Raw genomic sequence first — 115,343 nt, 5'->3', positions numbered from 1 at the left:
GTGCGACAGCACAGTGGTTTGCATCTATTGAAGCATTCCGTAAAGAGTTATTAGAAGCTGTTGCGGAAACGAAATGGGTACCAGCATGGGGCGAAACTCGTCTTCATAACATGGTTCGTGACCGTGGTGACTGGTGTATTTCTCGTCAGCGTGCATGGGGTGTGCCAATTCCTGTATTCTATGCTGAGAATGGTGATCCAATTATTACAGATGAAACAATTAACCATGTAGCAGATTTATTCCGTGAACACGGTTCTAACGTATGGTTTGAGCGTGAAGCGAAAGATTTATTACCAGAAGGATTTACACATCCAGGTAGCCCAAATGGTGAATTCCGTAAAGAAACAGATATCATGGATGTATGGTTCGACTCAGGTTCATCTCACCAAGCGGTATTAGAAGAGCGCGATGACTTACAACGTCCAGCTGATTTATATTTAGAAGGATCTGACCAATATCGTGGTTGGTTTAACTCTTCATTATCAACAGCGGTTGCTGTAACAGGTAAAGCTCCATATAAAGGCGTACTAAGCCATGGTTTCGTACTAGATGGTGAAGGACGTAAAATGAGTAAGTCGATTGGAAACATCGTCGTACCGAAGAAAATTATGGATCAATTAGGCGGAGATATTTTACGTTTATGGGTATCATCTGTTGACTATCAATCTGACGTACGTATTTCAGATGATATTTTAAAACAAGTAGCAGAAGTGTATCGTAAAATCCGTAACACATTCCGTTTCTTATTAGGCAACTTAGATGACTTTAAGCCAAGTGAAAACACAGTAGCGGTAGCTGAACTTCGTGAAGTAGATCGTTACATGTTAGTGAAGTTAAATGACTTAATTACAAAAGTAAAAGAAGCATATGAAACATATGACTTTGCTGCTGTATATCATGCTATTCACAACTTCTGTACAATTGATCTAAGTTCATTCTACTTAGACTTTGCAAAAGACATTTTATACATTGAAGGTGCAAATCACGCGGATCGTCGTGCAATTCAAACTGTATTATATGACGTTCTTGTTGCATTAACGAAACTTGTAACACCAATCTTACCTCATACAGCTGATGAAGTATGGCCATATGTTCCAGGTGTAACAGAAGAAAGCGTACAGTTAACTAACATGCCGGAAGCTACAGAAGTAGAGGGTTCGGAAGCGTTAAAAGCGAAATGGGATGCATTTATGACATTACGTGATGACGTATTAAAAGCGTTAGAAGTAGCTCGTAATGAGAAAGTAATTGGTAAGTCATTAAATGCGAGCATTACCCTTTATCCAACTGCAGAAATGAAAGTAATGTTAGAGTCTATTAGCGAAGACTTGAAGCAATTATTCATCGTTTCTGAATATAAACTTGGTGGTATGATGGAAGAAGCTCCAGCAGATGCGCCTAAGTATGAGCATACAGCGGTTGTCGTTTCTCAAGCAACTGGTGAAACATGCGAACGTTGTTGGGTAGTTTCAGAAACAATTGGTAAAGATGCTGAACATGAAACATTATGTGAGCGTTGTGCATCAGTTGTTAAAGAAAACTATGTAAAATAATAAAAAAACTGACTGCTATTGATGCAGTCAGTTTTTTTATTGATGGTATATCGAAATAACTTTCAGGCTCTTTCCTGTGAAGGAAAAATGTGTGTGAGGTAAGCAAATAAATTTCGGACACACTAACTGTACATTACAGCTAGGAGGAATGTACACGTGAATGAAATTTACATGGAAATAAAAGAAGAATTGCAATTGATGAGAAAAGAGTTGCAAGAGAGACTAGCTAAAGAAGTAATGCACAAATATGATGCTGAGTTCAGCCAAGAGCTTGGATATGAAATTAAGGAAGAGATAAAGAAAAAATTGCTATTACATGATATAAAAGAGGACTTAAAGGATGTAGAACGCGCATTATTTAAAATGGAAATAGATATGTACGGTATTTGTGAAGAGACGGGGAGAGTAATTTCGACAAAGCAAATGAAAACAATGCCGACTGCCCGTACGATTCATGAATTTTTCTATGAAAAGGTAAATGTATGAATACGCACAACGATATTATATTACCTTTTTTTAATTTATTTTATTCTTCTATAAAGGTTCATTGTGAAAAGGTAGCAGCTATGCTAAAATTTTGAGGTACACTGTCTTTGTGGGGGAAATGAAAATGATATATTATGTAATAGCATTATTTGTCATTGCCATCGATCAAATATCGAAGTGGCTAATTGTAAAGAACATGGAATTGGGTATGAGCATTCCGATAATCGATAATGTATTATACATAACATCACATCGAAATAGAGGAGCTGCCTGGGGGATTTTAGAAAATAAAATGTGGTTTTTCTACATTATTACGGTTGTCTTTGTAGTATTTATCGTAATGTATATGAAAAAATATGCAAAAACAGACAAGCTTCTAGGAATTTCATTAGGTCTAATTTTAGGTGGAGCAATTGGTAACTTTATTGATCGTGTATTTAGACAAGAAGTAGTGGATTTTATTCACGTGTATATTTTCTCGTACAACTATCCAGTATTCAATGTAGCTGATTCAGCGTTATGTATTGGTGTTGTATTAATTATTATTCAAACATTATTAGAAGGCAAGAAAACGAAGGAGTAATTGAATGAGTGAAGTAGTACAGGTAACAGTTGCAGAAGAACAAAAAAGTGAGCGAATCGATAAATTCGTTGCAGAAATTAACAGTGAATGGTCACGTTCACAAGTACAGCAATGGATTAAAGATGATGTTGTAACAGTGAATGGGAAATCGGTAAAAGTAAATTATAAAGTTAAAGAAAATGATGAAATTACAGTAACGATTCCTGATCCGGAAGAGTTAGATATTCAAGCGGAAGATATGAACTTAGAAATTTATTATGAAGATGCAGATGTACTTGTTGTAAATAAGCCACGTGGTATGGTTGTACATCCAGCACCAGGTCATACAAGTGGCACACTTGTGAATGGTCTTATGCATCATTGTACAGATTTATCAGGCATTAACGGTGTAATGCGTCCTGGTATCGTGCATCGTATTGATAAAGATACATCTGGCCTATTAATGGTTGCTAAAAATGATATGGCACACGAATCACTTGTAAATCAACTTGTAGCAAAAACAGTAACAAGACGTTACAAAGCGATTGTACACGGTGTTATTCCGCATGATAAGGGAACGATTGATGCTCCGATTGCTCGTGATAAGAAAGAACGTCAAAGTATGACAGTTGATGAAAATGGTAAGCATGCTGTTACGCATTTCCAAGTGTTAGAGCGTTTCAAAGATTTCACACTTGTAGAATGTCGCTTAGAAACAGGACGTACACACCAAATTCGTGTTCATATGAAATATATTGGCTATCCACTTGCAGGAGATCCAAAGTATGGACCAAAGAAAACATTAGACATGAATGGACAGGCACTTCATGCAGGTATTTTAGGATTTGACCACCCTCGTACTGGTGAATATATTCAGTTTGAGGCACCGATTCCAGAAGTGTTTGAAGAGACTTTAAATATTTTACGGAAATAGTATTGACAAATCATGAGAAAACTGAGATACTGACAACAGTTAAATAATGATCCTTTAACACAGCCCCGTGAGGTTGAGAAGGTAACGGTTTGAAATACTTAGGGTATGTTGTACCCTTTTTTCAAAAGTCCTCTCGCACACGCTGAGAGGACTTTTTTTATACCATTACTCTCACGCAAGAAAAATAGCTTGGAGGTGTAGAGCATGCAGGAAAAAGCTGTCGTTTTAGATGACCAAATGATTCGCCGCGCTTTAACACGAATTAGTCATGAAATCGTGGAACGAAATAAAGGTGTGGATAATTGTGTTCTTGTCGGAATTAAAACACGTGGAATTTTTATTGCACAACGTTTGGCAGAACGAATTGGTCAAATTGAAGGAAAAGAGATGGAAGTAGGAGAGTTAGATATAACTTTATATCGTGATGACTTAACACTTCAATCAAAGAATAAAGAACCACTAGTAAAAGGTTCAGATATTCCAGTAGATATTACGAAGAAAAAAGTAATCCTTGTAGATGATGTATTGTATACAGGAAGAACAGTTCGAGCTGCGATGGATGCTCTTATGGATTTAGGAAGACCATCACAAATTCAATTAGCTGTTCTTGTAGATAGAGGACATCGTGAATTACCAATTCGCGCTGATTATGTAGGAAAGAACATTCCAACATCAAGTGAAGAGCGTATCGAAGTTGATTTGCAAGAGACAGATCAACAAGATCGAGTAAGTATATACGATAAGTAAAGCCCTTTTAAATGTAGTCCTGTGAGGCTGCCAAAGGGTCTTGGCTTTCATATGTCGAATTTGGCATACGAAAGTATAGGACTCTTTGTGCACAGGCACAAAGAGTTTTTTTATTGCAAAGATTTAAACTGAAGGAGGATGTAACAATGGAACAAAAGCCAGTGTTAGACGTTAATGAAGTACCGAAACCGGGAAAATGGTTATTTTTAAGTATACAACATTTGTTCGCGATGTTTGGATCAACAGTGCTTGTTCCATTTTTAACAGGCTTGAATCCGTCAGTAGCGTTAATATCAAGTGGATTAGGAACGCTAGCGTTTCTTCTTATAACGAAAGGTCAAGTACCTGCGTATTTAGGATCATCATTCGCCTTTATCGCACCGATTATTGCAGCAAAAACAGCAGGTGGCCCCGGAGCAGCGATGCTTGGTGGTTTACTTGCAGGACTGGTGTACATCTTAATTTCAATCGGAATTAAGAAATCTGGATCAGCGTGGATTATGAAATTACTTCCGCCAATCGTAGTTGGTCCGGTAGTAATGGTAATCGGTTTAGCTTTAGCACATACAGCAGTGAACATGGCGATGAACGGTGCGGATGGTAAGTATAGCATTACACACTTTTCAGTAGCACTAGTAACATTAGCAATTACAATCATTTGCTCCATATTTGGAAGAGGATTTTTCAGCATCATACCGGTGTTACTTGGAATCATCGGCGGATATATCTTCGCTTACTTCCAAGGGCTAGTAGATTTAAAACCGGTAGCTGAGGCGAAATGGTTTGTCGTACCTGATTTCACAGTACCGTTTGTAACATACACACCAGAGTTTTCGTGGAAGATTGTACTCTTAATGGTGCCGGTAGCACTAGTAACAATTTCAGAACATATCGGACATCAAATTGTACTTGGAAATGTTATTAAAAGAGATTTAATTGAAAAACCAGGTTTACACCGTTCAATCTTTGGGGATGGGGTAGCAACATTAATCGCATCACTAATCGGTGGACCACCGAATACAACATACGGTGAAAACATCGGTGTGCTAGCAATTACGAGAGCGTACAGTGTATACTTATTCATCGGTTCAGCAGTATTCGCAATCATGTTTGGATTTATCGGGAAGATTTCAGCACTGATCCACTCGATTCCAACACCAGTTATGGGTGGTGTATCAATCTTACTATTCGGTGTAATCGCATCAAGTGGTTTACGCATGATGGTAGATGATAGAACAGATTTAAGTGACAAACGAAACTTAATGATTGCATCAGTTATACTAGTAATTGGTATTGGCGGAGCGGTACTTCACGTAGGAGAATCGTTCCAAGTAGAAGGAATGGCACTAGCAGCAATTGTAGGTGTACTGTTAAATCTACTACTACCAGAAACGAAACAAATAAAACAATCTAAGCAGATTGCTTCATAAAAACAACCTTTTAATTCAGTCCTGTGAGACAGAAAAGGGTGGCTTCTTCCTTGCACCCTAGTCTCACATGACTAGGGTATTTTTATACAAATGTTGTTATAAATATCCATAAGTGCTATCATAAAAATCAGAAAGATGAGGGATGACGATGAGCCATTTGTTAACGATGAGTGAATTATCGGAACTAGAAATTTCAGAAATCCTAAAAGACGCAGAAGATTTCGCGAATGGGAAAGAGAGCAAAACAACAGAGCAAACTTTTGTTGCGAACTTGTTCTTTGAGAATAGTACGAGAACGAGATTTAGCTTCGAAGTTGCTGAGAAGAGATTAGGACTTGACGTATTAAACTTTTCAGCAGATTCATCTAGCGTACAAAAAGGAGAAACGTTATACGACACGATAAAAACACTGGAATCAATCGGAACAAAAGCGGTAGTCATCCGCCACGAGCAAGATCGTTACTTCGATGAGCTAAAAGATCAAGTAAACATTCCAATCTTAAATGCTGGAGATGGATGCGGAAATCATCCAACGCAATGTCTGCTCGACCTTCTGACAATTAAACAAGAGTTTGGAAGTTTTGAAGGTTTAAAGATTGCAATTGTTGGAGATATTCGCCATAGCCGAGTAGCACGATCCAATGCTGAAACATTAACGAAGCTTGGGGCAACGATTTATTTTGCAAGCCCAGAAGAGTGGAAAGATGAAAAAAACACATTTGGAACGTACAAAAACTTAGATGAGCTAGTTCCAGAAGTTGATGTAATGATGTTACTTCGTGTACAGCATGAGCGTCATGATCATTATGAAACAGACATTATGAAAGAGTATCATGAAAAACACGGATTAACGCTTGAAAGAGAAAAACGTATGAAAGAAGGAAGCATTATTATGCATCCAGCTCCTTTCAACCGGGATGTGGAAATTGCAAGTGAACTTGTTGAGTGTGAGCGTTCACGCATATTTAAACAAATGGAAAATGGAGTTTACGTAAGAATGGCTGTACTAAAACGCGCCTTACCAAATGTATTAGGAGGAATGAAACATGAATTATTTGTTTAAAAATGGTCGTTATATGAATGAAGAAGGAATAATCGTAGCAACAGATCTTCTCGTACAAGACGGTAAAATTGCGAAAGTAGCAGAAAATATTACGGCAGATAATGCTGAAGTAATCGATGTGAACGGAAAGTTAATCGCACCTGGATTAGTAGATGTACATGTACATCTTCGTGAGCCAGGTGGTGAACATAAAGAAACAATTGCAACAGGCACACTAGCAGCGGCAAAAGGTGGATTCACTACAATTTGCGCAATGCCAAATACACGTCCAGTACCAGATTGCAGGGAACATATGGAAGACTTACAAAAACGTATTAAAGAAAAAGCACACGTAAATGTATTACCATATGGAGCAATTACAGTACGTCAAGCAGGTTCTGAAATGACAGATTTCGAAACGTTAAAAGAGCTTGGAGCATTCGCTTTCACTGATGATGGAGTAGGCGTACAAGATGCGAGCATGATGCTAGCTGCTATGAAGCGTGCAGCGAAGTTGAATATGGCAGTAGTTGCACACTGTGAAGAAAATACACTTATTAATAAAGGTTGTGTACATGAAGGGAAGTTTTCTGAGAAACACGGATTAAACGGTATCCCATCAGTATGTGAATCTGTACATATTGCAAGGGATATACTGCTTGCTGAAGCGGCAGATTGTCACTATCACGTATGTCACGTAAGTACGAAAGGGTCTGTACGTGTAATCCGTGATGCAAAACGTGCTGGAATTAAAGTAACAGCAGAAGTAACACCGCATCACTTAGTGTTATGTGAAGATGATATCCCATCAGCTGATCCTAACTTTAAAATGAACCCACCGCTTCGTGGAAAAGAAGACCACGCAGCGTTAATTGAAGGGCTATTAGATGGAACGATCGATATGATCGCAACTGACCATGCACCGCATACAGCGGAAGAGAAAGCACAAGGAATTGAAAGAGCACCATTCGGAATTACTGGTTTTGAAACAGCATTCCCACTTCTATACACAAACCTTGTGAAAAAAGGAATTATTACATTAGAACAGTTAATTCAATTCTTAACAGAAAAACCAGCTGATACATTCGGTTTAGAAGCAGGTCGCCTGAAAGAAGGTAGAGTAGCTGATATTACAATCATTGATTTAGAACAAGAAGAAGAGATTGATCCAACAACATTCTTATCAAAAGGAAAAAATACACCATTCGCAGGTTGGAAATGCCAAGGATGGCCGGTAATGACAATCGTTGGCGGTAAGATCGCATGGCAAAAGGAGAGTGCATTAGTATGAAAAGACAACTTATCTTAGAAGATGGAACAGTATTAATTGGAAAAGGTTTCGGAGGCGAAATCGAAAAGTCAGGTGAGGTTGTATTTACAACAGGAATGACTGGATATCAAGAAACATTATCTGATCCATCATATTGCGGTCAAATCGTAACATTTACGTACCCATTAATCGGAAACTACGGCATTAACCGTGACGATTTTGAATCCATTCACCCATCTGTAAATGGTTTAATCGTAAATGAAATTTGTGATCATCCATCAAACTTCCGTAATGAAATTTCGTTAAATGATTACTTAAAAGAAAGAAACATTCCAGGATTAGCAGGAATTGATACGAGAAAATTAACGAGAAAAATTCGTCAATACGGTACATTACGCGGACGACTTTGTAACATGGATGCAGATGTAGAGTACATTGTGAGCCAATTAAAAGCGACAGTATTTACAGATCATGTAAAACGCGTATCAACGAAAGACCCATACCCAAGCCCAGGCCGTGGTCATCGAGTTGTACTTGTAGACTTCGGAATGAAACATGGTATTTTAAGAGAATTAAATAAGCGTGACTGTGATGTAATTGTAGTACCTTACAATACAACAGCAGAAGAGATTTTACGCCTTAGCCCAGATGGAATTATGTTAAGTAATGGACCTGGGGATCCAAAAGATGTACCAGAAGCAATTGAAATGTTAAAAGACATTATCGGTAAAGTTCCTTTATTCGGGATTTGCTTAGGACATCAGTTATTCGCATTAGCATCTGGTGCAAATACAAGTAAGTTGAAGTTCGGTCATCGTGGTTTAAATCATCCAGTAAAAAATCTTGCAACTGGAAAAGTAGCAATTACTTCTCAAAACCATGGATACGCAGTAGAAGAAGAGTCAGTTGAAAATACAAATCTTGAAATTACACATGTTGCTTTAAATGATGGAACAGTAGAAGGTCTTCGTCATACGAAGTTTCCAGCATTTACAGTACAATACCATCCAGAAGCTTCAGCGGGACCAGAAGATGCAAATGATTTATTCGAAGATTTCTTAGAAATGATTGAAAACTTCAAGAAAGAAGGGGAAGAGTTATGCCAAAACGCCTAGACATTAACACAATTTTAGTAATCGGATCAGGACCAATTGTAATTGGGCAAGCAGCAGAGTTTGATTACTCTGGTACACAAGCTTGTCAATCTCTTAGAGAAGAAGGTTACAAAGTAATCCTTGTTAACTCTAACCCAGCAACAATTATGACAGATACTGCAACAGCAGATAAAGTATATATAGAACCATTAACATTAGAATTCGTAAGCCGTATCATTCGTAAAGAACGTCCAGATGCAATCCTACCAACATTAGGTGGTCAAACAGGCCTAAATATGGCTGTTGAACTTGCGAAATCAGGCATACTTGAAGAATGCGGAGTTGAAATTTTAGGAACAAAATTATCAGCAATTGAGCAAGCGGAAGATCGTGATTTATTCCGTACATTAATGCAGGAATTAAATGAACCAATTCCATCTAGTACCATTATTCATACGCTAGAAGAAGCACATGAATTTGTAAAAGAAATTGGTTATCCAGTTATTGTTCGCCCAGCATTTACAATGGGGGGAACAGGTGGCGGAATCTGTAGTAATGAAGAAGAACTAATTGAAATCGTATCAGGTGGATTAAAACATAGTCCAGTAACACAATGTTTATTAGAAAAGAGCATTGCTGGTTGTAAGGAAATTGAATATGAAGTAATGCGTGATTCGAATGATAACGCGATTGTAGTATGTAACATGGAAAATATCGATCCAGTTGGGGTTCACACAGGTGATTCAATCGTTGTAGCACCGAGTCAAACATTAAGTGACCGTGAGTATCAACTGTTACGAAACACTTCATTACGAATTATTCGTGCATTAGGAATCGAAGGTGGCTGTAACGTACAGCTTGCACTAGATCCGCATAGCTTCCAATACTATGTAATCGAAGTAAATCCGCGTGTGAGTCGTTCATCTGCACTAGCATCTAAAGCAACTGGATATCCAATTGCGAAGTTAGCAGCGAAAATTGCAGTCGGTTTAACATTAGATGAAATTGTAAATCCAGTAACACAAAAAACATACGCTTGCTTCGAGCCAGCATTAGACTATGTCGTTTCAAAAATTCCACGTTGGCCATTTGATAAGTTCGAATCAGCAAACAGAACGCTTGGTACACAAATGAAGGCAACTGGTGAAGTTATGTCAATTGGACGTAACTTAGAGCAATCATTATTAAAAGCGGTTCGTTCTTTAGAGCTAGGGATTTATCACTTAGAATTAAACCATTTAAAAGAACTTGATAAAGAAACAATGAAAAAACGTATTATAAAAGCTGACGATGAGCGTCTGTTCGTTGTAGCAGAAGCAATCCGTCAAGGTGTAACGAAAGAAGAAATTAATTCATGGTGTGAAATGGACTTCTTCTTCTTACAAAAAATTGAAAACATCGTAAACATGGAACACGAAGTAAAAGAAAATGCAGGAAATATGGAAGTGTTACAATCTGCAAAAGAAATGGGATTCAGTGATCATTACATCGCCAATGCTTGGAACAAAACAGAGCGTGAAATTTACGATATGCGTAAAGAAAGTAATATGACTCCTGTTTATAAAATGGTAGATACTTGTGCGGCAGAGTTTGAATCTGCAACACCTTACTACTACAGCACATACGGTGACGAGAATGAATCGGTTATAACAGATCGTAAGAGTGTGGTTGTACTAGGGTCTGGTCCAATCCGTATCGGTCAAGGTGTTGAGTTTGACTACGCAACAGTTCACTCTGTATGGGCAATTAAAGAAGCTGGATATGAGGCAATCATTGTAAATAACAACCCAGAAACAGTTTCAACAGACTTCAGTATTTCTGACAAATTATACTTTGAACCATTAACGATTGAAGATGTAATGCACATTATCGATTTAGAAAAGCCAGAAGGTGTTATCGTACAATTCGGTGGACAAACGGCAATTAACTTAGCGGCGAAATTAGAAGAACACGGTGTGAAAATTTTAGGAACATCACTTGAAGATTTAGACCGCGCAGAAGATCGAGATAAATTCGAAGCTGCATTAACAAAATTAGGAATCCCGCAACCAGTTGGTAAAACAGCAACAACTGTAGAACAAGCGGTAGCAATCGCTGAAGAAATTGGTTACCCAGTATTAGTAAGACCATCTTACGTACTAGGTGGACGGGCGATGGAAATCGTATATCGTCAAGAAGAACTACTGCACTACATGAAAAATGCAGTTAAAGTTCATGCAGAGCATCCGGTATTAATCGACCGTTACATGGTTGGTAAAGAAATTGAAGTAGATGCAATTTCAGACGGTGAGAATGTGTTCATTCCAGGTATTATGGAACATATTGAACGCGCTGGAGTTCACTCTGGGGATTCAATTGGAGTATATCCACCACAAAGCTTATCTGACGAACTAAAAGAACAAATTATTGAACATACAATTGCACTTGGAAAAGGATTAAACATTGTTGGGTTACTAAATATCCAGTTTGTAGTATTCAAAGATCAAGTGTATGTAATTGAAGTAAACCCACGTGCGAGCCGTACAGTACCATTCTTAAGTAAAATTACAGGCGTACCGATGGCGAATGTTGCAACGAAAGTTATTTTAGGTCAAAACCTAATAGAGCAAGGATACGGAACGGGCTATCACCCAGAAGAGAAAGAAGTGTATGTAAAAGCACCAGTATTCTCATTTGCGAAACTACGCTCAGTTGATACAACATTAGGACCTGAAATGAAATCAACAGGGGAAGTAATGGGGAAAGACTTAACGCTTGAAAAAGCATTATACAAAGGGTTAGTTGCCTCAGGAATTAACATCCCAACGCACGGATCCGTAATCATCACTGTAGCGGATAAAGATAAAGAAGAGGCGATGGAAATTGCAAAACGTTTCCATGAAATCGGCTATAACTTATTAGCAACAGCTGGAACGGCACAAACATTAGCAGAGCAAAATATCCCAGTACAAGTTGTAAACAAAATTGATTCTGAAGACTACAACTTACTAGATATTATCCGCCAAGGAAAAGCACAGTTTGTAATCAATACATTAACAAAAGGAAAACAACCAGCGCGTGATGGTTTCCGCATTCGCCGTGAATCAGTAGAAAACGGTGTGGCTTGCTTAACATCACTTGATACAACGAGAGCAATCTTACGAGTATTAGAATCTATGACATTCTCAGCTCATTCAATGAAAGAAATTACGCAAACAAAGCGTCACGAGGTGGTACATGCATGATGCAAAAGCAAAATATGATCGTCGTTAACCAAAAAGAAATCGCAAAAAACATTTACGAATTAGTGCTTCAAGGAACATTAGTACAGCAAATGAACGAACCAGGGCAGTTTGTACACATTAAGGTAGCAGAGGGCATTGCGCCCCTTCTGCGCCGCCCGATTAGTATTTGTAATGTAGATCAAGAGAAGAACGAGTTTACAATGCTATATCGTGCGGAAGGACAAGGGACAAAAACATTAGCAACTAGAAAACAAGGTGAAATGGTAGATGTACTAGGACCACTAGGACACGGTTTTCCTGTAGAAGAAGCAGAAACAGGACAAACGGCTTTATTAGTAGGCGGGGGAATTGGGGTACCACCACTTTATGAATTATCACAGCGCCTCGTTGCAAAAGGGGTACGTGTGATTCACATCTTAGGTTTTCAAACGAAAGATGTTGTTTTCTATGAAGAAAAATTTGCAGAACTTGGTGATACGTACGTTGCAACAGTAGACGGCACACACGGTACAAAGGGATTTGTTACAGATGTAATTGATAATTACGGAATCGACTTTGACATTCTTTATTCATGTGGCCCGTTAGCGATGCTTCGTGCATTAGAGGGACGTTACAAAGAGAAAAAAGCCTATATTTCATTAGAAGAACGTATGGGTTGTGGTATTGGAGCTTGTTTCGCATGTGTATGCCACTTACAAGAAGATCCAAGTGGACATTCTTACAAGAAGGTGTGTAGCGACGGACCGGTATTTCCAATTGGGGAGGTTGTACTATGAACAGATTGCAAGTTGAATTACCAGGATTGTCATTAAAAAATCCAATTATACCGGCATCTGGATGCTTTGGATTTGGTCGTGAATATGCACAGTTTTACGATTTAAGTGTACTAGGATCAATCATGATTAAAGCGACGACAGAACAACCACGTTATGGAAATCCGACGCCTCGTGTTGCTGAAACACCAGGCGGCATGTTAAATGCAATCGGACTTCAAAACCCAGGTTTAGAAAAAGTAATGAATTCTGAATTACCATGGTTAGAACAATTTGATCTTCCAATCATTGCGAATGTTGCGGGCTCACAAGCTGAGGATTACGTAGCAGTTGCAAAGGAAATTTCTAAAGCGCCTAATGTCCATGCACTAGAATTAAATATTTCTTGTCCGAACGTAAAAACAGGTGGTATCGCTTTTGGTACAAATCCTGAAATTGCTGCTGATTTAACGAAGCGAGTAAAAGAGGTTTCTGAAGTACCTGTATACGTGAAATTGTCACCGAACGTGGCAAACATTGTGGAAATTGCAAAAGCGATTGAAAATGCAGGTGCAGATGGTTTAACGATGATTAATACATTGCTTGGTATGCGTCTAGATTTAAAAACAGCTCAACCAATTTTAGCAAACCGTACGGGCGGACTATCAGGTCCTGCGATTAAGCCAGTAGCAATTCGTATGGTACATGAAGTAAGCCAAGCGGTTAACATTCCAATTATCGGAATGGGTGGTATTGAGTCAGCAGAAGATGTAATTGAGTTCTTCTACGCTGGTGCAAGCGCAGTTGCAGTAGGTACAGCAAACTTCATAGATCCGTTCGTATGTCCGACAATTATTGAAGAGTTACCAGCATTACTAGATGAATTAGGATTTGATCACATTTCGGAATGTCAAGGAAGGAGCTGGAAGCAAACATGTCACAGTCGTTAATCGTTGCACTAGATTTTCCGGGGAAACAAGATGTAGAACAATTCTTGCGCCACTTTGAAGGGGAAGAGTTATTTGTCAAAGTTGGTATGGAGTTATTTTACAAAGAAGGCCCTGCGATTATTACGTACTTAAAAGAAAAAGGACATAAAATCTTTCTAGATTTAAAACTTCATGATATTCCGAATACAGTAAAAAGCGCTATGCGTAGCCTAGCTAGTCTAGATGTTGATATGGTAAATGTTCATGCTGCTGGGGGAAGCAGTATGATGAAAGCTGCGATTGAGGGATTAGAGGAAGGTAAGCAAGAAGGAAAAGAGAGACCGATTTGTATTGCAGTTACACAACTAACAAGCACTTCGGAAGCTATGATGAAAAAAGAGATCGGCATTGAGAAAACGTTAGAAGAAGCGGTTGCTCATTATGCAAAATTAACGAAAGAAAGTGGACTTGATGGCGTTGTTTGCTCAACGCTTGAAGTTCCAAAATTACGTGAAGTATGCGGGAATGAATTTGTAACAGTAACACCGGGGATCCGTCTTGCAAGCGATGATGTGAATGATCAGGTGCGCGTAGCAACACCGAAACGTGCGAGGGAACTTGGCTCAAGCTACATCGTAGTTGGACGTAGTATTACAAAAGCAGAAAATCCGCTTGAAGCGTATAAAACAGTAAAACAACAGTGGGAAGGTGTAACAGTATGAAAAAAGAAATCGCATCGCATTTATTAGAAATTGGAGCAGTATTTTTACAACCGAATGATCCATTCACTTGGTCTTCAGGTATGAAATCACCAATTTATTGTGATAACCGTTTAACTTTATCTTATCCAAAAGTACGTCAAGCGATTGCAGCTGGATTAGAAGAGTTAATTAAAGAGCACTTCCCAACTGTAGAAGTTATTGCAGGAACAGCAACTGCTGGTATTGCGCACGCTGCATGGGTAAGCGATCGTATGAATTTACCAATGTGCTACGTACGTAGTAAAGCAAAAGGCCACGGTAAAGGGAATCAAATTGAAGGAAAAGCTGAAAAAGGTCAAAAAGTTGTAGTAGTAGAAGACTTAATTTCAACTGGTGGTAGTGCAATTACATGTGTAGAAGCACTTCGCGAAGCAGGCTGTGAAGTATTAGGAATCGTATCAATCTTCACATACGAGTTAGAAGCAGGAAAAGAAAAACTAGAAGCAGCTAACGTAGCATCATACTCTTTAAGCGACTACAGTGCATTAACTGAAGTAGCAGCAGAAAAAGGTATGATCGGACAAGCTGAAACGAAAAAATTACAAGAGTGGCGTAAAAATCCAGCTAACGAAGCTTGGATCACAGCGTAATATGAAAAAAGACGACTGTGGGGGAACGCGGTCGTCTTTTTATATAAATTCAAGCAAATTCCCATCAATATCAAAGCCCCTTACTACTAACTACTTAGTGCTTTCTACAAATTCATATCCTTTCACAAACAAGAGAGTCATATAAGAAACAATAAATGAGAAAATGCTATACATGCCAATCCAAAAGAAAAATTTTGGAGTAAAAGCGATGACACCTAGTATTAAAAAACTAGCAAACGTTACAATCGGCATTACGTAATATGTTTGCGTCTTGCGGGTTCCAATAACAGAAACGATAAAGATAAGTAATGGACAAATTAATAAGACGAGAATCAATTCATTCATAGTTATGTCCCCTTTTCGAATGGAAGTAATCTGTTTCTCGTAAACGTTTTGAAATAAATACTCTCCTAATATAACTTCGCTAACATATACATAATCCCTTTTGAAAGTCCGTAATAAATGATTGATTTCACAATAAAAAAGTAAGCAAGAGAACACCTGCTTACTTTATAGAATAAACATCGCAACGATTGTGGTGACAATTAAGCCAATTATAACTGGTAAAAAGTTTCGGCGTGCAAGTTCAAATGGATCTACTTTACAAATGGCAGCGGCAGGAATAAGCGCCCAAGGAATTAAAGTCCCGCCTCCGGTCCAGATTGCAGCAATTTGCCCAAGTGCTTGTTAATGTAGCTGTTCCATTCCCCAGTGCTGTGCCGAAAAGATTGGCAATCGAACCAGCAAGTGATATACCGGAAAAGCCAGATCCATCTAACCCTGTTATGACACCAACGATAGTTAGTGTTCCCGCTGATACATATTGGTTTAAAGGAACAGTTTGAGATAAGGCGATTCCTAAGTCGTTAATGATTCCGTGTGAACCTTTCGGTAAATAGTCCCCGATAATTTTTACAAATCCGCTATCCCCTAAATAAAAAAGTGCAGCAATTGGGATAACTGGACCAAAGATTTTAAATCCAAATTGGAGCCCTTCTATAAAATAATCGGTCGTTTTATTCAGGCCATTTCCTTTGTAGGCGATGAGAGCAATAATGATAATCATAATAACAGTCGTCCCGCCAATAAGTGCTGTTGCATCGCTTCCTTGTAGTTTAAATTGAATCATGCAAAGGATATCAATGATATATACGATAGGGATACATATGGCGAGCCATTTCTTTATGTGAGGAGATAATAAAATGATAGTTTTGGATGGTTCAGTTGCTGAAGAAGAGTCTTGCAACGATAAGCCTGTATGAAATTCTTTTCGTAAGAAGAAAAAAGCAACAGAAGTTGTAACAACGCCCATAACGATAACGAGGGGGACACTTGCGGATACGACGCTAGAAACTGGTAAACCAGCTGCATCCGCTGTTAATTTCGGGGCACCTTGAATAACGAAGTCGCCGGATAAAGCAATTCCGTGTCCAAATAAGTTCATAGCAATTGAAACCCCAATTGGTGGCAGGCCGACGCGTACAGCGACGGGTAATAAAATAGCCCCCATTAACGCGACAGCTGGGGAAGGCCAAAAGAAGAAAGAAATTGTCATCATTAAAAGGCCGATAATCCAGTAGGCAAGTGTAGGTGTACGAATCATCTTTGTAAATGGTGAAATCATCGTATCATTTATGCCAGTATGAACGAGTAGGTTACTCATCGATACGATAATGGAGATGATCAATATAGTTGGTAATAGTTCAGTTATGGCATAAATAAAACTTTGAAAAATACTGCTAACGGCAAGAGGGATAGAACTTGTAGCGGTTAATGCTAATAAAAAGATGAAAATGATACAAATAATCGTTGTATCTTTTCTAAAAATAAAAAAGGTAATAATAGTGAGTAAACAAAGAATATAGAGAGCATGTAAAAGCGTTAATTCAACTCCCACAACATTCACATCCTTTAGGCGTTCGTGTAGTTCATTGTATGAAAGCGGTGAATGTATGTGAGTATAGGGAAAAAATAAAATTTCATGTACTGTAATGGTAAGGGTATAAAATGGATGTTACAATACAATTAATCCTAAAAATGGAATTAGAGGAGGGCGTATGCGCAAAAAAAGTTGGTTTTTGGGGATTTATCCCGCATTAACGGGCAGTAAGATTCCCACTTTAAAAGTTGGCGAATGCGAGGGAGTTAGGTAGGAAATCAACTGCCCGTAAAAGCCCGATTGGTTCAACTAATAATCCGTGGGGGACACCCCCATGGATTAAAGTTTCACTTTATCATTTCTTGTAGTCTATTAATCATTTTAGATCTATTTACAAACAACGAATGGATAAGTATTATGCCTGTTCTCGGGTTTGTGTTTTTGCTTTTATCTCGCTGGGATGACATGAAACAGCATAGTAAGAAAAGTATTGGAATTATGATAGATATCATTGTTGTTAGTTCATTTGTAGTAGGTTTTATTTTAATAGAAGGTCAGAAGCAAATGGAGCAAATGTCTATTTTTCAACAATGGATGTCGTCTGCGAAAGGTCTTTATTTTGTAATTGTAGTCGTTATTTTCCTAAGAGTCATGATAAGAATAGGGAGTTATATAGTAAAGAGCGAATAGAATGGGGGTAGTACGAATGAGAGAGAAAGTAGGGTATTATGGTGTGCTCGGTTGTTTAATAGTATCTATCATTTCAGCACAATTTTTAAAAAGTGAATGGACACCATTTATATTATGTATAGGCATATTCATTTTTGCTCCCTTGTACCGCTGGAAAGAGTGGAAAACGTATAGTCGGAAAAAGAAAATTATTTATAGCATTGAGTTTGTTATTATAATTAGTACAATTCCGTTCTTGCTAAAAAAAGGTTATGAACAAATGAATGACATAGCAATTTTTCAAGGGTGGTTACTTGTTGCAAAATGGTTATACTTACTATTCATTTTAATAGTGGTAACAGCTATTGCTAAAAAAGCAAACAGGAAAATATTTGTAAATGAATAAAAGAAAGTGCCACCGGATAAGGTGGCACTTTCTTATTTTACTGAATGAGCTTTTTGCATCTTTTTTATTAAACGAATTTGTCCACGATGGTTAATTTCATCTTCAAATACGTGGAACCATTTAAAGTAGTTATTTGCTGGTTTGTCATGCCAAAAGTCTGTCGTTTTAAATAACCATTCCTCAGGTAAGGATTGAAAAGTTTCAATTGTTTTAGAGCGTACTTCTTGTAATGTATGGATGTAAAATTCGATGGAGTTTCCTTTTATTTTTTCTCGTCCAATAGCCCCTAACTCTACAGCAGGTAACCAACGTTCTAATTCGGCATCTGTCGGTTCACGATCCTCAAAGGTATGAATTTGGTAATAAAATTCAATAGCAGCCATGTGATATAATAGCATGCCAATTGAATTTGCTTCTTCGTCATATAAATAATCAAGTTCATCAATTGTTAAACCTTCCACTGCTTGCATCGTTGTGTAACGGGCGTAATTCATCATGGAAACAAGTTTTGAAAATTCAAGCTGTAAACCATCTATCTTATCGATTACAAAATTCAATTTAAATTCCCCCTCTTTAAACGAATACTCCAGAGAAGGAATTCTATGTGTAGAGAAAAACTCCTTTTAAAAAGGGCCATGATTTTAACAAGGGATAACAATTAGTTCTCTATTTGATTTTGTAATAACTTCATAGCCTTCTTTTGTAATGACGATATCGTCTTCAATTCTACAACCGCCCCAGTTTGGTATGTAAATGCCCGGCTCAACTGTAACAACCATACCTTCTTGTAAAGTTGCCTTACTTTCTTGGGATAGGCGAAGCGGTTCATGTATTTCTAACCCAAGACCGTGCCCGGTAGAGTGGCCAAAGTATTGACCGTATCCATGTTCTGTAATGTAATCTCTCGTTACATCATCGATACTTTTCGCAGTTTCTCCAGGCTTAATTGCTTCAGTTCCACGTTTTAATGCTTCTCGTACAACATTGTATATTTTTTTGAATTCTTCTGACGGTTCTCCGATCGCTACAGTACGTGTTATATCGGAACAATATCCGTCGTAAAGTGCACCGAAGTCTAATGTAACGATATCGCCTCGTTCGATTATTTTATTTGATGCAACGCCATGAGGAAGAGAAGAACGAACGCCAGAAGCTACAATGATTTGGAATGATGAAGATGTAGCTCCTTTTTTTCGCATGAAAAATTCTAACTCATCTCGTACATCAGTTTCACTTATTCCTGGTTTTAGAAAGGTAAGGATGTGGTGAAATGCTTCGTCAGCAATAGTAGCTGCAATTTTCATTGTTTCTATTTCAGGCGTGTCTTTAATAATACGAATATTTTCGATGATTTCGCACACTTGAATCATTTCCGCATGTACGTATTTTTGTAAGTTTTTATATTGTTGCAATGTTATGTTATTTTCTTCAATTCCAAGTTTTTGAATGTTTAATCTGGATACTTGATTGGCAACTTCTTCTTCCAAATTCCCTTTATGCATAATGATTTCCGCGTCTTTTATTTGTACTTTGGCTTGATCTACATAGCGAAAATCAGTTATGAAAACAGCTTGATCTGCAGAGAGTAAGACGACACCAGCACTACCTGTAAAGCCTGTTGCATATTGGCGATTTTCTTTTTTTGTAATAAGTAATCCGTCAAGTCCATAATGATGTAGTTGATTTTGGATTTTATCAATTTTTAAAGTCATGTTAATTCCTCCTTTTCACAGTATTGAATAAAGCAAATAGCGTGCCAAAATATATACTAGGGAAAATAAACGATTATCCAGCTATTTTGTGGGAGGCGTGCCGTTAATAAAATTCAGATTGCAATTAGTAGGGGATAAAAACATTGACTTGAGTTGAACATTATATACATACTGTAAAAAAATTTATACAAATGCGTAATGACACTGTCAATCTTTTTGACAATATATAAAATGACAAAAGAAAGATAGTGTGAATTAGTTAACGGATATAGGAACGAATGTGAATGAATATAAAAAATGCGTTGCTATCTAGCAACGCATTTTTTATATTTACGCTTTTAATTTCATTACGATGTCAGCATCTGGTGTTACATATACTGTTTGTTGGTTATCGTACGTAACGAATCCAAGCTTTGCACCACTCGGTTTTTTCACATGGCGTATTTTTGTAAAATCAACAGGTACAGAGCTAGACTCTTTTGCTTTACTGTAATAAGCGGCAATTTTTGCAGCTTCTAGTAAAGTTTCTTCAGCAGGTTCTAAAGAACGAATGACAACGTGAGAACCAGGTATGTCTTTCGTATGTAACCAAATTTCATCCCGACGGGCAAATTTCGTTGTTAAATAATCATTTTGCTTATTGTTTTTACCAACGAAAATCTCTGTACCGTCACTAGCTACATATTTATCTAATACTGGTTTTGTAGGCTTTTTCTTTGCATTTTTCGTCTTACGATTACGCACATATCCTTCTTCGGCTAATTCCTCACGAATTTCTTCAATATCTTTTGAAGAAGCAGCTTCCATTTGTTGAAGTAAGCTATCAAAATAAAGAATTTCTTCATTGGTTTTTTCGATTTGTTCTTCTACCACAACAACTGAATTTTTTGCTTTTTGGTATTTTTGGAAATAGCGTTGTGCATTGTCAGACGGTGTTTTTAAAGGATCTAATGTGATTTTTACAGTACCGCCATTTTCATCGTAATAATTAACGACCTCAATATCTTTATCGCCTTTTTTCAAAGCGTACATATTGGCTGTAAGTAGCTCTCCAAATAGTTGATATTTATCTGCTTTTCCAGCATCTTGTAATGTTTTTTCAAGTTTAATAAGTTTTTTCTCATTTTTGTTTTTTTCGTTTTGCATAAAGCGTTCTAAATCATGAGCTTGTTGTTTTACACGGTCTCGCTCCGCTTTTCCGAAAAAGAAACGGTCTAACAATTCACTAACAGATGAGAATGTTTTTTCTTCTCCTTGCAAGTGTGTAAGAGGGAAAAGATAAAAGAATTCTTTTCCGTTTGCAGTAATCATTGTTGGTGAATATGTATGAGTTAGTAATGGTTTTTGTATGGAGAAAAACGCTTCAGATAATGCTTTTTCATTTGCCATACCTGCTTTTTTTACAACTTCTTTTGCGAATAATGGGGAAATTCCCATAAATGCTCCGACAAGTTGTTTGTCCATGTTTCCGGATAAAAAGTCTAGCGGTCTAATAAAATCAGCTGCTGTTTCGATAAGAAGCGGATTAACCTTATGTTGTGCTGGAGGGGCAACATATTCAGCTCCAGCATATACAGTACGATGGCGGTTTACCGCTAAAGATATGTGTTTTAAGCTATCTAAAATAACATTTGTTTTCGTATCTACTAAGATAATGTTACTGTGTCGTCCCATTATTTCGATTACTAATGTTTTTAATGATTCGTCTCCGATTTCATTCCGACTGCGAACTGTAATTTGAATAATACGTTCTAAGTCAATTTGTTCAATTTTTTCAATAAATCCGCCTTCTAAATGTTTACGAAGAAGCATACAAAACATCGGCGGTATTGCTGGTGAATCGTAGTTTTGATTCGTTAAGTGCATACGCGCATATGTAGGGTGAGACGAAAGAATTAGTTTTTGGTTCTTTCCGTTTGCTCGAATATGTAATAAAATCTCGTATTTTGAAGGTTGATATATTTTGGAAATTCTTCCTGTGTAAAGAGAATTTGCAATTTCATGTGTAATTGCTCTTGTAAATAATCCATCGAATGCCATAAATGAACACTCCTTTCTAACTAAAAGTTAATTATAGCATTTTTTTGGACGAGGCTGAATAAGCTTTCAATAGAGTATGTCTGGAATCAGGAGGTCGATGGCAGGATGAACTGGTATGGAATGCGGGCACATGAAGTGGAAGAAAGAACGAATACGAATGTAAAGGTTGGACTTACAGAGAAAGAAGCAGAAGGGCGAATTAAGAAATTTGGTACAAATGAATTAGAAGAAGCAAAAAGGCCTTCTGCACTAATGGTATTTTTAGCACAATTTAAAGATTTTATGGTACTTGTTTTATTTGGAGCAACAATTGTTTCTGCATTTTTAGGTGAATATATTGATTCTATAGCTATTGTTGCCATTGTCATTATCAATGGTATTCTAGGTTTTTTTCAAGAAAGAAAGGCTGAAAAATCATTGGAAGCTTTAAAAGAACTAGCCGCCCCGCAAGTTACGGTAATGAGGAATGGAAAGTGGGTAAAGGCACCATCTAAAGCACTTGTTTTAGGTGATGTTATTAAATTTTCCAGTGGTGATCGTATTGGGGCTGACGTCCGTCTCGTTGAGGCATCGAGTTTATATATCGAAGAGTCTGCCCTGACAGGAGAGTCAGTACCTGTACAAAAGAAGATAGAAGCATTGCAAGGGCAAGATGTTTCAATTGGTGATCAAAAAAATATGGCTTTTATGGGTACGATGATTACGCGAGGATCTGGAACAGGAGTCGTTGTAGCGACTGGTATGAATACCGCAATGGGCCAAATTGCAAATATGTTGCAAAATGCAGAGCAAATGGAAACACCACTGCAAAGAAGATTAGAGCAACTCGGGAAAATATTAATTATTGTAGCTCTTATTTTGACAGCACTCGTTGTATTAGCAGGTGTGTATCAAGGGAATGAAGTATACCATATGTTTTTAGCAGGTGTATCCTTAGCTGTTGCTGCTATTCCAGAAGGATTGCCCGCAATCGTTACAGTAGCTTTATCACTTGGTGTACAGCGTATGATAAAAAAGAGAGCAATTGTAAGAAAGTTACCAGCTGTAGAAACATTAGGTTGTGCTTCTGTAATTTGTTCTGATAAAACAGGAACAATGACACAAAACAAAATGATGGTAACACATATGTGGTCAGGTGGAGAGTTGTGGAAAGTGACTGGTCAAGGATATGAACCTAATGGATCTTTTATGAAAGGTGAAATAGAAGTTAATCCAGCTAAGACAAAAGCGCTTTATCAGCTACTTACATTCGGTTCACTATGTAACAATGCGAATATTATTCAAAAGAAAAAGGCGTATGTATTAGATGGGGATCCAACAGAGGGAGCACTTGTAGCTGCAGCAATGAAAGCGGGAATAACACGTGATGCACTGAAAGGGAAGTTCGAGATTATTCGTGAGTTCCCATTTGATTCGACTCGAAAGATGATGAGTGTTATTATCCGTGATCGAGATGGGAAAAAGTTTGTTGTTACGAAAGGAGCTCCAGACGTCCTCCTGCAAATGAGCCAAACAATCTTATGGGGTGATAAGCAGCAACCGATGAGTGAGTTATATAGAAAAGAAGTACAGGCGGCTATTCATAGTTTAGGTAGCCAAGCGCTTCGAACAATTGCGGTTGCATTTAAGCCATTAAAAGTAACAGATTCCACTGAACATGAGAGAGATGTTGAAAAAGATTTTATGTTAATCGGGATACAAGGTATGATCGATCCGCCAAGACCAGAGGTAGCGCAGGCGGTAAAAGAGTGTAAAGAAGCTGGTATTCGAACAGTGATGATTACAGGAGATCATAAAGTAACAGCGATGGCGATTGCGGAACAATTAGGGGTTTTACCACCAGGAGGTCGTGTGGTGGAAGGTGTTGAGCTAGCAAATATGGATATAGAGGAACTAGAAAATGTTGTAGAAGATACTTACGTATTTGCTCGTGTATCACCAGAACATAAATTAAAAATTGTTAAATCATTGCAAAATAAAGGGCATATAGTAGCGATGACAGGAGATGGAGTAAACGATGCACCAGCTATAAAAACAGCGGATATTGGGATAGCGATGGGTATTACAGGAACAGACGTTGCGAAAGAAGCTTCTTCGCTTGTATTGTTAGATGATAACTTTGCTACGATTAAATCAGCGATTAAAGAAGGTAGAAACATATACGAAAATATTCGAAAGTTTATTCGATATTTGTTAGCATCAAACGTCGGCGAAATTTTAGTTATGTTATTTGCGATGTTACTGGCACTGCCATTGCCGATGGTTCCAATTCAAATATTATGGGTGAACTTAGTTACCGACGGTTTACCAGCGATGGCATTAGGTTTGGATAAGGCGGAAGGAGATGTGATGAAGAGAACGCCGCGGCATCCGAAAGAGGGAGTATTCGCCAGAGGGCTTGCCTGGAAAATTATAAGTCGAGGGTTCCTCATTGGAGCAGTGACGTTAGTAGCGTTTATTATCGCATATAATCAACATCCGAATGAACTGAAATATGCACAGACAGTAGCATTTGCGACTTTGGTACTTGCGCAACTTATTCATGTGTTTGATTGCCGAAGTGAACATTCTGTCTTTCATCGCAATCCATTTGGGAACGTGTATTTAGTAGGGGCTGTTATCATTTCATTGTTGTTAATGCTCGTTGTTATTTATTATCCACCGTTACAACCAATTTTTAGTACAATGCCAATACAAGCAAGAGATTGGTTGTTAATTGGAGGTTTGTCATCAATTCCGACTTTCTTATTAGTAGGTTCTTTATTAACAAGGAAAAAAGGTAAGGAGAAAAAGCCACTTTTATATAAGAAGGGATTAAACTTGAAATAGTCAATGATATGAAAATGTGATATAATTTACAGAAGGTAGTAGAGCCTTGTCTCTATTACCTTTTTCATTGAGTTATTTCATGGCTTGGATGTGATAAAAATGATTTCTAGTATGACAGGGTTTGGAAGGTCGAAAGTAGAAAGTGATACTTTTCAGATTACAGTAGAAATGAAATCGGTGAACCACCGTTTTCTTGAGATGAGTATTCGACTTCCGAAGCAAATGATGGTATTTGAAGACAAAATTCGTAAAATAATCGCACAGCAAGTTCGACGTGGGCGCATTGAAGTGTCTATTAGTATAACGGGTGAAGGGCTTGTTGAAAGAAAATTAAGTGTGAATTGGTCGCTTCTCAAGCAGTACCAATCGATGATGGAAGATATAAAAGGAAAATTTCAATTGCAAGATTCTATTACACTTGGGCAATTAATGGCAATGCCAGAAGTAACGGCAATTGAAGAAATAGAAAACGTAAATGAACAATTTGAGAATAGTTTATATGAGGCTGTTCGCCAAGCTGCTCAAATGTTGAAAACGATGAGAGATGGCGAAGGAGAACGATTACATAAAGATATGGCGTATCGTTTACAAGAGATTCACAATTGTGTAAATGCAATTATTCCACATGCACCGATTGTTACACAAAAATATCGTGAACGATTAGAAAATCGCTTAAAGGAATTACATAATCAAGATCTAGACGAACAAAGATTGCTAACAGAAGTCGCGATGTTTGCAGAGCGTTGTGATATTCATGAAGAGTTAGTTCGTTTACAAAGTCATTTAGAACAATTTCGTGAAACACTGCAGATTGAAGAGCCTGTTGGAAGAAAAATGGACTTCATCGTGCAAGAGATGCATCGAGAAATTAATACGATTGGTTCGAAGGCAAATGACTTAACAATTTCAAAATATGTTGTAGAAATGAAAAATAACCTTGAAAAAATTCGTGAACAAGTACAAAATATTGAGTAGCTTTCAAAAAATATATAAAGTTATACGTGGTGGAGAAATCGGATAGACTTACTAGGAGGCGCAAACTATGGCCATGCGGTTTTTAAATATTGGATACGGAAATATTGTATCTGCTCATCGAATTATTGCTATTGTAAGTCCGGAGTCAGCTCCTATTAAACGAACAGTACAGGAAGCACGTGAACATAATGCTTTACTAGATGCTACGTATGGGAGAAAAACAAGGGCGGTTATTGTTATGGATGATGGGCATGTTGTATTAAGTCCAATTCAGCCAGAGACGATTGCACATCGTTTGAATAATAAAGAAGATTTAAGTGAGGAAGGGTAGGTTTTACATATTTATGAGAAGTAGAAGAGGATTGCTCATCGTTCTTTCAGGACCTTCTGGGGTTGGTAAAGGAACGGTTCGAAAAGAGCTGTTTAGCCATGAGGATACACGTTTTCAATACTCTATTTCAGTAACGACACGTAAGCCGCGTGAAGGTGAAGTAGATGGTGTGGATTATTTCTTTAAAGAGAGAGAAGAATTTGAGGAAATGATTCGTAATGAAAAATTACTTGAGTGGGCTGAGTTCGTAGGTAATTATTACGGAACACCGATTGACTATGTTGAAAAAACATTACAAGAAGGAAAAGATGTATTCTTAGAAATTGAAGTGCAAGGAGCAATTCAAGTTAAGAAAGCTTTCCCAGAAGGTGTATTTATTTTCTTAGCACCCCCAAGTTTATCTGAGCTAAAAAACCGAATTGTCGGCCGTGGTACAGAAACTGAAGATGTTATTGAAAATCGCTTAACTGTAGCGAAAGAAGAAATCGAAATGATGGACGCTTACGACTATGTTGTAGAAAATGATCAAGTTGAATTAGCTTGTGATAGAATTAAAGCAATTGTGGTTGGTGAACATTGCCGCCGCGAAAGAGTAGCAAAATATTATAAAGAAATGACGGAGGGTCTATAATTATGTTAAATCCATCAATTGATTCATTATTAACAAAAATCGATTCTAAATATACACTTGTAACAGTAGCTGCAAAGCGTGCACGTGAAATGCAACTTGCTAACAACTGTGTTATTGAACAACCTGTTTCTCATAAATGTGTAGGTAAAGCATTAGAAGAAATCGATGTAGAAGTGTTAAAATATGTACCAAGCGAAGGCAAAATAATTGATTAAGATATTATTTTCGACAAATTAAAACATAGACTTTATAATTTTCTATGTAACGGTAACAACCTATTTACAAGTAGGTTGTTATTTTTTTACGATAGGATGAAATATTGGTACTGAAGAGCTGAGAAACCTGTTTCAGTATTATAAGTTTGAAAAAGAAAGAGGACGAGCCATATGCTAAAAGGGAAAAAGATACTCCTATGTGTAACAGGAGGCATTGCGGTCTTTAAAGCGGCTGCGTTAACTAGTAAATTGACACAAGCTGGTGCTATTGTAAAGGTGATCATGAGTGAGTCGGCAATAAAGTTTGTTACGCCTCTTACATTCCAAGCACTTTCTCGTCATGATGTATATACAGATACATTCGATGAGAAAGACTCAGCTGTTATTGCTCATATCGATTTAGCAGATTGGGCAGATGTAGTACTTGTTGCACCTGCTACAGCCAATTGTATCGGGAAGTTAGCTGGTGGTATTGCGGATGATATGATTACAACTACTTTGTTAGCTACTACAGCTCCAGTATGGATTGCACCTGCTATGAATGTGCATATGTACGAAAATAAAATTGTTCAAAAAAATATGATGACGTTAAAAACGTTAGGATATACATTTATTGAGCCTGGGGAAGGCTTTTTAGCGTGTGGTTATGTAGCGAAGGGAAGACTAGAGGAACCTGAAGCAATTATTGCGCGGTTAGAAGAAGCATTCACGGAACAAAAACCACTACAAGGTAAGAAAATGTTAATAACTGCTGGCCCGACGCGTGAAAAGATTGATCCAGTTCGTTTTATGACGAATTTTTCTTCTGGAAAAATGGGGTATGCGATTGCAGAAGTAGCAGCGAACTTAGGGGCTGATGTCATACTTGTTTCGGGGCCGACGGCATTAAATCCGCCACTACATGTAACAACGATACAAGTGGATTCAGCGCAGGATATGTTAGAAGCAGTCCTTCAACATTATCAAAATGTAGATGTTGTCATCAAAACAGCAGCTGTTGCAGATTATCGCCCGAAATATGTTCATGATAATAAAATGAAAAAGCAGAATGGTGATGCTGTAATTGAATTAGAGAGAACGGTAGATATTTTAAAAACGCTAGGTGAGAAGAAGGGTAAACAGTTACTTATCGGTTTTGCTGCTGAAACGACAAACGTAGAGGAATACGCAACGAAAAAGTTACGTGAGAAAAATGCGAATATGATTGTTGCGAATGATGTAAAAGCGCAAGGAGCTGGATTTGGCACAGATACGAACATTGTAACAATGTATAGAAAAGATGGAAAAGTTATTGAGTTGCCACTTTTAACGAAGAAAGAGGTAGCTCGCGAAATATTAAAGCAAATTGAAATGATGTTAGAAGATGATCGTTTATGAAATTTGCAAGTGTAATTGTTGATGTACCTGCCCGTCAGACAGATAGACCGTTTGATTACATTATCCCTAGAAAATGGGAAGATATTGTACAGACAGGAATGCGTGTAGTAGTTCCATTTGGTCCAAGAAAATTGCAAGGTTTTATTATTGAGATTAAAGATTCGGTTGACGTGGAAAGTAAGAAATTAAAGACAATCCATGAAATATTAGATGTAACACCGGTTTTAAATGATGAATTATTAAAGCTTGGATATTGGCTTACAAGTGAAACGTTATGTTATATGATTTCAGCATTTCAAGTCATGCTTCCGACAGCGATAAAAGCAACGTATAAAAAGCGTCTACAACTTCGTAAACAAGAAGAAGTAGCACCTGCAATACTGTATTTATTTCAGGATAAGGAAGCAATCGATTGGGAAGTTATTGAGGCGCAGCCACATTTATACCGCGCTATTCAACAAGAAATTAAAAATGGTACGATGGAAGTCGTATATCAAGTGAAAGATAAAGTGCAGAAGAAGAAACAAAGAGTCGTTCAGCCAGAGTTGCCGGAAGATAAATTAGAATTAGCTGCATTTGAATTGAAAAGTAAAAAACAACAAGATGTACTTTATTATTTTGTGGAAAATTATAAAAGTGTACCGTTGAAATTGTTAACAGAAGAGCTACAAATAACAGATGCTCCAATAAAATCACTTGTTAAAAAGGGGCTAATCTCAGAAAAATATGTGGAAGTATACCGGAATCCGTATGACGATGATGATTTTGAACAAACGAAACCATTTCCACTTACAGAGGAACAAAAGCAAGTTATTACACCTATTTTATCATCAATTACAAATGAAACTTACAATCCATTTTTACTATATGGTGTTACAGGAAGCGGAAAGACAGAAGTATATTTACAATCTATAGCAGCGGTGCTGAAGAAGGAAAAAGAAGCTATTGTACTCGTTCCTGAAATTGCGCTAACGCCTCAAATGGTAGATCGTTTTAAAGGTAGATTTGGCTCGCAAGTAGCGGTTCTTCATAGTGCACTGTCTGTTGGTGAAAAATATGATGAATGGCGTAAGATTTTAAGAAAAGAAGTGAAAGTGGTAGTTGGTGCCCGTTCAGCTATTTTTGCTCCTTTTGAAAATTTAGGGATTATTATTATTGATGAAGAGCATGAATCGAGTTATAAGCAAGAAGATAACCCGAAGTATCATGCAAGAGATGTAGCGGTGTGGAGAGGGCAATATCATAAATGTCCAATCGTTCTTGGAAGTGCAACGCCTACACTTGAATCGTTTGCAAGAGCGACAAAAGGTGTTTATGAACTATTAACGATGGAAAAACGTATGAACGAACAAGCTTTACCAACAGTAGAAATTGTTGACATGCGTGAAGAACTTCGCGACGGGAATCGATCAATGTTTTCGAAGGCGTTGCATGAAAAAATAGCAGATCGACTAGAAAAGAAAGAACAAATGGTTCTCTTTTTAAATAGGAGAGGTCATTCAACATTTGTGATGTGTCGTGATTGCGGGTATGTTGTACAATGTCCACATTGTGATATTTCGCTGACGTATCATAAAATGAACCATCGTTTAAAATGTCATTATTGCAGTTATGAGGAGAATATGCCAACTGCGTGTCCAGCTTGTCAAAGTACATATATTCGTTTCTTTGGTACAGGCACACAAAAAGTAGAAGAAGAAATTACAAAACTATTTCCAGAAGCGCGAGTCATTCGAATGGACGTAGATACGACAAGTCGCAAAGGAATGCATGAGAAGTTATTAAAGGCATTTGGTGAAGAGAAAGCAGATATATTACTCGGGACACAAATGATCGCCAAAGGACTTGATTTTCCGAAAGTAACGCTCGTTGGTGTTTTAACTGCAGATACGATGCTTCACTTACCTGATTTTCGGGCGAGTGAAAAAACATATCAATTATTGACGCAAGTAAGTGGACGGGCAGGTAGACATGAATTGCCAGGGGAAGTTGTAATTCAAACGTATACGCCAGAACATTATAGTATAGAGTTAGCAAAGAACCAGCAATATGATGTGTTTTTTGACCAAGAAATGCAAATGAGACGAACAAGACAATATCCACCTTATTACTATGTTGTACTTGTAACGGTATCTCATCCAGAATTATTAAAGGCAGTGCAAGTGACGGAAAAAATTGTCGGTCATTTACGAATGCATTGTTCGCAGCAAACGATGGTGTTAGGGCCAGTTGCTTCAGCAATTCCAAGGATAAAAGATAGATATCGTTACCAATGCATGATAAAATACAAACGGGAACCAAACTTAAAGAACGTGCTCAAAATGGTAAATGAACATTATCAAGCAGAAATGCAAAAAGAGCTACAAATCTCAATTGATTTTAATCCAACAATGTTAATGTAGCGGAGGGAAATATGGCAGTTTTAGAAATAGTAAAGCATCCAAATGAAGTGTTAGAAACACCATGTGAAAGAGTAATTAACTTTGATAAAAAGTTAGTGAAATTGTTGAAAGATATGCATGAAACAATGTTAATGGCGGACGGAGTCGGTTTAGCTGCACCTCAAGTAGGGGTAAGCTTGCAAGTAGCAGTTGTTGATGTCGATGATGATACTGGGAAAATCGAGTTAATCAATCCATCAATATTAGAAAAACGTGGTGAACAAGTAGGTCCCGAAGGCTGTTTAAGCTTCCCGGGACTTTATGGTGAAGTGGAACGTGCAGATTATATTAAAGTTAGAGCACAGAATCGCCGAGGTAAAGTGTTTTTATTAGAAGCGGAAGGATTTTTAGCGCGTGCAATTCAACATGAAATCGATCATTTACACGGTGTTCTATTTACATCGAAAGTGACAAGATATTATGAAGAAAACGAATTAGAATAGGTGTTAAAAGGAGCGGTTTTTAAATGATTAAAGTAGTATTTATGGGAACACCGGACTTTTCAGTGCCGGTGCTTCGTCGTCTTATCGAAGATGGCTATGATGTAGTAGGTGTTGTGACGCAACCAGATCGTCCGGTAGGTAGAAAAAAAGTATTAACACCTACACCTGTTAAAGTTGAAGCGGAGAAACATGGTATTCCGGTGTTACAACCACTGAAAATTCGTGAAAAAGACGAATATGAAAAAGTATTAGCATTAGAGGCGGATTTAATTGTAACAGCTGCGTTCGGTCAGATTGTACCAAACGAAATTTTAGAAGCGCCAAAGTACGGATGTATTAATGTCCATGCCTCTTTACTTCCAGAACTACGCGGTGGTGCACCGATTCATTATGCAATTATGGAAGGTAAAGAAAAAACAGGAATTACAATTATGTATATGGTAGAAAAATTAGACGCTGGTGATATTTTAACGCAAGTAGAAGTGGAAATTGAAGAGCGTGAAACGACGGGCTCGTTATTTGATAAGTTAAGTGAAGCCGGTGCACATCTTCTATCTAAAACAGTACCTTTATTAATTCAAGGTAAGTTAGAACCGATTAAACAAAATGAAGATGAAGTGACATTCGCATATAATATAAAACGTGAGCAAGAGAAAATTGATTGGACAAAAACAGGTGAAGAAGTATACAATCACATTCGCGGATTGAACCCATGGCCAGTTGCATATACGACTTTAGCAGAACAAGTTGTTAAAGTATGGTGGGGAGAGAAAGTTTCTCTAGAAGCGAAAGCTGAACCAGGTACAATAGTTGGTCTTGAAGAAGATGGATTTGTTGTTGCAACAGGGAATGAAACAGGTGTTAAAATTACTGAATTGCAACCGTCGGGTAAAAAGCGTATGAGTTGTTCACAATTTTTACGTGGGACAAAACCTGAAATTGGCACGAAGTTAGGAGAAAATGCATGAGACAAAATGTTCGTGAATTAGCTCTTGATGGTTTAATTCAAGTAGAAAAAAGTGGTGCATATAGTAACTTACTTTTAAATAATCTAATTGAAAAAAATGCAATTGATAGAAAAGATATTGGTTTATTAACTGAAATTGTATATGGAACGATTCAACGTCGTGACACATTAGATTATTATTTACAGCCCTTTTTAAAAAAGAAGGTTGAGGCGTGGGTAAGAGTGTTGCTTCGCTTATCTTTATATCAAATGATATATTTGGACCGAGTGCCAGAAAGAGCGGCTATTCATGAAGCGGTTGAAATAGCAAAGCGTCGTGGGCATAAAGGGATTTCAGGCATGGTGAACGGAGTATTGCGTTCAATTCAGCGAGAAGGTGTACCTTCATTAGATGAAATCAAAGATCCAGTGGAACGTCTTGCAATTGCAACGAGTCACCCAGTTTGGTTAGTACAAGATTGGGCATCTGAATATGGTTTAGAAACAGCAGAGAAAATGTGTGAAGTAAACATGTTACCACCAGTACCTACAGCACGTGTGAACGTTGATAAAGTAACGGTAGAAGAAGCAATTGAGTTGTTGGCAAGTGAAGGAATAGAAGCAAAGTCTGGCGATTTGTCAGATGATGCAATTCAAATTGAAAGAGGGAATGTAGCGCATACAGAAGCGTTTAAAAAAGGGTTCCTTTCTATTCAAGATGAAAGCTCTATGCTTGTTGCACGTGCTTTAGAACCGAATGAGGGAGAGACAGTTCTTGATAGTTGTGCTGCTCCTGGTGGTAAAACTACGCATATAGCTGAGCGTTTAAAGGGAACTGGTAAAGTAATGTCTCTTGATTTACACGCGCATAAAGTGCGTTTAATTAAACAACAAGCAGAGCGACTTGGTCTAGAAAATATAGAAACAAAAGCGTTAGATGCTAGAAAAGTGCAAGAGCACTTTGCAAATGAAACTTTTGATAAAATATTAGTAGATGCACCATGTTCTGGATTTGGGGTAATTAGACGTAAACCTGATATTAAGTTAGGAAAAGATAAAGGCGATAGTGAAAGATTATCGACGATTCAACTTGCGATATTAGAAAAGATAGCACCATTATTAAAACAAGGCGGTCGTCTTGTTTATAGTACGTGCACAATTGAGAAAATAGAAAATGAACAAGTAATAGATAAATTTTTAAAAGAACATCCTGAATTTGAATGGGATACTACGATAAAAGAACGTATGCCAGAAAAATTAAGTCCGTATATTAATGAAGGTCAAGTACAAATTTTACCGCATTATTTTGCAACGGATGGCTTTTATATTGCTTGTTTAAGGAAGAAGGTGTAGCATCATGGAAACGACTGTAAAAAAACAAAAGAAAAATGTAGAAACGAAAAAACCATCAATTTACTCTTTACAACTTCATGAAATGCAAGATTGGTTAAAGGAACAAGGAGAACCGAAGTTCCGTGCTGGACAAATTTTTGACTGGCTATATAAAAAACGTGTAAAAAATTATGAGGATATGTCAAACCTTTCTAAAGGATTGCGTGATAAATTGTCGAATTCCTTTGATATTACTACTTTAAACACGTTAGTAAAACAAACGTCTTCGGATGGAACGATTAAATTCTTATTCCAGTTATATGATGGATATTCTATTGAAACGGTATTAATGCGACATGAATACGGAAATTCTATTTGTGTAACAACACAAGTTGGTTGTCGTATTGGCTGTACGTTCTGTGCTTCTACACTTGGCGGGTTAAAACGAAACCTAGAAGCTGGAGAAATTGTAGCGCAAGTAGTAGAAGTGCAACGCGCGCTTGATGAAACGGAAGAACGTGTAAGTTCTCTTGTTGTTATGGGAATTGGAGAACCATTTGATAACTATGATAATTTAATGGGATTTTTACGCATCACTAACCATGAAAAAGGACTTCATATTGGTGCAAGACATATGACAGTTTCGACGAGTGGTATTATTCCGAAAATTTACAAGTTTGCTGAAGAAGAGTTACAAATTAATTTTGCGATTTCATTGCATGCTCCAAATTCAGAATTACGTTCAAAATTAATGCCGATTAACCGTGCTTATAAGCTACCTGATTTAATGGAAGCTATTAAATACTATGTAAATAGAACAGGGCGTCGTATTACATTTGAATATGGACTATTTGGAGGAGAAAATGACCAAGTTGAGCACGCTGAAGAACTTGCTGCGCTCTTAAAAGGTGTAAAGTGTCATGTGAACTTAATTCCGGTTAACTACGTACCAGAACGTGATTACGTACGAACACCACGTGAGCAAATTTTCTTATTTGAAAAAACGCTTAAAGATCGTGGAGTGAATGTAACAATTCGCCGTGAACAAGGTCACGATATTGATGCTGCCTGCGGTCAGTTGCGTGCGAAGGAGCGCAAAGAAGAGACGAGGTGACGAGATGAAAGCCGTGTTTCTATCGGATAAAGGGAAAGTTCGTCAACATAATGAAGATAGTGCAGGAGTTTTTCACAATTTAGATGGAAATATTTTAGCGGTAGTAGCAGATGGAATGGGAGGTCATCGAGCTGGCGATGTAGCTAGTTCGATGGCCATTCAATTATTCCATGATTATTGGAAGCAAACGCATAATATGAATGAGCCTAAAAAAGTAGAAGAGTGGTTACATACTAGTGTTGGAATTATTAATGAACGCATTTTTGAATATTCTAAACAACACGTAGAGTGTGATGGTATGGGAACAACGATTATCATAGCAATTTGTACGCCTAATTTTGTAACAATAGGTCATATAGGAGATAGTCGTTGTTATATGGTATCAGAGGGAGTAATGTCGCTCGTAACGGAAGATCATTCACTTGTAAATGAACTTGTGAGACATGGTGAAATTTCAAAGGAAGATGCAGAATACCACCCGAAAAAAAATGTTTTGTTAAGAGCGCTAGGAACAGAAGAAAAAGTCGGATTAGATGTTAAAACATTGGTACTTGAAGAAGATGATCAATTGCTTCTTTGCTCTGATGGATTGTCTAATAAAGTCCCTATGACTGATATGCAACAAATTTTACAGTTAAATGAACAGCTCGAAGCTAAGGTGCAAAGTCTCATTCAATTGGCGAATGATCGTGGTGGAGAGGATAATATTACTCTTGTTCTTATTGATTATGCGGATTCGACAAACGAAAGTAGGTGAAGTGCAACGTGCTGATTGGAAAACGCTTAAATGACCGTTATAAGCTGCTAAAAATGATTGGCGGTGGAGGGATGGCCAATGTATATTTAGCTCATGATGACATACTCGGCCGAGATGTAGCGGTGAAAATATTAAGACTCGACTATTCCAATAACGAAGAGTTTATTAAACGTTTCCATCGAGAAGCGCAATCTGTTACAACGTTGTCGCATCCAAATATTGTGAATATGTATGATGTTGGAGAAGAAGATGGTATATATTATCTTGTAATGGAGTATGTACCTGGACAAACATTAAAGCAATACATAATTGAGCAAGGGATGTTACCTATAGGGGAAGCTCTTGATATTATGGAGCAATTAACATCCGCCATGGCACACGCTCATCATTTTGAAATTGTGCATCGTGATATAAAACCGCACAATATTTTAATTCGAGCTGATGGAGTAGTAAAAGTAACAGATTTTGGAATTGCGACAGCTACAAGTGCAACAACTATTACACATACAAATTCAGTACTTGGTTCGGTGCATTATTTATCACCAGAACAAGCGCGCGGCGGGATAGCAAATAAACAATCAGATATTTATTCGCTTGGTATTGTTATGTTCGAATTGTTAACAGGAAGACAACCGTTTTCTGGTGAATCTGCTGTTGCAATAGCTTTAAAACATTTACAAAGTGAAATACCGTCTCCAAGAAGATGGAATGAAAATATTCCGCAAAGTGTTGAGAATATTATATTAAAGGCAACTGCTAAAGATCCGTTCCATCGATACCAATCTGCTAATGCGATGAAACGAGATATTGAAACGGCTTTATATCCAGAACGAATTAATGAACAGCCATTTTACATACCAGAAGATATGGAAGCGACGAAAGCGATTCCAATTATCCAACAAGAACAATTATTTGAAAATGTAACTGATGAAACGATTGTTTTAAGTGGAAGTAAAGTGGATGAACCAAAAAGAAAAGAACATACTGAATTAGATAAGAAGAAAAAACGAAGTAATAAATGGATTAAGGTTTTAATTACGACATTTTTACTTTTAGCAATTGGAATAACATTAGCTCTTACTGTTATTCCGGGATTCTTTATTCCGAAAGATGTAAAAGTTCCTGATGTGGCTGGTATGAAATATACGACAGCTGTAAATAAATTGGTAGAAAAAGGTTTTGAAGTGACAGAACCTAATATTGTATATACAGATGATGTGGAAGCTGGAGATGTAATAAAAACTGATCCTGTAGCAGGAAGAGTAGTGAAGGAAAGTTCTAAAATTACTATCTATCAATCAGGTGGAAAAAAGAAAAGTAAGATGAAGGATTTTACAGGTCAAAACTTTGAGAGTGTAAAACCCGAGTTAGAAGAAAGATATAAACAGGTTACTGAAAATTATATTGAAAATGATAAACCAAAAGGTGAAATTGTAGAACAAATACCGACACCTGATCAAATGGTTGTAGAGGCGGAGCAAGAACTGAAAGTTTGGATAAGTAAAGGTCCTTATCAAAATAGACCAGGTGATTTTTCAAGATGGACTGAAAATAGTGCAACTGGTGATTTGAATGAGAGAAAATTAACTCCAGATATAAAACGAGAGTATTCAGATACGGTTGATAAAGGTCTTGTAATTTCGCAATCGCCAAAACCAGGAACTCCGTTAAAAGAAGGAGATAAAGTGACACTTATCATCTCGAATGGCCCTAAGCCGAAAGTAACAAAAACAGTGAAGGTGGATAACATTTCTATCCCATATGAGTCTTCTATAATAGGTGAGAAAAAACCGCAAACAATAGAAATTTATAAAGAAGATATGCAACAAAAGATGGATAGACCAATTGAAACTAGAACGATTTCAGAGTCGGCAACAATTTCTTTAGAATTTGTAATTCAAGAAGGCTCAAAGGGTCACTATAAAATCGTACGGGATGGAGTAACGATTATCGATAAGGAAGTACCATATCCAACTCAATAATAGTGAATTCCATTTTCTTTTTATAGAGAATGGAATGCATTACCCTCGCCTGTTATGCTGTCTACAAGGTGGACTGTATAACAGGCAAAAATATATGATTCAAAAAGCTATACAAGTGATATTGTTGTAAAAAATATTTCGAATTGATGGTAGAGATTAAATATATGAACCTGGTTATATATTGGTGGGTTTTAAAATAATTGTTTAAAGAACTCTAGTCTATTCGTTTTAATTACAGCTTCACTTTATACAAAATAAAGGAGAATTATATGCCAGAAGGAAAAATTGTAAAAGCTTTAAGTGGATTTTATTATGTACAACATGAAGAAGGGATTACACAATGTCGTGGGCGTGGTGTATTTAGAAAAAATAAAATTACACCACTTGTAGGAGACCAAGTCGTTTTTCAAGCAGATAACCCAACGGAAGGCTACGTGCTTGAAGTATTTGATCGAAAAAATGAACTTGTTAGGCCTCCTATTGCTAATGTGGATCAAGCAATCCTTGTTTTCTCTGCAGTAGAACCAGATTTTAATCCTGGACTGTTAGATCGATTTTTAGTGCTGATTGAATATCATAACATTAAGCCGATTATTTGTATTAGTAAGATGGATTTAGTTGATGAAAAGATGCGAGAAACCGTTGAAGCTTATGCAAATGATTATCGTGAAATGGGTTATGATGTATTATTTACTTCTATAAATACATCGGAAAGTATTGCTATTTTAAAACCATTTTTAGAAGGTTGTGTTTCTGTCGTTGCTGGCCAATCAGGTGTTGGGAAATCTTCGATGCTTAACGTATTACGTCCGGATTTAGAACTAAAAACAAATGATATTTCCTCACATTTAGGACGCGGAAAACATACGACAAGACACGTGGAATTAATTGCAGTTGGAAGTGGACTTGTTGCGGATACACCTGGTTTTAGTTCACTTGATTTCATAGATATAGAGGTAGAAGATCTTACATATTGTTTTCCTGAGTTGAAAGAAGCGAGCCAATACTGTAAATTTAGAGGGTGTACACATCTTTCTGAACCGAAATGTGCGGTGAAAGCTGCGGTTGAAGAAGGAAAGATTACAGAATATCGTTATAAGAATTACCAACAATTCGTAGAAGAAATTAGAGAGAGAAAGCCGAGGTATTAGTTATGATTAAAATTGCACCATCGATCTTATCAGCAGATTTTTCAAAATTAGGGGAAGAAATTAAAGATGTAGAAAAAGGCGGAGCTGATTACATTCATGTCGATGTAATGGACGGGCATTTTGTACCGAATATTACGATTGGGCCATTAATTGTAGAAGCGATCCGTCCGATTACATCATTACCGTTAGATGTGCATTTAATGATTGAAAATCCTGATAACTATATCCCAACTTTCGCGAAAGCGGGAGCGGATATTATTACTGTTCATGTAGAGGCGTGTCCTCATTTACATCGTACAATTCAGTTAATTAAATCTCATGGCATTAAAGCAGGGGTTGTATTAAATCCACATACGCCAGTTTCGGTGATTGAGCATGTGTTAGAAGATATAGATATGGTATTACTTATGACGGTGAATCCTGGATTTGGTGGACAGAAATTTATCCATTCTGTATTACCGAAAATTAAACAAGTTGCAGAAATGGTTAAAGAGCGAAATCTAGAAGTCGAAATTGAAGTTGATGGTGGTGTCAACGCTGAAACGGCAAGACTTTGTGTTGAAGCAGGAGCGAATGTACTTGTAGCTGGATCAGCGGTATACAATCAAAAAGACCGCGGTGAAGCGATCCGTATCATTCGTGGATAATGAATGAACAGATCCCTATCCTAGTGAAGTTTCGGGTTTAGTAAGACTTCACTATTTAGACAGGATAGAGCGAAAAATATGTAAAAAGGCAATCTACCGAATGGCAGATTGCCTTTTTACAATAGAAGGGGAAGGAAAAATGATTATTCATATTTTAGCAGGAGGCCCTGCAGAATATTGCGCAGATTTTTCTCGATATGAAAATGAAGAAGTAGTGTGGGCGGCGGTTGATAGAGGAGTGTACCATTTACTAAAAAGAGGGATTACTCCATCTGTTGCGTTCGGAGATTACGATTCAGTAACTGAAGAAGAATTAGTATGGATGGGACAGCAAACAGATGAATTACATATTGTTCCACGAGAAAAAGATCAAACGGATTTAGAGATTGCAATTAGTTGGGCTTTAGAACAGAACCCCAAATTAATTCGTATTTTTGGTGCAACTGGTGGGCGGTTGGATCATGGTTTAGCAAATATACAGATGCTTTTAAAGGGTTTAGAAGCAAAAGTGGAAATGTGTATTGTGGATAATAAAAATGAAATAATGGTGAAAAAAGTTGGTACATATACAATTGGAATAAATAAAAATTTCCCCTATGTATCATTTGTGCCAGTTACTGAAAGTGTAGAAGGTATTACACTACAAGGATTTAAGTACCCTCTTACTAATAAAACGATAGAGTGGGGATCGACACTTTGTATTAGTAATGAACTCATTGAGGAAAAAGGTACTTTTTCATTCGCATCTGGCATATTAATGATGATAAGAAGCACTGATTGAAGAAACAATTTTGCTCCTTGCATCATATAGTGGGCAAGTGGAGTAAAGGGGATTAGGAGGGAAACCATGAGATTTTATACAATTAAGTTACCTAAATTTCTTGGTGGAATTGTTCGTGCGATGTTAAACACCTTCAAAAAAGACTAAAAAAAGCACCGATAATAGGTGCTTTTTCCATTGGTATAGTAAAAAAAGAGCCTAGCGGCTCTTTTTTTTATTATTAAACACGTTCGATTTTGCCAGATTTTAATGCTCTAGCAGAAACGTAAACACGTTGAACTTTACCGTCGATGCGTACGCGAACTTTTTGAAGGTTAGCGCCCCATTTACGTTTTGTAGCGTTCATTGCGTGAGAACGAGAGTTACCAGAACGAGCTTTTCTTCCAGTGATAGCACAAACACGAGCCATTTATATTTCCCTCCCTTGACACCTTACCATACGTAATTTTTCAATGTTAGTCTTTTTTGCGATGCTAAAAACACTACTATAATTTAACACAACTAAAAAGAGAATGCAACACTGTAGAAAAAAGAAATCAAGAAAAATTACTTGACACTATATGTAAGTGAAGAAAAGTTGAAATCAAGAAAATTTGCTTGACATATTATAGTGGTACATGTTGTATAATAACAATGGACTATTTTGCTCATCATAGAAAAGTGTAGTATAAAACATAAAATATGAGAGTGAAAAGAAAGAACGATGGAATTTTCTTTGAAAAGATTATATGATAGTAACTAAAGTAGTCTAGCTCACTTTCACCATTTATGAAGGGGGAAACGAGATGTCAATTGAAATTAAAACGAAGTACGGTCAAATTGATATTAGTACAGATGTAATTGCAACAATTGCTGGAGGTGCCGCGGTAGATTGCTACGGTATCGTAGGTATGGCATCAAAAAATCAGTTAAAAGATGGATTAACAGACATTTTACGAAAAGAAAACTTCACTAGAGGTGTTATTGTTCGTAAAGATGAAGATGAAGTACATATTGATATGTATATTATTGTGAGCTATGGTACGAAAATTTCAGAAGTAGCACATAACGTGCAGACGAAAGTGAAATATACATTAGATCAAACTGTAGGACTAGCAGTAGATTCTGTAAACATCTACGTACAAGGAGTTAAAGTAATAAACTTGTAATGTGCATTAAGGAGGAAAATCTGTGTCAATTCAAAAAATTGATGGGAAACGTTTATCACAAATGATCATGCAAGGAGCGAATAATTTAACAAATAATGTTCAGCTTGTTGATGCATTAAACGTATTTCCAGTTCCAGATGGCGATACCGGTACAAACATGAACTTATCAATGACTTCAGGCGCACGTGAAGTGAAAGCAAATCCTTCACAGCACGCTGGTAAAGTCGGTGTAAGTTTAGCCAAAGGATTATTAATGGGAGCTCGTGGTAACTCTGGCGTTATTTTATCTCAGTTATTCCGTGGTTTTTCAAAATCCATTGAACAAAAAGAAGAATTAACAACAGTTGATTTTGCTGCAGCTTTAGATGCTGGGGTAGAAGCGGCTTACAAAGCGGTTATGAAACCGATTGAAGGAACGATTTTAACGGTTGCAAGAGAAACGGGTAAATATGCAGTGACAGTTGCGAAAAAACAGCGCGACTTTGTTTTGTTTATGGAAGACGTTGTGAAAGAAGCCAATGCATCGTTAAATCGTACGCCAGATTTATTACCTGTATTAAAACAAGTTGGCGTTGTAGATAGCGGTGGTAAAGGTCTTGTTGTTGTATATGAAGGATTTTTAGCTGACTTAAAAGGAGAAACAATTTCTTCTGATGTGTCTGCCCAACCATCTATGAATGACATGGTACGCGCAGAACATCACCGTAGTGTACAAAGCCAATTGAGTACAGAAGATATAAAGTATGGATATTGCACGGAATTCATGGTGAAATTAGAGCCTGAAAAAATGAAGGAACATAATTTCTCTGAACAAAAATTCCGTGAAGATATTAGTGTATACGGAGATTCACTACTTGTTGTATCAGATGATGAGGTTGTTAAGGTTCATATTCATGCGGAACATCCTGGAGATCCTATGAATTATGGGCAACGCTATGGTAGTTTAATTAAGATTAAAGTAGAAAATATGCGTGAACAGCATACCGCTTTATTAGATGAACCTACTATGGTTCCTGAGCAAACAACTCAATCGAAAGAAAAACAACCATATGGTATCGTAACTGTAGCTATGGGATCTGGTATTAAAACTTTATTTGAGAGCATTGGTGCAACGAAAGTAATCGAAGGTGGCCAAACGATGAATCCGAGTACGGAGGATATTGTGAAGGCGATTGAAGAGGCGAATGCTGAAAAAATCATCATCTTACCAAATAACGGAAACATCGTGATGGCAGCAGAACAAGCAGCGTCAGTTGTTGATCAAGAAGTTATTGTTATTCGTTCAAAAACAGTTCCTCAAGGTATGGCTGCAATGTTAGCATTTAATCCAGTTGGAACGTTAGAAGAAAATGAAGAAAACATGAAAGAAGCTTTATCTCATGTGAAAACGGGTCAAATTACGTATGCTGTTCGTGATACGGAAATTGACGGTGTAGCAATTCAAAAAGACGATTTCATGTGCATTGCAGATGGAAAAATCGTATCAACAAATGCTGAAAAAGTAGGAGCTGCAAAGCAATTATTAGAAGCATTGATTGATGAAGAGTCTGAAATCGTAACGATTCTACAAGGTGAAGATGCAACTGATGAAGAAGTAGCTGAGTTAGTTGCATTTGTAGAAGAGAAATTTGAAGATGCTGAAGTAGAAGTGCATGCTGGGAATCAACCGGTGTATTCTTTCATCTTCTCTGTAGAATAAAAAAGATTCGTTTTGAAAATAAATGGATCACTTACTTGCTAATGGATCAGAAGTAGTAATGTGAACGTTATTACTAGTTTTTATTCAAAAGGCTAGCATATGGAATAAAGAAAAGAGCCTTGCTGCTAATAGTGAGGCTCTTTTTTACTTGTTGTGTATAAGGGATTTGAGTAGTTTCTCTTAGAATGCCTATGATAGAATATATAAGGTGAAAGATAGCGATTGCAGATGTTAATTGATACTCAAATAGAGTGTAACAAAGAAAATAATGTGACGGAGTGTGAGAATCTTGAATGAAGTTGTACAAGTTCCTGTTACAGATGTAAAGGGAATCGGAGGAGAAACATCTGAATTACTACACGAGATGGGAATTTATACAGTTTCTCATCTATTAGAGCATTTTCCGTACCGTTATGAAGATTATGCGATGAAAGATCTTGCTGAAGTAAAGCATGATGAGCGTGTAACAGTTGAAGGGAAAGTTCATAGTGCTCCGTTACTACAATACTATGGTAAGAAAAAATCACGTCTTACAGTTCGTGTTCTCGTCGGTCGTTATTTAATTACGGCTGTATGTTTTAATAGACCTTACTATAAGCAAAAGTTAAATTTGGATGAAACGGTAACGATTACTGGTAAATGGGATCAACATCGTCAAACAATTGCTGTATCAGAGCTTCATTTTGGACCGGTTGTTCGACAACAAGAAGTAGAGCCTGTATATTCAGTGAAAGGAAAGCTTACAGTAAAACAGATGCGCCGTTTTATTGCACAAGCGCTAAAGGAGTATGGAGATTCTATAGTCGAAGTGCTACCAGATGGTTTGTTAAATCGGTATAAATTATTACCACGTTATGAAGCACTCAGGGCGTTGCATTTTCCGGTAGGGCAAGAAGATTTAAAGCAAGCTCGTCGCCGTTTTGTATATGAGGAGTTTTTCTTATTTCAGCTAAAAATGCAAACACTAAGGAAAATGGAGAGAGAAAATTCAAAAGGTACGAAGAAGGAAATCTCGTCAACAGAATTACAAGAATTTATCGATGCACTTCCGTTTCCGTTAACTGGTGCGCAGCGCCGGGTTGTAGATGAAATTTTAAAGGATATGACATCTCCTTATCGGATGAACAGGCTGTTGCAAGGTGACGTTGGTTCTGGGAAAACAGTTGTTGCTGCGATTGGTCTCTATGCCGCAAAATTAGCTCATTATCAAGGTGCTTTAATGGTTCCTACAGAAATTTTAGCCGAACAACATTATCAGTCGCTTGCGGAGACGTTTTCTCATTTCGGTATGACGGTTGAACTGTTAACGAGTTCTGTTAAGGGTGCGAGACGTCGGGAAATTTTGGCGAGATTAGAGCAGGGAGAAGTAGATATCCTTGTTGGGACGCACGCTTTAATTCAAGATGAAGTTATATTTCATAGGTTAGGTCTCGTTATTACCGATGAACAGCATCGATTTGGTGTAGCGCAGCGCCGGGTTTTACGTGAGAAAGGTGAAAGTCCAGATGTATTGTTTATGACGGCAACCCCAATTCCGCGAACGTTAGCTATTACGGCATTTGGAGAGATGGACGTTTCTATTATCGATGAAATGCCAGCTGGTAGAAAGGTAATCGAAACGTATTGGGCAAAACATGATATGTTAGACCGTGTTCTCGGCTTTGTGGAGAAAGAGATAAAAAAAGGAAGACAGGCATATGTTATTTGTCCTCTTATTGAAGAGTCTGAGAAACTTGATGTACAAAATGCTATCGATTTACATAGTATGCTGACTCATCATTATCAAGGTAAGTGCCAAGTTGGATTAATGCATGGGAGACTATCATCTCAAGAAAAAGAAGAGATAATGGGACAGTTTAGTGAAAATAAAGTGCAAATTCTTGTTTCGACAACAGTTGTTGAAGTAGGTGTGAATGTACCAAATGCGACTGTTATGGTTATTTATGACGCGGAGCGTTTCGGTTTATCGCAGCTTCATCAGCTCAGGGGGCGTGTTGGGCGTGGTAGTGAACAATCATATTGCTTATTAATTGCAGACCCGAAATCAGAAACTGGAAAAGAAAGAATGCGTATTATGACTGAAACAAATGATGGATTTGTATTGTCAGAAAAAGATTTAGAGTTACGAGGTCCTGGGGATTTCTTTGGAAGTAAGCAAAGTGGTCTACCAGAATTTAAGGTTGCTGATATGGTACATGATTATCGGGCGTTAGAAACAGCGAGACAAGATGCGGCGATACTAGTTGATTCAGAAGCGTTTTGGCATAATGATCAGTATGCTTCGTTGCGTACTTATCTTGACGGAACAGGTGTGTTCCAGGGAGAGAAGCTCGATTAAAAGTAGTCTGCAAAAGTTTTTGTTGCATTCTACTTTTAATGATTATATACTACTGTTAGTACCTAGTCATAAAAATGGATGGTGCGGTATGAAAAAGAGAAGAAGTAAAAAAGAAAGACAAGAATTATTACAACAAACAATAGAAACGAATCCTTTTATAACGGATGAAGATTTAGCAGAAAAATTTCAAGTGAGCATACAGACTGTTCGTCTGGATCGTATGGAGTTATCTATTCCTGAATTGAGAGAACGAATTAAGCATGTGGCTACAAAACAACATGAAGAAGATGTGAAATCTTTACCGTTAGAAGAGGTTGTCGGAGAAATTATCGATATAGAATTAGATAGACATGCGATATCTATCTTTGAAGTAAAGGTAGAACATGTATTTAAAAGAAATCAAATTGCTCGTGGGCATCATTTGTTTGCGCAAGCAAACTCACTAGCTGTTGCAGTTATTGATGAAGAATTAGCTTTAACTGCAAAGTCTACCATTCGATACATTCGTCCTGTAAAATTAGGAGAACGTGTAGTTGCAAAAGCGCGCGTTGAAGATGTAGAGAATGATAAAGGACGGACGGTTGTCAAAGTGCGTAGCTTTGTTGGAGAAGAACTTGTTTTTACAGGCACTTTTGAAATGTATCGATCTAGTAATAATAGTGAGGAAGGTAACAACTTATGAAAATCGCAATAGATGCAATGGGCGGAGATCACGCTCCAAAGGCTGTAGTATTAGGAGCAATGAAAGCTATTAAGGAATATTCAGATTTACATATTACGTTAGTAGGGAAAGAAGCAGAAATCCGTCAATACTTAACGAGTGAAGAGCGAATTACTATCCTTCATACAGACGAAAAAATTGAATCGACAGATGAGCCAGTAAGGGCGGTTCGTCGAAAAAAACAAGCTTCAATGGTACTAGCAGCGCAGCAAGTGAAAGATGGTATTGCAGATGCTTGTATATCAGCAGGTAGTACAGGGGCTTTAATGGCAGCAGGATTATTTGTTGTCGGTCGTATGGAAGGAATTGAACGACCAGCTTTATCACCGACAATGCCAACTGTTGATGGAGAAGGTTTTGTTATGTTAGATGTTGGAGCAAACGTTGATGCAAAACCAGTTCATTTATATCAATATGCAGTGATGGGTTCTGTTTACGCAGAGAAGGTAAGAGGAATTAAAAACCCTCGTGTTGGACTTTTAAATGTTGGAACAGAGGATGGAAAAGGAAACGAGCTTTCAAAACAGGTCTTTGCTATGCTCAAAGATGCACCAATTAATTTTGTTGGAAACGTTGAATCAAGAGATTTATTGCAAGGTGTAGCAGATGTTGTTGTGTGTGATGGTTTTACAGGGAACGTAGCTCTAAAATCACTAGAAGGAACAGCACTTGCGCTATTCTCTATGTTAAAAGAGCAATTAATGAGTTCGTTTACGAGCAAATTAGCAGCAGCGGTATTAAAACCAAAACTTATGGTATTAAAAGATAAAATGGATTATTCGGAGTATGGAGGAGCGGCATTGTTTGGATTGAAAGCTCCTGTCATTAAGGCTCACGGTTCTTCAAATGACCAATCGATATTTAGTGCGATTCGTCAAACGAGAGAAATGGTAGCGAAAGAAGTAATTCCTACAATTTCAAGTGTAATGGAGAAGGAGCCGCTTCAATAAGAGGAGGATTTGAAATGGGAAAAATAGCATTTCTTTTTCCGGGCCAAGGTTCACAGGCAGTTGGAATGGGTAGACAGTTAGCGGAGAATAATAACGAGGTTGCGAAAGTGTTTGCGAAAGCAGATGAGGTGTTACACGATTCACTTTCAGAGGTGATTTTTGAAGGGCCGCAGGAAAAGCTTACATTAACGACAAATGCACAACCTGCATTATTAACAACGAGTTTTGCTATTTTGACAGCTTTGAAAGAGTATGACATTACACCTGATTTTGTAGCAGGACATAGTTTAGGTGAATATAGCGCTCTTGTGGCAGCTGGTGCTATAACTTTTGAAGATGCTGTATATGCTGTAAGAAAACGTGGCGAATATATGGAAGAAGCCGTTCCTGGTGGGGAAGGGGCAATGGCAGCTATTTTAGGTGCTGATCCAGATATGCTGAAACGAGTTACAGAAGAAGTAACAAGTGAAGGGTATGCAGTACAGATTGCAAACATGAATAGTACGAAGCAAATTGTAATTTCTGGAACAAATCAAGGGGTAGAACTTGCTTCTCAAAGAGCGAAAGAAAATGGTGCTAAAAGAGCAATTCCGCTTAAAGTAAGTGGACCATTTCATTCCTCTCTTATGAAGCCAGCTGCTGAGAAGTTTCAAAGTGTGTTAAATGAAATTACAATTCAGGATACGAATATTCCTGTTATAGCAAATGTTACAGCAGATGTTATTACACGTGGTGCAGATATTCAAGAGAAGCTAATTGAACAACTGTATTCACCTGTGTTATGGTACCCATCTATTGAAACTATGGTGAAACAAGGTGTGGATATATTTATTGAAATTGGACCTGGAAAAGTACTTGCTGGGCTTATGAAGTCGATTGATTCATCAGTGAAAGCATATGCCATATATGATGAAGCGACATTAAAAGATACCATTTCAAATTTGAGAGGAGAAAACTGATGTTAAAAGGGAAAGTAGCATTAGTAACTGGTGCTTCACGTGGAATTGGTCGCGCGATTGCAATCGATTTAGCGAAACAAGGGGCAAATGTAGTAGTAAATTATGCTGGTAATGAACAAAAGGCGAATGAAGTAGTAGATGAAATCAAGAAATTAGGTTCAGATGCAATTGCGGTAAGAGCAGATGTTGCAAATGCTGAAGATGTTACAAATATGGTGAAACAAACAGTAGATACATTTGGACAAGTCGATATTCTTGTAAATAACGCTGGCGTAACAAAAGATAATTTATTAATGCGTATGAAAGAAGAAGAATGGGATACAGTTATTAATACAAACTTAAAAGGTGTATTCTTATGTACAAAAGCAGTATCTCGTTATATGATGCGCCAACGTCATGGTAGAATAATAAATATTGCTTCTGTTGTTGGTGTTGTAGGAAATCCAGGGCAGGCTAATTATGTTGCTGCTAAAGCTGGTGTAATTGGATTAACAAAAACATCAGCAAAAGAATTAGCAAGTCGAAATATAACTGTAAATGCAATTGCTCCTGGATTTATTGCAACTGATATGACGGACGTATTAGATGAAAATATAAAAGGTGAAATGTTAAAAGTTATTCCGGCTGCACAGTTTGGTGAAGCGCAAGATATCGCGAATGCTGTAACGTTTTTTGCTTCGGATCAAAGCAAATATGTTACAGGACAAACGTTAAATGTTGATGGCGGAATGGTAATGTAATAAAAGAATCGATTTCATCTAGTTTTTTTGGACAATATTTAATATAATATTTGAGGGGAGGTGAATGGAATGGCAGATGTTTTAGAGCGTGTAACAAAAATCATCGTTGATCGTTTAGGTGTAGAAGAAACTGAAGTAGTACCAGCTGCAAGCTTTAAAGAAGATTTAGGCGCAGACTCCCTAGATGTAGTAGAACTTGTAATGCAATTAGAAGATGAATTCGAAATGGAAATTTCTGATGAAGATGCTGAAAAGATTGCTACTGTTGGCGATGCTGTGACTTACATAGAGAGTCATCTATAATGCTTAAGTGAAGTCCCGTTATTTAGCGGGGCTTTCTCGGCTTATATCTGGAGGGACCTATGCCGTACCGAAAATATAGAGAAAAAAAATACGAAACAAAATATCGTGAAGCGTTTAAAGTGTTTCAAGAAAAGATAGGTATTACGTTTACAGATGAAAAATTATTGACTCAAGCATTTACGCATTCATCGTATGTGAATGAGCATCGAAAAAAACCGCATGAAGACAATGAGCGTCTCGAATTTCTTGGAGATGCAGTATTGGAACTTACTGTATCGCAGTATCTGTTTCAAAAATATCCGACAATGAGCGAAGGAGAGTTAACAAAACTACGTGCAGCTATTGTATGTGAGCCATCTCTTGTTCGTTTTGCAAATGAGCTGTCATTTGGAAGCCTTGTTTTATTAGGGAAAGGTGAAGAAATGACAGGTGGACGTGAACGACCAGCTTTATTAGCGGATGTCTTTGAAGCGTTTATTGGTGCCCTTTATCTTGATCAAGGGCTAGAAACAGTTTGGGGATTCTTAAAAGAAATTGTGTATCCGAAAATTAATGAAGGTGCTTTTTCTCATGTGATGGATTATAAGAGTCAATTGCAAGAATTGATCCAGCGTGATGGTAGTGGCAACATTGAGTATCAAATTTTGCAAGAAAAAGGACCAGCCCATAATCGAGAATTTGTGTCACGTGTTACATTAAATAATGTAGCGTTAGGTCTTGGTAGTGGTAAGTCGAAAAAAGAAGCAGAGCAACAAGCTGCTGCAGAAGCATTGAAAAAATTAAAAGAACAATTATAAGGAATCCCCCTTTGAATAGGGGGATTCCTTATGCATAGAATGAAACTTTTCTTTTGTAGATAAATGAAAGGAAAGTAAATCCGTATTATAGCTTGGTTTCGTACAGACAACGTATATAACAACGGAGAATAGGAGGAAGACCTTTCGTGTTTTTAAAAAGATTAGAAATAGCAGGATTTAAATCTTTTGCTGAGCGTGTATCTGTCGATTTTGTTCCAGGTGTTACGTCTGTAGTAGGGCCTAATGGGAGCGGGAAAAGTAATATTACTGATGCAATTCGCTGGGTACTTGGTGAACAATCTGCAAAATCATTACGTGGTGCAAAGATGGAGGATGTTATTTTTGCCGGTAGTGAAACGAGGAGAGCGGTTAATGTAGCTGAAGTAACATTAACTTTAAATAATGAAGATCAACGTTTACCGATTGAATATAACGAGGTGAGTGTAACGCGCCGTGTATCTCGTTCAGGTGATAGTGACTTTTATATAAATAAACAATCTTGTAGATTGAAAGACATTATCGATTTATTTATGGACTCTGGCATGGGAAGAGAAGCCTTTTCAATTATTAGTCAGGGGAAAGTGGAAGAGATTTTAAGTAGTAAATCAGAAGAACGTCGCGGTGTATTTGAAGAAGCGGCAGGTGTGCTGAAATACAAACTTCGTAAAAAGAAAGCTGAAGGGAAATTAGCGGATACACAAGAAAACTTAAATCGTGTACAAGATATTATTCATGAATTGAGTATTCAAGTAGAACCGTTAGAGAGACAAGCTTCTATTGCGAAAGATTATCTCGAGAAAAAAGAAGAGTTAGAGAAAGTAGAAGCTGCGCTTATTGTACATGAAATTGAAGAATTGCATGAGAAATGGGAAGCGCTTCGAAGTCAGTTTGGGCATAATAAAAACGAAGAAGCTAAAATGTCAACGCATTTACAAAAAAGTGAAGAAGAGCTTGAGGAATTACGTGGACAATTACAAGCGGTAGATGAGTCTGTAGATTCCTTGCAAGAAGTTCTTCTTCTTTCTAGCAAAGAGCTAGAAAAATTAGAAGGACAACGTGAGCTGTTAAAAGAGAGGAAGCAAAATGCTACGACGCATTGTGCACAACTTGAACAGTTAATTGTTGAATTGACAGAAAAAGCTAAAAGTTATGATGGTGAAATTGAATCAAGTACAGAAGTGTTAATGCAATTTGTAGATCAAGTAAAAGAATTGGAGAGAAATTTGCTTGATAATGAACAACTGCTTGCAACTTTAGCGGATAATTTAGAGGAACAGATTGAGAATTTAAAAGGGGATTATATTGAACTTTTAAATCAACAAGCTAGTCAGCGTAATGAATTATCTATGATTGAAGAACAGTCTAAACAGCAAAACTCTAAAAATGAACGTCTTGATGAAGAGAATGCGAAATATGTAGAAATGCGTATGGAAATCACAGCGAAAAAGACGAAACTTGTTGAAAGTTATGAACAAGTGAAAGAAAAAATAGCTGGTATCATTTCGAACATACAGAAAACAGAAGCGGCGCTTGGGAAATGTAAGGCGCAGTATAGTGAAAATGAAACAAAACTGTATCAAGCATATCAATTTGTACAACAGGCGCGCTCACGAAAAGAAATGCTAGAAGAGATGCAAGAGGACTATTCTGGTTTCTACCAAGGTGTACGTGAAGTATTGAAAGCTAGAGAAAATAGGTTGCAAGGTATCGAGGGTGCTGTTGCGGAACTGTTAACGGTACCGAAAGAATATGAAGTTGCAATGGAAATCGCTCTAGGTGCAGCAATGCAGCATATCGTTGTACAAACAGAGGAACATGCTCGTAATGCAATTGCATTTTTAAAGCAGAATAAACATGGACGTGCAACGTTTTTACCGCAAGCTGTTATTAAAAGTAGATCGTTATCATTTGAACAGTTACGTGTTGTGAATCAACATCCATCGTTTGTAGGAGTAGCGGCAGAACTTGTGCAGTACAATAATAAATACGAGAATGTCGTTTCGAGCCTATTAGGTACAGTTGTTGTTGCGAAAGATTTACGCGGTGCAAATGAATTAGCGAAACAATTACAATATCGCTATCGTATTGTAACACTTGAAGGTGACGTAGTGAATCCTGGGGGTTCAATGACTGGTGGAGCTGTAAAACAGGCGAAATCTTCTTTATTAGGACGTCAGCGTGAACTTGAAGAATGGACTAAAAAGCTCACTGATATGGAAGAAAAAACAACGAAGCTAGAAAACTTTGTTAAAGCAGTAAAGCAAGAGATTCAAGAAAAAGAAGTACAAATACGCGAACTACGCCAAGGTGTAGAAACTGAGCGTGTAGATGAACAAAAATTAAGAGAAGAAATTAATCAATTAGAATTAGAAGAACATCGAATTAATGATCGCTTATCTATATACGACTTAGAGATAGAAGGATTTTTACAAGATCAAGTGAAAATGCAAGGACGTAAAGGAGAGTTAGAAAAGATTTTAGCAACTCTTCAAGCAGAGATTTCGGAATTAGATAGCAAAATCGTCGCGTTAACGAAACAAAAAAGCGAGCAACATTCTTCAAAAGAAAAAGTTCAGAAGGAAATGACTGAGCTGAAAGTACAAGCGGCTGAACAACAACAACGTTTGTCTAATCAAAAAGAAAAAGTTGAGCGATTAACGAAGGAAAAAGAAGAAACTGATACAACACTTGTAAAAACAAAAGAAGATTTAGCATTCTTAAAGCAAGAAATGACATCTAATTCAAGTGGTGAAGAACAAATTACGAATATGATTGAGAAAAAAGCATATGATCGTAATCAAACTTCAGAATTAATTCGCTCTCGCCGTGAACAACGTGTATCATTACAAGAGAGAGTGGAGCATTTAGAACGCAATGTGAAGGAAACGTTAGGCAAGCATAAATATATTCTTGAGTTGTTGAAAGATCAAGAAGTGAAAATTAACCGACTTGATGTTGAGTTGGAAAATAGATTGCAACATTTACGTGAAACATATACGATTTCATTTGAAGCAGCAAAACTGAAGTATACAATGATGATGCCTGCAGAAGATGCGCGTAAAAAGGTGAAATTAATAAAACTATCCATAGAAGAGTTAGGTACAGTAAACTTGGGTGCAATTGATGAATACGAGCGAGTAGCGGAACGTCATACGTTCTTACTAGAGCAACGAGATGATTTAGAAGAAGCGAAAGCGACATTGCACCAACTTATTACTGAGATGGATGAAGAAATGAAAAAACGTTTTTCCACTACTTTTGAAGGGATTCGAACGGAGTTTCAATCTGTATTTACTGAATTATTCGGAGGCGGTAGAGCGGATTTAGTAATGACGGATCCTGGAGACATATTAAATACTGGTATTGATATTGTTGCACAACCACCAGGAAAGAAATTGCAGAACTTAGGTTTACTGTCAGGTGGAGAACGTGCTTTAACGGCAATAGCGCTTTTATTTGGTATTTTAAAAGTACGCCCAGTACCATTCTGTGTACTAGACGAAGTAGAAGCGGCTCTAGACGAAGCGAATGTTGCTCGTTTTGCGCAATATTTAAAGAAATTTAGTGATGAGACGCAGTTTATTGTAATTACACACAGGAAAGGTACAATGGAAGAGTCTGATGTATTGTATGGTGTAACGATGCAAGAATCAGGTGTATCTAAGCTTGTTTCTGTTCGTTTAGATGACGGGGAAGAACTTGTGGCGAGTAAATAGGAAGGATGGGAAGCATGAGCTTATTTAAAAAACTTAAAGAAAAAATTTCAAAACAAACGGATACAGTAACAGAGAAATTTAAACACGGATTGGAAAAAACGAGAAATTCATTTGCGGATAAAGTAAATGATTTAGTCTATCGTTACCGTAAAGTGGATGAAGATTTCTTTGAAGAGTTAGAAGAGATTTTAATCGGCGCAGACGTAGGGGTTTCGACTGTAATGGAATTAATTGATCAGTTGAAAGAAGAAGTGCAGCGCCGAAATATTCAGGACCCAAAAGAAGTACAAGCTGTTATTTCGGAAAAGTTAGTTGGCATTTATAAAGGTGACAGCGACTTTAGTAATGAAATCAATATGCAAGAAGATCAATTAACAGTTGTTTTATTTGTAGGTGTTAACGGTGTAGGGAAAACGACGACAATTGGTAAACTGGCACATAGATTTAAATCAGAAGGTAAGTCAGTCCTATTGGCAGCAGGAGATACGTTCCGTGCTGGCGCGATTGAACAATTAGAAGTATGGGGCGATCGCGTTGGTGTAGAAGTCATTAAACAAGGGTCTGGTTCTGACCCTGCAGCGGTAATGTATGACGCTGTACAAGCTGCAAAAGCGCGTAAAGTAGATGTATTACTATGTGATACAGCAGGACGTTTGCAAAATAAGGTGAACTTAATGAAAGAGTTAGAGAAAGTGAAGCGTGTAATTGAGCGTGAAGTACCAGGAGCTCCTCATGAAGTGTTACTAGTTATTGATGCAACAACAGGTCAAAACGGTTTAAGTCAAGCGAAAACATTCCGTGAAGCAACGAATGTTACTGGTATTGTTTTAACGAAGTTAGATGGAACTGCTAAAGGTGGTATCGTATTAGCAATTCGTAACGAAATGGATGTACCGGTGAAATTTGTTGGCTTAGGAGAGCAAATGGATGATCTGCAGCAGTTTGATCCAGAACAATATGTGTATGGTTTATTTGCAAATTTAGTGGAAACAGAAGAAGTATAAATGAAAGAAGCGGTATTACCGCTTCTTTTTCTATAAAAAATAAGTGATGTTAAGAAAAAAACTTGACACTCTTTTATACTCCATGTAAACTAATTGATGTAAAGGGAAATCACTTAACAAAGGATGATCCAACATGCTCGAGAAAACAACGAGAATGAACTATTTATTTGATTTTTATCAATCGTTGTTAACGCAAAAACAAAGAAGTTATATGTCGCTTTATTATCTAGATGATTTATCTCTTGGTGAAATTGCGGAAGAATTTGATGTAAGTCGCCAAGCCGTGTATGATAACATTAAACGGACTGAAGCGATGCTTGAAGAATATGAAGATAAATTAGTATTACTTCAAAAGTTTCAAGAGCGACAGCGACTTGTTGCAAAGCTAAAACAGCTAATCAGCGAAGAAGAGCATGTGAATGAAGAAATGAAACAAGTTGTTGAAGCTATCGAAAAATTAGATTAGGAGGGCGGCAATATGGCATTTGAAGGATTAGCCGACCGACTTCAACAGACAATGCAAAAAATCCGCGGCAAAGGAAAAGTTTCTGAAGCCGATGTGAAAGAAATGATGAGAGAAGTTCGTCTAGCTCTTTTAGAAGCGGATGTTAACTTTAAAGTAGTAAAAGATTTTGTAAAGCGTGTGTCTGAGCGTGCTGTCGGACAAGATGTAATGAAAAGTTTGACACCTGGACAACAAGTAATTAAAGTTGTACAGGAAGAACTTACAGAACTTATGGGCGGAGAGCAAAGCAAAATTGCTGTTGCTAATAAGCCACCGACTGTTATAATGATGGTTGGTCTGCAAGGTGCGGGTAAAACGACGACAACAGGTAAGCTTGCGAATTTGCTTCGTAAAAAGCATAATCGTAAACCGATGCTTGTTGCAGCGGATATTTACCGTCCAGCAGCGATTAAACAGCTTGAAACATTAGGGAAGCAATTGGACATGCCTGTTTTCTCTTTAGGAGATCAAGTAAGTCCTGTTGAAATTGCGAAACAAGCGATTGCAAAGGCAAAAGAAGATCATCACGATTATGTTTTAATCGATACAGCAGGTCGCCTGCATATTGATGAAGAACTAATGGATGAATTAGCGAAAGTGAAAGAAGTTGCGAATCCGGATGAAATTTTCCTTGTTGTCGATGCGATGACAGGACAAGACGCGGTAAATGTTGCACAAAGTTTCCATGATCAGTTAGGGTTAACGGGTGTTGTATTAACGAAACTAGATGGTGATACGCGCGGTGGTGCGGCATTATCTATTAAGGCTGTAACAAATACACCAATTAAATTTGCTGGTATGGGTGAAAAACTAGATGCGATTGAAGCGTTCCATCCAGAACGTATGGCATCCCGCATTTTAGGGATGGGCGACGTCTTAACATTAATTGAAAAAGCGCAAGCTACAGTTGATGAAGAGAAAGCAAAAGAACTTGAGCAAAAAATGCGTACGCTTTCGTTTACACTTGACGATTTCCTAGAACAACTTGGACAAGTGCGTCAACTTGGACCACTTGACGAATTGTTAGGGATGCTTCCTGGTGCAAATAAAATTAAAGGGCTGAAAAATGCGCAAGTTGATGAAAAGCAAATTGGGCATATTGAGGCAATTATTCGTTCTATGACTAAATTAGAACGTGAACAACCGGAAATAATTAACGCTAGTCGAAAAAAACGCATTGCCAAAGGTAGCGGTACAACCGTACAAGAAATCAATCGTCTAATCAAGCAATTCGATGATATGAAGAAAATGATGAAAACGATGACTGGAATGCAAAAAGGTAAGAAAAAAGGACTAGGTGGAATGAAGTTTCCATTCATGTAAGAAAAAAAGATGGCTCTGTTAAGAAAAAATACTTTACAAAGCAATAGTCTTTTTGCTAATATAATTATCTGTGTGAAATAAATTCGGAGGTGCTTTATAAAATGGCAGTTAAAATTCGTTTAAAACGTATGGGAGCTAAAAAAACTCCTTTCTATCGTGTAGTTGTTGCAGATTCTCGTTCTCCTCGTGACGGACGTTTCATTGAGGAAATCGGTACTTATAATCCGGTTGCTCAACCAGCTGAAGTTAAGATCAACGAAGAAGCAGCATTAAAATGGTTAGGAAACGGTGCTAAACCATCTGATACAGTTCGTAACTTATTCTCTAACCAAGGTATCATGGAGAAATTCCACTTATCTAAACAAGGTAAGTAATTGAGGCAATGACTATGAAGAAGTTAGTCGAGACGATTGTCAAGCCTCTTGTCGATCATCCTGAAGATGTAAAAGTTACACAGGAACTTTACAACGGAGAGATAAAGTATCGATTAACTGTACATCCTGAGGATGTTGGAAAAGTCATTGGTAAGCAAGGGAGAGTTGCGAAAGCGATTCGAATGCTCTTGTATTCAGTGGGACATCATAATGATGAAAAAGTAACACTGGAAATTCAATAAACGTAAAAAGGGCGAGGAGTTACATCCTCTCCCTTTTTTAACATTTAAAGAGAAGTTGCATGTTCCATATGTGAAATGGAGATGCTTAATTTATATAGAAACCAGGGGTGACATACTATTTATGACAAAATGGTTTAATGTAGGGAAAATTGTAAATACTCATGGCGTAAGAGGAGAAATTCGTGTTATTTCTCGTACTGATTTTCCGGAAGAGCGATATAAGGTAGGAAACACTCTATACATATCGAATGAGAAAAGTACAGACTTCCTTCCGGTGAAGGTAACTTCTCATCGTCAACATAAGACATTTGATTTATTAACATTTGAAGGATACAACAATGTAGATGAAGCAGAAAAGTTTAAAGGTTCTTTAATAAAAGTACCAGAAGAGCAGTTAGGCGAACTTGCTGAAGGTGAATACTACTATCATGAAATTATTGGTTGCAGTGTTGTTACGGAAGAAGGAGAAGCGTTAGGAACGATTAAAGAGATTCTATCTCCTGGTGCAAATGATGTTTGGGTAATTAAACGTCCAAAGGGCCAAGATCTTTTAATTCCTTACATTGATGATGTTGTACTTCAAGTTAATATTGAAAATAAATTAGTAACCATTCATGTAATGGAAGGGCTACTATAATGAAAATTGATATTTTAACGTTGTTTCCAGACATGTTTACCGGTGTATTTGGGTCTTCCATCTTAAAGAAGGCGCAAGAAAAAGAAGCGGTAAGCCTTCGTGTTGTTAACTTTCGTGATTATACAACGAGTAAGCATAATAGTGTAGACGATTATCCTTACGGCGGAGGTGCTGGTATGGTGCTTACTCCTCAGCCTATTTTTGATGCGGTGGAAGATTTAACGAAAGAAACAGAGCGTAAGCCGAGAGTTGTCTTAATGTGTCCGCAAGGGGAAAGATTTACTCAGAAGAAAGCGGAAGAGCTTGCAGAGGAAGAACATTTAATCTTTGTATGTGGGCATTATGAAGGGTATGATGAACGGATTCGTGAGCATCTCGTAACTGATGAGATTTCTATTGGTGACTACGTATTAACAGGTGGAGAATTAGCCTCTATGGTTATTACTGATAGTGTAGTACGTCTCCTGCCAGGAGTACTAGGAAATCATGCTTCACAAGTGGAAGATTCGTTTAGTACAGGGTTATTGGAACATCCACATTATACACGTCCTGCTGATTTTCGTGGTATGAAGGTACCAGATGTTTTAATGTCAGGAAATCATAAAAATATTGATGAATGGCGCCATAAAGAATCTTTGCGTCGTACGTACACACGTAGACCGGATTTATTGGAAGAAAGAGAATTATCTAAGCAAGAAAAGAAATGGTTGGAACAGATTAAAGAAGAACAATAAGGGCTTCATATATTTTCTATTGCAACAGTCCTAGCAATATGCTATTATAACATTTGTGCTACTGAAATCAGTAGCCGTATTAACGATGTTCCGCTGTAATTTAATAAGACTTTATAAGAGCATCTGTTTAAAGGAGAGAATTTAATATGCAACAATTAATCGCAGAAATTACAAAAGGCCAATTAAAAACTGACCTTCCTTCATTCCGTCCTGGAGACACTTTACGTGTACACGTAAAAGTAGTTGAGGGAACTCGTGAAAGAATTCAGCTTTTCGAAGGTGTTGTAATCAAACGTCGTGGTGGCGGAATCAGTGAAACATTCACAGTTCGTAAGATTTCTTACGGTGTAGGTGTTGAGCGTACATTCCCAGTTCACACGCCAAGAATCGCGAACATCGAAGTACTTCGCCGTGGTAAAGTACGTCGTGCTAAGTTATACTACTTACGTAACCTTCGCGGTAAAAAAGCACGTATTAAAGAAATTCGATAAGACATGTATGGGAGCTTGTAAATGCGCAAGCTCCCTTTTTCCAATCTATATAAAATTTTGGTATAATACGAGCAGCTTACATAACCGTGGAGGGGAAATACATGAAAAAAGAGACGAGTTCACTTTGGGAATGGATCAAAGCAATTTTGATTGCTGTTGTATTAGCTGGTGTTATTAGACAGTTTTTCTTTGCACCAATTCTCGTAGATGGGGTATCAATGGCGCCAACTTTACATGATCGAGATCGAATGATTGTAAATAAAATTGGTTATCACATAGGAGACCCAAAACGCTTCGATATTATCGTATTCCGTGCAACGGAAGATAAAGATTATATAAAGCGTATTATTGGCCTGCCAGGCGATGAAATAGAGTATCGGAATGACAAACTATATGTTAACGGAAAGGTTTATGAGGAGCCGTATTTAGATAAGCAGAAAAAACAGCTTGCTGATGGACCGCTTACATATGATTTTACTCTTGAAGAAATGACGGGAAAGAAAACTGTTCCAAAAGATCAATTATTTGTTTTAGGGGATAATCGTCGTTTTAGTAAAGATAGCCGTTCGATTGGTACGATTTCAATGGATCAAGTACTTGGTAAAGCCAATATGCTATATTGGCCGTTAAAAGATGCACGTATTGTGAAATAAATGAAAAAGAAGGTGGCAACATGGTAATTCAATGGTTTCCAGGGCATATGGCTAAGGCTAGACGCCAAGTAACAGAAAAATTAAAATTAATTGATGTTGTAATTGAACTTGTAGATGCTCGATTACCATTATCATCTAGAAACCCGATGATTGATGAGATTATTACACATAAGCCAAGGCTTGTTGTTTTAAATAAAGCGGATATGGCAGATGATCGTCTAACGAAAGAATGGATTGCATATTTTAAAGAAAAAGGGCATATGGCAATTTCAATTAATGCGCAAGCTGGACAAGGTATGAAGGAAATTACTGCGGCTTGTAAAGTGCTTGTTAAAGAGAAGTTTGATAAGATGGTTGCGAAAGGGATTAGACCGAGAGCAATTCGTGCTTTAATTGTCGGTATACCGAATGTTGGTAAATCTACGTTAATTAATAAATTGGCGAAGAAAAACATTGCTAAAACAGGAGATCGTCCAGGTGTGACAACAGCTCAACAATGGATTAAAGTTGGGAAAGAAATGGAACTGTTAGATACACCAGGTATTCTGTGGCCTAAATTTGAAGATCAATTAGTGGGTCTTCGTTTAGCGACAACGGGTGCAATTAAAGATTCAATTTTAAATTTACAAGATGTAGCTGTTTATGCATTACGTTTTATGGAGAAACACTATCCAGAACGTTTAAAAGAGCGATATAATTTAGATGAAATTCCAGAAGATATTGTAGAGTTATTTGATGCAATTGGAAAATACAGAGGCTGTTTAATGGGCGGCGGAATGATTGATTATGATAAAACATCTGAACTGGTACTTCGTGAACTTCGCGGTGGAAAACTTGGTAAAATGACGTTTGAAACACCAGAAGAGTTTGTGGAGCAAGTAGAAGAGGTAGAGAAAATAGAAGAAGTATAAGACGTGCGTTTGTGCGTCTTTTCTTTTTGTATACGTTTATAAAGGAGTGTACTTATATGCAAAAAATGACAATACAAGAAGCGGAGAATTTACTGCAAGAAATTATGAGTGAAGAAGATGATCGCTTTCAAATGTTAATAAAAGATGAACGAAAGGGCATTCAAAAACTTATTTTGAAGTGGTACAAACAAAAAGAGTTAGCACAAAAGGAAAAAGAAAAATTTCTAGAAATGTCTAAGTATGAAAATGCGTTACGTGAAAAAGGAATCACATATATTGCTGGCATTGATGAAGTAGGGCGTGGACCATTAGCTGGGCCCGTTGTGACGGCAGCTGTCGTTCTTCCAGATGATTTTTATATTCCAGGGTTAGATGACTCAAAAAAGCTGAGTGAAGCGAAGCGAGAGCGTTTTTATGATGAAATAAAAGCACAAGCAATTGCGATTGGAGTTGGAATTGTATCACCGCAAGTCATAGATGAGATAAATATTTATCAAGCGACGAAACAAGCGATGTTAGATGCTGTTGCGAATTTATCTTGTACACCACAATATTTATTAATTGATGCGATGAAGCTTCCTACATCAATTCCACAAACATCCATTATTAAAGGTGATGCGAAAAGTGTTTCTATTTCAGCTGCATCTATTATTGCGAAGGTGACGAGAGATCGTATGATGAAAGAGCTTGGGGAAAAGTATCCTGCATATGGATTTGGACAACATATGGGGTATGGAACGAAACAGCATTTAGAAGCGATTGAAGCGCATGGAGTATTAGAGGAACACCGGAAATCATTTGCGCCAATTAAAGATATGATTCAAAAATAAGCTGTGAATATACAGCTTATTTTTTTATTTTGGTATATGAACATTATTATTTTCGAAAAAGAATAAAGCGATTTCAGTTTTCTGACACTTTATTGTAGACAGCGTGCCAATCATCTTATACAATGGCAATGTAATGTTTTTTAAACATTAAAAAACTTTTCGAGTAAAACAGGGGAGGATGGGACCATGAATATCCATGAGTACCAAGGTAAGGCAGTCCTTAAAAGCTATGGGGTTAGCGTTCCGAACGGGAAAGTTGCATTTACAGTAGAAGAAGCTGTAGAAGCAGCGAAAGAATTAGGAACGGATGTATGTGTAGTTAAAGCGCAAATTCACGCTGGTGGACGCGGCAAAGCTGGCGGTGTAAAAGTTGCGAAAAATTTAGAAGAAGTTCGTACATATGCAGAAAGCATTTTAGGAACTACACTTGTAACGCATCAAACAGGTCCTGAAGGTAAGGAAGTAAAACGCTTACTTATCGAAGAAGGTTGCGATATTAAGAAAGAATATTATGTAGGTCTAGTGTTAGATCGTGCAACTTCTCAAGTTGTTTTAATGGCATCTGAAGAAGGTGGAACAGAAATTGAAGAAGTAGCAGAAAAAACACCTGAAAAAATCTTTAAAGAATATATTGATCCAGCAGTAGGTTTACAAGGTTTCCAAGCGCGTCGAATCGCATTTAACATCAATATTCCAAAAGAGCTTGTAGGACAAGCTGTGAAGTTTATGATGGGCTTATATCGTGCGTTTATTGAAAAAGATTGCTCTATCGCTGAAATTAATCCACTTGTTACAACAGGTGACGGTAAAGTAATGGCGTTAGATGCAAAATTAAACTTTGATTCTAATGCATTATATCGTCATAAAGACATTTTAGAGCTGCGTGATCTTGATGAAGAAGATTCAAAAGAAGTTGAAGCATCTAAATATGACTTAAACTACATTCCTTTAGATGGAAATATCGGTTGTATGGTAAATGGTGCAGGTTTAGCGATGGCTACAATGGATATCATTAAACATTACCATGGTGACCCAGCTAACTTCTTAGATGTTGGTGGCGGTGCAACGGCTGAAAAAGTAACAGAAGCATTCAAAATTATCCTTTCTGACAAAAATGTAAAAGGTATCTTCGTTAACATTTTTGGTGGCATTATGAAGTGTGATGTTATCGCAGAAGGTGTTATTGAAGCAACGAAGCAAGTAGGTCTTGAATTACCTTTAGTTGTACGTCTTGAAGGTACAAACGTAGAATTAGGTAAGAAAATTTTAAATGAGTCTGGCTTAAATATTGTTGCAGCAGAATCTATGGCAGACGGTGCACAGAAAATTGTTTCACTAGTGGGCTAATAGAAAGCGGGGGAGAAAAATGAGCGTATTAGTTAATAAAGATACAAAAGTTATTGTTCAAGGTATTACTGGTTCTCAAGGATTATTCCATACAAAACAAATGATTGAATACGGTACGAAAATTGTCGGTGGTGTAACACCTGGTAAAGGCGGCACTGATATTGAAGGTGTACCAGTATTTGATACAGTAGAAGATGCTGTGAAAGCAACAGGCGCAAACGCTTCAGTTGTATACGTTCCACCCGCTTTTGCTGCTGATGCAATTATGGAAGCAGTTGATGCGAAGATTGATTTAGTAGTATGTATTACTGAAGGAATTCCTGTATTAGATATGGTTAACGTAAAGAGATATATGGCTGGTAAACATACACGTTTACTTGGACCAAACTGCCCAGGTGTCATTACACCTGATGAATGTAAAATCGGTATTATGCCAGGATACATTCACAAAAAAGGTCATGTAGGTATCGTATCTCGTTCTGGTACATTAACATATGAAGCTGTACACCAGTTAACACAAGAAGGTATTGGCCAATCTACTGCTGTAGGTATCGGTGGGGACCCTGTTAACGGTACAGACTTTATTGATGCGTTAAAAGCATTTAATGAAGATGAAGAAACACATGCTGTAATTATGATTGGTGAAATCGGAGGTACAGCAGAAGAAGAAGCAGCTGAATGGGTAAAAGCTAATATGACAAAACCAGTTGTAGGCTTCATTGGTGGCCAAACAGCGCCTGAAGGCAAACGTATGGGTCATGCGGGGGCAATCATTTCTGGCGGCAAAGGAACTGCTGCTGAAAAGATTAAAACAATGGAAGCTTGTGGTATTAAAGTGGCTGAAACACCAGCTGTTATGGGTGAAACGTTAATCTCTGTTTTAAAAGAAAAGGGATTATTTGAAACTTGTAAAAACTATTAATCTTTTTGAAAGGCACCTTCTTATTTGAGGGTGTCTTTTTACAATTTTTCTGTTTACATAATAAAAATTATGGGTAAGGAGAATTAGGATGAAAAGAGAGCGATTATTACATCTGCATTACGTGTTAGCGGATCATTGGAAGGCGATGGAGAGGCTGCTATATGTCGATCCAGAATTGAAGGTAATATACAATTTTAACCAAAAACAAATAGAAAACTACACTGGAATATCCCCGAAAAAATCTGCAGAACTAGTACATTTCCTCCAAAATTCAAACCTTTTGCAATATATATCTTATTTAGAGAGAAATCAAATCTTTTATGTGACTATATGGGATGAAAATTACCCGCAATTATTACGTGAAATACAAGACCCTCCTTTTGTTTTATATGGAAAAGGAGAGAAGAATTTTCTAAATAAAGTAAATAAATTAGCGGTTGTTGGAACGAGAGAACCGTCGTTATACAGTCGTGAGAGTATGGAGTTTATTTTACATCCTTTATTAGAAAGAGAATGGCTTATTGTGAGCGGATTTGCAAAAGGGATAGATACAATATCTCATGAAGTTACAGTAAAGAAACATCGTCCGACTATTGCGATATTGGGACACGGATTATCTTATATGTATCCGAAAGAGAATAGACGTTTATATGAAAAGTGGGAGGAATATATATTGCTATTAACAGAGTATCCTCCGCACTATGCACCGAAAAAATGGTATTTTCCAAAAAGAAATCGAATTATTAGCGGGATAAGTAAAGGGGTTTTAGTTGTAGAAGCAAAATCAAGAAGTGGGTCACTTATTACGGCAGACCTTGCATTAGAGCAAAATAGAGAGGTATTTGCGCTTCCTGGACCAATATTTATTGATAGTGCATCGGGAACGAATCAGCTTATTCAACAAGGTGCAAAACTAGTACGAAATGCAGAGGATATCTTTGAAGAAATAATAAATTAACCTTATATTTTTATGTTTTTATTAAACAATTATTGACAAATGGTAGATTGGCACTGTATGGTATATTCATTCTTGATTGACAAAAACAAGAGAAATCAATAAGATTAATGAAGACTTGAATCCACCTCTTAAGGAGGCACTAGCATGTCAGATTACCTCGTAATCGTGGAGTCGCCTTCTAAGGCGAAGACCATTGAGAAATATTTAGGGAAAAAATACAAAGTCGTTGCGTCCATGGGACATGTTCGCGATTTACCTAAAAGCCAAATGGGGATAGAAGTAAAGAACAACTTCACCCCGAAGTATATTACCATTCGTGGTAAAGGTCCCGTTTTAAAAGATTTAAAATCAGCGGCAAAAAAAGCAAAGAAAGTCTATCTCGCGGCCGATCCAGACCGTGAAGGAGAAGCAATTGCTTGGCATTTAGCGAATACGTTAAATGTGGATGTTGAATCAGATTGTCGAGTTGTCTTCAATGAAATTACAAAAGATGCAATAAAAGAATCATTTAAACATCCTCGTGCAATTAATATGGATTTAGTAGATGCACAACAAGCAAGACGTATACTTGATCGTCTAGTTGGTTACAATATTAGTCCTTTATTATGGAAGAAAGTAAAAAAAGGATTAAGTGCAGGTCGTGTACAATCTGTAGCAGTTCGTTTAATTATCGAACGTGAAAGGGAGATTCAAAACTTTGAGCCTGAAGAATTCTGGACAATTAAAACAGAGTTTGTAAAAGGGAAAGATACATTTGAAGCAAGCTTTTACGGTGTAGATGGTGAAAAGGTTCAATTAACGAATGAAACGCAAGTGAATGAAATAATTGAACAGATGAAAGATAATGCGTTTTCAGTTGAAAATGTAACGAGAAAAGAGCGAAAACGTAATCCCGCTTTACCGTTTACAACATCTTCCTTGCAACAAGAAGCAGCACGTAAGTTAAATATGCGAGCAAAGAAAACAATGATGCTTGCACAGCAACTGTATGAAGGGATAGATCTTGGGAAACAAGGGACTGTGGGTCTTATAACGTATATGAGAACTGACTCAACGCGTATCTCAGAAACAGCTCAAACAGAGGCTCGTACTTACATTACTGAGGCGTATGGTGCGGAATACATAGGAACAGAGAAGAAGAAAGAAACGAAAAAATCAAATGCACAAGATGCGCATGAGGCAATTCGTCCTACTTCGGTAATGAGAAAGCCAGAGGAACTAAAAAGTTTCTTAGGTCGTGACCAACTTCGGTTGTATAAATTGATTTGGGAGCGATTTGTTGCAAGTCAAATGGCGTCTGCTATAATGGATACTGTTACAGCGAAACTCATTAATAACAATGTTCAGTTCCGTGCAAGTGGCTCGGTTGTAAAGTTCCCGGGGTTTATGAAAGTGTATGTTGAGTCAAAAGATGATGGTGCGGAAGAAAAGGATAAGATGTTGCCACCGTTAGAAGTGGGAGAAACGGTATTTTCAAAAGATATAGAGCCGAAACAACACTATACCCAGCCACCGCCACGTTATACAGAGGCTCGTTTAGTAAGAACACTTGAAGAACTTGGGATTGGAAGACCATCCACTTATGTGCCGACACTTGAAACAATTCAAAAACGCGGTTATGTTGCTTTAGATAATAAACGTTTCGTTCCAACTGAATTGGGTGGAATAGTAATCGAACTTATTTTAGAGTTTTTCCCAGAAATTATTAACATTGAATTCACAGCTAACATGGAGCAAAGCCTTGATGAAGTGGAAGAAGGAAATGCGAATTGGGTGAAAATTGTTGATGATTTCTACGTAGGATTTGAACCGCGCTTAGAAAAAGCGGAAAAAGAAATGCGTGAAGTGGAAATTAAAGATGAACCAGCTGGGGAAGACTGTGAATTATGTGGTCATCCAATGGTCTTTAAAATGGGTAAATATGGGAAGTTTATGGCTTGCTCGAATTTCCCTGATTGTCGTAATACAAAACCGATTGTGAAAGAAATCGGTGTAATTTGTCCGAAGTGTGAAGAAGGACAAATTATTGAACGTCGTAGTAACAAAAAGAAACGTCTTTTCTACGGATGCGGTACGTATCCAGAATGCGACTTTGTATCTTGGGATAAGCCGATTGGCCGTAAATGTCCGAAGTGTGAAGGGATGCTTGTAGAGAAGAAGTTGAAAAAAGGCGTGCAAGTACAATGTATTTCGTGTGATTATGAAGAAGAACAACAAATGTGAGCGTAACTGCTCACATTTTTTTCGGGAAGAAAAGGAAAGGTGATATATATATGACAACACAAGTAGTAAACGTCATTGGCGCAGGTCTTGCAGGAAGTGAAGCAGCTTACCAAATTGCAAAACGTGGTGTCCAAGTAAAATTATATGAAATGAGACCAGTAAGGCAAACGCCAGCTCATCACACAGATAAGTTTGCTGAATTAGTGTGCAGTAACTCATTACGTGCAAACACATTAACAAATGCCGTTGGAGTTATTAAAGAAGAAATGCGTTTAATGGATTCTGTCATTATTCGTGCAGCTGATGAGTGCTCTGTACCAGCTGGAGGAGCTTTAGCAGTTGACCGTCATGAGTTTGCAGCTAAAGTGACTGAATACGTAAAGAATCATCCGAATGTAACTGTAGTGAATGAAGAGCTTACTGAAATTCCAGAAGGACCAACAATTATTGCAACAGGTCCACTTACATCTCCTGATCTTGCTGCACAATTAAAAGAACTAACAGGTGAAGATTATTTCTATTTCTACGATGCAGCAGCACCAATCGTTGAAAAAGACAGCATTGATATGAACAAAGTATATTTAAAGTCTCGTTATGATAAAGGAGAAGCGGCATATTTAAACTGTCCTATGACAGAAGAAGAATTTGATCGTTTTTATGAGGCTTTAATTGCTGCTGAGACAGTACCTTTAAAAGAATTTGAAAAGGAAATTTTCTTTGAAGGTTGTATGCCAGTGGAAGTTATGGCAAGCAGAGGAAGACAGACGCTAGTATTTGGACCAATGAAACCTGTTGGATTAGAAGATCCGAAAACAGGGAAAACGCCATATGCTGTTGTTCAGTTACGTCAAGATGATGCAGCGGGAACGTTATACAATATCGTAGGTTTCCAAACGCATTTAAAGTGGGGACCACAAAAAGAAGTGTTACAGTTAATTCCAGGACTGGAGAACGCAGAAATTGTACGCTACGGTGTAATGCATCGTAATACGTTTATTAATTCACCTAATTTACTTCGTCCGACGTATCAATATAAACAACGTGATGATTTATTCTTTGCTGGTCAAATGACTGGAGTAGAGGGATATGTTGAATCGGCGGCATCAGGGTTATTAGCAGGTATTAACGCTGCTCGACTTGTAAAAGGCGAAGAGCCAGTTGTATTACCACCTGTAACTGCAATGGGAAGTATGGCAAATTATATTACTGCGACAAATGCGAAAAACTTCCAGCCTATGAATGCAAACTTCGGTCTATTTGCACCGTTAGAGAAGAAGATCAAAAAGAAGGCAGAACGAAATGAAGCGTATGCTACACGCGCATTAGAAACAATTCAAAATTTTGTAAATATTTAGTTAAATTTCTTGCAAAGGCTACTAAGTTGTGATACGATTTAGTAGCCTTTATTGAGGTGAGTTATGTGAATGTGAAGAAATTGTTACAATTATTCGTTGGATATTTACAAATTGAAAGAAATTATTCAAAATATACAATTGCAAGTTATCAAAATGATTTAGAACATTTTGTGCAATTTATGGAGCGAGAAGGCATATCCTCTTTTTTAGATGTTACATACGCGGATGTTCGTTTGTACTTAACGACGTTGCACGATGAAAAGTTAGCCCGTAAATCTGTCGCAAGAAAAGTGTCAAGCTTACGAAGTTTATATCGTTTTTTAATGCGTGAAGGTTATCGGAAAGATAACCCGTTTGCACTTGCGTCACTCCCCAAAAAAGAATTGTCAATCCCAAAGTTTTTATATGCTGAAGAATTAGAGGAATTATTTGAAGTTTCTGATACGGAAACGCCGCTAGGTCAAAGGAATCAAGCTTTATTAGAGTTGATGTATGCGACGGGGATCCGTGTGAGTGAATGTGTCAACCTACAACTTACCGATATTGACTTTGCAGTGGGAACAATTTTAGTGATGGGAAAAGGAAAAAAACAAAGGTATATTCCGTTCGGAAGTTATGCACAAGATGCTTTAATTACTTATATGGAGAACGGGAGAAAACAGTTAGCTAACAAGACTGAAGAACAATCTCATATGGTATTTTTAAATGCGAAAGGTACGCCGCTAACAAGTCGTGGTGTGCGCTATGTATTAAACGAACTCATTAAGAAGGCTTCATTGACAATGCGGATAAGTCCCCATATGTTAAGGCATACATTTGCTACACACATGTTAGATGAAGGGGCAGATTTACGTACTGTACAGGAGCTGTTAGGTCATGAAAATTTGTCGACGACACAAATTTATACGCATGTCTCTAAAGAAAGATTGCGTTCTGTTTACATGAAGCATCACCCGCGGGCATAAATTGCTTTTAAAGCTATAAAAACATATAAAGGAGTTTTTTCTATGGGAAATTTCCACGCTACAACGATATTTGCAGTTCATCATAATGGAGAATGTGCAATGGCTGGAGATGGCCAGGTAACGATGGGGAATGCTGTTGTAATGAAACATACAGCTCGTAAAGTTCGTAGACTTTTCCAAGGGAAAGTTTTAGCTGGTTTTGCAGGTTCAGTTGCGGACGCATTTACTCTTTTTGAAATGTTTGAAGGGAAATTAGAAGAGTATAACGGGAACTTGCAGCGTGCTGCAGTTGAAATGGCGAAACAATGGCGTGGGGATAAAATGCTGCGTCAGTTAGAAGCGATGCTCATTGTCATGGATAAAACAACTATGCTCCTTGTTTCGGGCACAGGAGAAGTAATTGAACCGGATGATGGTATTTTAGCAATTGGATCTGGTGGAAATTATGCACTTTCTGCAGGTCGTGCTTTAAAACAATATGCAAGTGAACATTTAACTGCGAAGCAGATTGCGAAAGCGAGTCTAGAAATTGCAGGCGATATTTGTGTTTATACGAACCACAACATAATTGTTGAAGAATTGTAGAATCGTAAGGGAGGCATTTTATATGCATTTACATTTTACTCCGCGCCAAATTGTGGAAAAATTAGATCAATACATCATCGGTCAAAAAGATGCAAAGAAAGCGGTTGCTGTAGCTTTGAGAAATCGATATCGTCGCAGTAAACTAGCTGAAAATTTACGTGATGAAATTGCACCTAAAAATATTTTAATGATTGGACCGACAGGTGTTGGTAAAACAGAGGTAGCACGACGAATGGCGAAACTCGTTGGAGCACCTTTTATTAAGGTTGAAGCTACTAAATTCACAGAAGTTGGATATGTAGGGAGAGATGTAGAGTCGATGGTACGTGACCTTGTAGAAACGTCAGTACGCATCGTGAAAGAAGAAATGGTAGTTAAAGTTCAAGATAAAGCAGAAGAGCAAGCGAACCAACGTCTTGTTGAAATTTTAGTGCCAAGTCCGGAGAAGCAATCTGGATTTAAAAATCCATTAGAAATGCTTTTTGGCGGTGCTCAAAATTCGAATCAAACATCCGATGAGCAAGAAGATGTTGAAATCGAAAAGAAACGTCAAGACGTGGAAAGAAAGCTTGCTGCAGGACTTCTTGAAGATGAAATTGTATCGATTGAAGTGACTGAGCAACAGTCTTCAATGTTTGATATGTTACAAGGAACTGGTATGGAACAAATGGGAATGAATTTCCAAGATGCATTAGGAAGTTTTATGCCGAAAAAAACGAAAAAACGTAAACTTTCTGTAAAAGAAGCAAGAAAACTCTTGACAAATGAGGAAGCACAGCGCTTAATTGATATGGATGAAGTTACACAAGAGGCTGTTTATCGTGCTGAACAGCTCGGGATTATTTTTATCGATGAAATTGACAAAATTGCTGGTAAGCAGTCGAATAGCGTAGATGTATCACGTGAAGGTGTGCAACGTGACATTTTACCAATTGTAGAAGGATCGAATGTTGCGACAAAATACGGATCAGTAAAAACGGATTATATTTTATTCGTTGCAGCTGGAGCGTTTCATATGTCTAAACCGTCGGATTTAATTCCGGAATTGCAAGGGAGATTTCCGATTCGAGTAGAATTAACGAAATTATCGACAGATGATTTTGTTAAAATATTAATCGAGCCTGACAATGCGTTAATTAAACAGTATATGGCATTATTAGCGACTGAAGGTATAGAAATTGAATTTTCAGACGAAGCTATTCGTAAGATTGCTGAGATTGCTTATCAAGTTAATCAGGATACAGATAATATTGGAGCAAGAAGACTCCATACGATTATGGAGAAGCTCCTTGAAGATTTATCGTTTGAAGCATCTGAAATTACGTTAGAGAAAATAACGATAACACCTCAATACGTTGAGGAGAAATTAGCAACAATTGCTAAAAATAAAGATGTGAGCCAGTTTATTTTGTAATAGTGTCATCAGGTGACTCGCCCTAGTTTCCAAGTGATGAAAAAATATGTGAGTAACATGTAGGAGGAACTTTTGAAATGGAATTATTAGCAAAAACAAGAAAATTAAATGCGTTATTACAGAGCGCAGCAGGAAAGCCTGTAAACTTTAGAGAAATGTCTGACACAATGTGTGAAGTAATCGAAGCGAACGTATTCGTAGTAAGTCGTCGTGGTAAATTACTAGGTTATGCAATTCACCAACAAATCGAGAACGAGCGTATGAAACAAATGCTTGCAGAGCGTCAATTCCCAGAAGAATATACGCAAAGCTTATTCAATGTAACGGAAACATCTTCAAACTTAGATGTAAACAGTGCTTACACAGCATTCCCAGTAGAAAATAGAGAATTATTCGGTCAAGGTTTAACTACAATCGTACCAATCGTTGGTGGCGGTGAGCGTCTAGGTACATTAGTGTTAGCTCGTCTTGGTCAAGAGTTCTTAGATGATGATTTAATCCTTGCTGAATACAGTTCAACTGTAGTAGGTATGGAAATCTTACGTGAAAAAGCAGAAGAAATCGAAGAGGAAGCACGTAGTAAAGCTGTTGTTCAAATGGCGATTAGCTCATTATCTTACAGTGAGTTAGAAGCAATTGAGCACATTTTCGAAGAGTTAAACGGAACAGAAGGTCTACTTGTTGCAAGTAAAATTGCTGATCGTGTAGGAATCACTCGTTCTGTGATTGTAAATGCACTACGTAAATTAGAAAGTGCTGGTGTAATCGAGTCTCGTTCTTTAGGTATGAAAGGAACATACATTAAAGTATTAAACGACAAATTTTTACATGAACTTGCTAAATTAAAAACAAACTAATTTATAAAAACTCTCCTCAAATGAGGAGAGTTTTTTTGTATATAAGAGATTGATGTTGTTTGTGAAAAGCGCCATAATCGTGTTCTTTGGAAAACTATGAATTGAATTTTATTTTTTCGCTTAAAAGAAATACAGGTTGGTAATACTAGAATTCGAGTGTGAATAAAGAAAGTTTTACATTGTTCGCATTTTCGACTTGATTGTAATATTTCAGTATGATATAGTAAGCAGTGGTGTCAGTACAAAGTACACACGTTTACTGATTTAAGTGTTGGTGCTACGGTTGTAGTTTCGCTTAGAGATGAAGTAAACGGAGGATATCAAAAACCATTTAGGAGGAACTATATTATGTCAGTAATTTCTATGAAGCAATTGCTTGAAGCTGGTGTTCATTTCGGACATCAAACACGTCGTTGGAACCCAAAAATGAAGCGTTACATTTTCACAGAGCGTAACGGTATCTACATCATCGACTTACAAAAAACTGTGAAAAAAGTTGAGGAAGCTTACAGAACGATGCGCGACATCGCTGCTGAAGGCGGAGACATTTTATTCGTAGGTACTAAAAAACAAGCACAAGAAGCTATTAAAGAAGAAGCAACTCGTGCTGGTATGTACTTCGTTAACCAACGTTGGTTAGGTGGAACTTTAACAAACTTCCAAACAATCCAAAAGCGTATCAAGCGCCTTAAAGACATCGAAAGAATGCAAGAAGATGGTACTTTCGAAGTACTTCCTAAGAAAGAAGTTGTTCAACTTAAAAAAGAGTTAGAGCGTCTTGAGAAATTCTTAGGCGGTATTAAAGATATGAAAGGTCTTCCAAGTGCATTATTCGTAGTAGACCCTCGTAAAGAGCGTATTGCAGTTGCTGAAGCACGCAAATTACACATTCCAATCATCGGTATCGTTGATACAAACTGTGATCCAGACGAAATCGATCACGTTATCCCAGCAAACGATGATGCAATTCGTGCTGTAAAACTTCTTACATCTAAAATGGCAGACGCGATCCTTGAAGCAAAACAAGGTGAAGAAACTGTTACTGCGTAACAAATTTGGAAAGGTGATAAGGGGTTCGGCCTTTTATCACCTTTTTTAAGGTATAAAAACCTTTTTAAAAGGTATAAATACATATTTTAGGAGGATGAAAAACATGGCAATCACTGCACAAATGGTAAAAGAACTTCGTGAAAAAACAGGCGCAGGTATGATGGACTGCAAAAAGGCTTTAACTGAAACAAACGGCGACATGGAGAAAGCAATTGACTTCTTACGTGAAAAAGGTATTGCAAAAGCTGCTAAAAAAGCTGACCGCATCGCTGCTGAAGGTTTAACTTTCATCGAAACAAACGGTAACGACGGTTTAATCTTAGAATTAAACTCTGAAACTGATTTTGTTGCGAAAAACGAAGGTTTCCAAGCTTTAATTAAAGAATTAGCTGCTCACTTATTAGCTAACAAACCAGCTAACGTTGAAGAAGCTATGGCTCAAACAATTGAAGGCGGTAAAACAGTAGAAGAGCACATCAATGAAGCAATTGCTAAAATTGGTGAAAAACTTACACTTCGTCGTTTCGAAATCGTATCAAAAACGGATGCTGATGCATTCGGCGCTTACCTACACATGGGTGGACGTATTGGTGTATTAACAGTTCTTGAAGGTTCTACTGACGAAGCAGCTGCTAAAGATGTAGCAATGCACATTGCAGCAGTTAACCCTAAATACATTGACCGTGATGCTGTAACAGCTGAAGAAGTTGAGCATGAGCGTCAAGTATTAACACAACAAGCTTTAAACGAAGGCAAGCCTGAAAAAATCGTTGCAAAAATGGTAGAAGGCCGTCTTGGCAAATTCTTCGAAGAAATTTGCTTACTTGACCAAGCATTCGTTAAAAACCCTGATATGAAAGTTCGTCAATTCGTTGAGTCTAAAGGCGGAACATTAAAAGGATTCGTTCGCTACGCTGTTGGTGAAGGTATCGAAAAACGCGAAGACAACTTTGCTGAAGAAGTAATGAACCAAGTAAAAGGTAACAACTAATACAGATTAGGGAACACATTGTGTTCCCTTTTTTAAAATAAAGATGTAAGCAATTGGAGGTTCATTATGAGTAAACCGAAATATAATCGTGTCGTTTTAAAGCTGAGCGGAGAAGCTTTAGCTGGCGAGCAAGGATTTGGAATTAACCCAGCTGTTATCAAGTCAGTTGCGGAACAAGTGAAAGAAATTGCAGAACTTGATGTAGAGGTTGCTGTTGTTGTTGGTGGCGGTAACATTTGGCGTGGGAAAATTGGAAGCGAAATGGGCATGGATCGTGCAGGAGCAGATTACATGGGCATGTTAGCGACAGTTATGAATTCACTAGCTCTTCAAGATAGTTTAGAGAATATTGGAATTCAAACTCGCGTTCAAACTTCAATTGAGATGCGTCAAGTGGCAGAGCCTTACATTCGTCGTAAAGCAATTCGTCACTTAGAGAAAAAACGTGTTGTTATCTTTGCCGCAGGTACTGGTAACCCATACTTCTCTACAGATACGACAGCAGCATTACGTGCAGCGGAAATCGAAGCGGACGTTATTTTAATGGCGAAAAATAATGTGGATGGCGTATATAGTGCAGATCCATCTATTGATCCAACTGCTACGAAGTACGAAACGCTTACTTACTTAGATGTATTAAAAGAAGGTTTAGGTGTAATGGATTCTACAGCTTCTTCTCTATGTATGGATAATGATATTCCATTAATTGTATTCTCGGTTATGGAAAAAGGTAATATTAAACGTGCCGTTTTAGGCGAAAATATCGGAACAGTCGTAAGGGGGAAATAATTATGGGACAACAAGTATTGAAGTCTTCAAATGAAAAAATGGAAAAAGCAGTTGCTGCTTATTCTCGTGAATTAGCAACAGTTCGCGCTGGTCGTGCAAGCTCGTCTGTATTAGATAAGGTACAAGTTGATTACTATGGTGCACCAACACCAGTTGTGCAATTAGCGAACATTACAGTTCCAGAAGCACGTTTGCTTGTAATTCAACCGTATGATAAAACTTCTATCGGTGATATTGAAAAAGCAATTTTAAAAGCAGATTTAGGCTTAAACCCTTCTAATGACGGAACTGTAATTCGTATTGCATTCCCTGCATTAACAGAAGAGCGTCGTCGTGATCTTGTAAAAGTTGTGAAAAAATATGCTGAAGAAGCAAAAGTTGCGGTTCGTAACGTACGTCGTGACGGTAACGATGATCTTAAGAAGCTTGAAAAAGCTGGCGAGATTACGGAAGATGATTTAAGAGGATATACTGAAGATATCCAAAAAGAAACAGATAAATATATTGCAAAAGTTGACGAAATCGCAAAAAACAAAGAAAAAGAAATCATGGAAGTGTAATAGCGATAACTTCGCAAATATGACCCTCTTCTTAAGGGGGTCTTTTTACACTTTTAGGCATATGTCTGCTTGCTGGAGGGTATGAATGATGTTTAAAAACTTTCCTTTTTTTAAAAGTAAAAAGGACGCATCGTTTGATCATCTCGTTGAAGAAGTGAAAAAAGGGTATATACCAGAACATATTGCCATCATTATGGATGGTAATGGAAGATGGGCAAAGAGGAGAGCTATGCCTCGTATTGCGGGACATCATGAAGGTATGCAAGTTGTAAAGAAAATCACAAAATTTGCAAGTAAGCTTAATGTGAAAGTGTTAACTCTTTATGCTTTTTCAACTGAGAACTGGAAAAGACCGAAAAAGGAAGTTGACTATTTAATGAGGCTTCCAGAAGAATTTCTAGGTACATTTTTACCAGAATTGATTGAAGAAAACGTACAAGTCCGAGTAATAGGGCAAAAAGATCGTCTTCCTACGCATACACGCAGAGCGATGGAAAAAGCCATGGAAGATACGCAAGAGAATACGGGATTAATTCTCAATTTCGCGTTAAACTATGGAAGTCGAGATGAAATCGTTTCTGCTGTGCAACATATGATGAAAGATAGTGAGGAAGGAAAAATTCGTGCTGAAGAGATAAGTGAAGAAATGATTTCTTCCTACTTAATGACGGGTTCTTTACCTGATCCAGAGTTGTTAATTCGTACAAGCGGAGAGCTACGTATTAGTAATTTCATGTTATGGCAAATTGCATATTCGGAATTTTGGTTTACGGATGTGTATTGGCCAGACTTTACGGAAGAACATTTGCTTAGTGCGATTACAGACTTTCAACATAGAGGGCGCAGATTCGGAGGCGTGTAGAAAGAGAGGGTTTGGTAGTGAAACAGAGAATTATTACTGGAGTGGTTGCTGCCGCGCTATTCATTCCCATCGTAATTTACGGTGGCGTGCCTTTTACGGTTTTAGTGTATGCACTTGCTTCTATAGGTTTATATGAGTTAATTCGAATGAATAAGCTTACGCTTATTTCAGTACCAACAGTTTTAGCTGCGGTATTATTATGGACTATTTTAGTTCCAAGTAGTGCATCAGAACTATTTAGGTGGATTGGATTAGGTAAATTAGAAATTACGTTTGTGATTGTTTTATTACTTTTATCATATACAGTCCTTTCTAAGAATACATTTACTTTTGATAATGCTTCATTTTTACTTATGGCAACAACATATGTTGCAATGGGATTCTTATATCTGAATGAAACGAGAATATTAGGAATTAAATATGTGTTTTGCGCATTATTTGTTATATGGGCTACTGATTCAGGTGCATATTTCGTAGGAAAAGCATTAGGAAAAAGAAAATTATGGCCAGAAATTAGTCCAAATAAAACGATTGAAGGTTCAGTAGGTGGCATCGTTTGTGGAATTATTGTGGCACTTGTATACAACGTGTTCTTCCCAGTTGAATCGAATGTAGTAATTTTAATTGTGCTGACAATTATCATTTCTATTTTTGGACAAATTGGTGATTTAGTACAATCTGCATTTAAACGTCATTATGGCGTAAAAGATTCAGGTACAATTTTACCTGGACATGGTGGTATATTAGATCGAACAGATAGTTGGTTATTTGTGTTACCAATTCTCTACTTCTTATTGCAATACAATTAATAAATGAACGAGGGGTTGGAGTCATGAAAAACATTAGTTTATTAGGTGCAAGCGGATCAATTGGTACACAAACTTTAGATGTGTTACGCTCGCACCCAGACCAATTCCGTCTCGTTGCTTTTTCTGTAGGGAAAAATATTGACTACGCAGTAAAAGTAATTCAAGAATTTTCTCCGCAAATCGTTTCTGTGCAAAGAGCAGAAGATGTTATAAAATTACAAGCTGTTTCTGGTAATACAAAAGTTGTGTATGGTAGTGAAGGTCTTTTAGAAGTAGCATTACATCCAGATGCGGAGATTTTAGTAAATGCCGTTGTAGGTAGCGTAGGGTTGTTACCAACACTTCGTGCAATTGAGGCGAAAAAAACAATTGGAATTGCAAATAAAGAAACGTTAGTAACTGCAGGGCATCTAGTAATGGAAGCGGCGCGAAAACATAATGTTTCGTTACTTCCGGTAGATAGTGAACATTCAGCTATTTTTCAATGCTTGAATGGTGAAAATGAAAAAAGAATTTCTCGACTCATTATAACGGCTTCTGGTGGAAGTTTCCGTGATAAAACGAGAGATGAATTGCATCATGTGACCGTAGAAGATGCGCTTCGACATCCAAACTGGTCAATGGGTTCGAAAATTACAATTGATTCTGCTACAATGATGAATAAGGGACTAGAAGTAATTGAAGCACATTGGCTTTTTGGTATCCCTTATGAGCAAATTGATGTTGTTTTACATAAAGAAAGTATTATTCATTCTATGGTTGAATTTGAAGATCGTAGTGTAATGGCGCAGCTTGGCTCACCTGATATGCGAGTACCAATTCAATACGCGCTTACATATCCTGATAGATTACCTCTTTCAGATACAAAACAGTTAAACTTATGGGAAATGGGAACATTGCATTTTGAAAAAATGAACCAAGAACGTTTCCGTTGTCTACGTTTTGCGTATGAGGCTGGGAAAACAGGTGGAAGTATGCCAGCTGTAATGAACGCTGCAAATGAAGTAGCTGTTGAAGCTTTTTTACAAAAGAGAATTGGTTTCTTAACAGTGGAAGACCTCATTGAAAAAGCAATGAACCATCACAATGTCATTGCACGTCCGAGCTTAGAGGAAATTCTGGAAATTGATGCAGCCACAAGACGGTTTGTGATGGAACAAATTTAGCAAAGGTGGTTATGGAATTGAATACAGCGATTGCCTTTATATTAATTTTCGGTGCACTCGTATTTTTCCATGAGCTAGGGCATCTATATTTCGCGAAAAGAGCAGGCATTTTATGCCGCGAGTTTGCGATTGGTTTTGGTCCGAAAATATTCTCATTTGAAAAGAATGAAACGGTGTATACGATTCGATTACTGCCCCTTGGTGGCTATGTAAGAATGGCTGGCGAGGATGCGGACACAGTTGAGTTAAAGCCAGGGAAAAAGGTTGGCCTTGTGCTAAATGAAAAAGACGAAGCTGTGAAATTAGTTTTTGATGGATATGAAAAATATCCAAATGTTCGTGTTATTGAAGTCGAACAAGCCGATTTAGAGCATAATCTAACGATTTCAGGCTATGAAGAGTATGAGGAAGAGCTTCAAACATTCCGAGTGAATGAAAAGGCTCGTATCATTACTGCTGGAGAAGAAATTCAAATTGCTCCGTATAACAGGCAATTTGGCTCTAAAAAATTGGGTCAACGTGCTTTAACAATCTTTGCGGGTCCTGCAATGAACTTCATTTTAGCATTTGTTATTTTTGTGATTCTTGGATTTGTACAAGGGGTTCCCATTGACAAACCAATGGTCGGAAAAATAATGGAAAATAGTGCAGCGCAGCAAGCTGGATTAAAAGAAAACGATACAATTCAAGCAATTGATGGGAAAAGTACAAGTACATGGAAAGATGTTGTTGCCATTGTACGTGAAAACCCGAATAAAGAAATTACGTTACAAGTAAAGCGTGATAATGAACAGCTTAATGTAAAAGTAACTCCAACACTCGATAAAGAAGGTAAAGAAGAAGTTGGTAGAATTGGTGTTTACTCTCCTGTAGAGAAAACAGTGATGGGTTCGATTAAATCAGGATTTGAACAAACGTACGAATGGACGAAACTAATTTTTGAGTCTCTTGTGAAATTAGTAACTGGTCAATTTTCTATTAATGAGTTGTCAGGTCCAGTAGGAATTTACAATCTAACAGATCAAGTCGTAGATTATGGATTTACGCGTGTGCTAAGTTTAGCGGCAGTTTTAAGTATAAACCTTGGTTTATTTAATCTATTACCAGTCCCTGCTTTAGACGGTGGACGTTTATTCTTCTTCTTAATCGAAGCGTTACGAGGAAAACCGATTGACCGTCAAAAAGAAGGAATGGTCCACTTTATTGGTTTTGCATTATTAATGTTACTAATGTTAGTTGTAACATGGAATGACATTCGTAAGTTTTTCTTGTAAAATAAAGTGAAACTTATAATGAAATAGAGCTCGTAGAATAAAATCCCTCACCTAACCCGAGGTGAGGGGTTTTACTGCGTGTAAGAGTAAAATGAAGAGGTGCGAATAAATGAAACAAAGTATGGTATTCAGTCCTACATTACGTGAAGTTCCAGCTGATGCTGAAATTAAGAGTCATCAATTATTACTTCGCGCAGGTTTTATGCGTCAAAATGCTTCTGGTATTTATAGTTTTCTACCATTTGGTTTAAAAGTACTACACAAAGTAGAACGTATCGTTCGAGAAGAAATGGAACGCGCAGGAGCTGTAGAATTATTAATGCCAGCGATGCAAGCTGCAGAATTATGGCAAGAATCAGGCCGTTGGTATTCTTACGGATCTGAATTAATGCGTATGAAAGATCGTAACGCTCGTGAATTTGCTTTAGGGGCGACACATGAAGAAGTAATTACTGATCTTGTACGTGATGAAGTAAAATCATATAAAAAATTACCGTTAACGCTATACCAAATTCAAACAAAGTTCCGTGACGAACAAAGACCTCGTTTCGGTTTATTACGTGGAAGAGAGTTTCTAATGAAAGATGCCTATTCTTTCCACGCTACGCAGGAGAGCTTAGATGAAGTGTATGATCGCTTATATAAAGCATACTCTAACATTTTTGCTCGTTGTGGCTTAAATTTCCGTGCGGTTATTGCTGACTCTGGAGCAATGGGCGGAAAAGATACACATGAATTTATGGTATTATCTGATGTTGGTGAAGATACTATTGCATACTCGGATACATCCAATTATGCAGCGAACATCGAAATGGCTCCTGTTGTAGCTACGTATACGAAGAGTGACGAAGCAGAAAAGGCACTTGAAAAAGTAGCAACGCCAGATCAAAAAGCAATTGAAGAAGTATCTGCATTCTTAAACATTGAAGCAGAACAGTGTATTAAGTCTATGGTATTTAAAGTAGACGAGAAATTAGTAGTTGTACTTGTTCGTGGTGATCATGAAGTAAACGATGTAAAAGTGAAAAATGTATACGGCGCTTCAGTTGTTGAGCTTGCTTCTCATGAAGAAGTAAAAGAATTATTAAATTGTGAAGTTGGTTCATTAGGACCGATTGGTGTAACAGGTGATATCGAAATTATTGCTGACCATGCTGTAGCATCAATTGTAAACGGATGTTCAGGAGCGAATGAAGAAGGGTTCCATTATGTAAATGTAAATCCAGAACGTGACTTTAAAGTAAGTCAATATACAGATTTACGCTTCATCCAAGAAGGAGACCAATCTCCAGATGGAAACGGAACAATTCTTTTCGCACGCGGAATTGAAGTTGGTCATGTATTTAAATTAGGAACTCGCTATAGTGAAGCGATGAACGCAACATTCCTAGATGAAAACGGGAAAACACAAGCACTTATTATGGGTTGTTACGGTATCGGTGTATCTCGTACAGTGGCAGCAATTGCAGAGCAGTTTAATGATGAGAACGGCTTAGTTTGGCCAAAAGCTGTAGCACCGTTCCATGTGCATGTAATTCCAGTAAATATGAAATCTGATGCACAACGTGAAATGGGTAAAAATATTTACAACTCATTACAAGAGCAAGGATATGAAGTATTACTAGATGATCGTGCAGAACGTGCAGGTGTTAAATTTGCAGATGCAGATTTATTTGGCCTTCCAGTTCGCGTTACGGTTGGTAAAAAAGCAGATGAAGGTATTGTAGAAGTGAAAGTACGTGCTACAGGCGAGTCTGAAGAAGTGAAAGTAGAAGAACTTCAAACATATATTGCTAATATTTTAAAATAAGAAGAGGTACCTCGTAATGAGGTACCTTCTCTTTCTTTGTAAACGTATTTTGTAAAAGAAGAAGGGAGACGTCTTTCTTTGTAGTACGTTTCAATTTATAATAGCAAATGGAAGGAGAGTGCTTATGTCATTAACAAATGAACAACAAGAGCGATTTCAAATTTTGCTCCAGCAGTTGCAAATACCAGAAGACCTTATAAATCAATATTTACAGGGCGGTGGTATTGAAAAGCTAGTTATTGATAAAGCGAATAAAGGTTGGCATTTTGACTTACAAGTGCCACGTATTTTGCCGACAGAATTATATGAATTGCTAGAAGTGAAGCTTAAGCAATCATTTTCTCATATTGCAAGAACAACATTTGCATTACAAGCAGAGAATAAACAATTTACAGAAGAAGAAGTGAAGGCATATTGGCCGCTTTGTACGGAGCGAATTACATTTTCACCTATGTTTGCTTACTTAAAGAAGCAACTACCTCAGGTAAATGGAGTGAAGTTGTTAATAAATGTGAATAACGAGTTAGAATCTACTGCTTTAAAGAAAAATGTTACGAAACCAGTAGGTGATCAATACGAAGCTTTTGGATTCCCACGTTTTCAGTTAGACACACATATAAAGCAAAATGCAGAAGAAATGCAAAAGTTTCGTGAGCAAACTCAGCAAGAAGACCGTGAGCGTGTAATACAAGCTATGGAAGAAATGGCGAAGAAGCAAGCTGAAGAAAGTAGCGTTGTGCATGAAGGACCGGTTGTACTCGGATATCTTATTAAGCCAGATGAAGAGATTACACCGATGCGAGAAATTCAAGATGAAGAACGAAGAAAAACGGTTCAAGGGTATGTATTCCATGTAGAAACAAAAGAGCTTCGTAGTGGGCGTACGTTATTAACTTTAAAAATAACGGACTATACGGATTCTATTATGATCAAAATGTTTTCGCGTGACAAAGAAGATATTCCAATGCTGCAATCCTTGAGAAAAGGAATGTGGGTGAAAGCACGTGGTTCTGTTCAAAATGATACATTCGTTCGAGATTTAGTAATGATTGCAAACGATATTAATGAAATAACAGGACCATCTCGTAAAGATAAGGCGCCAGAAGGTGAAAAACGTGTAGAGCTTCACCTTCATACCCCAATGAGTCAAATGGACGCTGTTACGCCTGTCTCTAGGCTTGTTGCTCAAGCTGGTAAATGGGGACATGAGGCTATTGCAGTTACAGACCATGCTGTTGCTCAGTCTTTCCCAGAAGCATACTCTGCGGGTAAAAAGGCTGGGGTTAAAGTTATATACGGTGTAGAGGCAAATTTAGTTAATGATGGTGTACCGATCGCATATAACGAAGCGCATCGTTTACTTGCAGAGGAAACGTATGTTGTTTTCGACGTTGAGACGACAGGTTTATCAGCTGTATACGATACAGTCATTGAGTTAGCTGCCGTAAAGATAAAAGGTGGCGAAATCATTGATCGTTTTGAATCTTTCGCAAATCCGCATCAACCATTATCTGCGACGATTATTGAATTAACAGGTATTACAGATGATATGTTAACTGATGCACCAGAAGTGGACGAAGTGTTTAAAAAGTTTGAGGAATGGATGGGTGACCATACACTTGTTGCTCATAACGCAAGCTTTGATATGGGCTTTATTAACGTAGGTTTTAAAAAGGCAGGGCTAGCAAAAACGAATAACCCTGTTATTGATACGTTAGAACTTGCGCGGTTCTTATTCCCGGAAATGAAAAACCATCGATTAAATACGATGTGTAAAAAGCTTGATATTGAATTAACGCAACATCACCGTGCGATTTATGATACTGAAGCAACGGGATACTTACTTGTGAAAATGCTAAAAGATGTAATTGAAAAGGGATTTGAATATCATGATCAATTAAATGATAGTATGGGACAAGGGGATGCGTATAAACGTGGGCGTCCAAGTCATATGACATTACTTGCTACATCAGATGTTGGATTGAAAAATTTATATAAACTTGTTTCATATTCTCACCTGAATTATTTTTACCGTGTGCCACGTGTACCAAGGTCACTATTAAAAAAATATCGTGAAGGAATTTTAGTAGGAACGGCTTGTGATAAAGGTGAAGTGTTTGAGGCAATGATGCAAAAAGCACCTGAAGAAGTAGAAGAAATTGCGCAATTCTATGATTACATTGAAGTAATGCCTCCAGAGGTGTTACGTCATTTAGTAGAACGTGAACTTGTTCGAGATGAAGGACAATTAAAAACAATTATTTCTAACTTAGTAAAACTGGGTGAGACGTTAGATAAACCGGTTGTCGCTACAGGGAACGTGCATTATTTAGATCAAGAGGATGCTATGTATCGTAAAATTTTAGTGAGTTCGCAGGGCGGAGCAAATCCGTTAAATCGACATTCATTACCGCCGGTACATTTCCGTACAACAGATGAGATGTTAGAGTGTTTTTCATTTTTAGGTGAAGACAAAGCGAAAGAAATTGTAGTAACGAATACACAAAAGGTTGCGTCATTAATTGGTGATGTTCATCCAGTAAAAGATGATTTATACACACCGAAAATTGAAGGTGCTGATGATGAAACGCGTGATATGAGTTATAAAATGGCGCGTAGCATTTATGGGGAAGAGCTACCAGAAATCGTAGAAGCCCGATTGGAAAAAGAATTAAAAAGTATTATCGGACATGGATTTGCTGTAATTTATTTAATTTCACATAAGCTGGTGAAAAAATCGTTAGTAGACGGATATTTAGTAGGTTCGCGTGGATCTGTAGGTTCATCATTCGTTGCAACGATGATGGAAATTACAGAAGTAAATCCATTACCACCACATTATGTATGTCCGAAGTGTAAGGAATCAGAATTCTTTAATGACGGCTCGGTAGGTTCTGGTTTTGATTTACCAGATAAAGAATGTCCAACATGTAATGTTTCATATGTAAAAGATGGACATGATATTCCGTTCGAAACGTTCCTTGGATTTAAAGGAGATAAGGTACCCGATATCGATTTGAACTTCTCCGGCGAATACCAACCACGTGCCCATAACTATACGAAAATACTGTTCGGTGAAGATTATGTATATCGTGCAGGAACGATTGGTACAGTTGCAGAAAAAACGGCTTATGGATATGTAAAAGGTTATGCAAATGATCATAATTTAACGATACGAAATGCAGAAATTGACCGCTTAGTAGCAGGGTGTACCGGTGTAAAACGTACAACTGGACAGCATCCAGGTGGTATTATCGTTGTGCCAGATTACATGGACATCTTTGATTTCTCACCAATACAGTATCCGGCAGATTCAATAGGGGCTGAGTGGAGAACGACACACTTTGATTTCCACTCAATTCATGATAATTTATTGAAACTTGATATACTAGGACACGATGATCCGACAGTTATTCGTATGTTACAAGATTTAAGTGGTATTGATCCGAAAACAATCCCAACAGATGATCCGGAAGTAATGAAAATTTTCTCAGGTCCGGAATCATTAGGAGTAACGGAAGAACAAATTAACTGTAAAACAGGTACACTTGGTATACCGGAATTCGGTACGAAATTCGTAAGACAAATGTTAGAAGAGACAAAACCAACGACATTCTCAGAGTTAGTCCAAATCTCTGGACTATCACATGGTACGGACGTATGGCTCGGTAATGCAAACGAGTTAATTTATAACGGTACATGTACGCTGAGTGAAGTTATCGGTTGTCGTGATGACATCATGGTATATTTAATCTATCAAGGTTTAGATCCATCATTAGCCTTCAAAATTATGGAGTCGGTTCGTAAAGGTAAAGGTGTACCGGAAGAATGGGAAGAGGACATGAAAAGTAATAATGTACCAGGTTGGTATATTGATTCATGTAAGAAGATTAAATACATGTTCCCTAAAGCCCATGCGGCTGCTTACGTACTTATGGCTGTACGTATCGCATATTTTAAAGTACATTTTGCACTTTTATTCTATGCGGCATACTTTACGGTTCGTGCAGATGACTTTGATGTAGAGGCGATGGCAAAAGGTTCAGCATCTATACGTGTAAAGATTGATGAAATTGCGCAAAAAGGATTAGATGCAGCGCCGAAAGAGAAGAGTTTATTAACGGTACTAGAAATGACACTTGAAATGTGTGAGCGTGGATACTCATTCCAAAAGGTTGATTTATATCGCTCGCATGCAACAGAATTCATTATTGATGGAGACTCATTAATTCCTCCATTTAATGCGGTGCCTGGTCTTGGTACAAACGCAGCTTTAAGTATCGTAGAAGCTCGTAAAAATGGAGATTTCTTATCAAAAGAAGATTTACAGCAGCGCAGTAAGGTTTCTAAAACGATTATTGAGTATTTAGATAGTCAAGGTTGCTTAGGTGATCTACCTGATCAAAACCAATTATCACTGTTCTAGCAGGTAGGAAAAGTCTTTGCAAATCAGTATTTGCTATGGTATACTATTAACCGAGATAACCATGTCATGTATATTGTGTGAAAAAAAGAGTGGGGAAACCCACTCTTTCGTGTTACTATCTACGTTTTATTGATGTAGAGAGGTAAGAAATTTCTGTCGTATATACATATTTTGTTACAAGTTTTACTTCTTAAATTTGGTAATACTAAGACAGATATTCCCTGCTTAACGGCAGGGGCTTTTGTTAGCTAACGAGAAAGAATAAGATAGACCGTTTTTATGGACGGAATCTTTTCTTGTAAATGGTACATGGCGGCAGGAAGGAGGCTGTTTATGGATAAGAAAGTCACAGAAGTTGTAGAAGCATTTGCGCAGCCGATCGTTGAAGAGTTAAATCTTGAACTTGTAGATGTAGAGTATGTGAAAGAAGGACAGGACTGGTTCTTACGCGTATTCATCGATTCTGAAAAGGGAGTCGACATTGAAGAATGCGGTGCGGTAAGTGAACGTTTAAGCGAAGCTTTAGATAAAGAGGATCCAATTCCTCATCTTTACTTTTTGGATGTATCATCTCCTGGAGCAGAACGCCCATTAAAGAAAGAGAAAGACTTCCAGCAAGCGGTAGGAAAACAAGTGGCAATTAAAACATATGAGCCGATTGATGGTGAAAAAATGTTTGAAGGAAAGCTACTTTCCTACGATGGTACTACAATTACACTATTATTAACAATTAAAACACGTAAAAAAGAAATCCAAATTCCAATGGATAAAGTTGCAAATGCGCGACTTGCTGTTACGTTTTAGTTAGAAGGGGGATCTTCATGAGCACTGAGTTGTTAGATGCCTTGCTCGTATTAGAGTCAGAAAAAGGAATTAGCAAAGATATTATTATTGATGCGATTGAAGCAGCATTAATCTCTGCTTATAAACGCAATTTTAACCAAGCACAAAACGTTCGTGTGAGCTTTAACCCAGAAGTGGGAACAATTCAAGTTTTAGCACGTAAAGACGTTGTTGATAATGTGTTTGATCCACGTCTTGAAATTTCTGTTGAAGAAGCAAGACAAATTAATCCAAACTATCAAGATGGTGACGTACTAGAAATTGAAGTAACACCAAAAGATTTCGGCCGCATTGCAGCACAAACTGCAAAACAGGTTGTAACACAACGAGTGCGTGAAGCAGAGCGTGGTGTTATTTACTCGGAGTTTAGTGACCGTGAAGAAGACATCATGGTTGGTATTGTACAACGTCAAGATGCTCGTTTCATCTATGTAAGCTTAGGGAAAGTAGAAGCTTTATTACCTGTAAGTGAGCAAATGCCAAACGAACAATACAAACCACATGATCGCATTCGCGTATTCATTACGAAAGTAGAAAAAACAACGAAGGGACCACAAATTTACGTATCACGTACACATCCTGGTCTTTTAAAACGTTTATTCGAAATGGAAGTTCCTGAGATTTATGATGGAACTGTTGAAATTCGTTCTGTGGCACGTGAAGCAGGCGATCGTTCTAAAATTTCTGTACATGCAGAGAACATTGATGTTGATCCAGTAGGCTCTTGTGTAGGACCGAAAGGACAACGTGTACAACGCATTGTAGATGAATTAAAAGGTGAAAAGATTGACATCGTTCGCTGGTCAAATGATCCAGTAGAATATGTTGCAAATGCTTTAAGCCCATCACAAGTTGTTAAAGTACTTGTAGATGAAGAAGAAAAAGCAACAACTGTTGTTGTTCCAGACCACCAACTTTCATTAGCTATCGGTAAGCGTGGACAAAACGCGCGTCTTGCAGCTAAATTAACAGGTTGGAAAATTGATATTAAGAGTGAGTCTGATGCGAAACAACTAGGTATTGTAACAGAAGAAGATAGCGTAATCGCATTCGGATTCGATTCAGTTGAAGACGAAATCGAATAGAGGTGATGAGTATGAGCAATCGAAAAGTTCCGTTACGAAAATGTGTTGCAACGCAAGAAATGAAATCAAAACGAGAGCTCGTTCGCATTGTTCGTTCCAAAGAGGGAGAAGTGTCCATTGATTTAACTGGAAAGAAATCAGGACGAGGTGCTTATTTATCGAAAGATAAAGAAAGTATTCTTCAAGCTCAAAAGAAAAATGTTTTGGAACATCATCTAAAAGCGAAAATCGACGGTTCTCTATACGAAGAGCTTCTTGAGCTTGTTGAGAAGGAGTCGAAATAAGTGTCCGATTGGAAATCGTTTTTAGGACTAGCAAACCGGGCTCGGAAAATTATTTCGGGTGAAGAACTTGTTTTAAAAGAAGTACGAAGTGGCAAAGCAAAGCTTGTGTTGCTATCTGAAGATGCGTCAGTGAATACAACAAAACGCATGACGGATAAAACGACGTATTACAACGTACCAATGAGAAAGGTCGAAAATCGACAACAATTAGGGCATGCGATTGGGAGAGATGAGCGAGTCGTTGTAGCTGTGTTAGATGAAGGCTTTGCGAAAAAGCTGCGTAGCATGCTCGATACAAATTACCGGGGGTGAAGGTATGAGTAAAATTCGAGTGCATGAATATGCAAAACAACATAATATCTCAAGTAAAGATCTTATGACAAAACTAAAAGAAATGAATATCGAGGTTTCGAATCATATGACAATGTTAGACGATGAAGTAGTAAACAAATTAGATAATGAGTACCAAGAAGAAAAACCTTCTGTTGCAGATGAGTTTGAAGTAGAAGAGAAAGTTGTTCGCAGTAAAAAGAACAGTAATAAGAAGAAGAAAAAAGGCAAAGATAACGAAGACAAGCGTCAAGATAACTTTGCCGGAAGACAACAAACGCAAATTGTAGAAACACCAGATAAAATTACTTTCTCTGGAAGCCTTACAGTGGGTGAGCTTGCTAAAAAATTAAGCAAAGAGCCGTCTGAAATTATTAAGAAGCTCTTCATGCTAGGAATTATGGCAACAATTAACCAAGACTTAGATAAAGATACAATTGAGTTAATTGCTACTGATTACGGTATTGAAGTAGAAGAAGAAGTAGTTGTAAGTGAAACTGAATTCGAAACATTCATCGATGAGCAAGATGATGAAGAAAACTTAAAAGAGCGTCCAGCTGTTGTTACAATTATGGGACACGTTGACCATGGTAAAACAACTTTACTTGACTCTATTCGTAATTCAAAAGTAACTGCTGGCGAAGCTGGTGGGATTACTCAGCATATTGGTGCATACCAAGTTGAAGTAAACGATAAGAAAATTACATTCTTAGATACGCCTGGTCACGCAGCATTTACAACGATGCGTGCTCGTGGGGCACAAGTAACGGATATTACAATTCTTGTTGTTGCAGCTGATGACGGTGTTATGCCACAAACAGTGGAAGCAATTAGCCATGCGAAAGCAGCTGGAGTACCAATTATTGTTGCTGTGAATAAAATGGATAAACCAGCGGCAAATCCTGATCGCGTAATGCAAGAATTAACAGAATATGAATTGGTTCCAGAAGCATGGGGCGGAGACACAATTTTCGTACCAATCTCTGCAATTCAAGGCGAGGGAATTGACAACTTGCTAGAAATGATTCTTCTTGTGAGTGAAGTAGAAGAATATAAAGCAAATCCAAATCGCTATGCAACTGGTACTGTAATTGAAGCGCAGCTTGATAAAGGTAAAGGAACTATCGCGACATTACTTGTTCAAAACGGTACACTTCGAGTTGGAGATCCAATTGTTGTTGGAACATCATTCGGTCGTGTTCGTGCAATGGTAAGTGATATTGGTCGTCGAGTAAAAGTTGCTGGTCCATCAACTCCTGTTGAAATTACAGGTTTAAATGAAGTACCACAAGCGGGAGATCGTTTCATGGCATTCGCTGATGAGAAGAAAGCTCGTCAAATCGGTGAATCACGTGCACAAGAAGCGTTAGTTGCTCAACGTGGTGAAAAATCTAAATTAAGCCTTGAAGATTTATTCCAACAAATCCAAGAGGGCGATGTAAAAGAAATTAACTTAATTGTGAAAGCAGACGTACAAGGTTCTGTTGAAGCAATGGCTGCATCACTTCGTAAGATCGATGTTGAAGGCGTAAAAGTAAAAATCATTCACACTGGTGTAGGTGCGATTACAGAATCTGATATTATTTTAGCTTCTGCATCTAATGCAATTGTAATTGGATTTAACGTACGCCCTGATGTGAATGCGAAGCGTACAGCTGAATTAGAGAACGTTGATGTTCGTTTACACCGTATTATCTATAAAGTAATCGAAGAAATCGAATCAGCAATGCAAGGGATGCTGGATCCAGAATTCGAAGAGAAAGTAATCGGTCAAGCGGAAGTACGCCAAACGTTCAAAGTAACAAAAGTTGGAACAATTGCAGGTTGTTACGTAATAGACGGTAAAATCACACGTGATAGTGGCGTTCGTATTATCCGTGATGGCGTAGTAATCTTCGAAGGACAACTTGATACGTTAAAACGTTTCAAAGACGACGTAAAAGAAGTTGCACAAAACTATGAGTGTGGTATTACAATTGAGAGATATAATGATCTTAAAGAAGGGGACATCATTGAAGCATATATTATGGAAGAAGTGAAGCGATGATTATCGCTTCACTCTCATTCGAGTGTATGATTTACGATGTGCATTCTTTAAAAGAGAAACGAGCAATTTTGCAAAGGGTGCTCACTCGTGTGAAGCAGCGTTATAACGTAGCTGTTTCAGAAGTAGGGCATCAAGATGTATGGCAACGTACAGAAATTGCAATTGTTTCCGTATCCTCAAATCGTGTTATCTGTGAAAAAGAAATGAATCGTGTACTTGAGTACATCGATTCATTTCCTGAAATTGAACGTACGATAACACAATTGGAATGGTACTGAATGAGGTGAAGAGTTATGAAATTACGTGCAAACCGTGTAGGCGAGCAAATGAAAAAAGAATTAGGCGACATTATCAGTCGTAAAATTAAAGATCCACGTGTCGGATTTGTTACAGTAACAGATGTGCAAGTGAGTGGAGATTTACAAATCGCTAAAGTGTATATTTCTGTTTTAGGTGACGATGAACAGAAAGAAAGTACATTAAAAGGTTTAGCGAAGGCAAAAGGCTTCATTCGTTCAGAAATCGGCCAACGTATTCGTCTTCGTAAAACACCGGAAATTTCTTTCGAATTTGATGAGTCTATTGGATATGGTCATCGAATTGATACACTTTTACATGAAATTAATAAAGACGGTAAACGTGAAGAATAATGGATAGACATTTGTCTATCCATTTTTTCAATGAAAAATAAGTTTGGATAATTATTATGAAAGAATTATGATGAGGTGAACATATATGGAAGGTGTAGTATTATTACATAAGCCAAAAGGCATGACATCACATGATTGTGTATTTAAATTAAGAAAGATATTACGTGAGAAACGAATTGGTCATACGGGAACATTAGATCCAGATGTAACAGGGGTATTACCGATTTGTGTTGGACGAGCAACGAAGATTGCACAGTTTTTAACGAGTGAAACAAAAACATATGAAGGTGAAGTAACATTAGGATTTTCAACAACAACTGAAGATGCTTCTGGTGAAGTTGTTGAAACGACAAATGTAGATCGTAGTATTACTCGTAAGGAAGTAGAAGGAGTTCTCGCAGCATTAACAGGTACGATTGAACAAACGCCTCCAATGTTTTCAGCTGTAAAAGTTAACGGAAAAAAATTATATGAATATGCAAGAGCGGGACAAGAAGTTGAACGTCCAGTTCGTACCATTACAATTCATGAATTCGTATTACTTGATGACCGTGAAATGTTTGAAGGGGAAAACATTTCATTCCGTTTCCGTGTAACGTGTAGTAAAGGGACATATGTAAGAACGCTAGCAGTAATGATTGGTGAAAAACTAGGTTTTCCATCACACATGTCCCATCTTGTAAGAACGGCATCTGGTGAATTTTTACTAGAAGATTGCATATCATTTGAAGAAATTGAAGAAAACGTGCAAAATGGAACAGTAGAGTCTATCTTCATTTCAATTGATGAAGCGTTAAGTAAATTCCCAAAAATGGTTGTAGATGAAAAGCAAGCAGAAAAAATAAAAAATGGTATGTTCTTAAAGAATGAATTAGAAATAACAGCACCATTCATTACAGTATTTGATAAAAATGACCGTTGCTTAGCAATTTATGAGCATCATCCAAAACACCCTGGTATGCTAAAGCCAATGAAAGTACTTGTGAATAATCAAGAACTAAAGCTATAATGAATTATTGGAAGGATTATTACAGAAAAAGGTGAATTCAAGCGTGAAACTTATTCATTTAACTCATCCACATGAACAAAATAAATTAGAATTACCACCTACTGTAATGGCATTAGGATTTTTTGATGGCATTCATTTAGGGCATCAGTGTGTGATTCGAACTGCGAAACAAATAGCGGATGAACGCGGATATAAAAGTGCAGTTATGACATTTCATCCCCATCCATCTGTTGTTTTAGGGAAAAAGGAAGCGCATGTGGAGTATATTACACCGATGCGTGATAAAGAAAAAATAGTCGAAAACTTAGGAATCGATATATTATATGTTATTAAATTTGATGAATCGTTTGCAGGTTTATTGCCACAGCAATTTGTAGATGATTATATTATTGGTTTAAATGTAAAGCATGTAGTAGCAGGGTTTGATTATTCATATGGACGTTTAGGAAAAGGGAAGATGGAGACTTTACCATTTCATGCAAGAGGGGAGTTTACACAAACTGTGATTGAAAAAGTTGAATTTCAAGAAGAGAAGGTAAGTTCTACAGCATTACGAAAGTTAATTCGAAATGGTGAAATGGAACAAATTCCATCTATTTTAGGTAGAGCCTATACAGTGGGAGGAACGGTTGTACATGGCGATAAACGTGGACGACAAATTGGTTTTCCAACCGCTAATGTAGGTTTAAGTGATGAGTATTTATTGCCACCTGTAGGTGTTTATGCAGTGAGATTAAAAGTTCACGATGAATGGTACGATGGTGTATGTAATATTGGATATAAACCAACTTTTAAAGAAAATGAGCGTCAATTATCTATTGAAGTACACTTATTTGAGTTCAACAAAGACATATATGATCAAAGTGTTACAGTTGAGTGGCATATGCGTATAAGAGAAGAGAAGAAATTCAATGGTATTGATGAGCTAGTTGAACAAATCGCAAAAGATAAGAAAACAGCACAAGAATATTTTGCGAGTGAAAAGAATATACTTGCTTTTTCAAATGAAAAGTAGTATTCTATGTTATGTACTTTATGACAACCATTGCTTGGCATTGCGACTCACCGACGCTTGCTCGGTAATTGGGGGTTTAATTAATAGGAGGTGAAATAGGATGGCTTTAACACAAGAACGTAAAAATGAAATCATTGCACAATTTAGAACTCATGAGACTGATACTGGTTCTCCAGAGGTTCAAATTGCTGTCCTAACGGAGCAAATTAACACTCTAAACGAGCACTTACGTACTCACAAGAAAGATCATCATTCACGTCGTGGTCTATTAAAGATGGTTGGTAAACGTCGTAACTTACTAACTTACCTTCGTAATAGCGATATCACACGTTACCGTGAATTAATCACAAAGCTTGGCTTACGTCGATAGTCAAAGAAGCGGGAATATTCCCGCTTTTTTGTTAGGTAAAAATATATCTTCTACGCTTTATAGCTTACTTAATTTTCGGCAATACTAGAGGTAGAATATTGTGATATACTATCCATTTACATAGAAGAATTGAATACTTTAAATTGAGAGGGGTACTTAAATGAGTCAAGAAAAGCAAGTCTTCTCGATAGATTTAGCTGGTCGCCAGCTAACAGTTGAAACTGGTCAGCTTGCAAAACAAGCGAACGGGGCAGTATTAGTAAGATATGGCGATACAGCGGTTCTATCTACAGCAACTGCATCAAAAGAGGCTAAAAATGTAGATTTCTTCCCACTTACAGTAAACTATGAAGAGCGTTTATATGCAGTCGGAAAAATTCCAGGCGGTTTTATTAAACGTGAAGGTCGTCCAAGTGAAAAAGCAATTTTGGCAAGTCGTTTAATCGACCGTCCAATTCGTCCGCTTTTCGCAGATGGTTTCCGTAACGAAGTACAAGTTGTCAGCATTGTAATGAGTGTTGATCAAGATTGTTCTTCTGAAATGGCAGCTATGCTTGGTTCTTCATTAGCGTTATCGATTTCAGATATTCCATTTGAAGGTCCAATCGCTGGTGCAACAGTTGGTCGTATTAATGGCGAATTCGTTATTAATCCAACAGTAGAACAGCAAGAACAAAGTGATATTCACCTTGTTGTAGCTGGTACAAAAGATGCAATTAACATGGTTGAAGCAGGAGCAGATCAAGTACCTGAGGAAACAATGTTAGAAGCAATTATGTTTGGACATGACGAAATTAAACGTCTAATTGTATTCCAAGAAGAGATTGTACAAGCTGTAGGTAAAGCGAAATTAGAAATAAAACTATATGAAGTCGATGCTGATCTTAACCAAGCTGTACGTGAGATGGCTGAGAAGGATATGCATTCTGCAATTCAAGTACATGAGAAACATGCACGTGAAGATGCAATCAACGTAGTGAAAAAGCGTGTAATTGAGCATTACGAAGCTGAGGAAGCTGACGCTGACACATTAGGACAAGTAAATGAGATTTTATATAAAATTGTAAAAGAAGAAGTACGTCGTCTTATTACAGTTGAAAAAATCCGCCCAGATGGCCGTAAAGGTGATGAAATTCGTCCTTTAGCATCAGAGGTTGGTATTTTATCTCGTACACACGGTTCTGGTTTATTCACACGTGGACAAACACAAGCATTAAGTATTTGTACATTAGGCGCTTTAGGCGATGTGCAAATTTTAGATGGTCTTGGTGTAGAAGAATCAAAAAGATTCATGCACCATTACAATTTCCCATCGTTTAGTGTTGGTGAAACAAGACCGATGCGTGGACCAGGTCGTCGTGAAATTGGTCACGGTGCACTAGGAGAACGTGCTCTTGAGCCTGTAATTCCATCTGAAAAAGATTTCCCATATACAGTACGTCTTGTATCTGAAGTGTTAGAATCAAATGGTTCTACTTCACAGGCAAGTATTTGTGGTAGTACTTTAGCAATGATGGATGCTGGTGTTCCACTTAAAGCTCCAGTTGCTGGTATTGCAATGGGTCTAGTTAAATCTGGTGAGCATTACACAATTTTATCTGATATTCAAGGTATGGAAGATCATTTAGGTGATATGGACTTTAAAGTAGCAGGTACAGCACAAGGTGTAACTGCACTGCAAATGGACATTAAAATCGATGGTTTATCTCGTGAAATTTTAGAAGAGGCATTACAACAAGCGAAAGTTGGTCGTGTGCACATTCTAAATCATATGCTATCTGTTATTGCAGAGCCACGTACTGAATTATCAGCTTACGCTCCAAAGATTATTACAATGACAATTAATCCAGATAAAATCCGTGACGTTATTGGACCGAGCGGTAAACAAATTAATAAAATTATTGAAGAAACTGGAGTTAAAATTGACATCGAGCAAGATGGTACAGTATTTATTTCTTCAATAAATCAAGAAATGAATGACAAAGCTAAGAAAATTATCGAAGATATTGTTCGCGAAGTACAAGTAGGTGAAATCTACGAAGGAAAAGTGAAACGTGTTGAGAAATTCGGTGCTTTCGTTGAATTATTCAGCGGTAAAGATGGATTAGTTCACATTTCTGAACTTGCACTTGAGCGTGTAGGTAAAGTAGAAGACGTTGTGAAAATCGGTGATGTAATTACAGTTAAAGTTATCGAGATTGACAAGCAAGGTCGCGTAAATCTATCTAGAAAAGTATTGCTAAAAGAAGAGCAAGAAAAAGAAGCTGCTAAAGAAGAAAACAAACAAGAGCAGCAATAAGTAAAAGCCAGTTCAACTGGCTTTTTTGTTATGTAAAAAACATGATGTACACATATTTTTATGTCAGTATAGGTATAGTTTTCATTATAACGCTCAAATTAACAAAGATAAGAAGAAAAATATTTTTTATTTAGTTAATGGGAGGGTTTATATGAAAGTTCGTATATTGGCATACATATGTGTATTTTTTTTATATGTCAGTTTAGGCTCTTATTCCGTTTTTGCACAGGATAACTTGTATGAAGAAATTCAAAAACATGCAAAACAATATGAGATTGCACCTCAAAATGCGATCATTGATAAGATATGGAAAGCAACACCTGGATATAATGGAAGACAAGTCGATATTGAAGCATCCTATAACAATATGAAGAAGCTAAAGAAATTTGATCAAAAACATCTTGAATTCAAGGAAGTATCACCGAGTGTCCATTTAGCAGATTTATCACCAGCCCCAATTTACAGGGGACATCCAAATAAAAAGATGGTTGGATTAACAATAAATGTGGCATGGGGAAATGAGTATTTGCCTCGTATATTAGAGATATTGAAAAAACATGATGTGAAGGCAACTTTCTTTTTGGAAGGACGTTGGGTGAAAGAAAATTTACGATTTGCAAAAATGATTGTCGATGCAAATCAAGAAGTTGGAAATCACTCTTACACACATCCTAATATGAAAACATTATCGTCTGATGAAATACGAGAACAGTTACAAAAAACAAATCGAATGATAGAAGCAGCCACGAATCAAAAAGTAAGATGGTTTGCCCCGCCTAGTGGAAGTTTTCGAGATGAAGTCGTACAAATTGCAGATGATTTCCAAATGGGAACGATTATGTGGACAGTAGATACAATTGATTGGAAGCGACCAGAGCCAGACGTATTATTGCAGAGAGTAATGAGAAAAATACATTCAGGTGCCATTGTATTAATGCATCCTACTTCATCTACAGCAGAAGCATTAGATACAATGATTACAAAATTGAAGGAACAAGGATATAGAGTGGGGAATATAACAGAATTACTGGATGAAAAACGTGTGGATTAAATACATTTGCATGACATTCATCCTTAAACTTGTTATCATTAAATAATAGCGTTAATTTAGAGAAACTGGTAGTAGGAGGAAAGTTTTTGATTAAAAAATATACTTGTAAAAATGGTGTAAGAATAGTTATGGAGAACATACCAACTGTAAGATCGGTTGCGATTGGTATTTGGATCCATGCAGGATCAAGAAATGAAAATGAAAAAAATAACGGGATTTCCCACTTTTTAGAGCATATGTTCTTTAAAGGGACGGAAACACGTAGTGCGCGCGAAATTGCGGAATCATTTGATAGCATTGGTGGGCAAGTAAATGCTTTTACTTCAAAAGAATATACATGTTACTATGCAAAAGTGTTAGATGAGCATGCTAAATATGCTTTAGATGTTTTAGCAGATATGTTCTTTAATTCAACATTTGATGAGGAAGAACTGAAAAAAGAGAAGAATGTCGTATGTGAAGAAATTAAAATGTACGAAGACGCTCCAGATGATATTGTGCATGATATGTTAACGAAAGCGACATATGAAACGCATCCGCTTGGATATCCTATTTTAGGAACAGAAGAAACGCTTGATACGTTTACAGGTGATACACTACGTCAATATATAAAAGATCATTATACACCTGAAAATGTAGTTGTTTCAGTTGCAGGAAATATTGATGAAGCATTTTTACAAACAGTAGAGCAATATTTCGGTAGTTATGAAGGAACAACAAACCGTGAACAAGTACATAGCCCAATTTTCCATTTTAATAAGGTAGCACGTAAAAAAGAAACAGAACAAGCTCATTTATGTTTAGGATATAAAGGCTTACAAATGGGACACGAAGATATTTATAACTTAATCGTATTAAATAACGTTTTAGGCGGTAGTATGAGTAGCCGTTTATTCCAAGAAGTACGTGAGCAACGTGGGTTAGCTTACTCGGTATTTTCTTACCACTCTTCTTATGAAGATACAGGTATGTTAACACTGTACGGTGGAACAGGTAGCCAACAATTAGATACACTGTATGAAACGATGCAAGAAACACTAGAAACATTGAAAAATACAGGTATTACAGAAAAAGAGCTTATGAATAGTAAAGAGCAATTAAAAGGAAACTTAATGTTAAGTTTAGAAAGTACGAATAGTCGTATGAGCCGTAACGGTAAAAATGAATTGCTGCTTCGTAAGCATCGTTCACTTGATGAGATTATTGAAAGTGTAAACACTGTAACAAAACAAAATGTAGATGAGTTAATCCGCAATATGTTTACGGATGAATTCTCTGCTGCACTTATTAGTCCAGATGGAAAACTTCCAAAAGGAATAAAACTATAATTGATTTTTGTGATGTACTCGAAAATAACCGTATCTCTTTTAAATGAGATACGGTTATTTTTTTTAGACATACAGAATAGGTACTAATAATGGATAACTTAAATTGAAAATTCGGTAGGGGGAGAGTGTATGCGATTAAGTGAATTAAGTGGTAAAGAAATTGTAGATTTAGAAAGAGCGGAAAAAATGGGGATTTTAGGGCATCTAGATTTAGAAATTAATGAGAGCGATGGACAAATACAAGCGCTTATCATACCTGTTACAAAATGGGGAGGTTTTAAAAAAGGACAACAAGAGGTAAGGGTGGAATGGAGAGATATTAAGAAAGTGGGGCATGACATGATACTTTGTGATATATCTGACCATTCAAATTCGGAGTGAAAGATGGCCATTTCGGCCGTCTTTTTTTTGTATATATAAAGCTGATAAATCATATGTGCTTTTTGTTTTTCAATCACCTCAAACTCGTACATTACATATGATGTGGAGGAAAAAGAAAAAGTAGGCACTTTTCTTATAAATGACAGAAAAAGAAGGTGAATTAGGGAATGTTGACTGAGATGCATATTGCTGTCATAGGAGGAGATGCAAGGCAGCTAGAAGTAATTCGTAAACTAGTTGAATTGGATGCGAAACTTTCATTGATAGGGTTTGATCAGTTGGATCATGGCTTCACAGGGGCAGCAAAAGAAAGTATACAAAATTTAGATTTTACTTCTGTAGATGCAATCATTTTGCCAGTTGCAGGTACAAATGCCAAAGGAGAAGTAGATACTATTTTTTCAAATGAAAAAGTTTCTATAACGAAAGAACAAATTGAAAATACACCAGAACACTTTACTATATATTCAGGTATTGGTACGCCTTACTTGGAAAATCTCGTATCTACTACAAACCGAAAACTTGTTAAATTATTTGATCGTGATGATGTGGCAATCTACAATTCTATTCCGACTGTAGAAGGCACATTAATGATGGTAATTCAACATACCGACTATACAATTCATGGGTCCAATGTAATGGTTTTAGGATTTGGTAGAACAGGGATGAGTGTTGCCAGAGCATTTCAATCATTAGGAGCCCACGTCAAAGTTGGAGCAAGACGATCGGAACATATTGCACGTATTACAGAGATGATGTTTTCTCCTTTTCATATGCAAAACATTGAGAAAGAAGTAGGAAATATGGATATTGTGATTAACACAATTCCACATCTCGTTGTGACAGCGAATGTTATTTCAAAAATGCCAGCTCATACGTTAGTAATTGATTTAGCTTCTAAACCAGGTGGTACCGACTTTAGATACGCAGAAAAAAGAGGAGTTAAAGCGCTATTAGCACCTGGATTGCCAGGGATTGTTGCTCCGAAAACAGCAGGACAAATTTTAGCGAACGTTCTTTCTCAGTTATTAGCAGAAGACGTAATAGCAAGAAAGGAGAATGGGGAATGAATTTAAAAGGGAAAAGAATTGGATTTGGGTTTACAGGTTCACATTGTACGTATGAAGAAGTGATGCCTCATTTAGAGAAATTAATTGCTGAGGGAGCAGAAGTACGTCCCGTTGTTTCTTACACTGTTCAATCAACAAATACAAGATTTGGTGAGGGAGCAGAGTGGATTAAAAAGATTGAAGAAACAACAGGATTTAAAGCAATTAATTCAATCGTTGGCGCAGAACCGCTAGGACCTAAAATTCCATTAGACTGTATGGTAATTGCACCACTAACAGGAAATTCGATGAGTAAATTTGCAAATGCAATGACAGATTCTCCAGTATTAATGGCAGCAAAAGCGACGCTGAGAAATGGTAAGCCTGTCGTATTGGCGGTTTCGACGAATGATGCTTTAGGATTAAACGGGGTAAATCTAATTACACCAACAAGGTGACGACAAAGCATAAACGCTTATATGTCGCCATCTTGAGGAAGCTTAGGGTAAAGCACAAGTTCGAAATCATCGAGCCTTTGCCACTTTTCTTTCTTATAAACAGCCTTTTCTAAAACCGACTTTAGGAGGCTGTTTTTCTTTTTGGGATCATCTGTTTTAAAGTACAGATCAAGAACATGCTCCACTTGAGGTATTGTATCTTTCTTAACTTTTTCCTTCTTAATTTCGGTTTTAATTTCTTTCTTTAAGTTATCCATCGTGGAAGTAATTTCAGTAATGCGATCAGAAACTACATTCGAGCGCTCTAAAAACATATCGACTGTGTAAACGCCACGTTCCAATAAATCATGTAAATTATTTTTTTGTTTTTGGACATCCACTAATTCTTTTTCAAGCTTATGTAACGCAGCTTCATTCATTTGAATAACTTGTGTTTCTTTTAACTTGTCATCTTGCTTATGTTTTTCAAAATCAGCTTTATAATTGATATACCATTCTTTTAAAGCCTCAAGTAAACGCTTCTCAATTAATTCAGTATAGCTTGATTTGTTTTCGCAACCGCGATGCTTACAATCCATCGTTTCCTTTCGGTTCTTCGGATAACGTTGGACCATACTATAACCACATTTACTACATTTAATAATGCCAGCTAGAGGATTTTTAATGCCGTTCGTATTGTAAGGAACGTGATACCTTGAATTTAACTTTTCTTGTACTTGTTCAAACAAACTTTCAGGTATGATTGGTTCATGTTTGCCATCAGCAATAATCCAATCCGATTTATCTTGGCGTGCACAACTACGTTTCACAGCATCAGGACGTTTTACTTCTTTTCGCTTTTGCCACGTTACTTTTCCGATGTACACATTGTTTTTTAATATATCTAAGATGCTATAAGGATTCCATTCATTCCCTAACTTACTTTTGTAACCAAGATCATTTAACTTGCTTCGGATTGCGTTAGCGCCCATATCCTCATTTGCATACCAATCAAATATCATCCTTACAACAGAAGCTTCTTCTGAATTAATCGTTAAAGTACGTTCTCGCTTATTTAAACGATGTATATCATATCCGAATGGTGCATGTGTACCAAGGTAATTCCCAGCCTCTACACTAGCGACACGACCTCGTTGCATACGACGCGTAATAATCTTTAACTCCTTACGTGCCATAAACGCTTCAAATTCGCTGTATTCTTCGTCCCACTCGTCATTAAGGTCATAAGTCTTCCTAGGTGTCATAATCTTCGTATTCGAGCGTTTAAACGTCTCTAAAATGATTCCTTGCTCTTTCATACCACCACGACCTAAACGGTCCATGTCCATACAAAGAACAACATCATATTTGTTATCTTCAATTTCTTCAAGCAGCGCTAACATTTCAGGGCGTTTCACTAAGCTCTCACCAGAAACGATTTCCTCACGGACAGATAAAATATTTAAGTTCATTTCCTTGGCAATTTTCAGCAGGGTAGAGCGGTGTTTTGCTAATGTTTCGCCTTCGCCGCGTGCCTCGGCTTCGAGGTCAGCACGGGATTTTCTTAGGTAGATTGCGGTTTTCATAGGAGTACCTCCTCAATAATATGTATTATATGAAAAACAAACATTGTGAAGAAATAAATATGATAATTAATAAAAGAAAGACCTCTTAAGAGAGGCTCACCCTTTATTTTTATGTTAATTATTGTATAAGTTTTTTTGAATTACTGGGAAATGCTCTCTGTTCTCAATTCATTTGTGTTTATATCGAGTTCTTGAAATGGAGTATACTTTAAATATATTTTTGAAGAAAAATCACAAACATAAAAAGTTTTTCTAGAGAGGTCCCCACCATGATATAAAACTGATTTTTTATCATCGATAATATAAGCGTGGATTAATGGAGTTTGCTTTAATTCTTCTTCAGTGAGAATATCTACTAGATATTCTGTAGTAGAAGGTTTCTTTTTTGTTTGATTTGCAACTAAGTTTAAAAATAAACTATACAAAAGAGCAAATAAAATTATAGCAGGCATTGCAAGCCAACTTTTGCTAGTAACCACTAAATAGGAAATAGGATAGAACCAAATTAAACTTAATATCATATTCGCCAATCCCCATTTGCGGGCTTTAGAATATTTTTGTACCGGCAAGTCTTTTTGAAAAGCGTAAATAAAAACGGGTACGAAACAGCATATAGAAATCATCATAAATAGCAGCCCAAACGTTCCTAAGTATAAACTCAAATTATGGGATGGTTTTTCAAATTGATAGAATGCAATTAATGGCATTAAATACATTGCAAAGAACAATAGAAACCAATCGGAAAGGAATTGAAAATCAGTAAGTTTTTTTTGTTCAGATTTATTCAAGAACAATTTGTCAAATTCGTTGAAAGTTTTAAATTTAATGCGAAATTGATAGAATGCAATAGCATTTGTTATTAGGGCAATTAGTAAAGTAATAATTGGTCCAATAAATTTATCCATAGTAATTTGACAACTCCTTATTTTTTTGATTTAGAGTTACGATATAAATCTAGCAATTGCTTGTATAAATGACTTGATATACCTGTACTTAATAACTATCGCATCAATTAAGTAATAATTTCAACGTAAATGATTATTTTACAGTAACAAATTTTTCAAACGAGCAAAATCCCTTGGGACGCCATGAATTTCTGCCATTTCTTGAATTGATAGATTAGTACTCTGGTATTCAATAATCATCTCATCAGTAAGTAACAATTCTACAGCAAATGTATTTGCTTCAATTTCTAATCGATCTACAGAAAATAGAGTTTTATTTCTTAAAAATGGAGTATTTGCTTTGGGGTGTAGTAGAGCATGCCCTAATTCATGAGCACACACAAAGCGTTGGGTGTTTTCGTCAATTTGATTATTAATATGAATGAATTTAAAACGTTTATATGTGTTGTAAAAACCAAGAGTATTCCCAAGGTCTTCAAACAACACTATAATATTTTTTCGTCTAGCAATTTCAAATGGATTTGTTGTTTCATGTTTTTCTACGATTTTGAGTGCGTATTCTTTAATGTCCATTTCGCGCTCCATTCAATCTTTTTTGTACTTGTTTGGAGTGAATTTTTGTTTTGCTAATTGCTTTGCCATGCGCATTGAGTTCTCCAGAGAGATGCGAATCATTTCTTTTGTATGATCGTCTATTGGTTCCCCGTCAAACATTAAAGCATCTTCGCTATTTTCTAAGTCTTTTAAAGTTTTTTCTAAGTCACGAGCGATATCACGAGTCTCTTTTTTGTTTAAATCAGGAAGCGTATTAAATACTCTTGATTCATCGTCTCTTCCTAATAAATAATCTGTTGTTACTCCTAAAACATTCGCTAAATCTTTTAGCATTTCGTTTGAGGGAGTACTATGACCATTCTCATAGTTGCTAATGGTGCCTTTAGTGGTATTTACTTTATCGGCTAATTCTTGCTGAGTGAGTTTACGCGTTTTGCGCGTCTCTTTTAGTCTTTGTCTCAACATTTTTAGCACCTCCCGTTAATAAAAAGTACAAAAATATTGTACCTTATATAGATGAATTGTAAAACTTTGTACAAGATAATTGTACAAATATATTGACGTACAAGAATCTTATACTTATAATGAAAGTACAAAATACTTATACAAGGAGCGAGACAGTGAACAAAAATATCAAATTAATTAGAGCTAGGAAAAAAAGTAAGTTAACGCAACAAGATCTTGCAAATAGAATGCAAGTTACAAAATCTACAATAAGTAATTGGGAAAATGGTTATAGTAATCCAAATCTTGAAAAGGCTATTAGATTAGCCGCTATTCTTGGTCGTGATGTAAAGGATTTAATTTGATGTACAAAAGTACAAGGATCTTATACTTTGCAGGTGGGAAGCAGGTGAGAAAATGCCATCAACTAACATGGCAGTACCAACAGATCCGTCGCATAAACATATAAAAAGCACTTCAAGAGGTGACACCATGAGCCAACAAGAAGAATATGCGGCGACTTATGAGTTTGGAAAAACGAAAGTCCATGTTGTGGCTCCTGAGCCAAAATCACAAAAGGATATCGATAAAATCCGTCAAGCATATTACAAGGCTGGTTGGGCCATCATCAAAGAAATACAAGTGAAAGAAAACATTGAGGAATAGTTCCTCTCTTTTTACATGAAAAATAGACAAGTTACATATGTACTAAATTCATTGTAACCATTTGAAAACTAAATATGGAGGCGAACAGATATGGGAACAAGCATATACTGCAATTCAGCAATAGGGGAATTATTACAGAATGCTAGAGAATGTTGTGACAATGTTCAGCTGAAAACGAAAAAAGGGTTATCTAAGTACCTTGGTATTACACATGAAAGATTAACCCGTATTGAATCTGGACTTTCTAAACCAGAATTTGAGCTTGCGATGGATTGGTGTCATGCAACAGGAGCAAAGTTGAATCAACAAGCGATTAAACATATTTATGGGGTTGGGTTACCACCTACAGATCCACGTTTAATTCAAGATGTAAATCTACAATTGATGAACTACATTAAACAAGCTGAAGAGGGGATTGCGGCAGCGAAGGAAATTATGAACTTACAAGTTGCAACCAGATCATGGAAGCTTGATGAAAAAAAGAAACATGAATACTCAGTTCATGCAAAAGAAATCTTCGATACAATCCAAGCTACGCAATGTGTAGTACAAGCTCTTGAACAAGTACACTTTGGCATTATGGAACAAATACAAAGAAGTTGGTTGCAAAAGGCTATGGCGGAGAACGTTATTATTCAATCGGTGGATAGCTTAATGACTTTAACAAAGGTGCTGTAAAGGAGGAAGAAAAATGACAGTAGATTATAAGAAACCAAGTTTAAGAGAATATAAGGAACTAATACGCTATGATGCAAAGCTAACTGGTGAAATTAAAATAGCAGAATTACTTAATGAGGATTCAAAATCAGTTGAGTTAAAACAAGAGAAGAAATTGTTGGGGATTCGAATCAAAATTATTGAAGCATCATTCATTTTGAAACATAAATGGGCAAAAGAAAAAGCTACCGCCTAGACAACAGTAGCTGACAATATATTTTACAAAATAATTATATCATTATATTAATTTTTAGGGTAAATTAATGAACTTGTAGTTTCTACCATTAAGTTTAAAGTGTACCAAAATAATAGATTTTTAATATTTTTATAAAAAATAGAAAAGTACTGTGCTTTTCGTTATGACCAGAAAGGAGATTTAATTCATGAACGATAAATACGATTGTCTTCATGATCTAGTTCTTCCGGGAGACTTTTCGTTTGCGGATAAACTTCATAACTGTATGGTTGCATGCGTTCATAACATGTTTCATGCAGAATCAACTGAAGAATCAAATCGCTGGGAAGAAGAACTGGAGCGATGTATGAAAGAATTTAAAATGCTTCGTGATACAAAAGAAGAACATGAGGCATCTATGAGTTATCGTGTAGTGATTAAAGATTTAAGAGCAAGAGGAGTTAACGCCTCATTAGTGACACGTAGAAAATAAAAAAGCTATCACTTGGCAGAGTGATAGATAAATGGCCTTGCAAAAAGATCTTAGGATTAATTATATCAAATTAGCATTCGTATAACAACGGAGTGTGTAGCATGCTTTTAGACAAGTCATTACATAGAGTGTTGCTGAACCCTAAAGTATTTCAACGAGCAACATCAACGCAACACTTAATTTACTTAGTAAACCAATATTTCAAAACAGGACACAAGAATTATCGCTTATTACGTGTAGAGGACGGATTCGCGATATGTAAACGGGAGGATGAATAATATGGCAGTTTATAGACCAGTACACGTTTCATTTTGGCAGGATTCATTTGTTTTAGATCTTACACCGGAGGAGAAGTATTTCTACTTATATTTGATGACAAACAGTAAGACGTCTCAATCAGGCATCTATGAGCTTCCACTTCGTATTATTGAAACTGATACAGGATACAATCGTGAAACTGTTATGAAGCTATTAGAACGTTTTGCTGAGTACGGAAAAATTAATTACAACCAAAAAACAAAAGAGTTGTTCTTGATCAACTGGTTGAAGTTCAATCCGATTAAAAATGTAAACATCGAAAAGTGCGTCTTAAAAGAGATTCAATCTGTGAAGGACCAGGACTTTTTAGTTGATTTCTATGAAACTTGTTTGCAATTAGAGCGAGAGCAAGATTTTAAAATTCCTCGTATTAAGGAGTATTTATCAGTCCGTTTGGAGGGGCTTATAAGGGGCTTCCAAGACCCTAGCAAGGAAGAAGAAAAAGAAAAAGAAGAAGAAAAAGAACAACAACAAGAAGAACGCACAGGCGCGGAAGAAGTTGTTGAGGTTAATCCGATTTCTTTTTACGAACAAAACTTCGGACTGATTACACCTTTTATTGCAGATGGTATTCATGCATGGGTAGATGATTTAAATGCAGAGCTTGTTGTAAAGGCTATGGAAATCGCTTTAGAGAAAAATACAAGAAACATGAATTACGTAAATACGATTTTAAGAGATTGGCATCTTAAGGGATTGAAAACAATAATGGACGTTGAGGCAGCTGATAAAGCATTTCGTACTCAGCGATTAACAAAAGCGCAGCAACAGGCACAAGCACCTTATCAACAAAAAGGCTTATCGGAATCTACTAAAAACGTAATACAGCAGCAACAAGCATGGGAGCAGAACATTCCAACAGAAGAAGAACTTGCGGTACTTAACCAACAGAATGCGTGGTTGGCCCAATGAGTAACGATATGATTCGTAACGCAGAAGCTGAACAAAGTGTTTTAGGTAGCATTATCCAAGAAGGCGATTTAATTAAAGATTGTCAGCTAAAGGTAAAACAGTTTTCTTCACCAACGCACCAAGTGATTTTCAAGGTGATGAGGGAATTAGAGGATGCTGAGGTTCCGATAGATCTTGTTGCTCTCATTGGAAAATTCGATGAAAGCTTTATGCATCAAATTGGCGGAATCGAATTCTTTGTAAACCTGACAGAAGTTGTAACAACAACTAAGAACTTCTCGTATCACGAAGGTTTAGTGATTGAAGCTTGGAAGATGAGACATGCTCAAGAGGTTGCTGGTAATTTATATAATCGTCTTCAGCAAGAAAGAGATATGAGCGCTATTAGTAATTCAATTGATGAATTAAGCGCCATTGAGGAAACAGGTTATTCAGATGAATTTAATTTAAAGGAAACCCTAGTTGATCTGTATAAGAACATGCAAATTGATGTAGGAGATTTAACCGGTATTCCAACTGGTTATGACGATCTCAACAGAATGACAGCAGGGTTACAAGAAGGTGATTTAATCATTGTCGGTGCCCGTCCTTCAATGGGGAAAACGGCATTTGTATTAAACGTTGCTTTTCATGCGGCAAGTGCTCATACAGCAACTGGAATCTTTTCACTAGAGATGGGAGAAGAGCAATTACTTAAACGTATGATTTCAAGTACTGGAAATATAGATGCTACGAAATTAAAGAACCCTAAGAAGCTATGTAATTTAAAAGATTGGGAAAAGATTAGTCAAGCGATGGGATTAATTAATGATTTGCCGTTAGAAATTTACGACAAAGCAAATGTAACAATGCAAGAGATTTACGCAAAGACTAGGAAACTAAAGCGTAAATACCCTGATAAAAAGGTTTTAATCGCAATTGATTATTTACAGCTTATTGTAGGGGATCCAAAGCACAAAGGAAATCGCATGCAAGAGATTGGTGAGATTAGCCGTAAGTTAAAACTGATGGCAAGAGAACTAAATGTATGTGTGGTTGCATTATCGCAATTAAGCCGCGCTGTAGAAAGTAGGCAAGATAAGAGGCCATTACTATCAGACTTACGTGAGAATGGTCAAATTGAACAAGATGCGGATTTAATAGCATTCTTATACCGTGAAGATTACTATGACCGCGAGACAGAAAATAAAAACATAACGGAAATTATTTTAGCGAAACAGAGGAATGGCCCAGTTGGTGTTGTTGAACTAGCATTCATTAAAGAATTTAGTAAGTTTGTAAATTTAGAGAGAAAGTTCAATTATCAACAGGAGGCTTAATCATGTTGTTACGTCAGGAAGTAGAACGTAGAAGACTAATAATCATTCGTAAATTATTGCGATTAGGGTTAGCTGAAATTAACGGACAAACATTAGATAAGCTAACGTTAACGCAGCTTGAGGGAATCTTAATAGCAAGCTTGCAGGTATTGGAGGGGAAAAACAATGCCAAAGCAATTAACAATTTTTGATGTGGAGCCAGTTGTATCTTTTGATTCTAAGAAAGCTCATATTCACCGTTTGAATTCAAAATTACGGTATGCAGATGTGGTTGTGCAAATACCACGTCAAGCCAAGGCGATTGATGAATTAAAACCAACGACAGCGCCTGATGAGCGTTATGAGTTGTTTGAGGATTATACAATAGGGATTTGGCGTTATAAGCGAGTAGAGGATAAACAATTTGTATGGGAAGAGGCAGAAAAAATGTGTAAGCAAGCAAGGGATGAAAAAAAGCCGATTCCAATACGGCTCCATTTGTCACTTGAACAACCATTTGTTCCAGAAAATGTTGTGCGATATTTATAGACAAATAAAAAAAGCTGAGATCACTCTCAACTTACTTCGACAAAGTAATTATAACATATGGGAGTGAACTTGGTGGGAATTAGAAAAGAAAATCTTGTAGAAATGACAGCTGAAATAGATTTGAAAACAAACGGAATATATGTTGTTAAAAATGGTCAAGTTCAACTAATAGAACCACCTCAAGGTGGATTTGGTGAACAATCATTTGTATATCAAAGTGGAAAAGTAATTCGTATGGAAGAACGAAAAACACAGTTATTATAATCAAATTTGAATTTTGTAAAAATATACAAAGAGTATCAAAGATAAGTTTATAAATAAAAGCTCTACCCTCAAAGAGAGTAGAGCTTGTGGATATCACTGCTGAGTTCTTGGGATGGTGAACATCAGCAACTAGATAATAACATGAGTATTCAGAAAAAACATTGAATAAATATTTCCGATTTTTCAAATAATAGTAAATTATTTTGAAGCGAACAAAAGCGTTATTTTAATCGAAAAGGGGAATGAGAAATGGCTAGAAGACAAGCTAATAAAATAGTACGAGTGCAGTTTTCAGAGGATCGTGTAATGATGTTCGGTAATTCATATAAACCTTGGGAAATGCAGTTTGAAGAATATTTATGGTTACTAAAACAGGAAAGGAAACTTACTGATGTTGAGCAAGTAACAGTTTCTGATAATGAATGGGTATCATGGGGCGGATTGAAATGGTGCCCAGAAGCAAGGTTCCAACATCAGTTAAATCGTGAAGGGTGTCAGGATTCGGAACCAGATAATCCAAACCCAAGGCAATACAAAGATATGAACTTCTATGAAGATATTACTATTACAAGAAAAGTAAATAAAGCAGTATCTAACTATAAAAAGGGGATTTATTAATCGGAAAGGGGAACTGGAAATGGACAAGCAAAAACGGATTGAAACTGTAAATAAACTTATCAATTACTTAGCGGATTATGAGAAAGATTTCTTTCGAACTGAAAATAAAATAGGTCATTTTCATCATGATGGTAGAAATCTATGGTTCGTTGATGGATTTACAAATGTTGAGATGCGTATGACACGGAATTCATATAAGAATAAAAAGCAATGTCAGTACTTCTCGAGAGGTGGGACAATGTGGGGATTAGTTAGAGATTTCACGGATTTTATATTTGGTAATGATAATTCGAATGGCATAAATGGTTATGACGGATTGTACTGTACACATTGGGGATGGCCAGAGGAAGAATTGAAAAAGATGCGTGATTATGCAAGGGAAATCGGATACCTAAAATCTTAACAAAATAGTTATTTGAATGGAAAATAATAAAGCCCTAGCAAGGGGAGCTAGGGCAGGGGATAGGGTATCAAGAATTTTCGGGCCAATAACGAATGACTTCTTCGAATGAGCTTAGTTTAACACACAAATTCTTGTACAGGTGTTACAAAAATATGAACAAAGGGGGAATGAAGAATGAAAATACCAACAATTGTATTTAAAGCTAAAAATAAAGAAAACCGTTACTTATGTAATGGCCCGGATTGCGGTGACTGGAGCGATGAGTTTTTAGACACACAAGAAATCACTGATGCTCTTCACATCATAAAAACAGATTCTAAAAAGCCAACTGAAGAGGATGTACAAAACTTTTATAAGTTCATGGAAAGCCTTCCATTTAATAATGATGTGGAATTTATTAAGAAACACTATGATCCGGTTGATATGGAAATAACGCAGGAACAACTAGAAATTATTCGTATGCATGATGAGTGGTAATTACTACAAAATCCTTATTTAGCAACAAATAAAGAGCACCATAAAAGGTGCTCAACGACTAATTCTGAGCGGATTATGATTATTCTATGTACGTTTCTAATATATGTGCAGTTTTGTATAAAATAGTTATTTTATCTTAAATAAAAAAGAGCACACATATAAGTGTGCTCTCAAATAAGAAAGGTAGAATGCTATGAATGGAAAGCTTCCATACAATAACATATGCTTGTCCGATTTAAATGTGAGAAGTTTTTAAGGGAATTTTGATTTGAATAAAAGAAACCCCGTTTGTCTGCGGGGTTTCTAAGGGGAATTGTCAAGTAATGACGTACTCGACTAAATAACCATATCATGAATTTTTTGGTAAAAATACTGGTAAATGTGTCCAAATGGGTAAGGCCATTATTTTGAACAAAAACGCTATTTTGTACTTAGTAAATGGTGATGTTTATTTAAATGATAAAGCAGCTAGCTCAATGAACTAACTGCTTTATCGTCCAAGAAGAACAATACCACAATACATTGTAACTAAAGGTTACAACTATAGTATGAGCAGAATCTAAAATGTTATACAAAAAAGTTAAATAAAAACTTTATTAAGCGCAACAAAGCAGCTAGTTAATAAAACTAACTGCTCGTTGTACAAAAGAAACGCTACGCTTACAGAAATAGTTCGTAACTAAGAGTTACAAAAATAGTATGAACAGGGTTGGAGATATTATTCGGAAATGAAAGAAAACTAAACAAAAACCTCATTTTATGCAATAAAACAGCTAGCGTGATTAGCTAGCTGTCCTGGTAAGAAAAGAAAACGGTGCTTATTAAATATTGCTTTTGTAATTACGAGTTACAACTATAGTATGAACAGAGTTGAAAATGTTATGCAAGAACGTTAAGTAAAAACTTTATTAAGTACAACAAAGCAGTCAGCTTGATTAGCTAACTGCTAGTTGTACAAAAGAAATTAGGCCCTACAAGCTCGGATATGTAACTTTAAGTTACAGTAATAGTATGTACAGAACTTGAAATGCTATGTGGGAACAACTTATAAAAACTTCATTTTGTAGAAATAAGGAAACTAAAAAAGAGCACCATGCATCAGTGCTCTTTAAAATAGGAGGTAACTCTCTGAAAGGAACGGCTAGATTAGAAATATATGAGGTGAAAAAGAAATAAGAACAAAATTTTATTATAGATTTAATACAAAAGAGCAGCTAGCAAAAGCTAACTGCTCGGCTCTCGACCAAGAAAGCTAGAGTGGGAAAAACCGGCTTTTTAAAGCCTTATTTATAGTGTTAGATAATTTTTAGAATTTTATTCGCTTAAAAACATAAAAAGAGCAGCCAGCAAAAGCTAACTGCTCAGTCTTAAAGAAGGTCTAAATGGTTACAGCACATTAAAGATGGGTTATCTATAGTATGGACGGAATATTGAGTTTTATTCAGAAGGAGAGAAAGTGAATAAATTTATGCTGTTCCAACTTGGTCTTGATCCGCAACATCAGAATCAAATGTGTTTGTTGCGCTAACACCGCTAAAGGTATTGACAACAAAACCAACATTTGACGCCCCTGAACCATTATAAGATTTTGTATTCTCTTTTGGAGAAACATTATAAAAATCGCCTAAATTGAAAGAACCAGCACTATTTTGTACGACAAGGTTTGCTACAACTGAGGGCATAGTACTCACCTGCTTTCCTAGAAAGTATTTAAATTAGCATATGGTGTATTCGGCTAGAGGTTCATTTGGATCTGAGAATTAGAAGTTATGGTTTATTAAGATTTTAATAAAATAATCCTTTTAAAGTGAAAGCAAACTGAATATAGTCCGGCTAGAAAACTAGAGGACACCAATTCATTAAGGCAGCCATTAAAGCTGTTTTAGGAATAGGTGTCCTTTTTATTTTGAAAAGGGAGATGGGGAAATGAAGGTGTTAAGAGATCAATTACGTGAATGGAAAAAGCAATCAAAACAAGCTAAGAAGAAAAATAAGAAAAAACGAAAAGAGAAATTAAGCACTCGTGAAATTGAGGATTTAATGGGGATGCATAGACCTTGTTATGAGCGTAGACGTGGAGCTATAAGACAAAAGTAATTTAAAAATAAAAAGGAGTGGTCTTACATGACTATACAATTATCTTTCTTACCAAAAATCGATAGAGTAGCAACGCAGAAAAAATTAGAAGGTGTTCTCGAAAATGTACGTTTATATAGACAGTTTGGAATGATGCGTGAAGAAATGAAAGTCACTCCTTCTTATGAAATTAGATATCACGGACCTACAAATGATGTAGGAAAGCCATTAGAAGATGTAGCGATGGCTAATATACAACAAAGTAAACGAGAAGAGTGGATTAAGAAAACGTCATTTCGTATCGATCAATTCCTAAATCGTTTGGGTAATGGGCGTGCAGGAGAAGATCAAAGGAATATTATCATTAAGCGTTATTTAGAGGATGAAGATGTATGTGATTATATGGTTTATAACGAAATTGGTATGAGTGAGCGTACGTATCGACGTGTTAAAGCTAGAGTGTTTTATAAACTTGCTTTTGCTCTTAGATTAGAAGTTTACGAGACAGAAGAAACTGGAGGGATTGAATAATGAATTTTGTTCAGCCAATACGTGATCCAGAGCAAATACAACAAATTAAAGAGTATTTAAAAGAAAAGAGTGAGCGTAATTATATCTTGTTTGTAATGGGGATTAATACAGGTCTACGAATTAGTGATATTTTAAAACTGAAGGTTGGAGATTTAAAGGGAAGCCATATCTCAATGCGCGAAATGAAGACAGGTAAGCAGAAACGAATTCAGATTACTGCAGCATTAAGAAGAGAATTGAAATGGTACATTGAAGAGATGGAAGATCATGAATATCTAATCAAGAGCAGACAAGGAAAGAATAGGCCGATAGGAAGAAGTATGGCTTATAAAATACTTAGTACCACAGCAGCTGAGTTTGGCTTAGACGAGATTGGAACGCATACACTACGTAAGACATTCGGATATCATATGTACATGCAGACAAAGAATATAGCATTGCTAATGGAGATATTCAATCATTCAAGCGAACGGGTAACATTAAGATATATAGGAGTAAACCAAGATGCAATGGATAAAGCAATGACTAGGTTTAAAATCTAATCATTGCTTTTTTCTTTTTAATTTTTGTTCCATATATAAATAGATAAGGAATGAGCTTTTTTGGGCTATCAATAATGATAGATTAGGTTAATTTTACACGTATACGAAATTTATCATTATTAACCATGAACTTTTATTTATGGTATTTTTATATGTATTTACTCATAAGAATGAAACTAGCTTAGTATTTACTGGGGGGATTAAGAATGCATAGGGATGAAACCTCATTACATCCTGATACTGGTGTTACATCTGTAATGTTTGTTGAACGCTCATTAAATGAGATTCGTTTTTGGTCTCGAATTATGAAGGAGCATTCTTTTTTTCTTCGATTAGGGTTTAGATGTGAGGATACTCAACTAATCGAAGAGGCCAATCAATTTTACCGATTGTTTGAACATATCGAACAAATAGCGTATTCCTATACAAATGAAACGGATCCTGGGCAAATAAAAAGATTTAATTCAGAAGTACAACAAGCAGCAACTAATATTTGGGGATTTAAACGAAAAATTCTAGGATTAATTCTCACATGTAAATTGCCAGGACAAAATAATTTTCCACTGTTAGTTGACCATACAAGTAGGGAAGCTAATTATTTTAGAAACCGTTTAATCCAATTGAATGAAGGTAAATTAGATGCCCTTCCAGATGCTATTATTAAAGAAAATGTTTTCTTTTTAAGGATTATGGCAGACCATGCTAAATTTATTGGTCATCTTCTTGATCCATCGGAAAGAAAGCTTGTAGATACAGCCCGGAATTTTAGCAATGATTTTGATGAATTAATGTATCAAGCAGTTGACTTAGAATCTATGAAACCACAATCTCAAACAGTTCCTCTTTTAGATCAATTTTTAGATCAAAATCGTGTGTCAGTCACATCTCTTCGGGATTTTAAGAAAACGGCACGTGATTTAATTGAGCAATGTAAAATAAAGAGTATCATACATCCATTATTAGCAGACCATGTCTTCCGTGAGGCTGATAGGTTTCTTGAAATAATTGATATGTTTGATGCTCATCTTACGAATATTAAATCACAATCTAAATAGTCTACTTAATTTCAAATAAGAATAAACTCCGTTATTTCATATATAACTAGGTTAAATTTCAATATAAATTTTCAAAAATACCAATACGTAAAGGCTGCCACATATTAGTAATGGATAATATGTGGCAGCCTTTATTTTTTTGTATTGTATTTAAAAAAATGAAGGGTTTTGGCTCAATATACGTTTTAATTGTATACAGTTCCTCATTTTTATTGTGTTGTGTAACTCAAAAGAGTAGGTATTATGAAGCTATGAATAGCAATGGATTCAGCGACAGGGGCAGTTACACAAAATATAAGATATGGGTAAGTGAAGAAAAGGCATAAAAAAGGAGCGTAGTTCGTCAAATAGATGTAATGCTCTATTACTATTAAATTAAGAAATTCATTGTTTCCGATTAATAGCATCTGTTTATTGTGATTCTTATTGATTTTAAAAAATAAAAAATCGCCTTATTAAAGGCGATTCATTTTGTATTCTTTTGATAAATAAATATCTTTTAAAATTAAATACGATGTTCTACATTAACGTGTTTCTGGATCTTTGTCTTTTTTTCTAAGACCAAATAATCCTAGTAGTCCCAACAAACCAAGCCAAGTCCAATTATTATTTTTATCACGATTATCATTTAAATCATTTGTCGTATTTACATTTCGAGTTCTCACATCATTATTAACTCTATTCATGTTATAGTCATTCACTCTATTCGTGTTATAGTCATTCACTCGAGTTGTAGTATTATTATTGTTAACTCTATTCGTATTATATCCATCGTATTCAGCATGGATGCTTGTACCAAAAAACGTAATAGTTAGTAATAGGGCACCTAAAATAGATGTAAGTTTTTTCTTCATGGTTTTCCCTCCTTTCGTATTTAGTAATGTCTCCAGTTCCTTTAGACAATATTCGGTTGAAAATATATAAAACCATTTGAATTCAAATTATGATAAATATCTTTAATTTTTATTATTAAAAGTAATTAATAATAATGGATTAAGTTAATTGAAATGTATTTATTCTTTATAAGCATAAATTTTTGGTAACGGTACATTCTATGAGAGGTAATTACTATATTTGGGTAAGGTGTTCCTTATGAGTTATAAGAACTTAT

The 115,343-nt window shown here is 36.9% G+C and carries 116 protein-coding genes and 2 pseudogenes (1 of these 118 only partly in view); 106 read left to right on the top strand and 12 right to left on the bottom strand.

All coding sequences use genetic code 11. The features are described from left to right. The 14 genes from ileS2 to pyrE all read left to right on the top strand — a co-directional run. Positions 1-1,553, top strand: the 3' portion of a protein-coding gene (gene ileS2, locus MHH42_RS19645) for an isoleucine--tRNA ligase (protein WP_016109031.1). 1,213 nt of this gene lie to the left of the window's left edge; the window shows 1,553 of its 2,766 coding nt (coding positions 1,214-2,766); its start codon lies off the left edge, out of view; its stop codon occupies positions 1,551-1,553. 156 nt (positions 1,554-1,709) lie between these two features. After that, entirely contained in the window at positions 1,710-2,039 is a 330-nt protein-coding gene (locus tag MHH42_RS19640) for a hypothetical protein (protein ID WP_001002952.1), read from the top strand. A gap of 124 nt (positions 2,040-2,163) precedes the next feature. Then, positions 2,164-2,622, top strand: coding sequence for a lipoprotein signal peptidase LspA (gene lspA / locus MHH42_RS19635; RefSeq protein WP_000642175.1), 459 nt, complete (start codon positions 2,164-2,166; stop codon positions 2,620-2,622). A 4-nt stretch (positions 2,623-2,626) separates the two neighbouring features. Then, positions 2,627-3,535, top strand: coding sequence for an RluA family pseudouridine synthase (locus tag MHH42_RS19630; RefSeq protein WP_000005848.1), 909 nt, complete (start codon positions 2,627-2,629; stop codon positions 3,533-3,535). A 204-nt stretch (positions 3,536-3,739) separates the two neighbouring features. Continuing rightward, positions 3,740-4,282 carry a bifunctional pyrimidine operon transcriptional regulator/uracil phosphoribosyltransferase gene (gene pyrR / locus MHH42_RS19625; RefSeq protein WP_001156491.1) on the top strand — a complete coding sequence of 181 codons (543 nt, stop codon included), beginning with the start codon at positions 3,740-3,742 and terminating at the stop codon, positions 4,280-4,282. A gap of 146 nt (positions 4,283-4,428) precedes the next feature. Continuing rightward, entirely contained in the window at positions 4,429-5,712 is a 1,284-nt protein-coding gene (gene uraA / locus MHH42_RS19620) for a uracil permease (protein WP_000435916.1), read from the top strand. Between the two features lie 148 nt (positions 5,713-5,860). Next, positions 5,861-6,775 carry an aspartate carbamoyltransferase gene (gene pyrB, locus MHH42_RS19615; RefSeq protein WP_000018838.1) on the top strand — a complete coding sequence of 305 codons (915 nt, stop codon included), beginning with the start codon at positions 5,861-5,863 and terminating at the stop codon, positions 6,773-6,775. After that, positions 6,759-8,045 (top strand): dihydroorotase, encoded by a 1,287-nt coding sequence (pyrC, locus tag MHH42_RS19610; RefSeq protein WP_001108362.1) that lies wholly within the window; start codon positions 6,759-6,761, stop codon positions 8,043-8,045. The genes pyrB and pyrC overlap by 17 nt, the downstream gene beginning before the upstream one ends. Further along, the gene (locus MHH42_RS19605) at positions 8,042-9,139 is read left to right on the top strand and encodes a carbamoyl phosphate synthase small subunit (RefSeq protein ID WP_000828672.1); all 1,098 of its coding nucleotides are present in this window, start codon (positions 8,042-8,044) and stop codon (positions 9,137-9,139) included. Before pyrC ends, MHH42_RS19605 begins: the two co-directional genes overlap by 4 nt. Continuing rightward, positions 9,124-12,342, top strand: a complete 3,219-nt coding sequence (gene carB, locus MHH42_RS19600; protein ID WP_340893925.1) for a carbamoyl-phosphate synthase large subunit — start codon at positions 9,124-9,126, stop codon at positions 12,340-12,342. The genes MHH42_RS19605 and carB overlap by 16 nt, the downstream gene beginning before the upstream one ends. After that, positions 12,339-13,118, top strand: coding sequence for a dihydroorotate oxidase B electron transfer subunit (pyrK, locus tag MHH42_RS19595; RefSeq protein WP_000983363.1), 780 nt, complete (start codon positions 12,339-12,341; stop codon positions 13,116-13,118). The genes carB and pyrK overlap by 4 nt, the downstream gene beginning before the upstream one ends. Further along, positions 13,115-14,044, top strand: a complete 930-nt coding sequence (gene pyrD / locus MHH42_RS19590; protein WP_001081058.1) for a dihydroorotate oxidase B catalytic subunit — start codon at positions 13,115-13,117, stop codon at positions 14,042-14,044. Before pyrK ends, pyrD begins: the two co-directional genes overlap by 4 nt. Continuing rightward, the gene (gene pyrF / locus MHH42_RS19585) at positions 14,029-14,745 is read left to right on the top strand and encodes an orotidine-5'-phosphate decarboxylase (protein WP_000083496.1); all 717 of its coding nucleotides are present in this window, start codon (positions 14,029-14,031) and stop codon (positions 14,743-14,745) included. Before pyrD ends, pyrF begins: the two co-directional genes overlap by 16 nt. Continuing rightward, positions 14,742-15,374, top strand: coding sequence for an orotate phosphoribosyltransferase (gene pyrE, locus MHH42_RS19580; RefSeq protein ID WP_000711460.1), 633 nt, complete (start codon positions 14,742-14,744; stop codon positions 15,372-15,374). The genes pyrF and pyrE overlap by 4 nt, the downstream gene beginning before the upstream one ends. A gap of 90 nt (positions 15,375-15,464) precedes the next feature. Here pyrE and MHH42_RS19575 read toward each other — a convergent pair whose 3' ends face one another. Further along, entirely contained in the window at positions 15,465-15,719 is a 255-nt protein-coding gene (locus MHH42_RS19575) for a YbeF family protein (RefSeq protein WP_016109029.1), read from the bottom strand. Positions 15,720-15,884: 165 nt separating this feature from the next. Continuing rightward, positions 15,885-17,271: pseudogene (locus tag MHH42_RS19570) on the bottom strand (hypothetical protein). 297 nt (positions 17,272-17,568) lie between these two features. Here MHH42_RS19570 and MHH42_RS19565 point away from each other — a divergent pair. Together MHH42_RS19565 and MHH42_RS19560 are read left to right on the top strand one after the other, a co-directional pair. Further along, positions 17,569-17,943, top strand: a complete 375-nt coding sequence (locus MHH42_RS19565) for a YoqO family protein (protein ID WP_033660283.1) — start codon at positions 17,569-17,571, stop codon at positions 17,941-17,943. 16 nt (positions 17,944-17,959) lie between these two features. Beyond that, positions 17,960-18,328: a YoqO family protein gene (locus MHH42_RS19560; RefSeq protein ID WP_001208472.1), complete on the top strand. Its 369-nt coding sequence runs from the start codon at positions 17,960-17,962 to the stop codon at positions 18,326-18,328. A 32-nt stretch (positions 18,329-18,360) separates the two neighbouring features. Here the strand turns inward: MHH42_RS19560 and MHH42_RS19555 are convergent, their stop codons facing one another. The 3 genes from MHH42_RS19555 to MHH42_RS19545 form a co-directional block, all read right to left on the bottom strand. After that, positions 18,361-18,885 (bottom strand): DinB family protein, encoded by a 525-nt coding sequence (locus MHH42_RS19555; protein ID WP_001012024.1) that lies wholly within the window; start codon positions 18,883-18,885, stop codon positions 18,361-18,363. Between the two features lie 84 nt (positions 18,886-18,969). Next, entirely contained in the window at positions 18,970-20,040 is a 1,071-nt protein-coding gene (locus MHH42_RS19550) for a M24 family metallopeptidase (protein ID WP_016109027.1), read from the bottom strand. A 330-nt stretch (positions 20,041-20,370) separates the two neighbouring features. Beyond that, entirely contained in the window at positions 20,371-22,080 is a 1,710-nt protein-coding gene (locus MHH42_RS19545; RefSeq protein WP_000863274.1) for an Rqc2 family fibronectin-binding protein, read from the bottom strand. Between the two features lie 105 nt (positions 22,081-22,185). Here MHH42_RS19545 and MHH42_RS19540 point away from each other — a divergent pair, with 105 nt between their 5' ends. The 17 genes from MHH42_RS19540 to spoVM all read left to right on the top strand — a co-directional run bounded on the left by MHH42_RS19540 (position 22,186) and on the right by spoVM (position 40,179). Further along, on the top strand, positions 22,186-24,909 hold the full coding sequence (locus MHH42_RS19540) for a calcium-translocating P-type ATPase, SERCA-type (protein ID WP_070173711.1): 2,724 nt from the start codon (positions 22,186-22,188) through the stop codon (positions 24,907-24,909). Between the two features lie 99 nt (positions 24,910-25,008). Then, a complete protein-coding gene (locus tag MHH42_RS19535) occupies positions 25,009-25,884 on the top strand; it encodes a YicC/YloC family endoribonuclease (protein WP_000625871.1) in 876 nt (291 codons plus the stop codon). A gap of 67 nt (positions 25,885-25,951) precedes the next feature. Further along, positions 25,952-26,215 carry an extracellular matrix/biofilm regulator RemA gene (remA, locus tag MHH42_RS19530; protein ID WP_001251456.1) on the top strand — a complete coding sequence of 88 codons (264 nt, stop codon included), beginning with the start codon at positions 25,952-25,954 and terminating at the stop codon, positions 26,213-26,215. A 13-nt stretch (positions 26,216-26,228) separates the two neighbouring features. Beyond that, positions 26,229-26,846, top strand: coding sequence for a guanylate kinase (gene gmk, locus MHH42_RS19525; protein ID WP_001257739.1), 618 nt, complete (start codon positions 26,229-26,231; stop codon positions 26,844-26,846). 2 nt (positions 26,847-26,848) lie between these two features. Beyond that, entirely contained in the window at positions 26,849-27,061 is a 213-nt protein-coding gene (rpoZ, locus tag MHH42_RS19520) for a DNA-directed RNA polymerase subunit omega (RefSeq protein ID WP_000933967.1), read from the top strand. Positions 27,062-27,232: 171 nt separating this feature from the next. Then, positions 27,233-28,438, top strand: a complete 1,206-nt coding sequence (gene coaBC, locus MHH42_RS19515; protein ID WP_000911716.1) for a bifunctional phosphopantothenoylcysteine decarboxylase/phosphopantothenate--cysteine ligase CoaBC — start codon at positions 27,233-27,235, stop codon at positions 28,436-28,438. Further along, a complete protein-coding gene (priA, locus tag MHH42_RS19510) occupies positions 28,435-30,840 on the top strand; it encodes a primosomal protein N' (protein WP_000666740.1) in 2,406 nt (801 codons plus the stop codon). The genes coaBC and priA overlap by 4 nt, the downstream gene beginning before the upstream one ends. A gap of 11 nt (positions 30,841-30,851) precedes the next feature. Next, positions 30,852-31,322 (top strand): peptide deformylase, encoded by a 471-nt coding sequence (def, locus tag MHH42_RS19505; RefSeq protein WP_000279472.1) that lies wholly within the window; start codon positions 30,852-30,854, stop codon positions 31,320-31,322. A gap of 23 nt (positions 31,323-31,345) precedes the next feature. Then, complete coding sequence (gene fmt, locus MHH42_RS19500; protein ID WP_000598798.1) at positions 31,346-32,290, top strand: methionyl-tRNA formyltransferase; 945 nt, start codon at positions 31,346-31,348, stop codon at positions 32,288-32,290. Continuing rightward, on the top strand, positions 32,287-33,621 hold the full coding sequence (gene rsmB, locus MHH42_RS19495; protein WP_001249657.1) for a 16S rRNA (cytosine(967)-C(5))-methyltransferase RsmB: 1,335 nt from the start codon (positions 32,287-32,289) through the stop codon (positions 33,619-33,621). The genes fmt and rsmB overlap by 4 nt, the downstream gene beginning before the upstream one ends. A 4-nt stretch (positions 33,622-33,625) precedes the next feature. Next, complete coding sequence (gene rlmN / locus MHH42_RS19490) at positions 33,626-34,714, top strand: 23S rRNA (adenine(2503)-C(2))-methyltransferase RlmN (protein WP_000450536.1); 1,089 nt, start codon at positions 33,626-33,628, stop codon at positions 34,712-34,714. Between the two features lie 4 nt (positions 34,715-34,718). Continuing rightward, positions 34,719-35,471 (top strand): Stp1/IreP family PP2C-type Ser/Thr phosphatase, encoded by a 753-nt coding sequence (locus MHH42_RS19485; RefSeq protein ID WP_000648690.1) that lies wholly within the window; start codon positions 34,719-34,721, stop codon positions 35,469-35,471. Between the two features lie 8 nt (positions 35,472-35,479). Beyond that, entirely contained in the window at positions 35,480-37,453 is a 1,974-nt protein-coding gene (prkC, locus tag MHH42_RS19480; protein WP_000904738.1) for a serine/threonine protein kinase PrkC, read from the top strand. A gap of 269 nt (positions 37,454-37,722) precedes the next feature. Further along, positions 37,723-38,604 carry a ribosome small subunit-dependent GTPase A gene (gene rsgA / locus MHH42_RS19475; protein WP_001113944.1) on the top strand — a complete coding sequence of 294 codons (882 nt, stop codon included), beginning with the start codon at positions 37,723-37,725 and terminating at the stop codon, positions 38,602-38,604. A gap of 2 nt (positions 38,605-38,606) precedes the next feature. Further along, positions 38,607-39,251, top strand: coding sequence for a ribulose-phosphate 3-epimerase (rpe, locus tag MHH42_RS19470; RefSeq protein WP_000589965.1), 645 nt, complete (start codon positions 38,607-38,609; stop codon positions 39,249-39,251). A 100-nt stretch (positions 39,252-39,351) separates the two neighbouring features. Next, the gene (locus tag MHH42_RS19465; RefSeq protein WP_016109024.1) at positions 39,352-40,032 is read left to right on the top strand and encodes a thiamine diphosphokinase; all 681 of its coding nucleotides are present in this window, start codon (positions 39,352-39,354) and stop codon (positions 40,030-40,032) included. A gap of 66 nt (positions 40,033-40,098) precedes the next feature. Continuing rightward, complete coding sequence (gene spoVM / locus MHH42_RS19460) at positions 40,099-40,179, top strand: stage V sporulation protein SpoVM (RefSeq protein WP_001213599.1); 81 nt, start codon at positions 40,099-40,101, stop codon at positions 40,177-40,179. Positions 40,180-40,252: 73 nt separating this feature from the next. Here the strand turns inward: spoVM and rpmB are convergent, their stop codons facing one another. Continuing rightward, entirely contained in the window at positions 40,253-40,441 is a 189-nt protein-coding gene (gene rpmB / locus MHH42_RS19455; protein ID WP_000124776.1) for a 50S ribosomal protein L28, read from the bottom strand. Between the two features lie 376 nt (positions 40,442-40,817). Here rpmB and MHH42_RS19450 point away from each other — a divergent pair, with 376 nt between their 5' ends. The 56 genes and pseudogenes from MHH42_RS19450 to dpaB form a co-directional block, all read left to right on the top strand. Then, positions 40,818-41,180, top strand: coding sequence for an Asp23/Gls24 family envelope stress response protein (locus MHH42_RS19450; protein ID WP_000021109.1), 363 nt, complete (start codon positions 40,818-40,820; stop codon positions 41,178-41,180). Between the two features lie 22 nt (positions 41,181-41,202). Beyond that, positions 41,203-42,879 carry a DAK2 domain-containing protein gene (locus tag MHH42_RS19445; RefSeq protein WP_000027119.1) on the top strand — a complete coding sequence of 559 codons (1,677 nt, stop codon included), beginning with the start codon at positions 41,203-41,205 and terminating at the stop codon, positions 42,877-42,879. 289 nt (positions 42,880-43,168) lie between these two features. After that, positions 43,169-45,217 carry an ATP-dependent DNA helicase RecG gene (gene recG, locus MHH42_RS19440; protein ID WP_016109023.1) on the top strand — a complete coding sequence of 683 codons (2,049 nt, stop codon included), beginning with the start codon at positions 43,169-43,171 and terminating at the stop codon, positions 45,215-45,217. Between the two features lie 88 nt (positions 45,218-45,305). Continuing rightward, positions 45,306-45,899 (top strand): transcription factor FapR, encoded by a 594-nt coding sequence (gene fapR / locus MHH42_RS19435; protein ID WP_000747351.1) that lies wholly within the window; start codon positions 45,306-45,308, stop codon positions 45,897-45,899. Further along, entirely contained in the window at positions 45,896-46,888 is a 993-nt protein-coding gene (plsX, locus tag MHH42_RS19430; RefSeq protein WP_000684090.1) for a phosphate acyltransferase PlsX, read from the top strand. Before fapR ends, plsX begins: the two co-directional genes overlap by 4 nt. 14 nt (positions 46,889-46,902) lie before the next feature. Beyond that, positions 46,903-47,847, top strand: a complete 945-nt coding sequence (fabD, locus tag MHH42_RS19425) for an ACP S-malonyltransferase (protein WP_000515915.1) — start codon at positions 46,903-46,905, stop codon at positions 47,845-47,847. Next, the gene (gene fabG / locus MHH42_RS19420; protein WP_000911780.1) at positions 47,847-48,587 is read left to right on the top strand and encodes a 3-oxoacyl-[acyl-carrier-protein] reductase; all 741 of its coding nucleotides are present in this window, start codon (positions 47,847-47,849) and stop codon (positions 48,585-48,587) included. The genes fabD and fabG overlap by 1 nt, the downstream gene beginning before the upstream one ends. A 69-nt stretch (positions 48,588-48,656) precedes the next feature. Beyond that, complete coding sequence (gene acpP, locus MHH42_RS19415) at positions 48,657-48,890, top strand: acyl carrier protein (RefSeq protein WP_000786062.1); 234 nt, start codon at positions 48,657-48,659, stop codon at positions 48,888-48,890. 59 nt (positions 48,891-48,949) lie between these two features. Further along, positions 48,950-49,687, top strand: a complete 738-nt coding sequence (rncS, locus tag MHH42_RS19410; RefSeq protein WP_001146877.1) for a ribonuclease III — start codon at positions 48,950-48,952, stop codon at positions 49,685-49,687. 146 nt (positions 49,688-49,833) lie between these two features. After that, positions 49,834-53,403, top strand: coding sequence for a chromosome segregation protein SMC (smc, locus tag MHH42_RS19405; protein WP_340893907.1), 3,570 nt, complete (start codon positions 49,834-49,836; stop codon positions 53,401-53,403). 14 nt (positions 53,404-53,417) lie between these two features. Then, a complete protein-coding gene (gene ftsY, locus MHH42_RS19400) occupies positions 53,418-54,407 on the top strand; it encodes a signal recognition particle-docking protein FtsY (RefSeq protein WP_340893905.1) in 990 nt (329 codons plus the stop codon). Positions 54,408-54,540: 133 nt separating this feature from the next. After that, the gene (locus MHH42_RS19395) at positions 54,541-54,873 is read left to right on the top strand and encodes a putative DNA-binding protein (RefSeq protein ID WP_000891061.1); all 333 of its coding nucleotides are present in this window, start codon (positions 54,541-54,543) and stop codon (positions 54,871-54,873) included. Between the two features lie 12 nt (positions 54,874-54,885). Continuing rightward, a complete protein-coding gene (gene ffh, locus MHH42_RS19390; RefSeq protein WP_000863463.1) occupies positions 54,886-56,235 on the top strand; it encodes a signal recognition particle protein in 1,350 nt (449 codons plus the stop codon). 101 nt (positions 56,236-56,336) lie between these two features. Next, positions 56,337-56,609: a 30S ribosomal protein S16 gene (rpsP, locus tag MHH42_RS19385; RefSeq protein ID WP_000268750.1), complete on the top strand. Its 273-nt coding sequence runs from the start codon at positions 56,337-56,339 to the stop codon at positions 56,607-56,609. Positions 56,610-56,623: 14 nt separating this feature from the next. After that, positions 56,624-56,851 carry a KH domain-containing protein gene (locus MHH42_RS19380; protein ID WP_000737399.1) on the top strand — a complete coding sequence of 76 codons (228 nt, stop codon included), beginning with the start codon at positions 56,624-56,626 and terminating at the stop codon, positions 56,849-56,851. A gap of 121 nt (positions 56,852-56,972) precedes the next feature. Further along, positions 56,973-57,488: a ribosome maturation factor RimM gene (gene rimM / locus MHH42_RS19375; protein ID WP_000170280.1), complete on the top strand. Its 516-nt coding sequence runs from the start codon at positions 56,973-56,975 to the stop codon at positions 57,486-57,488. After that, complete coding sequence (gene trmD, locus MHH42_RS19370; RefSeq protein ID WP_000686907.1) at positions 57,488-58,222, top strand: tRNA (guanosine(37)-N1)-methyltransferase TrmD; 735 nt, start codon at positions 57,488-57,490, stop codon at positions 58,220-58,222. Before rimM ends, trmD begins: the two co-directional genes overlap by 1 nt. 146 nt (positions 58,223-58,368) lie before the next feature. Next, complete coding sequence (gene rplS, locus MHH42_RS19365; RefSeq protein ID WP_001186517.1) at positions 58,369-58,713, top strand: 50S ribosomal protein L19; 345 nt, start codon at positions 58,369-58,371, stop codon at positions 58,711-58,713. A gap of 101 nt (positions 58,714-58,814) precedes the next feature. After that, the gene (lepB, locus tag MHH42_RS19360; RefSeq protein ID WP_000712442.1) at positions 58,815-59,366 is read left to right on the top strand and encodes a signal peptidase I; all 552 of its coding nucleotides are present in this window, start codon (positions 58,815-58,817) and stop codon (positions 59,364-59,366) included. A 20-nt stretch (positions 59,367-59,386) separates the two neighbouring features. Further along, positions 59,387-60,277 (top strand): ribosome biogenesis GTPase YlqF, encoded by an 891-nt coding sequence (ylqF, locus tag MHH42_RS19355; protein WP_000236689.1) that lies wholly within the window; start codon positions 59,387-59,389, stop codon positions 60,275-60,277. A 56-nt stretch (positions 60,278-60,333) separates the two neighbouring features. After that, positions 60,334-61,107: a ribonuclease HII gene (locus MHH42_RS19350; protein ID WP_016109021.1), complete on the top strand. Its 774-nt coding sequence runs from the start codon at positions 60,334-60,336 to the stop codon at positions 61,105-61,107. Positions 61,108-61,293: 186 nt separating this feature from the next. After that, entirely contained in the window at positions 61,294-62,454 is a 1,161-nt protein-coding gene (gene sucC, locus MHH42_RS19345) for an ADP-forming succinate--CoA ligase subunit beta (protein ID WP_001020779.1), read from the top strand. A gap of 19 nt (positions 62,455-62,473) precedes the next feature. Then, positions 62,474-63,376: a succinate--CoA ligase subunit alpha gene (gene sucD, locus MHH42_RS19340; protein ID WP_000115185.1), complete on the top strand. Its 903-nt coding sequence runs from the start codon at positions 62,474-62,476 to the stop codon at positions 63,374-63,376. A gap of 88 nt (positions 63,377-63,464) precedes the next feature. Further along, the gene (dprA, locus tag MHH42_RS19335; protein ID WP_000818051.1) at positions 63,465-64,334 is read left to right on the top strand and encodes a DNA-processing protein DprA; all 870 of its coding nucleotides are present in this window, start codon (positions 63,465-63,467) and stop codon (positions 64,332-64,334) included. 144 nt (positions 64,335-64,478) lie between these two features. Beyond that, positions 64,479-66,557 carry a type I DNA topoisomerase gene (gene topA / locus MHH42_RS19330; protein WP_001286961.1) on the top strand — a complete coding sequence of 693 codons (2,079 nt, stop codon included), beginning with the start codon at positions 64,479-64,481 and terminating at the stop codon, positions 66,555-66,557. Positions 66,558-66,607: 50 nt separating this feature from the next. Continuing rightward, on the top strand, positions 66,608-67,912 hold the full coding sequence (gene trmFO / locus MHH42_RS19325) for an FADH(2)-oxidizing methylenetetrahydrofolate--tRNA-(uracil(54)-C(5))-methyltransferase TrmFO (protein WP_000212000.1): 1,305 nt from the start codon (positions 66,608-66,610) through the stop codon (positions 67,910-67,912). Positions 67,913-67,977: 65 nt separating this feature from the next. Then, positions 67,978-68,877 carry a tyrosine recombinase XerC gene (gene xerC, locus MHH42_RS19320; RefSeq protein ID WP_001101240.1) on the top strand — a complete coding sequence of 300 codons (900 nt, stop codon included), beginning with the start codon at positions 67,978-67,980 and terminating at the stop codon, positions 68,875-68,877. A gap of 42 nt (positions 68,878-68,919) precedes the next feature. Further along, the gene (gene hslV / locus MHH42_RS19315; RefSeq protein WP_000526274.1) at positions 68,920-69,462 is read left to right on the top strand and encodes an ATP-dependent protease proteolytic subunit HslV; all 543 of its coding nucleotides are present in this window, start codon (positions 68,920-68,922) and stop codon (positions 69,460-69,462) included. 22 nt (positions 69,463-69,484) lie between these two features. After that, positions 69,485-70,876: an ATP-dependent protease ATPase subunit HslU gene (gene hslU, locus MHH42_RS19310; RefSeq protein WP_000550076.1), complete on the top strand. Its 1,392-nt coding sequence runs from the start codon at positions 69,485-69,487 to the stop codon at positions 70,874-70,876. 77 nt (positions 70,877-70,953) lie between these two features. Continuing rightward, positions 70,954-71,733 (top strand): GTP-sensing pleiotropic transcriptional regulator CodY, encoded by a 780-nt coding sequence (codY, locus tag MHH42_RS19305; RefSeq protein ID WP_000421291.1) that lies wholly within the window; start codon positions 70,954-70,956, stop codon positions 71,731-71,733. Between the two features lie 348 nt (positions 71,734-72,081). Continuing rightward, positions 72,082-72,783, top strand: a complete 702-nt coding sequence (rpsB, locus tag MHH42_RS19300) for a 30S ribosomal protein S2 (protein WP_000111485.1) — start codon at positions 72,082-72,084, stop codon at positions 72,781-72,783. A 103-nt stretch (positions 72,784-72,886) separates the two neighbouring features. Continuing rightward, a complete protein-coding gene (gene tsf, locus MHH42_RS19295; RefSeq protein ID WP_001018579.1) occupies positions 72,887-73,774 on the top strand; it encodes a translation elongation factor Ts in 888 nt (295 codons plus the stop codon). A gap of 66 nt (positions 73,775-73,840) precedes the next feature. Then, positions 73,841-74,563, top strand: a complete 723-nt coding sequence (pyrH, locus tag MHH42_RS19290; protein WP_000042662.1) for a UMP kinase — start codon at positions 73,841-73,843, stop codon at positions 74,561-74,563. Positions 74,564-74,565: 2 nt separating this feature from the next. Continuing rightward, a complete protein-coding gene (gene frr / locus MHH42_RS19285) occupies positions 74,566-75,123 on the top strand; it encodes a ribosome recycling factor (RefSeq protein WP_000531505.1) in 558 nt (185 codons plus the stop codon). Between the two features lie 85 nt (positions 75,124-75,208). Beyond that, complete coding sequence (gene uppS / locus MHH42_RS19280; protein ID WP_000971308.1) at positions 75,209-75,985, top strand: isoprenyl transferase; 777 nt, start codon at positions 75,209-75,211, stop codon at positions 75,983-75,985. A 17-nt stretch (positions 75,986-76,002) separates the two neighbouring features. Then, complete coding sequence (cdsA, locus tag MHH42_RS19275) at positions 76,003-76,794, top strand: phosphatidate cytidylyltransferase (protein ID WP_000813595.1); 792 nt, start codon at positions 76,003-76,005, stop codon at positions 76,792-76,794. Positions 76,795-76,817: 23 nt separating this feature from the next. Next, entirely contained in the window at positions 76,818-77,960 is a 1,143-nt protein-coding gene (dxr, locus tag MHH42_RS19270) for a 1-deoxy-D-xylulose-5-phosphate reductoisomerase (RefSeq protein WP_000790354.1), read from the top strand. Positions 77,961-77,977: 17 nt separating this feature from the next. After that, positions 77,978-79,234: an RIP metalloprotease RseP gene (rseP, locus tag MHH42_RS19265; RefSeq protein ID WP_001090232.1), complete on the top strand. Its 1,257-nt coding sequence runs from the start codon at positions 77,978-77,980 to the stop codon at positions 79,232-79,234. A 109-nt stretch (positions 79,235-79,343) separates the two neighbouring features. Continuing rightward, complete coding sequence (locus MHH42_RS19260) at positions 79,344-81,044, top strand: proline--tRNA ligase (RefSeq protein WP_000814325.1); 1,701 nt, start codon at positions 79,344-79,346, stop codon at positions 81,042-81,044. A 124-nt stretch (positions 81,045-81,168) separates the two neighbouring features. Then, positions 81,169-85,470, top strand: coding sequence for a PolC-type DNA polymerase III (locus MHH42_RS19255; RefSeq protein WP_016109019.1), 4,302 nt, complete (start codon positions 81,169-81,171; stop codon positions 85,468-85,470). Positions 85,471-85,803: 333 nt separating this feature from the next. Further along, on the top strand, positions 85,804-86,274 hold the full coding sequence (rimP, locus tag MHH42_RS19250; RefSeq protein WP_000359095.1) for a ribosome maturation factor RimP: 471 nt from the start codon (positions 85,804-85,806) through the stop codon (positions 86,272-86,274). A gap of 17 nt (positions 86,275-86,291) precedes the next feature. Next, a complete protein-coding gene (nusA, locus tag MHH42_RS19245) occupies positions 86,292-87,398 on the top strand; it encodes a transcription termination factor NusA (RefSeq protein ID WP_000102596.1) in 1,107 nt (368 codons plus the stop codon). Positions 87,399-87,409: 11 nt separating this feature from the next. Then, positions 87,410-87,682: an RNase P modulator RnpM gene (gene rnpM, locus MHH42_RS19240; RefSeq protein WP_000071127.1), complete on the top strand. Its 273-nt coding sequence runs from the start codon at positions 87,410-87,412 to the stop codon at positions 87,680-87,682. Further along, entirely contained in the window at positions 87,683-87,994 is a 312-nt protein-coding gene (locus tag MHH42_RS19235; RefSeq protein ID WP_001286525.1) for a YlxQ family RNA-binding protein, read from the top strand. Positions 87,995-87,998: 4 nt separating this feature from the next. Next, positions 87,999-90,059, top strand: coding sequence for a translation initiation factor IF-2 (infB, locus tag MHH42_RS19230; RefSeq protein WP_000036352.1), 2,061 nt, complete (start codon positions 87,999-88,001; stop codon positions 90,057-90,059). Continuing rightward, the gene (locus MHH42_RS19225; protein WP_000582364.1) at positions 90,056-90,337 is read left to right on the top strand and encodes a DUF503 domain-containing protein; all 282 of its coding nucleotides are present in this window, start codon (positions 90,056-90,058) and stop codon (positions 90,335-90,337) included. Before infB ends, MHH42_RS19225 begins: the two co-directional genes overlap by 4 nt. A 15-nt stretch (positions 90,338-90,352) precedes the next feature. Beyond that, positions 90,353-90,709 carry a 30S ribosome-binding factor RbfA gene (gene rbfA, locus MHH42_RS19220; protein ID WP_000776439.1) on the top strand — a complete coding sequence of 119 codons (357 nt, stop codon included), beginning with the start codon at positions 90,353-90,355 and terminating at the stop codon, positions 90,707-90,709. Positions 90,710-90,794: 85 nt separating this feature from the next. Then, positions 90,795-91,718, top strand: a complete 924-nt coding sequence (gene truB / locus MHH42_RS19215) for a tRNA pseudouridine(55) synthase TruB (protein WP_000399360.1) — start codon at positions 90,795-90,797, stop codon at positions 91,716-91,718. Between the two features lie 43 nt (positions 91,719-91,761). Beyond that, entirely contained in the window at positions 91,762-92,733 is a 972-nt protein-coding gene (gene ribF / locus MHH42_RS19210) for a bifunctional riboflavin kinase/FAD synthetase (RefSeq protein ID WP_000766714.1), read from the top strand. Positions 92,734-92,833: 100 nt separating this feature from the next. Beyond that, positions 92,834-93,103, top strand: a complete 270-nt coding sequence (rpsO, locus tag MHH42_RS19205) for a 30S ribosomal protein S15 (RefSeq protein WP_001229392.1) — start codon at positions 92,834-92,836, stop codon at positions 93,101-93,103. A 160-nt stretch (positions 93,104-93,263) separates the two neighbouring features. Then, positions 93,264-95,402: a polyribonucleotide nucleotidyltransferase gene (gene pnp / locus MHH42_RS19200; protein ID WP_016109018.1), complete on the top strand. Its 2,139-nt coding sequence runs from the start codon at positions 93,264-93,266 to the stop codon at positions 95,400-95,402. Positions 95,403-95,553: 151 nt separating this feature from the next. Then, positions 95,554-96,453 carry a polysaccharide deacetylase family protein gene (locus tag MHH42_RS19195; RefSeq protein WP_000868234.1) on the top strand — a complete coding sequence of 300 codons (900 nt, stop codon included), beginning with the start codon at positions 95,554-95,556 and terminating at the stop codon, positions 96,451-96,453. A gap of 86 nt (positions 96,454-96,539) precedes the next feature. Then, entirely contained in the window at positions 96,540-97,781 is a 1,242-nt protein-coding gene (locus MHH42_RS19190; RefSeq protein WP_000592990.1) for a M16 family metallopeptidase, read from the top strand. Positions 97,782-97,910: 129 nt separating this feature from the next. Further along, positions 97,911-98,162 carry a YlmC/YmxH family sporulation protein gene (locus MHH42_RS19185; RefSeq protein ID WP_016109017.1) on the top strand — a complete coding sequence of 84 codons (252 nt, stop codon included), beginning with the start codon at positions 97,911-97,913 and terminating at the stop codon, positions 98,160-98,162. 167 nt (positions 98,163-98,329) lie between these two features. Continuing rightward, a complete protein-coding gene (gene dpaA, locus MHH42_RS19180; protein ID WP_000954741.1) occupies positions 98,330-99,232 on the top strand; it encodes a dipicolinic acid synthetase subunit A in 903 nt (300 codons plus the stop codon). Continuing rightward, positions 99,229-99,654 (top strand): annotated as a pseudogene (dpaB, locus tag MHH42_RS19175) (dipicolinate synthase subunit B); the annotation flags it as partial. The gene dpaA and the pseudogene dpaB, both read left to right, overlap by 4 nt. A 32-nt stretch (positions 99,655-99,686) precedes the next feature. Here the strand turns inward: dpaB and MHH42_RS19170 are convergent. From MHH42_RS19170 to MHH42_RS19155, 4 genes are all read right to left on the bottom strand, one after another. After that, a complete protein-coding gene (locus MHH42_RS19170; protein WP_340893899.1) occupies positions 99,687-101,234 on the bottom strand; it encodes a recombinase family protein in 1,548 nt (515 codons plus the stop codon). A gap of 140 nt (positions 101,235-101,374) precedes the next feature. Next, positions 101,375-102,139 carry a hypothetical protein gene (locus tag MHH42_RS19165; RefSeq protein WP_340893897.1) on the bottom strand — a complete coding sequence of 255 codons (765 nt, stop codon included), beginning with the start codon at positions 102,137-102,139 and terminating at the stop codon, positions 101,375-101,377. A 138-nt stretch (positions 102,140-102,277) separates the two neighbouring features. Then, a complete protein-coding gene (locus MHH42_RS19160) occupies positions 102,278-102,712 on the bottom strand; it encodes an ImmA/IrrE family metallo-endopeptidase (RefSeq protein ID WP_098711610.1) in 435 nt (144 codons plus the stop codon). Between the two features lie 12 nt (positions 102,713-102,724). Further along, a complete protein-coding gene (locus MHH42_RS19155) occupies positions 102,725-103,159 on the bottom strand; it encodes a helix-turn-helix domain-containing protein (protein ID WP_098660678.1) in 435 nt (144 codons plus the stop codon). 155 nt (positions 103,160-103,314) lie between these two features. Between MHH42_RS19155 and MHH42_RS19150 the strand changes: the two genes are divergently transcribed. The 13 genes from MHH42_RS19150 to MHH42_RS19090 all read left to right on the top strand — a co-directional run bounded on the left by MHH42_RS19150 (position 103,315) and on the right by MHH42_RS19090 (position 110,028). Continuing rightward, positions 103,315-103,503 carry a helix-turn-helix transcriptional regulator gene (locus tag MHH42_RS19150; protein ID WP_097838163.1) on the top strand — a complete coding sequence of 63 codons (189 nt, stop codon included), beginning with the start codon at positions 103,315-103,317 and terminating at the stop codon, positions 103,501-103,503. Between the two features lie 52 nt (positions 103,504-103,555). Beyond that, positions 103,556-103,804, top strand: a complete 249-nt coding sequence (locus tag MHH42_RS19145; protein WP_078994015.1) for a hypothetical protein — start codon at positions 103,556-103,558, stop codon at positions 103,802-103,804. Positions 103,805-103,894: 90 nt separating this feature from the next. Further along, the gene (locus MHH42_RS19140; protein ID WP_097854399.1) at positions 103,895-104,482 is read left to right on the top strand and encodes a sporulation sigma factor-processing peptidase; all 588 of its coding nucleotides are present in this window, start codon (positions 103,895-103,897) and stop codon (positions 104,480-104,482) included. Positions 104,483-104,495: 13 nt separating this feature from the next. Beyond that, positions 104,496-104,717 carry a hypothetical protein gene (locus tag MHH42_RS19135; RefSeq protein ID WP_000215313.1) on the top strand — a complete coding sequence of 74 codons (222 nt, stop codon included), beginning with the start codon at positions 104,496-104,498 and terminating at the stop codon, positions 104,715-104,717. A gap of 187 nt (positions 104,718-104,904) precedes the next feature. Further along, positions 104,905-105,189, top strand: coding sequence for a hypothetical protein (locus MHH42_RS19130; RefSeq protein WP_070173701.1), 285 nt, complete (start codon positions 104,905-104,907; stop codon positions 105,187-105,189). 279 nt (positions 105,190-105,468) lie between these two features. Beyond that, the gene (locus tag MHH42_RS19125) at positions 105,469-106,419 is read left to right on the top strand and encodes a DnaD domain-containing protein (protein ID WP_340893892.1); all 951 of its coding nucleotides are present in this window, start codon (positions 105,469-105,471) and stop codon (positions 106,417-106,419) included. Next, positions 106,416-107,738: a replicative DNA helicase gene (gene dnaB / locus MHH42_RS19120; protein WP_340893890.1), complete on the top strand. Its 1,323-nt coding sequence runs from the start codon at positions 106,416-106,418 to the stop codon at positions 107,736-107,738. Before MHH42_RS19125 ends, dnaB begins: the two co-directional genes overlap by 4 nt. 2 nt (positions 107,739-107,740) lie before the next feature. Continuing rightward, on the top strand, positions 107,741-107,929 hold the full coding sequence (locus MHH42_RS19115) for a hypothetical protein (RefSeq protein ID WP_340893889.1): 189 nt from the start codon (positions 107,741-107,743) through the stop codon (positions 107,927-107,929). Next, positions 107,904-108,266 carry a cell division protein SepF gene (locus MHH42_RS19110; RefSeq protein WP_340893888.1) on the top strand — a complete coding sequence of 121 codons (363 nt, stop codon included), beginning with the start codon at positions 107,904-107,906 and terminating at the stop codon, positions 108,264-108,266. Before MHH42_RS19115 ends, MHH42_RS19110 begins: the two co-directional genes overlap by 26 nt. A gap of 72 nt (positions 108,267-108,338) precedes the next feature. Beyond that, a complete protein-coding gene (locus MHH42_RS19105) occupies positions 108,339-108,530 on the top strand; it encodes a DUF3954 domain-containing protein (protein ID WP_000512858.1) in 192 nt (63 codons plus the stop codon). A gap of 249 nt (positions 108,531-108,779) precedes the next feature. Continuing rightward, entirely contained in the window at positions 108,780-109,148 is a 369-nt protein-coding gene (locus MHH42_RS19100) for a spore protein H (RefSeq protein WP_340893885.1), read from the top strand. A 19-nt stretch (positions 109,149-109,167) separates the two neighbouring features. Next, on the top strand, positions 109,168-109,551 hold the full coding sequence (locus tag MHH42_RS19095; RefSeq protein WP_098647898.1) for a hypothetical protein: 384 nt from the start codon (positions 109,168-109,170) through the stop codon (positions 109,549-109,551). A gap of 174 nt (positions 109,552-109,725) precedes the next feature. Further along, positions 109,726-110,028, top strand: a complete 303-nt coding sequence (locus tag MHH42_RS19090; protein WP_098180201.1) for a hypothetical protein — start codon at positions 109,726-109,728, stop codon at positions 110,026-110,028. Between the two features lie 1,466 nt (positions 110,029-111,494). Here the strand turns inward: MHH42_RS19090 and MHH42_RS19085 are convergent. Further along, positions 111,495-111,710, bottom strand: a complete 216-nt coding sequence (locus MHH42_RS19085; RefSeq protein WP_098180082.1) for a spore germination protein — start codon at positions 111,708-111,710, stop codon at positions 111,495-111,497. 244 nt (positions 111,711-111,954) lie between these two features. Here MHH42_RS19085 and MHH42_RS19080 point away from each other — a divergent pair, with 244 nt between their 5' ends. The 4 genes from MHH42_RS19080 (at position 111,955) to MHH42_RS19065 (ending at position 114,232) form a co-directional block, all read left to right on the top strand. Continuing rightward, entirely contained in the window at positions 111,955-112,125 is a 171-nt protein-coding gene (locus tag MHH42_RS19080; protein ID WP_098180083.1) for a hypothetical protein, read from the top strand. A 27-nt stretch (positions 112,126-112,152) separates the two neighbouring features. Beyond that, positions 112,153-112,635 carry an ArpU family phage packaging/lysis transcriptional regulator gene (locus tag MHH42_RS19075; RefSeq protein WP_098210417.1) on the top strand — a complete coding sequence of 161 codons (483 nt, stop codon included), beginning with the start codon at positions 112,153-112,155 and terminating at the stop codon, positions 112,633-112,635. Then, positions 112,635-113,177: a site-specific integrase gene (locus MHH42_RS19070; protein ID WP_340893876.1), complete on the top strand. Its 543-nt coding sequence runs from the start codon at positions 112,635-112,637 to the stop codon at positions 113,175-113,177. The genes MHH42_RS19075 and MHH42_RS19070 overlap by 1 nt, the downstream gene beginning before the upstream one ends. A gap of 206 nt (positions 113,178-113,383) precedes the next feature. Continuing rightward, positions 113,384-114,232 (top strand): DUF2935 domain-containing protein, encoded by an 849-nt coding sequence (locus tag MHH42_RS19065; protein WP_340893874.1) that lies wholly within the window; start codon positions 113,384-113,386, stop codon positions 114,230-114,232. Between the two features lie 524 nt (positions 114,233-114,756). On the opposite strand, the gene MHH42_RS19060 is transcribed toward MHH42_RS19065, so the two are convergent. Then, on the bottom strand, positions 114,757-115,086 hold the full coding sequence (locus MHH42_RS19060; RefSeq protein ID WP_336992900.1) for a WGxxGxxG family protein: 330 nt from the start codon (positions 115,084-115,086) through the stop codon (positions 114,757-114,759). Positions 115,087-115,343 lie beyond the last annotated feature (257 nt).

It is taken from the genome of Bacillus sp. FSL L8-0099 (genome assembly GCF_038006385.1).
Lineage (GTDB): Bacteria > Bacillota > Bacilli > Bacillales > Bacillaceae_G > Bacillus_A > Bacillus_A toyonensis.
This window is presented reverse-complemented; position numbering and strand designations above follow the sequence as displayed.

What these genes read in the sequence shown, in the direction of transcription:
- lspA (WP_000642175.1), top strand. Translation starts at nt 2,164, where the DNA reads ATGATATATTATGTAATAGCATTATTTGTCATTGCCATCGATCAAATA.
- MHH42_RS19630 (WP_000005848.1), top strand. Translation starts at nt 2,627, where the DNA reads ATGAGTGAAGTAGTACAGGTAACAGTTGCAGAAGAACAAAAAAGTGAG.
- pyrR (WP_001156491.1), top strand. Translation starts at nt 3,740, where the DNA reads ATGCAGGAAAAAGCTGTCGTTTTAGATGACCAAATGATTCGCCGCGCT.
- uraA (WP_000435916.1), top strand. Translation starts at nt 4,429, where the DNA reads ATGGAACAAAAGCCAGTGTTAGACGTTAATGAAGTACCGAAACCGGGA.
- pyrB (WP_000018838.1), top strand. Translation starts at nt 5,861, where the DNA reads ATGAGCCATTTGTTAACGATGAGTGAATTATCGGAACTAGAAATTTCA.
- pyrC (WP_001108362.1), top strand. Translation starts at nt 6,759, where the DNA reads ATGAATTATTTGTTTAAAAATGGTCGTTATATGAATGAAGAAGGAATA.
- MHH42_RS19605 (WP_000828672.1), top strand. Translation starts at nt 8,042, where the DNA reads ATGAAAAGACAACTTATCTTAGAAGATGGAACAGTATTAATTGGAAAA.
- carB (WP_340893925.1), top strand. Translation starts at nt 9,124, where the DNA reads ATGCCAAAACGCCTAGACATTAACACAATTTTAGTAATCGGATCAGGA.
- pyrK (WP_000983363.1), top strand. Translation starts at nt 12,339, where the DNA reads ATGATGCAAAAGCAAAATATGATCGTCGTTAACCAAAAAGAAATCGCA.
- pyrD (WP_001081058.1), top strand. Translation starts at nt 13,115, where the DNA reads ATGAACAGATTGCAAGTTGAATTACCAGGATTGTCATTAAAAAATCCA.
- pyrF (WP_000083496.1), top strand. Translation starts at nt 14,029, where the DNA reads ATGTCACAGTCGTTAATCGTTGCACTAGATTTTCCGGGGAAACAAGAT.
- pyrE (WP_000711460.1), top strand. Translation starts at nt 14,742, where the DNA reads ATGAAAAAAGAAATCGCATCGCATTTATTAGAAATTGGAGCAGTATTT.
- MHH42_RS19575 (WP_016109029.1), bottom strand. Translation starts at nt 15,719, where the DNA reads ATGAATGAATTGATTCTCGTCTTATTAATTTGTCCATTACTTATCTTT.
- MHH42_RS19560 (WP_001208472.1), top strand. Translation starts at nt 17,960, where the DNA reads ATGAGAGAGAAAGTAGGGTATTATGGTGTGCTCGGTTGTTTAATAGTA.
- MHH42_RS19550 (WP_016109027.1), bottom strand. Translation starts at nt 20,040, where the DNA reads ATGACTTTAAAAATTGATAAAATCCAAAATCAACTACATCATTATGGA.
- MHH42_RS19545 (WP_000863274.1), bottom strand. Translation starts at nt 22,080, where the DNA reads ATGGCATTCGATGGATTATTTACAAGAGCAATTACACATGAAATTGCA.
- MHH42_RS19540 (WP_070173711.1), top strand. Translation starts at nt 22,186, where the DNA reads ATGAACTGGTATGGAATGCGGGCACATGAAGTGGAAGAAAGAACGAAT.
- MHH42_RS19535 (WP_000625871.1), top strand. Translation starts at nt 25,009, where the DNA reads ATGATTTCTAGTATGACAGGGTTTGGAAGGTCGAAAGTAGAAAGTGAT.
- remA (WP_001251456.1), top strand. Translation starts at nt 25,952, where the DNA reads ATGGCCATGCGGTTTTTAAATATTGGATACGGAAATATTGTATCTGCT.
- gmk (WP_001257739.1), top strand. Translation starts at nt 26,229, where the DNA reads ATGAGAAGTAGAAGAGGATTGCTCATCGTTCTTTCAGGACCTTCTGGG.
- rpoZ (WP_000933967.1), top strand. Translation starts at nt 26,849, where the DNA reads ATGTTAAATCCATCAATTGATTCATTATTAACAAAAATCGATTCTAAA.
- coaBC (WP_000911716.1), top strand. Translation starts at nt 27,233, where the DNA reads ATGCTAAAAGGGAAAAAGATACTCCTATGTGTAACAGGAGGCATTGCG.
- priA (WP_000666740.1), top strand. Translation starts at nt 28,435, where the DNA reads ATGAAATTTGCAAGTGTAATTGTTGATGTACCTGCCCGTCAGACAGAT.
- def (WP_000279472.1), top strand. Translation starts at nt 30,852, where the DNA reads ATGGCAGTTTTAGAAATAGTAAAGCATCCAAATGAAGTGTTAGAAACA.
- fmt (WP_000598798.1), top strand. Translation starts at nt 31,346, where the DNA reads ATGATTAAAGTAGTATTTATGGGAACACCGGACTTTTCAGTGCCGGTG.
- rsmB (WP_001249657.1), top strand. Translation starts at nt 32,287, where the DNA reads ATGAGACAAAATGTTCGTGAATTAGCTCTTGATGGTTTAATTCAAGTA.
- rlmN (WP_000450536.1), top strand. Translation starts at nt 33,626, where the DNA reads ATGGAAACGACTGTAAAAAAACAAAAGAAAAATGTAGAAACGAAAAAA.
- MHH42_RS19485 (WP_000648690.1), top strand. Translation starts at nt 34,719, where the DNA reads ATGAAAGCCGTGTTTCTATCGGATAAAGGGAAAGTTCGTCAACATAAT.
- rsgA (WP_001113944.1), top strand. Translation starts at nt 37,723, where the DNA reads ATGCCAGAAGGAAAAATTGTAAAAGCTTTAAGTGGATTTTATTATGTA.
- rpe (WP_000589965.1), top strand. Translation starts at nt 38,607, where the DNA reads ATGATTAAAATTGCACCATCGATCTTATCAGCAGATTTTTCAAAATTA.
- MHH42_RS19465 (WP_016109024.1), top strand. Translation starts at nt 39,352, where the DNA reads ATGGCAGATTGCCTTTTTACAATAGAAGGGGAAGGAAAAATGATTATT.
- spoVM (WP_001213599.1), top strand. Translation starts at nt 40,099, where the DNA reads ATGAGATTTTATACAATTAAGTTACCTAAATTTCTTGGTGGAATTGTT.
- rpmB (WP_000124776.1), bottom strand. Translation starts at nt 40,441, where the DNA reads ATGGCTCGTGTTTGTGCTATCACTGGAAGAAAAGCTCGTTCTGGTAAC.
- MHH42_RS19450 (WP_000021109.1), top strand. Translation starts at nt 40,818, where the DNA reads ATGTCAATTGAAATTAAAACGAAGTACGGTCAAATTGATATTAGTACA.
- fapR (WP_000747351.1), top strand. Translation starts at nt 45,306, where the DNA reads ATGAAAAAGAGAAGAAGTAAAAAAGAAAGACAAGAATTATTACAACAA.
- plsX (WP_000684090.1), top strand. Translation starts at nt 45,896, where the DNA reads ATGAAAATCGCAATAGATGCAATGGGCGGAGATCACGCTCCAAAGGCT.
- fabD (WP_000515915.1), top strand. Translation starts at nt 46,903, where the DNA reads ATGGGAAAAATAGCATTTCTTTTTCCGGGCCAAGGTTCACAGGCAGTT.
- fabG (WP_000911780.1), top strand. Translation starts at nt 47,847, where the DNA reads ATGTTAAAAGGGAAAGTAGCATTAGTAACTGGTGCTTCACGTGGAATT.
- acpP (WP_000786062.1), top strand. Translation starts at nt 48,657, where the DNA reads ATGGCAGATGTTTTAGAGCGTGTAACAAAAATCATCGTTGATCGTTTA.
- rncS (WP_001146877.1), top strand. Translation starts at nt 48,950, where the DNA reads ATGCCGTACCGAAAATATAGAGAAAAAAAATACGAAACAAAATATCGT.
- ftsY (WP_340893905.1), top strand. Translation starts at nt 53,418, where the DNA reads ATGAGCTTATTTAAAAAACTTAAAGAAAAAATTTCAAAACAAACGGAT.
- MHH42_RS19395 (WP_000891061.1), top strand. Translation starts at nt 54,541, where the DNA reads ATGCTCGAGAAAACAACGAGAATGAACTATTTATTTGATTTTTATCAA.
- ffh (WP_000863463.1), top strand. Translation starts at nt 54,886, where the DNA reads ATGGCATTTGAAGGATTAGCCGACCGACTTCAACAGACAATGCAAAAA.
- rpsP (WP_000268750.1), top strand. Translation starts at nt 56,337, where the DNA reads ATGGCAGTTAAAATTCGTTTAAAACGTATGGGAGCTAAAAAAACTCCT.
- MHH42_RS19380 (WP_000737399.1), top strand. Translation starts at nt 56,624, where the DNA reads ATGAAGAAGTTAGTCGAGACGATTGTCAAGCCTCTTGTCGATCATCCT.
- rimM (WP_000170280.1), top strand. Translation starts at nt 56,973, where the DNA reads ATGACAAAATGGTTTAATGTAGGGAAAATTGTAAATACTCATGGCGTA.
- trmD (WP_000686907.1), top strand. Translation starts at nt 57,488, where the DNA reads ATGAAAATTGATATTTTAACGTTGTTTCCAGACATGTTTACCGGTGTA.
- rplS (WP_001186517.1), top strand. Translation starts at nt 58,369, where the DNA reads ATGCAACAATTAATCGCAGAAATTACAAAAGGCCAATTAAAAACTGAC.
- lepB (WP_000712442.1), top strand. Translation starts at nt 58,815, where the DNA reads ATGAAAAAAGAGACGAGTTCACTTTGGGAATGGATCAAAGCAATTTTG.
- ylqF (WP_000236689.1), top strand. Translation starts at nt 59,387, where the DNA reads ATGGTAATTCAATGGTTTCCAGGGCATATGGCTAAGGCTAGACGCCAA.
- MHH42_RS19350 (WP_016109021.1), top strand. Translation starts at nt 60,334, where the DNA reads ATGCAAAAAATGACAATACAAGAAGCGGAGAATTTACTGCAAGAAATT.
- sucC (WP_001020779.1), top strand. Translation starts at nt 61,294, where the DNA reads ATGAATATCCATGAGTACCAAGGTAAGGCAGTCCTTAAAAGCTATGGG.
- sucD (WP_000115185.1), top strand. Translation starts at nt 62,474, where the DNA reads ATGAGCGTATTAGTTAATAAAGATACAAAAGTTATTGTTCAAGGTATT.
- dprA (WP_000818051.1), top strand. Translation starts at nt 63,465, where the DNA reads ATGAAAAGAGAGCGATTATTACATCTGCATTACGTGTTAGCGGATCAT.
- topA (WP_001286961.1), top strand. Translation starts at nt 64,479, where the DNA reads ATGTCAGATTACCTCGTAATCGTGGAGTCGCCTTCTAAGGCGAAGACC.
- trmFO (WP_000212000.1), top strand. Translation starts at nt 66,608, where the DNA reads ATGACAACACAAGTAGTAAACGTCATTGGCGCAGGTCTTGCAGGAAGT.
- hslV (WP_000526274.1), top strand. Translation starts at nt 68,920, where the DNA reads ATGGGAAATTTCCACGCTACAACGATATTTGCAGTTCATCATAATGGA.
- hslU (WP_000550076.1), top strand. Translation starts at nt 69,485, where the DNA reads ATGCATTTACATTTTACTCCGCGCCAAATTGTGGAAAAATTAGATCAA.
- codY (WP_000421291.1), top strand. Translation starts at nt 70,954, where the DNA reads ATGGAATTATTAGCAAAAACAAGAAAATTAAATGCGTTATTACAGAGC.
- rpsB (WP_000111485.1), top strand. Translation starts at nt 72,082, where the DNA reads ATGTCAGTAATTTCTATGAAGCAATTGCTTGAAGCTGGTGTTCATTTC.
- tsf (WP_001018579.1), top strand. Translation starts at nt 72,887, where the DNA reads ATGGCAATCACTGCACAAATGGTAAAAGAACTTCGTGAAAAAACAGGC.
- pyrH (WP_000042662.1), top strand. Translation starts at nt 73,841, where the DNA reads ATGAGTAAACCGAAATATAATCGTGTCGTTTTAAAGCTGAGCGGAGAA.
- frr (WP_000531505.1), top strand. Translation starts at nt 74,566, where the DNA reads ATGGGACAACAAGTATTGAAGTCTTCAAATGAAAAAATGGAAAAAGCA.
- uppS (WP_000971308.1), top strand. Translation starts at nt 75,209, where the DNA reads ATGATGTTTAAAAACTTTCCTTTTTTTAAAAGTAAAAAGGACGCATCG.
- dxr (WP_000790354.1), top strand. Translation starts at nt 76,818, where the DNA reads ATGAAAAACATTAGTTTATTAGGTGCAAGCGGATCAATTGGTACACAA.
- MHH42_RS19260 (WP_000814325.1), top strand. Translation starts at nt 79,344, where the DNA reads ATGAAACAAAGTATGGTATTCAGTCCTACATTACGTGAAGTTCCAGCT.
- MHH42_RS19255 (WP_016109019.1), top strand. Translation starts at nt 81,169, where the DNA reads ATGTCATTAACAAATGAACAACAAGAGCGATTTCAAATTTTGCTCCAG.
- rimP (WP_000359095.1), top strand. Translation starts at nt 85,804, where the DNA reads ATGGATAAGAAAGTCACAGAAGTTGTAGAAGCATTTGCGCAGCCGATC.
- nusA (WP_000102596.1), top strand. Translation starts at nt 86,292, where the DNA reads ATGAGCACTGAGTTGTTAGATGCCTTGCTCGTATTAGAGTCAGAAAAA.
- rnpM (WP_000071127.1), top strand. Translation starts at nt 87,410, where the DNA reads ATGAGCAATCGAAAAGTTCCGTTACGAAAATGTGTTGCAACGCAAGAA.
- infB (WP_000036352.1), top strand. Translation starts at nt 87,999, where the DNA reads ATGAGTAAAATTCGAGTGCATGAATATGCAAAACAACATAATATCTCA.
- MHH42_RS19225 (WP_000582364.1), top strand. Translation starts at nt 90,056, where the DNA reads ATGATTATCGCTTCACTCTCATTCGAGTGTATGATTTACGATGTGCAT.
- rbfA (WP_000776439.1), top strand. Translation starts at nt 90,353, where the DNA reads ATGAAATTACGTGCAAACCGTGTAGGCGAGCAAATGAAAAAAGAATTA.
- truB (WP_000399360.1), top strand. Translation starts at nt 90,795, where the DNA reads ATGGAAGGTGTAGTATTATTACATAAGCCAAAAGGCATGACATCACAT.
- rpsO (WP_001229392.1), top strand. Translation starts at nt 92,834, where the DNA reads ATGGCTTTAACACAAGAACGTAAAAATGAAATCATTGCACAATTTAGA.
- pnp (WP_016109018.1), top strand. Translation starts at nt 93,264, where the DNA reads ATGAGTCAAGAAAAGCAAGTCTTCTCGATAGATTTAGCTGGTCGCCAG.
- MHH42_RS19195 (WP_000868234.1), top strand. Translation starts at nt 95,554, where the DNA reads ATGAAAGTTCGTATATTGGCATACATATGTGTATTTTTTTTATATGTC.
- MHH42_RS19185 (WP_016109017.1), top strand. Translation starts at nt 97,911, where the DNA reads ATGCGATTAAGTGAATTAAGTGGTAAAGAAATTGTAGATTTAGAAAGA.
- dpaA (WP_000954741.1), top strand. Translation starts at nt 98,330, where the DNA reads ATGTTGACTGAGATGCATATTGCTGTCATAGGAGGAGATGCAAGGCAG.
- MHH42_RS19170 (WP_340893899.1), bottom strand. Translation starts at nt 101,234, where the DNA reads ATGAAAACCGCAATCTACCTAAGAAAATCCCGTGCTGACCTCGAAGCC.
- MHH42_RS19165 (WP_340893897.1), bottom strand. Translation starts at nt 102,139, where the DNA reads ATGGATAAATTTATTGGACCAATTATTACTTTACTAATTGCCCTAATA.
- MHH42_RS19160 (WP_098711610.1), bottom strand. Translation starts at nt 102,712, where the DNA reads ATGGACATTAAAGAATACGCACTCAAAATCGTAGAAAAACATGAAACA.
- MHH42_RS19155 (WP_098660678.1), bottom strand. Translation starts at nt 103,159, where the DNA reads ATGTTGAGACAAAGACTAAAAGAGACGCGCAAAACGCGTAAACTCACT.
- MHH42_RS19145 (WP_078994015.1), top strand. Translation starts at nt 103,556, where the DNA reads ATGCCATCAACTAACATGGCAGTACCAACAGATCCGTCGCATAAACAT.
- MHH42_RS19140 (WP_097854399.1), top strand. Translation starts at nt 103,895, where the DNA reads ATGGGAACAAGCATATACTGCAATTCAGCAATAGGGGAATTATTACAG.
- MHH42_RS19135 (WP_000215313.1), top strand. Translation starts at nt 104,496, where the DNA reads ATGACAGTAGATTATAAGAAACCAAGTTTAAGAGAATATAAGGAACTA.
- MHH42_RS19130 (WP_070173701.1), top strand. Translation starts at nt 104,905, where the DNA reads ATGAACGATAAATACGATTGTCTTCATGATCTAGTTCTTCCGGGAGAC.
- MHH42_RS19125 (WP_340893892.1), top strand. Translation starts at nt 105,469, where the DNA reads ATGGCAGTTTATAGACCAGTACACGTTTCATTTTGGCAGGATTCATTT.
- dnaB (WP_340893890.1), top strand. Translation starts at nt 106,416, where the DNA reads ATGAGTAACGATATGATTCGTAACGCAGAAGCTGAACAAAGTGTTTTA.
- MHH42_RS19115 (WP_340893889.1), top strand. Translation starts at nt 107,741, where the DNA reads ATGTTGTTACGTCAGGAAGTAGAACGTAGAAGACTAATAATCATTCGT.
- MHH42_RS19110 (WP_340893888.1), top strand. Translation starts at nt 107,904, where the DNA reads ATGCCAAAGCAATTAACAATTTTTGATGTGGAGCCAGTTGTATCTTTT.
- MHH42_RS19100 (WP_340893885.1), top strand. Translation starts at nt 108,780, where the DNA reads ATGGCTAGAAGACAAGCTAATAAAATAGTACGAGTGCAGTTTTCAGAG.
- MHH42_RS19095 (WP_098647898.1), top strand. Translation starts at nt 109,168, where the DNA reads ATGGACAAGCAAAAACGGATTGAAACTGTAAATAAACTTATCAATTAC.
- MHH42_RS19090 (WP_098180201.1), top strand. Translation starts at nt 109,726, where the DNA reads ATGAAAATACCAACAATTGTATTTAAAGCTAAAAATAAAGAAAACCGT.
- MHH42_RS19085 (WP_098180082.1), bottom strand. Translation starts at nt 111,710, where the DNA reads ATGCCCTCAGTTGTAGCAAACCTTGTCGTACAAAATAGTGCTGGTTCT.
- MHH42_RS19080 (WP_098180083.1), top strand. Translation starts at nt 111,955, where the DNA reads ATGAAGGTGTTAAGAGATCAATTACGTGAATGGAAAAAGCAATCAAAA.
- MHH42_RS19075 (WP_098210417.1), top strand. Translation starts at nt 112,153, where the DNA reads ATGACTATACAATTATCTTTCTTACCAAAAATCGATAGAGTAGCAACG.
- MHH42_RS19070 (WP_340893876.1), top strand. Translation starts at nt 112,635, where the DNA reads ATGAATTTTGTTCAGCCAATACGTGATCCAGAGCAAATACAACAAATT.
- MHH42_RS19065 (WP_340893874.1), top strand. Translation starts at nt 113,384, where the DNA reads ATGCATAGGGATGAAACCTCATTACATCCTGATACTGGTGTTACATCT.
- MHH42_RS19060 (WP_336992900.1), bottom strand. Translation starts at nt 115,086, where the DNA reads ATGAAGAAAAAACTTACATCTATTTTAGGTGCCCTATTACTAACTATT.